Raw genomic sequence first — 110521 nt, forward strand, 5'->3', positions numbered from 1 at the left:
ATATAAGATTTGTTAAAGAATGTTAACCGACTTTGTTGGTTGAAAAAGGAAAAAGAGGTAGGAGGCAAAGAGAGCCTCCAAGTCGTCACTTACTCTGTCACGTACGCCCTCTCGCCGTGCTGCGCAAGGTCGAGTCCGACTTCCTCTTCCTTTGGAGTCACGCGGATGCCGCCAGGCCACACCACGTCCATTATCTTGATAATGACAGCGGTGATGCCCATCGCCCACGCAAGGGCTGCAAACGCCCCGACCGCGTTCTGGTACAGCGCCGCTGGGTTGCCAAACGCAAGGCCATCGTGTCCCCATGGTGTGAATCTCTTTTCTGCAAAGATGCCCGTCAAGAGCGCGCCAGCAAGGCCGCCGACACCGTGTACGCCCCAGGTGTCGAGCGCATCGTCCCACTTGCGCTTGTTCTTGAATGCAACAGCGGCGTAGCATATAATCGAGGCAATTATGCCTATGATTATTGCAGACATGGGCGACACAAAGCCTGACGCCGGCGTGATTGCCACCAAGCCTGCCACTGCGCCAGAGGCTGCGCCGATTGTAGACGGCCTTCCTGTATGGGCCCACGAGATCAAGGCCCACGTGACTGCTGCCATGCCTGTTGCAATCTGGGTTGCGACAAACGCGCTTGTTGCATTCGTTGCAGCTGCCGCTGCCGAGCCGGCGTTAAAGCCAAACCAGCCTGTCCAGAGCAGGGCGGCGCCAAGCACTACGAGGGAGATGTTGTGCGGCTCCATCGGAATCTTGCCGTAGCCCAGCCTGCGGCCCAGCATTAACGCTATGACAAGCCCGGACCAACCTGACGTGATGTGGATGACAGTTCCGCCTGCAAAGTCTAGCGAGCCAAATGCCCCACCCCAGCCTGCGACATATCCAGGATTTCTGCCATAGTTGTCAGGCGCAATTTGCCATGTCCAGTGGGCTGCAAAGTCGTACACAAAGGTAGCCCATATCACGATGAATATGATAAAGGCACTGAACTTCATGCGTTCTGCGACTGCCGCAACGATAAGCGCAGGAGTGATGATGGCGAACATCATCTGGAATATCATGTAGGTTTGGTGCGGGATTGTAAAGCCTGTAATGCCTCCGTACGCGTTTGACGGGACATCGTGGAGAACGTTTTGCAGTCCAGCCCAGTCAAGCGTGCCGATAAAGCCATAGCCGCCTGCGTCAGGGCCAAATGCAAGACTGTATCCATACAACGCAAACTGGACGGCAATCACGCCGGTCGTTATGAACACCATGTGCAGTGTATTCACCGCGTTCTTTTGCCTTGCAAGCCCTCCGTAGAATATAGCCAATCCTGCGGGTGTCATCATGAGCACGAGCGCAGAGGATGTCAGCATCCACGCGTTGTCGCCCGTATTAATCTCACATGGAATCAGATCTCCGTCGGCTGTCTTTTTTAAAGTCTTGTCCTCGTTTGTCTGCCAGCAGTGAAATGGCACGGCAGGGTCATTTTCTTTGTAGGCCAGCGCAGTACCTGCCACCGTCGGGGCGACTAGTACTGCAACGACAGCAACTAGACCCAACAAAGTGACCTTGGAACGAAGTAAAGTCTTTGCTTTACTGTCTGCATTCATGGAGGTCAGAGCGAGAAGGTTTGAATAAAAGCATTTAGTTGAATTTTCCAACGCTTGCAAGTATTTTGAATTATCTTTAAATGCAAGCAATTATCTAAAAGCTAATTTATTCGCTATTTATCGTAGTTTTTCAATTTTATGACATGATTCTTTATATCATCCTCACGCACGCACGGCGGCTACTGCGCCTTTGAACATAAATATATGCGCAAGAGGGGTAATGAGCAAATGGCCGGCGGCCTAGACATCGACTCTGCAGTACGTGACTGGCAGGACTGCGTGGTCAGGCACGTGGTGTCGGCAGACGACCATACCAAGCTTGCCGAGCACGCGCTCAACCTTGCGAGGATACTTGCGTACCCGGACCTGGACGTGAAGGCGAATTTAGCTAGCATCGACGAGATGGGCGCCAAGGTTGCGCACGCGCTGAAAAGCAAGGGCATAACCAGGCCGACTCTGACAATCGAGCAGATAAACGAATATTTGTTTAGCGACCAGAAATTCAGGCCAAACACGGACGATTATTACAACCCGCTCAACAGCTACCTGAACGTAGTGCTGGAGCGCAAGGCCGGAATCCCGATAACGCTTTCAATAATTTACATGCGAATCGCGCAGGATGCTGGGTTTCCCATGCTCCCCGTGACCTTTCCGGCGCACTTTTTGCTAAAGCACGTAATGGAGGGCGACAACGGCGAGATAATCGTCGACCCATTCAACGGAGGCAGAATAATGGACGACTATGCGCTAAAGGCGCTCCTTGAGCGCTCGTACCCGCACCAGAACATCGCCATGACGCACGCGTTCGTGGAAAAGGCCACGAGTGCGCAGGTGATGACAAGGATGCTCAACAACCTAAAGAGCAGTTATTATGAAGCGCAGGACATGGAGCGCTACGAGGTCGCAAACGAGATGGTGCTCGCTATTGATCAATACAATCCTGACGCGGTACGCGACAGGGGAGTCGTGCTCCTGAAGAAGGGTAAGACGGAAGAGGCGCTTGACGCGCTCAACGCGTACCTCGAAATCGACCCCGAGGCAGAGGACGCTGACGACGTGCTGGACGTCATCAGGCAGATAAGGGCAGGCACGTACGGGAAGAAAGAAGAAGAGAGTTGAATTATTGCAGACCAAGTACTTGATGACAGGCGTCGCGCTTGTCGCAGTTGGAGGCAGTCTGGCACTCTTTTTGAACCTTCAGGGCTATGCGTGCCTTTCGCAGCTTGCATCAATAGACCGCTCGACATACCCGCCAGCGGCCCTTGACGAACTGGAGCGCAACTGCTTCATCGTCACAAACTCGTACGTCTACTCGCTCTTTGCAGTTGTCGCTGGCGCCATAGTGCTTGTGGTTGGATACAGGAAAAAAAGGCGCGATAACTAATAAAAGCTCCCGGCTCGTGCAGGTACATATATGTCGAGGCTGCCTCTCGTGGACTCGCTTGAAAAGATAGCAGGCGAGGTCGCAGGCTGCCCGAAATGCAAGCTGGCAAGGACCAGAAAGAACGCGGTGCCCGGCGAGGGCCAGCTTGCAGCAAAGGTGATGTTCATAGGCGAGGCCCCGGGGAGGAGCGAGGACGAGAAGGGCAGGCCGTTTGTGGGCGCGGCAGGCAAGATACTTGACGAGATGCTTGCCAAGGCCGGCATCTCGCGCTCTCAGGTCTTTATCACCAACGTGGTAAAGTGCAGGCCGCCGAACAACCGCGTGCCAGAGGACGACGAGGTGCAGGCGTGCACGCCGTACCTCGAGCGGCAAATAGCCCTGATAAGGCCCCGGATAATCTGCATATTGGGCCGGACCGCGTACTCGTCCATCCTAGGCGGCGGGTCGATAACCGCAAACAGAGGCAAGATAATCGAAAAGGCTGGACAAAAGTACTTTTTGACGATACATCCTGCGGCAGCGATATACAACAGGAGTATGCTTTCGCTCCTTGAAGCCGACCTGAAAAAGCTGGCAAAGGAGATAGGTGGCGGAGGAGGAGGCGAAACTGACGAGGGCAAAGAAGGTTCGCTGGAGGATTTCATGTGATCCTTGCCAGGTCGTTCTACCAGAGGTCCACGGCAGAGGTCGCAAGGGACCTGATAGGCAAGGTCTTGGTGCGCAGCTTAAACGGAGGCCGCAGCAGCAGATTGTCAGGCGTGATAGTAGAGACAGAGGCGTACGGCCATGCAGACGACCCTGCAAGCCACGCCTGCCGCGGAATGACGGAGAGGAACAGGGTAATGTTCGGCGAAGCGGGGATTGCGTACGTGTATTTCACGTACGGCAACCACCACTGCGTCAACGTATCTGCAAGAAACGGCGCGCCGGCAGGCGCGGTGCTCATCCGGAGCATTGAGCCGGTGGACGGCATCGAGACGATGAAGAGGCTGCGGGGACTCGACGACGCATATTCGCTCACTACCGGCCCGGGCAAGCTGGCGCAGGCCATGAAGATAACCCGCAGTCAGAACGGCGCAGACATGACCGACCCTGATTCGGAGATCATGATAGAGGATGGCCCCGCAAGGCCGGTGGTGATAGCCACGGCAAGGATAGGGATAAGCAGGGCGACTGACAGGGAGTGGCGCTTTATCGACCCGTCAAGCGCTTTTCTCTCAAGAAAAAGAGCAAGGCCAGCTAGCTTGCAGGTAAAATAGAGCTCCTCGACCTGTTTTTTACCGCATTTTTTGAGCATTGTCATGCAAGGACCAGCAGCGACATACCACATTACGATGGACGACGAAAAGCTCGGGGTAAAACCAGAGATTCTGTTTCGGATTTACGGCCAGATAGAGGCGCAGGCCAAGGATTCTGCGCCGGCGCAGATCAGAAACGAGTTGCGCATATCGCAGGACGCAAGGATAAAGACGAGGTTCTATATCGCAGTGTCAGACAGGATGGCACAATACCTGATAGGAGCCGTGCAAAAGCAGGCCAGCGGCGACGCGACCGGCCTGAGGTCGTACTTTTACAAGCTGCAGGAGCAGCTCATGGCCCAGATGTTTGCTGGCGCCAAGGACACCATAAACATCTCACTCAGGTAGGCTTTTTCTCTATCGAGTGTTCGTACACGTGCTCTATGGCGGCAAGCATCTTTTTGCCACCCGCCCCTGTTTTCAGCATGGCGGCTATCGACGAGCCGCCTGCGCCCACGCCTTCTTTCACGAATCCTCTTGCAAACGCCTGCAGGCCCGGTTTTTTCGATTTTTCAAGGTGCAGGTCGCACGCAAGGACAGGCACCTTTGGCGACACCTGCTTCACAAGTCCGGCAAGGTCTGCAGAGCTGTCTTTTGCGACGTAGGCGGTGGTGCCTATGCAGACATTATCGGCAAGCGGTATCGAAAGCTCCTTCATGACTGCAAGCACCGCGGTCATTTGCGTGCCTCCGGCAAGCATGACTCTGGTCCCTGCCTCCAGCGCGCCAGCGGCAATGCCTGCCACCGACGGCAGCATCGGGTCGCCCACCAGAGACATTGCCTCAAGCGACGGCACTCCCCCGGCTGAGATGCGGGCGCGTTCAAGCGCCGACTGGACGACCTTGTTCTTCAGGCCGTGAGGGTTTTCCGGCATGCTGCTGCTGACCTTGAAAAGCGCGTCTATCCCAAGGGCGCTCAGCACCGCAAGCGCAGTCGTGGTGCCGCCGGGGATGCTCTCTCCGATTATCACGAGGTCCGACGATCGCGCAAGCTGCCTGCCCAGCGCGTGGCCGTATTCAAGCGCCCTCTTTACGTCTGAAACATCCATCGCGTTTTCCTGCGCAATGTTGCCTCCAGGCTTTACTCCAAAGGACATGCATGGAATGTCGGGCTTGACCTTTGTCCCGGCCTCGACTATTAGAAACGGGATTTCGGCAAGTTCTAACGCAGCCCTTGTTATCACCGCGGGAGTAGGCTTGCCGTCAGGAGTAGCAGGGACGCCGGGGATGCACTTGCAATAGCCATAGTGCAGAAACTCGGCATCCGCCGGCGACGTGTATTTCACAAGCTCCGGGTTTGCTCCGGCCACCGTCAGCCCAGGGGTCTCACTTGTCGCCGTGTGCGAGATCACGCAGCAAAAGAACGGGTTTTTTGCGGAAAACTTGCTTGCCGCCTGCCTGGGCCCGATTACGTCGTCTTTTTTCATCTAATCGCCGTGGCCCATGAATTCAAGGAACTCTTGCTTCGTCCGAGGGGACAGGACGTAGTTGAATTTTTTCTCGTGTCCAATGGTCGAAGTCGGCTTTTGTCCATAGTCGTGACCGGGGTACATCAACAGGCGCTCGTCGAGTTTTGAAACTTTGCCAAACAGGCTGTCGTACATTTCCGCAGGGTCGCTCCCGGGTAGATCTGTACGGCCGCAGTTTCCCACAAAGAGCGTGTCGCCGGTAAAAACGAGCTTGCCGTCAAGCACGAGGCAGATGCTGTCCTTCGAGTGGCCGGGTGTGTGCACCACGCGAAGCAGTATTTCTCCCACCTTTATCGTGTCGCCTTCTTGCACTTCGATATCGCGTTCCAGCGCCGACGCCCTGTGCTGCACTATCTTTGCCCCGGTTACCTTGGCCACCTGCTCGTTGCCAAGCACGTGGTCGAAATGTGAGTGCGTGTTTATGACGTATTTTGCCGTCCAGCCGTTTCTTTTCAGCGCGTCAAACACCTTGTCGAGGTCCCAGGACGGGTCGATGACCGCCGCCTCGTCTGTTTCCCCGTCGTCGGCGATGATGTAGGTAAAGTTGGCCATCTGGCCGACGGGTATCTGTAGCACCTTCAAACGACGCCACGCTCCGCTTCAGGCGGTATGCCTATCCGCTCGACGTAGACAGGTCCCGTGTATTTCTTTGCGCCCTTTGCCGCAAGCCCTTTTTTCATGCGGTGAAAAGTCATCGTGGCGTCGGCTTGCACAGTCTTTTCGTAGGCAGAGCCGGTGTTTGGGTCAAGTCCGGAAGGAACGTCGATGGCAAGGACGTATGCTTTTTTTGACTTGTTTATCGCGTCTATGGCCGACGCGTGGGGGTCTTTGACCTCGCGCTTTATGCCGGTCCCAAATATGCCGTCAAGGATAATGTCTGAAGACAGGATCTTTTTCCGCACCGCGTCGCTCACCTCTTTTCCAAAAATGATTTCAACAGAGTCCATCTTTTCCACTATGCCCCAGTTGAGCTTGGCCTCCTCGCTTTTGATGTCTGACGGGCTCCCTAGCAGGACCACAGACGTCTTTGCCCCGTAGCCGGCGAGGTGGCGCACCGCGACGAGGCCGTCGCCCCCATTGTTGCCGGTGCCGCACACCGCCACTATTTTCTTGTTTTTCAGCTGGTTCTTGAACTTGCCGGCGACAAAATCAGAGATGCCGTGACCGGCGTTTTCCATCATCAAAAACCGGCGCATACCAATCCTGCTGTGGCCGTTTTCCTCTATACTGTACATCTGGTCCGAAGTGATGGGCCTGACCTTCATTGGGCATCCATTCCCTCACGGCAACATAAAAACTAATTCAACTTTCCTTTTCCTTCGCCAGAAATTCCTTCAGGTCGTCGCTGATGTCTGCCACGTCGCCAAGGGTCAGTTGGTCCGGCGCGTCGCCCCTTGTCCAGACGATGTAGCCGTCGTTGTCTACGATTATCGCCTTGGAGCGCTCTAGGTATTTCAAGACCACGTTTATCTTGTACGGGTCCATCGATGGAAGGAGCTTCCGCAGGTCTCGGAGCTTGGGGTAGCTACCGTTTTCAAAGCCGCGGATTGCTGAAAGGAACTCTTCTACTTCCTGCTCGGTCATCTCGTTTCTCGGCCGCGCCTTTCTGTCCGGCTTGTTCCTTCTTTTGCTGCGCTTCATGCAGGGTCAGTGCGGGAATTCAAGCGTCGACTTTTCAAGTTTCAGCACTGGGACGTACAGTGACTGGGCGTCGGTCCCGATGCCGTCGACGTACGAATAGGCGCCGGAGAGCCTCTTGAGCTGGATGAATTTTTTCGGAGGCATGTCGTTCTGCACGATATAGTGGACGGTGGCGCTCCCGACGGTTCCCGTCTGAATAAAGAGCACGTTCTTGCCTCCGTGGTTGATGTGGTAGAGCATAGGGACGACTCCGAGCATCGACTGCGACGAGTAGATTATCACCTTGAGCATGTCGTCAAGCTCCTCGTATTTCAGGTAGACCAGTTCTGGCACGCCATGGGTATGGCTAGAATGGAATATTTCCTTTTTGTTGTCTAAATGTCCGCAGCCTTGCCTGCGCGGCCTGAACATATTGCTCGCTCGTGTCGTATCCTACGAAGTGCCGGCCCGCCTTTAGCGCTGCTATGCAGGAAGAGCCGACTCCGCAAAACGGATCCAGAATGACGTCGCCGGCAAAAGTATACAGCTGGATGCACCGGTACGGAAGCTCTACCGGAAAGGGCGCAGGGTGCCCCACCTTTTTTGCAGACTCGGCCTGGAACGCCCACACGCTTTTCGTGTACTCTAGGAACTCCTCCTTGGATATCGTGTTTTTGCTTCCTGCTGCCGGCTTTCTTGAAAACGAGCCCTTTGAAAATACCAATACATACTCGTGCACGTCGCGAAGCGTCGGGTTTGACGCGGACTGCCAGCTGCCCCACGCCGTGGAGGCGCCGGCGCTAGAACCCTTGTCCCATATCACCTCGCCTCGCATCAGAAACCCGCACGCAAGCATGTCCTGTATGACGTAGCTGTGGAGCGGTATGTACGGCTTGCGGCCCAGGTTTGCCACGTTGATGCACGCCCTCCCGCCGTCTGCAAGCACGCGGTACAGCTCGGAAAACACGCTTTTCAAAAGGGCGCGGTACTGCTCCATCGTAAGGTCGCCGTCGTACTCTTTTCCTACGTTGTACGGGGGCGACGTGACTGCAAGATGCACGCTTTTGTCCGGAAGCTCGTCCATCTTTTCGCTGCTCTTGCAGAATATCCTGTCAAGCGCTTTTTCAGGCACGCTGTTGTTGTTTTCAGGCAGACCGGCGCCCCCTTCTTTGCCGTTGCCATTTGAATACAGCCTGCGCGAGTAGAACCGCGACGAGTCGTGGCTTTCCCGGCGCGACACCCCAAAGTCGCTCGTCCTTGTGGGCGCACGCTTTCTATCCGCCATTCGCCTTTGCCGCGCGCTCCCGCGCTATAAAGATGATGCCATGTACATGGGGCTTTCGTACATAGGACGCCTCTATGCCGCGGTTTCACGAGACTTTTATCTGTTGGCTGAAAAAACGCAGTGGGAACTTGGGAGCCAAGTCATGGCATCGTTAGCGGCAAAAGCGGTGCTTGCGGTCGCGGTCCTCCTTTCTGGGACGCTGCTACTGCAGGCCGCGCAGGCGCAGCAGCCGCCGAGACAAAAGTTCACAGTCTCGCTGTCTGAAACTCTTGCGGCAAGCGACTCTGTATCCAAGGGGCTCTCTCTGAAAAAGAGCGTTGCCGACAGCGTGGCAGCCAAGGACGCGGCTTCAAAGGGCGTTGAAAAGCCCATCCCCAAATCGATTGCCGCAAAGGTGACAATCAAGGATTCAATACGCAAGACTTTCGTACCCGGCGTTCATGAAGTGTCCAGGTCCGTCTTTGAGCAGGTCGCAGTTAAAGACATGGCAAAGGGTCCAAGCATGGCTGCCATCGCAGAGTCCCTCAAGGTCGACGAGCTCCCGCTATTGTCAGGGTCAGTAGTCCCACCGGCGGCGCCGCAGCTGTCCGTGCCTGAGGGGCAAAAGATGTTGACATTCCACTCCGACAGGAACGACTCGGTCACGATAGCGTTTCTGTCGTCCTCGGCAGGCACATACAAAATCGACATAAAGAACGTGAAAGGCGACACGGTAGCGACGTTTGCAGGCGCAATGGCGCAGGGCGAGAACCAGGTAAAGTGGACCGGCGCCGATTCGCAGGGCAAGGCCGCGCCTTCAGGTACGTACACCTACTACATCACCGCAAGGAACGACTCGGGAACAAGGAGCGCCCCAAGCGGAGGGGACGGCAAGATAGTGGTCGCCGGCGCAGATGCAGAGACGCCGGCCGCTCCGGGCAGGCTGGATCTTACTCAGATCCCATTTATGGAGCTCTTGCCGATAGCCTTGCCGGTGGTCGCCGTGGGAGGCGTGGTGGCGTTTCTTGTCAGCAAGAAGAGGAACAAAAAACTCGTTCTGTACCTGCCTCCGGACGCCGCGCCAGTGATTGAAGACATCAGGGAAAAGTACCCGGGAGCAACCGTCGAGGACTTTATGGGCCACGGCGAGCAGGGCTCAAGCAGGTACATGGGCGTCATAATCGACTCCAAAGAGTCCAATGACGATTGGCTGTCAGGCATCATAGCCAAGGCCAAGCAGCTTGCCGGCGTGGACTCGATTAGCCTTAGCTACCGGGGCAAAATGCGGTCCGTGTAGATTATATTCTGCGCAGGCGCGTTTGCACTCGTGGCCGAGAACTCGACTAGGCACATCGACACGCTGCGCGAGATGGAAGCCTACAAGCGCCAGTACCAGGTGCGCTGCAGCCACCACGAGCTTGAATATTCCGCAAAGGAAAAGCGCATCGCGTGTGCCGTGTGCGGCAAGTCATGGACGTTTGTGCAGGAGCGCGGGTATTCGGAGGTAAAGCAGGTCTATTCGGCCGAGCGCGACGACTATATCCCGATGCGCTAAGAGGATGTTGGGAAGTCAAGAGACATGAAAAACAGAAACATCTTCTATTACAGCTTGCATACGATACATACACACACAACTGAGTTAGTTGTCAGTTGGATAACTAAGGCGGGGGCAGATGGGAGACTGAATCATCTTCTCCTACATTGTCAGGGCCGTGAAAACCCAATTCTAGGTTTAATGAAGTAAGTCTCAATCTCTTTTAATCTCTGCATCGAGCCGTTACCATTCCTTAGATCTAGAAAAGATGAATCATCGCGGATCTTTCGTAGCATGAGTACGACCTCTTTGTCTGTCACGCCGTGCTTGACATCGTATTCTATTTGTCTACAGATGTGGTTCAGTCCGCCGTATTTCTTGTGATTTCTTTTCTCAAAGGAAGAAGCGTTTTCAGGCAGACCCTTTACGTACTTTACAACAGTCTTTTGCATGTGTTCAACATGCCATTCTTTCATCGGAAAACTATTTTGCACAGAAAACTTACCGGTAAAGGTAGCGCAAGCCCGCTTATAACCCCAGCTCACGAGCGTCGGAGCAGTTGCATATCAAAAAAAACCTTCATTGCGGTGCACTGGCATACAGGCTATACAGATTTCCGGTCTTGCTGCCTACATAATTCCATTCCTCTGGAGGAAGGGGCAATAGCGCGAATGCGCCTTTCTGTCGCTCATCCAGCACCTCGTACACGTATTGGCCAATTACAATTTGATTTGGTTGCGCAAGACCCGTAATCTTGGATGCCATGCTAATAGTATAGCCAAGAATGTCGTGGTGCGCTTTTTTCGTGTTTATCTGTTTATTGTCAATGACCAAAGACTGAACGTCCCATCCATATTGCACCACTACGTTTTCTCCCACGTCTATTCCGACACGAACGTCCAGCTCAGGGTATCCCTCCTGATTTAGGATGATGTTGAATCCTTCTTTCACTGCTCTAACCATAGACCTTGCACAGTACACGGCGTTTGTGCACGGCATGTACTGATCGGATTTATCAGGAACGACAAAAAATGCAAGTATTGCGTCGCCCAGGTACTTGAGCACGTAGCCGCCATATGCGGATACCACAAGCGACACCTCGTGCGTAAACCCGCGGATTATGGCGGCGAGCTTGTTTACCGGCAGCGTCATTGAAAGCTTTGTCGAGCCGACTATGTCGATGTACAGTATCACGAAAATAGCTTTAGATTCTGCCATTTTTTCAAGGGCATTCTGGGTGTCCTCATTTGATATATCAAATTCCATTTCTCCTGCCAGAGACTTCCACATTGCCAATTGAGCCGATTTGATAATGTTCTCGATGTTAACAATTGCATCAAGATAAAACATGCCTAGAGAAGGTGTATCTGATGCCTGCTTGACAGATTTTCCCTTCTTCTCACCTTCGGCCGCGCCCTCTTTTATTATGCTATCAACTTCTTCTCTGTTAATATCAAGCTGCATCGCAATTACGTCTGGAAAAATGCCTGCCTGATACAGGTTCATGACAGCTTGTCTTGTTCTTGGTTGCAACTTGGGTATTCCTACCTTTATTGAGCATCATTACATGCTCATTCCTATTAACACATTTTGCTTATCATTTTCTTCCTTTGAGATCAATTGATCCTGCTCTTTGTTTTGAATGGCTTAATAGAGGCTTGCGCATATCGTATGTACGTAGAGTGTGAAAGAAAGAGCATATGACTTCTGCCATAGTGTTATTGAATTGCCGGTTCCCTTTTGATATCGGAATTATTAATGAGCTTAACAAGTTATCCGCCGTAAATTTTGTCTATAGAACATCGGGAATCTATGACTTGATAGTGAAAGTCACTGCAAATACGGAAAACGAACTTCATGAAACCGTTGGCACCGAAATCGGTACAATCCACAATGTGGATTCTACTCTCACAATGCTCATTGCCTAGAAGAATGCCAAATGACCTTTGGGCGCGGATATGTACGCACATCCATCCATCCATCCATCATGACGTTGCCTTCATCTCGCAGTGATCACTCGCGTGAGAAACAATTGCCTATGGATGCACACGTCGAACGTGCAGATGATCAAAGTCTAGATATCTTCTCTTCATCTCAATAATCCTGTCGACTACCTCGTCGCGCACAGCTCCCAACCTAAGCATTAGTGTGTCTCCCTTGACGAAAAGGGCGCGCACAGAAATGGGATTCTTCGTTCTGTTCCGATCTATGTTACAAAAGTTACCCGATGCAATGTAAGTTCAATATACAACAAAAAAAATCAGAAAGGGTATGCTATTATTTGGATATCCTTAAGAATGATGTTTTCATTAAAGTAATAATGGCAAAAATAATGAAAAGAAGTAAAAACTCTACAAAGAAGAGTGTGAATGCAAAATCAGGTTACAGAAGAAGATCAGCCTGATTCACTCAGTTTTGTATCACACTCCTTTCATTTGGTTCTGCAATCAAGTGTCACGCGAGGGAAGATCATTGCGTTGAGTTGTGTGCACTGGAGAGACAGCAAGAGTTTTGATGGAGTCGAGTTCTTTTGTGAATTCCCTAACCCTGTTTCTGATGCTGACCTCCGTCACACCTGCTGCTTCTGCAATGGTCCTCTGGGTCATGCCGCTGCAGCTTTTTCTGCAGGCTATGTACAGGACTGTTGCGGCAAAGCACATTGGCGCCTTGCCAATCTGCACTTTGGTTCCGGCAATGTCGCGCATGAGAGATATCGCCTGTCTTCTTATCTTCTCGTTTATCTGCGTCTTGTTTGCTATCTTGATGACACACTTCATTGGATCTATCAGTGGGACTTTGATGTCCAGTTCTGTGAGTAAGAGTCTGTAATAGCGCGAGACATCTCGGCGTTTGATGTTGCTGACGGCAGTGATATCTTTGAGTGTTACAGGTGCATCCAGTTCCCTGCACGCCAAGTAGACACATGCGCCAAGGAGTGCGGAGATGCTCCTTCCACGCACCATTTTCTTATCGTGGGCCTTTCTGTAAATGTAAGCCGTCTTTTCCACCATCGTGTCTGACAAGCCCAGCTTGGCGCGTATCCTGTGAAGTTCGTCAAAAGCCTTTTCGAGACCCCTGTCTGAAGGTGCGTCAAGCTGTATCCGGTGGTCCCACGTTCTCAGCCTGTTAATCATGTAGCGAGTGTTCACATCAAGGAGCCTTCCGCTTGCGTCTCTGTTTGTCTTTCCGATGGTGGTGGAGAGGCCCATATCGTGCCTCGCCAGTGAGGTGTGCATTCCTGTCCTGATCCTCTTGTCAGATTCTGAGCCAAAGTCGCGCCACTCCGCGCGGGTTTCAGATGCCTTATCTGACAATACTAGACCGCAGTTACTACAGACAACCTCGCCGGATTCTTGGTCTGAAATCAGGCTGCAGTTGCAAACAGAACATAGAGTTGAGACTTGCAATACTGTAACGGGATAACTATCTTACATTCCCCAAGCCTGCCATATAAACACCCGCATTTCTGACATGGAGCAGAAGATTACTTTGCAAAGAAAGCCTTTAGTCATGGCTTCTCGGCAGGGCAAAAAAACCATCCTTATTTTTATTCTCTGAAGACGAGCCCCTTTCTGACCAAGACAAGGAAAATCAGGTATTCAGCATCTTCACAGACAATTATCCAAGACATCCATGCAAACGTACCATTTAAAGAATGATCTGTATACGCTGCAAGAAATTCAAGTCTGTCCAACGGCACAACATGGCGGCCAGGCTCGACAGAGGCTTCAATGTTGTCGCGGAACCGACTGTACCCTCTATCGATAGATATTATCATAAAAACTGCAAAGATTAGGAAGACTAGGCTGGCCCACTGAAACTTCCTAGAGAACCAATATCTCAGTACACGCTTGAATCTCTTGTTGTGCTTCTTGCCATACCCGCTCTTTAGAAAGAGTGTGACAATTAGAAATGTAATCCCTATCGCCCCTAGGCTGCCGAACCAATGTAGACCGTACAAGATGATGCATATGGTAATAGCGATCCCAAGCCAACAGCCTAGTACAATTATTCTGTCCTTGAGCGGCGGTATTGTCGTGGTAGTTGAGCTGTCAGTCAGAGTTGTTTTCGCCGTGGGACAGCTACACAGTTAAACTCTATATGCAGTACGGACAAACTCTAGGTCTGACCATATTTTTCCTGCGATTTTGTTGGTGGTCTTGATGATCTATTCGGCCTATGTTCTATCAAAAAGACCCTAATGGCAAAAAAAATCGTTTCTTGCAACCTCCTGTACACAGAAAAGCTCCCCTTCCCTTCTCCCACTCATACATTGTAAGAGATACTTGATGTTCACACCTCGGATCTCCCTAGGCAGGTCCATATTTTTTGGTGGAAATGCTCGAATTATTCCCACAGGTCTGAACATCTTGCTATAATATGTGCCGGGCAAGCTTCAATGAAGATGGTCTCTTTGCGTCGCCGGCCCTTCTTAAGGTCGACCGACTCGTCGCCGTATGCAATGTGCAGGGCGCCTACTTTAAGGGGTATCTCATAATATGAAGGATCTTGTCAGAAACATACTCGTAGGTTGCGATAGCTGTGAGGAGATACATGTATTCAACAAGTTTCCACTCGTTACGCTTTTTGGGATAATAACTCGCAACAATATGTGTGGCTGCCGCTGTCACGAAAAACCAAACATAAAGTAACCAGCATTTATGAAGAAGAAGACTCTGCCATGTTCATGTCAAAATCAAATCGCACCGGTCAATTCCGTGCCCACAAGTCTCTCCAGAACTTTTCTTCCAAGGACAGCGACGTGCTGAAGCCTAGATAATGACCGTCCATCCATCCATCGAATGGCTACAACCAAGGGAATAGTCACTCCAAGGATCCAATATTATCTAGGAGATGATGCCTATGAAGTATGTGAGCAACCTCGGACATAATAGGGTTCATTGAGGTCATAACGCACAATCCATTCTTTCTGAAATATGGATTGGTCGGACTTTTCTTAAACGGGTTGCTCTCGTCAGTCGTTCCCATTCCTACAGAGTTAACGACCATTGCGCTGTTGGCCGGCGGCGAGAGCAAATTGAGGGTTTTCACTGTCTTGACCACAAGCTCCATAATTGGCGGATTTGTCGCCTACTATCTTGGTAGAACCGGCAAGACAATTTTCAGGCGTTTGCATAAAAAGCCCAAAAAACAAGATGAGGAGAAAAGTCATGGTTTGCTGGCAAAATATGGATGGGTTGCCATCTTCTTTTGTTCATGGATTCCCGTACTGGGAGAAGTCATACCAATCGTAGCAGGAACAAAAAAGTATGACATCCGAAAATTCGCCGTTGCGATGTCTGTGGGTAAAGCGATAAAGATTTTGGCAATCGTATATGCGGGCAGCTTTTTCACCACATCATTTCTGCCTTAGTTAGTGTGTGTATGTTGTAATAACCGTGTGCGTGTTAACCTGAAATAATAAACATAGTAATAAGAAAAAACCAACGTGGTACTTTCCGTTCTGTTAAAAGAGAGGCAGTTGCCACATTATTTTTGTGCAGTCTTGTCGGGTTTTGTATTTCTTCTTACTGAGTTGTTGGTGCAGTCAATTCTGCAGTTGCAAACCTTGGGCCTACATTGGTGACCCTCACCTTGCTGGTCTGACCAACTTTGCCGTTCTTCACAAAGATAACAAATCCCTGTACTCTGGCAATGCCGTCGCCTTGTCTGCTCGTTTCAGTAATCTGTACGTCGTATTCTTTACCTGTTTCTACAGGCTTTGGACCAAAGTTTCCTCCGCCAAAGCCTCTTCTTTCACCGTATGACATTAGTTAATGGAAGGTATCCGTCTCTGCAATATAAACGGAGGATATACCTGATTGCGGTGAAGCTCATGAAGATTCGAACTATATGATAGTTCATGTCCCTTAACTTCTCAACGTCGCCAAGAGTGTTGTTTTTATCCCACGCCGCAAATTTTCACCACGTGACCATAGCATTATTCCAGCTGCGGCTCCAGGAGCTCAAAAACGCGAATGCCAAGGAGGACAGGATGAACCTCTACCGCAGGTACTTTGCTTCAAGCAGGTATAACCGTTTGCTCATCCAGCAGGTGCTGGTAAGGTCGGCAGGCGACCCATTGCTCGAAAAAAAAGTCGTCGCGATGGAAAAGGAGCACAACTCGGACTTTGCAAGGACTGTAGGGCAGGTGAAAAAGTGGGGCTATTACGAAGAGTTCCTTTCCGCGGTAAAAGAAGAGGACAACGCGCTGGTGCGCATAATAGAGGCGTACGACAAGCGCATGAAGACCGCTGATTAGCCCCGCACCGTCTCGACTACTATCTCGCGCTTGAACACTGCCCGGCAATAGTTGTGTACGTGGGTATAGTCGTCGATTTTGCCGCACTGGCCGCATTCCCAGCTAACGTGCTCGCGGCATCCCATGCAGAACGAATGAGGAATCAAATAAGCGCCGCACTCGCGGCATGATTGCTTGTTGTACATTATTACCCGTTGAAAATGGTATGCCGGCAGATTATATCAGACCAAGTGTGAGCTGTTGTGTATTTGCAAGTAAAATTGTAGAATCATAAGTATATCTGTGGATTTTGCAGGAAACCTTGTATCTCATGCACTATTATTCGTCAGATGCCTAATGCGCAAAATAGTATAATACCGGCGCCGACAACAGCGTTTCCGTGGCAATCAAAAAGATCAAGTGCGACTGCGGCAAGTTCATAGAGTACACCGACCGCGTCGTCGGCGGCCAGAACGCGCAGGCGGGCACGCTCGTGTGCTCAAAATGCAGCAAGGAGCACCAGATAACCTTCCTCGGCTTTCTAAGCGAGATAAAGAACGCCAGCCTAAAGCGGTAGCAGTATAGCCGCTTTCAAAGCGGTATCCTTTTAGACATCCTGCCTCTGAGATGGCCTAATGAACAGGTACCTCATTATTGCGCTTGCCATAGCTGCCAGCGCGGTGCTTGCAGTTAGCACCGTGACGGCCTCGATGGCGGCAAACGACAACCAGAGTGTTGCACAGTCGCTAGGACTGGGCTTGAAGTTCAAAGACTACAAGGACGGCGTGTTCAAGGTGATGGCAGGAGGAGGGGGACCAAATGCGCCCCTGACAAAGTTCCTACCGCAAAAGGCCACGATAAAGGTGGGTGAAAGCGTCATGTGGTTCAACCCGACCAGAGTTGGCGAGCCACACACAGTGACGTTTGTCCTGAACCAGACGCAGATGACAGACTTTATGGCGCCGTTTGTAGTGAACAACTCGACAGGCATCACGCCGCTTGCGCCGAACTCTGAGGCGATAACCATGGCAGGGCCGGGAGGCGCCACCGTAGTAGTAGGAGCAAATGCAAGGGCATTCCTGCCCGTCACGATTGCGTCCGACGGCAACGTGATGAAGCTGCCGCCAAACGGTAACTACACGATGGCCGGCACAGAGCAGTACATCAACTCGGGCTTTATCTGGCCAAAGGGGATGACGCCACAGGGTCTGCCGCCGATTGACACCTTTACTGTCAAGTTCGAAAAGGCGGGGACATACGACTACGTCTGTGTAATCCACCCGTGGATGACAGGCGAAGTAGAAGTAAAGTAAGTAGCAGGGCTGGCGCCCTTTTTTCCTTTTTTTATTTTTTGAAGAAAAAAGATAGAGAGATAGAGTATTCCGAGACCCGCGGCCCTGCGGCTGCCTGGCTCACCTAGCGCCTTTTTGGCCTAGCCTTTGCCTTTTTCTTCTTTTGCTTCTTGGCAGCTGTTGGCCTTGGCGCAGGAGCACTCTTGATCTTGGCGACGCGCTTTTGCAGCTGCGTTATCTGTGACGCGAGTTTTTTGTTCTGCGCCGCTACCTGTCTTGCGTGGCCTGCGCTCTCTTTTTCTGCCCTCTTGAGCGAGTCGAGCACCTGGCCGAGCATCTTGTTGGTCTTTTCAAGGACCTTGGCGTTCTTTTTTATCCTCGAAAGAGCCTGGGCTATCATGACTTCCTCGTTGGTCACGGTGCGCTCTGGCAGGGGCATCGTCGACGATGATGACTGTTGCTGCTGTGTTTCGCTCACTTGCTCTGCGCTGCTGGTAGCTTCTATTGCGGTCATGGCCGGCGGCATTTCGGTGTCCCCTTCTGTAGACATATACGGGCTGTGGTAGAAGGCGCTATCTAAAATCATTTACTGCAAAAAAACTCTAGAATTTGCCGGACAGCACGAGCACTATTTCGATTGCTATCAGGACGACGATTATCGCCTCCAGCATCAGCATCGTCCTGTCCATCTTTATGAACCGGGTATTCTGCAGCGAGTCGTAGACCATCGTGTAGATTTCACCCAACCTGTCAAGTTTCCTCGTCACAGAATCTACCAAGTCCTGCAGTTCAAACACCTCGCCCAGAGTCTGGCACAGGGAGGAGAATATCCTAGCCCTCGGACTTCCCCGGGCGACCTTCATGGCCGAGACTATCTCTAGTAGCTCCAGCCTCAGGAGGTGGATCTCGTTTATCTTTTCTCCAAGCTCCCGGTCGGCCTTGGACTCGGCTCTTGCGAGGATGTCGTAGGACTTGCCCAGCATGTCATCAAGGAGTGAGTCATAGACTCGCAGCTGGAGCTTTTGGAGCAGGTACAGCTCTACCGCCCTTGACACCGGAAAAGCCTCCATGTTCTTTACAAAGCCAAACGCCCCCCTGAAGTCCGCGATGAAAAAGTTGTCCCTGTACGCGTAGCGGTTGCCGACTATCTCGTCCACCTCATCCATGCAGAGCCGCTCAAAAGGCTCCTTTCTCAGCAGGCCGACAATCTCCTTTCTGCTTTTCCCTATGAGGTCCCTGTTGCCCTCCTTGACCACTATGAGCCTGTACCTCTCTTCATAGTCCACGCTGGCGTACGGGCTTGTTATGAAGGGCTTGATGTCCTCCTTTATCCTGTGGGCAAGATCCCTTGCATAGTCGGCCATCGGGACGGAGGCGCCCCGCACGGCCACCACCCCGTCTTCTGCCCTTGAAATTATTTCAAGCGCCTCGGAAAAACCCTTGTTCTTTACCGGCACGTTTATCCTGACTAGGATTCCGCCCACGGAAAAGACCTTTATCTCTACGCAGCATTTTATTCCGCAGACCTCCACCGCGTCTTTGGCTGCAATCCTGACTCCCTCCTCTACCCATGACGAGCCTGTAACCCGCTCCCGGTACGCTTTTCCGTACTCTTGCAGCCTGCCTTCGAGGTCCTTGGGCTGGACCTCGCCTCCGATATCCGAGACATAGATGAAGACGAGCTCGCCTTCCTGAATCATGAAGAAAAACCGTACAGTATATCGGCTTTATCGTATAAAAGAAATTTCGGCTGCATGCAACAAGATTCTATAAAAAGTCCGGCGGGTTGCAGAGAGAGAAAAAATCCTGCCGGCGCTATGTGTCGTTATTTTGGCGGCGCGTCGAGGGGCACTGGGTACTTTATCACGTCGCCCGTGCTTCCTATCTGCAGCTGCCCGAGGTCCTTGAGCGTATTGATGTCGCTCATCTTGATGAGGTTGCCTGCCGACACGGTGTACAGCACATTTCCAATGTAGAACGACCTGCTGCTTCCCTGTATCCCGTAGTAGGGATAATAATAGTCGGTCGCGTTGTTAGAGTGCTCCACCGTACCCTTTAGCGCGATTCCACCGTCGGCGCTCACGCCAAAGACGTAGAACCCGCGCCACACCTTTGGAGGAAGGTAGCGCCCGTCAGGCGCGTACTTGGCATCTTCCGCGTCGTACTTTGTCACAGGAATCGAAAGCACGTTTGGATTCTCTTTGCTGAACAAGAGCACCTTGTGGTTCTGCAGCACTTCCGAGTCGGTGTCCTGCCCCGGTATCGTATAGTCGTTGACCAATCTTGGGTTCTTTACGTCTGACACGTCAAAGAGTGCCAGCTTTACCCCGGTCGGCACGACTCCGCCGTAGCCGTTGTCCTTGGTGTCCTTGCCGATGCCGATTATGTGAGTCTCGTCGTACGGGTGCAGGTACGTAGAGTAGCCGGGCAGTTTCAGCTCACCGAGCACCTCCGGCGTGTCCTGGGAAAGGTCTATCACAAAGAACGGGTCCACTCTCTGGAACGTCACGAGGTACAGCCTGTCGCCGATAAAGCGGGTCGAGTACATCGCCTCGCCAGGCTGTATCTGCTCCAGCTTGCCCACGGTCTGCATGTCTTCCCTGTCGAGCACGTACACATTGCTATAGAGGCCCTGCGCGTACGGCGAGTAGTATTCGACAGTGGTCGCGACCCTGAATCTGTTGCCGCTCTCGTCCATCGAGAACTGGTTCAAGAGCCTGCCTGGGACCTCACCTCTCGCCTTGTAGTCAATCTCGCCGTTTGGCCCGATTGCTATCCTGTGTATGACAGTTCTCGTCGCGTCCCTCTGCGCCTGCAAGTCATAGTCGGCAAGCGATTTCTGGATTTTTTCAAACAGCTGCGACTTGTCAGACTCGCTCATGCCGTTGTACGTGTCCTGTAGGATTGTCGCTATCCTGTCCCACTTGTCGGATGAAGGTATCGACGCATCTGCGTCCACGGCCTTTACCTTGTCCTGCGCGTCCTGCGGCAGGAGCGGAACCACCGCTGCAAAGAACCTGTCGCGGCTTGACTGCTCGTAATAGTTGTACGGCAGGTATTTCTGGTAGGCGATGTAGATGCTATCCTGCGACACGTACAGGGTCGAGGCAGGGTTCATCATGAACGTCTTTGAATTCAGGTTGTCGTCCTTGCTCGCTAGACCTATCGAAGTCACGGTGTTAAAGTTGTAGTACGGCTCTGGGTTCCTGAAGTAATAGATATCAGGCTCTACGACCGTCCTTGACGACTCTACCACCTTTGGCACCAGCGGCTGGCGGTAGCTGTACAGGTCGCTTGTCGTGACGAGATACACGCGGTCGCCTATCATCCTTGCGTCGTGGTACGTGCCGCTCACCACATAGTCGTGGACCGTCTTGGGGTTTGCCCTGTCAGTGATATCCAGCAGGAGGGCGTGAGTCTTTGGTGCGTACACGGGCTGCGGCGCAAACTCGTACTGCGGGATGACATAGTCCTGCGCGTACTCTGTATAGAACACGACAAGCGTGTCGTTGTTCAGGAACATCTCTTGCAGGTACTGGCTACCGCTCTTGATGTCAAGGCCGACCTTGGCTACTATTGTGGCGTTCTCTGGCGGATAGACAGAGGATATTGTGAGTTTGTCGCCGGACAAGACGTACGCATACCTGCCGTCGTTTTTGACAAAGTCGGGCTCGTCGACTCCGGCCACCTGGTTGTTTGTGCCAGAGAACGACGGACTGCCGGTTTGCGCATTGTCGGCAGGGGTGCTTTTTTCAGCGTTTGACGAGAGCGGCGCCGGCGGAAGCATTTGCTGCTGCGATGTAGAGCCGTCCCTTGTAACGGCTGCTCCTCCAGCAGGGCCATAAGAGGCAATACCGCCAGGGGCAGACCCAAACGGTATCCCGGTCTGGGCGGTCGAAAACGCGTTGCGGCTGGCCTCGACGTTTGTCAGAAACGCCCGCAGCTCGTCAATCGAGGAGAACTTTGCAAGGTTCTGGGTGGACGCCGTTACAAGGGCGGCAGGAGCGCCGGCAGTGCCGTTTCCGCCCGTAAAGGCCGCCGGGCTGGACCCCCGGGTGATAATGCTGCTCCCTATAGACCCCAGCACTAGCACAAAGCCGATAGCGGCGGCAATCCCAATCCCAGCCATCCCGTACATCGAGTAACGTGCCATTTTCTGTTCTCTGAACCTCTCTACCGTCATTATTAACCAACCTATACATCATTAATCTACACTTTAGAACACCCTTTTTGGTGTCTGCGTTTCATTTTTTACGGCCAATTTCGACAGATAGCGTATTATCATTTTAGGGTGCATAATTTTTACAAGCTCTGATATAATATTTATAAAAAAACGGCCTGCAAGATAGCTCGTCAACTGACTATAAAACAGCCGTTCTGGAACGCAGAACAGCCCCTTGGAACGCGTTCTGAACCCTAGGCTTAGTTATCCTACCCTTGTAATATAGGGCGTCATGTCATACCAGAACATGAAGAACAACCGCAATATTGTGCTGATTGCAGGCATACTTGCAATCGGCCTCGTGGCGGCCAGCATACTTGGCGGCCAATCAATGACAGCAGCTGCGCAACAGCAGCCAGCACAGAACAACAACGGCAACAGTACCAAGCCTACCGTGAGCACCACCGGCACATCAAGCACCAATGTCACACCTGACAAAGTCAGCGTGACAATCGGCGTCGAGACAAACAGTACAACCGCAAAGGACGCGGTCGCTGCAAACGCCCAACTGATGCAGAAGGTGATTGATGCGCTCAAGGCACTCGGCATCACCGACAGCCAGATCGCCACCAGCCAGTACAGCGTCTTTCCGATATACGGCTCGACAAACCCTGTGTGCATCGACATCTACCCGCGACCCCCAGGATGCGAGCCAAAGGACGTGATAACCGGCTACAAGGCAGTCAACTCTGTAACGGTGACGGTTGACGCAAGCTCTGACGTCGGCAAGATAATTGACACGGCCGTAGGCGCAGGCGCAAACAACGTGAACGGTGCATACTTCTTCATCTCGGATGAAATGCAGCAGGAGATCCGCGACAGCCTCATTGCAAAGGCGATCGACAACGCAAGGAGCCGCGCAGACAAGGCCGCAGCAGCGGTGAACATGAACGTCACGGGCGTCCAGTCGATAAACCTGGGCGACGTCTACTTCCCAGTCGCCTACAAGAGCTTTTCCGAGGCAGCAGTTGGCGGAGCGCCAGTACCGACCCCGATACTTCCGGGCCAGCAGCAGGTCACGATGAACGTCCAGGTCGTCTTCACGATGGGTTAAGGCAGGCAATCAGACAGACGGCCGCCCCCATCTTCCCCTCCCTTTCTTTTCTTTTCTTTTCTTCTCTCTCATTATTTTAACGTCTTGTAAAGCGCAAGCCTCTTCTTGAGAAGCCCTATTTCCTCATCTTTTGCCTTTAGCTTTTCCTTCAGCTTCGCTATCTCTTCCAGCAGTTCCTGCCTGCTTCTCTTGTCGTTGTCCGTGTGCCTGTAGCCGGAGACGGCCATCGGCAATAGTCGCACGGCGCAAAGAAAAGGCATCGACAGCTGCCAAATTTACCCCTTGCTATATTATATTTCACAACAAAGTTACAGGAGCGCACACCGGTCTCAAGTTATATTGAATTGGTTCATCATAAACTAAAAAAAAGGATGGCGATGGTTTAATGACGCTCACAGCCTCAAGACTGTTTCAATTCGCAGTGCCGCTATAATACACGATATGCTGACTAGTTAATAGTTTCAAGCTTGGCGGATAGTTTTTAGACGAGATTCTGTCGTGAAAAATCAATATTCTGCATACTATACATTTTTCAGCAATAAAAAGAGTACATTGTACACGCAATGGTTTTAATGAATAACAAGAAAACTAGGGGCAGAAGGTACGCGATTCCATAACCTTCCCCCAAAAGTCTAATCGGGGTCAGACGCGAGCTGGCGACATTTTTTTGGATCGCCAGTTCCCTCTGATCTCCCTTCCACGCCACTGCCTTTGCCTTTAGCCTGGTGGATACTTACAGAACCTTTCTCCTGAATTCTTAATACCATTTTTTGCGCATTCCCGGCATGGGAGTACTGACGTGGATAGTGGTTGGAATAGTAGTCCTTGCCATAATCGGCCTTGGGTGGCAGACCTTCTTTTCCGGCATAGTCCAGGGCGCCAGAAAGATAGGCGACAACCCCGTCATAGAGAACGTGACAAACGCCGCCAGGGACAAGCTTGACAACTTGACGGGCGATATAGTGATAATGAGGCCCGCGTAACAATAGCACGTCTGTGAGCGAGACTAATACTATCGTCGAGGTGTATTTTGACGGCCTGTGCCTGCCGAAAAACCCGGGCGGCATTGCGTGCTATGCCTACCTCGTCAAGGAGGAAGGCCGGCTCGTGCACAGCGATTCTGGAGTGGCGGCAGAGCCAATGTCCGCCGGCGCCACAAACAACGTAGCCGAGTACACCGCCCTCATAAGGGCGCTTGAGTGGCTCGACGAAAACGGCTATTCCTCTCGCAGGGTCGAAGTCAAGGGCGACTCGCAGCTTGTAGTCAGCCAGATGAACGGCGAGTTCCGGGTGAAAAACAAGCAGATAATCCCCCTCTTCCAAAAGGCCGCGCTCTTGAAGAAAAAGTTCCGCGATGTCTCGATAACATGGGTCCCCCGCAAGTATAACAGCGAGGCCGACAAGCTGAGCGAGAGGGCGTACAACAACGCGCTGCTGGAAAATCCGGGCCTCCTTGACAGGATAAAGTAAGATATTCTCCCTGCGCGGCAAAGAAAAATGACCGACCAGTCAGTATACTTATTAGCCCCCGGCAGCAATCAACTACCGTGAGCATCCTGGGAGGGAGCTTGAGAGGAATATGCCCAAGGTGACAAGCGCACACAAGGCGCAGGTGCGCGACAGGATAGTCCAGGCTGCGATGGAGAGTTTCTCGCAGACCGGCTACGACAAGACCAAGATGGACGACATTTCGCGCCGGCTGGGCCTGAGCAAGGGCACGCTATATCTATACTTCAAGAGCAAGGAGGAGCTCTTTCTGGGCGTATGTGAGAGGAACATGAAGGCGGGCGACAATCAGGACGCGCACCTGTTCACAAAGAAGGAAAACGCCGCCTCTGACGCAGAAGAGATCTATGACAACATCCGCCGGCGCGAGCGCGGAAACGACAAAGTGTTGCTAGAGATGGTAGTCGAGTCTACCAGAAACCCCCGGCTCAAAAAGGTGATGTACGAGCACCACCTCAAGGTCCACGAACATGTACTGGAAGGGCTCAAAAAGAAAACCGAGGAGGGCTTTATCAGAAAGGACGTTGACGCCCTCGGCCTTGCGATGGCACTCGTCGCGCTCTACGACGGCCTTGCGATTAACAGGATGCTTGGCGTCAGCGACCCAGTGAACAAAAGGGCGTGGGTGGCGATGCTAAAGGCAGTCATCGCCGGCTACTCTAACTAGATATTAATCGCTGTACGTGACCTTTGTCATCCTGGCCTGCTCGGGGTCCGCAGGGGCGTCGTTTGCGTCGGTTTTTAGCGCTGCAATCTTGTCGACGACTTCCATCCCCGAAGTCACCTTGCCAAAGACCGTGTACTGGCCGTCGAGAAAGTTAGAGTCTTTCAGCACGATAAAGAACTGCGAGCCGGCGCTGTTTGGATCCATCGACCGGGCCATCGACAGCACCCCCCGCGAGTGCTTGGTCTTGTTGAACTCGGCTTTTACGCTCCATCCCGGGCCTCCCGTCCCCCACCGGCCCTTGTTTGTCGCACTCTTTGTCAGAGGATCGCCTCCCTGGATTACAAACCCGGGCACTATTCTGTGGAACAGCGTGCCGTCGAAAAAGCCGCTTGATGCAAGCTTTTTGAAATTCTCGACGTGCTTGGGCGCAACTTCCGGAAAGAACTCGATTGCAATGTCGCCGTGCTTTGTCTGGATCTTGGCAGTTGGCATATTATAATGACAGCATTGGTTGCCATTGGCAGGTATTTGAACCTGCACGAGGGAAAAGGTCATCTATCTGAATCGACAATCATCTAATATCACATCATGCACGAGTACCTCTCACCGCTAAAGCCACAGTACAGCGAGTGCAAGTGGTGCGGCAAGCGCACGGCCTACTTGTGCATCCGGTGCAATTACTGCTATTCATGCCACCCCGTGATAGAGTACGCCAGAAAGGCTGGCATAGACGCGGCCTGAGACATATACCCTCTCTCCCTCTCCCGGAGGTATACGTCACATTATAAGGGCCGGGACAAGCTCTTGTGCACTTGCGGCATTTCGTCGGGTGCGCGGGATGGAGGTTTGGTAACTTTTATCCTCAAGCCCTTGCGCCAAAGGACTACCTTTCCCACTATTCCCGGGTGTTTGACGCAGTCGAGGTGGGCGTGCCGGCCACCTACGAGCACTCGTTCTGGAGGTGGGCGCATGAGACGCCGGAAGGCTTTCGCTTTGTTGTCAGGATACCAGAGCAGGCCACGACAACAACAGCAGTAGCAGAAGAGGACGGCGCGCTAGGGAACCTGCTTGAAGCCTTCAGGCCGATAGAGGAAAAGACGCTTGCAGTTGTAGTCAGGGCGCCGCAGGGGCTCGCGCTGTCCGACGGGCAGCGCTGGCTTGAGAGGGTGCTTGCCACGTGCACTTACCACGGCTACTCGGCAATTCTGGACTTTTCCCACCCCTCGTGGTTTCAGGATACCGCTTACAACATCCTGAGAAAGCACGGCGCGGCCCTGTACTGGAGGAGCGGCGGCAAGAGCGCGCAGGCAGCCATCACGTCGGATTTCATTTTCCTCAGGCTGGCAGGCGACGGCGGCAACTGGAAGGCCGAGCTTGAAAAGGCCCTCAGAGAAGCAGGGCAGGACAGCCAGATCGACATGTCTATAATAATTGCAGACAGCCCGGGAGGCGCAAACGCCGCGCTTGTACACCTCGGCCTGCCAGAGCGCAAGTACTCGGGCCCCATGCCTGCGCCTGCCCTGCCCGTGCCTGCGCCGAGGTGGCCGGGCAACAGCAGGATGGTCCTCTGCGTCGACCTCAACGCGTTCTACCCCTCCTGCGAGGAGCTGCGCGAGCAAGCCCTCAGGGGCAGGCCGCACGCCGTGATAATGACGGACCAGCCCGTCGGCAAGATAACGCGGGGCGTGGTGTCGTCCTGCTCGTACGAGGCGCGCCGGTTCGGCGTCAGGTCGGCCATGCCCCTTGCAAGGGCGCTTGCTCTGTGCCCCGACATGGAGCTTCGGCCCGTCGACATTGCGTACTACAAGCAGGTGTCTGAGAAGGTGATGCAAGTCCTTTCAGGGTTTGCAGACGTGATAGAGCAGGCAAGTATAGACGAGGCATTTCTCGACTGCACCGGTAGAGTCGGCGACGCAAGTCCCCACGAGTACGCGTCGGCGGTCAAGAGGGCGGTAAAAGAGGGGTGCGGCCTGTCGGTCTCGATAGGGGTGGCGCCGTCCAAGTCGGCAGCCAAGATAGCGTCGGATTTCAAAAAGCCGGATGGAGTCACCGTGGCCTACCCTGACAGGCTGCAGGACTTTCTTGCGCCCCTTGAGGTAGGTAGGATCTCTGGCATCGGCCCCAAGACCCAGCAGGAGCTGAAAAAGATCGGCATTTCCACGATAGGCCAGCTTGCGGCCTGCGACGTGCAAAAGCTCACGTCGCGATTTGGCAGGAACGGGCTGTGGATGTGGCAGGTGGCGACGGGCGCAGAAAGCGAGCCGGTAGTCCCAAGGGAGGACCACGTCTCGATAAGCACTGAGCACAGCCTAGAGGTGTACGCAAAGGACAGAAAGGAAGTCCTTGCAGAGCTGACCGCTCTTTCTGACGAGCTGTACGCCAGGGTGGCAGGGCACGGCTACCTGTTCCGCACGGTGGGTGCCAAGATAGTGAAGGCCGATTTTTCAATCGAGACGAGGGAGATGTCGTACCAGGGCCCGCAGCAGAGGCGCGAGAGCATACTTGCCGCAATACCGCAGCTGGTCGACAGGTTCGACCTTGGCGCGCCGGTCAGAAAGGTCGGCCTGCGCGTGACCAACCTGAGCCACCCCGGGAAGCATGAGGCGCAACGGACGCTCCTCGATTTTGTTGAAGGAGGACAAGGGTGAACACGTTTTCCGCGGCGCGTCTACAATGTCAACCCACAGCATTTATAGCTGCAGTCCAGCGACACATCATCATATTATGGAACAGGGTTCCGGAACACTGGTTCACGACGACAGGCTGTTTTACTGCGAGCGCTGCAGCACCGTGTTCCTGTCAGACGAGGACGCGCACATGCACGAAAAGCTCCTTGGCCACGCCATGTTCCGCCTTGTGCCGGAACAAGGTTGAGCCGCATCCGACTTGCATATATGTAACACATGCGGATGTATATCTAATGGACGCAGGCGCAAAGCGATTCCTATACCAGCAAATGATCTGGCTTGGAATCTATTTTGCAATAAGCATCGTAATCACCATGTTCATCGACTTTCCTTACTCGCTCATGGTGCTCTTGCCCGTCATCTTTGGCATCGCATACTACCGCAGGTACCGCTTCATGAAGCAGATTGGCGGCCAGCAAGGGTCGATGTTTGGAAACCCCTTTGGCCAAAAGAGCGGCATCGACTATTACTGCCTGAACTGCGGCACCAAGCACAACAAGGTGTCGTGCCCTAACTGCGGCTCGAAGATGAAAAAAGCGGGGTTCTAGGGTCAGAATCCCGCCGCGGCAAGTTTACAAAGACAAAGTATCGAAGGTTTGGTTGTGCCTTTTCGACCAGATAATTACAAGGTAGACGGAAAACCCTGAAGGCCCCAGCCTATCGCATTGCCCATGATTGATGCGGTTTCTGCCGCATCAGTGTTGTTACCAAATGCAAGACCGTTGTGCCCCCATGGCATGAAACGACTTTCTGTGGCAATAATGTATGAAACCATGATGATTGACAAAACAATGGACCGCAAAACTACGTACAGCACGTATTTTTGCAGCTTCTTGATCCTGTAAAATGCCCACAAGTCCGGAATTGGTAGGAACGTAAAGACAATCTGCCAGCCCACGTTGACTCTACCGGTCGCAGGCAACTAGCTTTGCAAGCGCGACAGACTATTTATTTTCGCAGATCATTTTTGTGTATGATAGTAGTAGTGGCGGTTGATGATGATGCAAGGCCGGCGTGCAGTGTACAATTTTTCATTTTATTCGTACCCGCCGTGGCGCAAAGAAGGATGATGATAGTGCGTATCCAGAAACTTGCTTCAGAGAAAGAAAAAAGAGAGGAAACGTCATCCTCTCGTTATTCTGCGTTAGAGACTCAGCAGCCGCAGCTGTCGTACTGCCAGTTGCTCTCTTCTTCGTCGTCGCTGCTGCCGCTTGCGTCGCCACCGTTTCCGCCGTTGCCGCCATTACCACCGTTGCCGGCATCGCCTGAACCGAAACTATTGCCGCCATTTCCACCATTGCCTCCGTCGCCGCCATTTCCGGCGACTGCATCGCCAATGGCATCGCCGCCATTTCCACCGTTACCACCGTTTCCTCCATCGCCGGCATTGCCGGAACCATAGCTGTTACCTCCGTTTCCACCATTGCCGCCGTTACCACCGTTCCCGCCGCTGCCGGAAGCAAACGCGTGGACAGGCGTGCCAAAGGCGTATGTTGCTATTACGGCACCCAGTACCAACATCGATAGGAATGCCGTTTTGTTTTTCATGATGCTATTCAACATCTCGCGTTATCTTGTGGCCAATGTTTTAAAGCGTTGAGAAGAGTAACTCTGTTTAAAATTTCTCAAGTTTTGGATAATTGTTTTTCAATAGATCCTGCAATGACTAAGGTTTGCACTCGACATTTGTGGAAGAAATGATTGGCTGTGCAATTTACCCAAGCCTTGGTTAGACAATAAATCAAACATTTGAGTCTATGACATGCAAATTTATTTACAGACCGTCACAGAGAGCTTCGGGGAACAATGACGGCGTGTCCAAACTTGATTAACGCGCGATAGCCTGCGATTGACAACAACCAGCGGTTCTGGCTCGAATCCCATCATCACCGAGCACTAGCAGAGCCCATAGCAGCTATCCAGACTTTTTTCCTTCAGATGGTTTGATGTTTCTGAAATTAAGGTACAAGGCTATGTCATACGCGATCTTTAGCGCCCCGCCAAAGACAAAAGGAGCGGCTAGTGCAGGCAAAGCCTGCAGGATGTAGCCAGTCAAGGATGGCGATACTGCCTGAGAAATATTCCTGGATATGTTGGTAATTCCAGCCGCAGGCGTCCTTTCTTCTTCGGCTACAACAGAGACGATATAGGATTGCCTTGTGGGAACGTCCATCTGTGACAGAGCCATTCTCGTCAGGTAAAATGCAATTGCCAGAGGCAGCGAAGGAGCAAATCCTACAAGTATCAGAAATACGTTGGACGGTATGTGGGTAAAGACCATCGTATTTATGAGCCCGATCCTGTCTGCGATTTTTGCTGCAGCTAGAAAGGAAAGCGCCGTCAACGCCCCGGCAGCTGAAAAAATTAATGACAGAGCGGCCAAATCAGCGCCGAATTTGGTATAGAACCAGAAAGATACGATGCTTTGAATTACAAAGCCGCCGGCAAATGCGTCTACTGCAAACAGTCCGGACAATTTGCCGACAATTTTCTTTGATGCGGGCGATAATGGCATTTGTTTTTTGGCTGCCAGGGACTCGTTTGCCATCGATTCAACTTTCTTTGAAAGTGACATATAGATGGCAAGCACTACAATGCCAAGAAGGCTGTACAAGAGAAAAAGGGGCTTTATGGATTCGATTTGATTCAAGCCTTGTTGTTGCTGCTGAAAAATAGATGGCAAGCCTGACAAGAGTACACCTGCCGACATGGCCAAGGTTCCGGCCATGTTGTAAAGCGCAAATGCCAGGGTGCGCCTCTTTTGGTCGCGTACAGTCTGGGGAAGCAGTGCCTGCTCTATCGAGAGAAAAGCGCCTGTCTCCGATCCCGTCACGTTGATTGTTCCCACAAGGGCAGCGCCAATCAACGCGGCATGGTTGTCAGTTACGACGAATACCAGCCCGGCTACCGACATCAACGCCGCATAAATAACGAGGGTGTTGCGCCTGCCAATCCTGTTTGCGTAAAAACTTGCCACCAGAGTAAATATGACGCTGTTGACTAGCGTCGCAGCCAGGACTAATCCTATGAGGACATTGTCAAACCCTATTGTCTTGAGGTATATGGCAAGCACGATTGAAAGAAAGCCGTACGCAAATGTCCTTATCATCCTGGCCGCTAGTACGAGCTTGCCGTCCCTAGAGAGCCATTCCAGCATCAAGTCTTTCTTTTGTCTCTCTCTATGCTCTGCCCGCGTGGCTTTTGCAGAATGTCAGAAGGGCATCGTAAACGTGGAACTGCTTGGCCATGTTGTCATGATCATCTTTTGAATTCATGCTGAATCCCGTGGCTATTGCAACCAGTCCTTCTGACTGCGGCGTCAACGTCCTGTTGGGAGTATCTGCACCCCGGACAATTTTAGACAATTCTACCAGCGCAGGCTCTTTTTCATAAAGAGCATACTTTTTCACTATGGCGTCAAATGAGCACTCTTCTCCATGATGTCCCAGTTCTACGTTAGGCACGTCAAAGGGCGTCGCGTTTGCTTCTCTGGCAGTCTGAACGACTTTGTCAGCTGGAACAAAAAGAAATTCTGCATCCTTGTCCACAAAATTCTTTATCAGCCAGGGACAGGCAATCCTGTCCACTTTTGCGTGCTCTCTTGTGATCCACTTCATCTCTCTTGATCTCCCATTTTGAACAACAATAGTAATGGCTCATAGACTATTTTTATTCTCTGTACCATGGTTGAGTAAGGGTTAAACACGCTGGCAGGATAACCGAACCAATGTTAACAAAAACCATTGCAACCCTGATGATGGTTAGCATAGTACTTGGAACGGCACTCTCGTTGATGGGAGTTCTGGCCCCCAAGCAAATTCTGGCACAGAATGCGACAGAATCAAACAACATGACTTCATCATCAATGATGACCAACTCTAACTCGTCGGTTTTAGCGACTGGCCCTGTAAACGCGACGGGGCTTGGCACGTTTTCAGCCGCGGGTTATATTGCAGGTTTGATCCTCCCTGCATCTTCTGCGGATAATCAGGCAGGAAATATCAACAACATGACTTCATCAATGGCACCTTCAAACACGACCGGCAGCAACATGATGTCGCCATCGTCATCGTCGTCAATGAATTCAACTGCCACTATGAATGCGTCCGTCGTGCCTCCAAAAACCTTTATCCTTAGCGGGGCATGGCATCTAAAAGCTGAAAATGGGAATATAACGCTCCTTGACGTAAAGTTCACAAAGGTTCATCTTGACGCCAGCAATCGCCATGTACACGAGATCAGCAACTTTCATCCTGCAAGCAATAACACGTCAATTCAACTGAACGCCAACGGGACCACCACGATAGCAGGAACCGTCGATGTAGCCCTTAACCACGCCATCACGTGGACGAACGTCAAGACAGTCATAATAATAGACAAACTCAGCACAATAACCATCATGCTAGATCCAAAGGATACCTCAAATCATTTTGTAGGGCAGTCCATCTATGGGACTGTAAACATGTTGAGAGATAAGGATGGGCACAGCATCGTGACGTTTCCGCGTCCCTAGTCCGAGCTAGAAATAATGAGGGCTTCTTCACCAACTAACATGCCGTAGATTCAAAGGATGATGATGATGCCCTCATCATCCTCTCCTTTTCTTCTTTTTGCCTATGTGTCGGAAGCTGTTTGACAAGCCTACAATAAAAGAACTAAAAACTGCTACAACTACGCTTGTATTTGTAGTCCACTGGAAACGCGCACACGCGTGTGTATAAAAGAAGTAATGCGCGTGGAGTGCGATTTGCACTCGTAAACTAGATCTTTATCCGGTACAGGTTGCCCCTCGACACGACTACGGTTTTCCCGGAGCGGTTTTTTATCTCATAGTCGACTCGCAATATCCCGTATCCCTTTTCCTCCTTTTTTGATGCCACTCTGTACCTGGCGTCAAGCGTGTCGCCGGCGTACACCTCGCCCATAAAGCGCGTCTGGCGCCCTGCCCACTCGGGGTCGCCGTCCATCCCGTACAGGAGCATGACGCAGTCTGAAAACGCAGGCAGGCGCGTCATTTCCCCTTCAGCCCTTGCGATGACCGCCCTGCCCGGTACAAGCGTGCCTTTGATGCCCTCTTTTTCCGCAAGCTCTTTGTTTTCGTGCAGGACGTTTCTCGTGCGGGCAAAAGCGATGTAAGTGTGAAAGTCGGCCTCGGTTATCGTCAAAGACGCGGAAAATTCCTGGCCGATTGCAAACTCGGAAAACTTCATCTGCCGAAATTCCCGCAGCCTCGCTTTTATACCTACGCTGCGAATTTCAGTCCGGCGTGCCTGGCTATTATTCTGACATTTCCGAGATGAATTTTGAGGTTTCAAAAAGGCAGCAAGAGTTCCTCGGCAGGGTTGATGCGGCGTGCAAGGAGATAAGGCCGTACGAGGACGAGGCTTACCTTGCCGAAAGGCTCAACGACAGGATCGTCCCGGTTTTCGGCAAAATAGGAATGACCGGCTGCCCCATATCAAGAAAGTACGGCGGCCTTGGCCTTGACATGCTCACGTACGCGCTGGCAATTGAAAGGATAGGTCAGGAAGGAAGCTCACTTCGTACGTTCTTTTCCGCGCACACCTCGATAGGGCAGCTGGTGCTGCAGGGGTGGGGCAACGAAGAGCAAAAGAGAGAATACCTGCCAGACACTGCCACAGGCAAAAAGGCGATGGCGTTTGCGCTCACAGAGCCGGCTGCCGGGAGCGACCCTGCCGCGATGACGACGACGTTTGAGGAAACGCCAAAAGGGTTCGTGCTGAAGGGCAAAAAGCACTGGATAGGAAACGGCACTTTTGCCGGTGTGATGACTACGTACGCAAAAGACCCGTCCACCGGCAGGGTGTCGGCGTTCATAATAGACGGCGACGCGGAGGGACTCCGCACGGAGGAGATGAAGAACAAGATGGGCCTTCTCACAGTCAAAAACGCCGAGGTCTACTTTGACAGGTGCATCGTCCCGAAAAAGAACCTGCTTGGAAAAAAGGGTGAGGGCCTGAGCGTCGCGCACAGCGCGCTCATCGACGGCAGGCTCAGCGTGGCCGCCGGCGCAGTCGGCGTCATGGAAGACTGCCTTGCAGAATCGGCAGAATATGCAAAGTCGCGCCACCAGCACGGAGGCGCGCTAGCGAAAAAGCAATTGATACAGGAGCACGTCGCAAGGATTGCGACGGACATTGAAAGCTCGCGCTGGCTGGTCTACAGGGCGGCGGCTGCAAGGCAGAGGCTTCACGAATACGTTGAAAATTTGAAAGAAACCGACACAAAATGGCTCGACAGGCTTGGTAGGCAGGACAGGGAATACACTGCGCTCAGGGCAGAGGCAGACAGGCTTGCGGCTATTGCAAAGTTCCACGCAAGCAACCACTCATTTGAATGCGCCAACAGGTCGATGCAGGTTTTCGGCTCTGCAGGATACAGGAAAACTGCCCGCGTGGCGCGCCATTTTCTCGACTCGCGGGCGACCATCATCTACGAGGGCGCAAACGAGGTGCTTGAGCTAAAGATAGCGGCGCAGGTCCTCGGGGACGAGTATGCGGCGTACTAGAGGCTCGTCATCAGTTCGAGCCCCTCGTCGACTTCCTCGCCGGTTATGACAAGAGGGGGTATCACGCGCATTGCTTTCTGGCCGGCGGGAAGCAGCAGGAGGCCGCGCCGGAACGCCTGCTGGAGCGCCGAGTCCCGGTTTTCCTTTGTATCAAACTCTACCCCTATCATGAGTCCGAGGCCGCGCACGTCGATTATGCCTTTTTTGCCCACAATATCTGCAAGCCCCTTTTTCAGCCGCTCGCCCATCACAAGCGCGTTGGCAAGGAGCCTGTCGCGCTTTATCACCTCGATAACTGTTGCCCCAACCGCAAGGTCTATTCTGCTTCCGCCGCCCCACGTGCTTGAAAGGATGCCCTGCTGGCCGGGGTCATAGTCGCCTCTGTACGCGGTTGCGCCCACCTGCAGCGCCTTTGCCGCGCTCATGATGTCCGGTACGACGCCATAGTGCTCAAATGCCCACCACTTGCCCGTCCGGCCCATGCCCGACTGGACTTCGTCAAGTATCAGGGGCACGCCGCGCTTTTCCGTCGCCTTGCGCAGGTTCTGCACGAACTGCTGGCTTGCGATGTTGTAGCCGCCTTCCCCCTGCACTATTTCGGTAATGACAAACGCCGCGTCGTTTTCCGCAAGCATCTTTTCGACGGCATCTATCTCCGAGTCGCCGTCGGACGTGCAGAACTTTATCCGCAAAACGGCTAGCTCGGGAAAGCCGGCCTTTTGCACGGGCTTGCTGTACGTAAACGACAGCGCGCCAAGCGTCCTTCCGTGGAAGGCGCCGGTGCACGAAACTCCAGGGAGGACCGGCCGGCCCTCTGCAAACCTCTTTCTATACGCCACTTTTACCGCGTTCTCGACTGCCTCCGCGCCAGAGTTGATAAAGAACGCCTTGAAGCCTGTTGGGAGCACGGAGACGAACTGTTCTGCAAGGCCGGCGTGCTCCCTGCAGTAAAAGTCCTGTCCGGCAATCTTGTGCGCGCCGTTTCTGCTCATTTCGGCAAGCACCCCGGTGACGTCTGGGTGCGAGTAGCCCAGTGGGCAGGCGCCGATGTTTGACGTAAAGTCAAGAAACGAGTTGCCGTCTACGTCCTTTATCACGCAGCCGCTGCCGCTTGCGATGACGAGCGGGTACGTGAACGTCGAGTCGTAGCAGTTCTTTTTCACAGAGGAAATAACATCAGAAGCTATCGGCCCGGGGAGCTCGCCTGATACCTTGGCGTATTTCACGCAAGTGTTTTGACAAAAGTCGCTATTAAGGTTGGGCAGGGGCCTACGGGTGCTCTTCGATTGTCACAGGGATCTGCATCGTAACGCTTCCTCTGACCACGGTAAAGCGCATGGTGTCGCCCACGTGCTTTTGCTGAAAGACCTGCTGGATTTCTGCAAAGCTTGTCGCAGGCCGGCCGTCGACCTCTACGATGATGTCCCCTCCTACGGCCAGCCTCTTGCTTTCCACCGTGACCTCCCTGTCGCCGCCGTGCATACCCGCCTTGTCCGCAGGGCTGCTGGGCTCGACTGCCGTGACTAGAAAGCCCGACTGCTCGTTGGTCCCCATGGCCTTTGCTATTGCAGGCGTCAGGTTGGTACCTGCTATGCCCGTCCACGGCCTCGACCCGGACTGCGGGTTTGATTGGACCGTCACCGGGTTTGCGCTAACATAAATGAATGAAAGTCCCACTACCGCAAAGAGTATCGCAAATGCCGCGCCGGTGCTTGCCAGGCTGTGTGCCACGGAGGATTTTCACGCAAGCGCGTGATAACAACTTTTCTGTAGTTGTCAGATGCTCCCGTATTTCGCAAGCGGGGTCTTGCAAACTTTGCAGCCAAACATTGCTACCTTGGCGCCTTCCCTGACTTTTGACACATCGCCGATTATCAGCTTTCCTTGCTCTTCGGCCATCTTCATGCGCTCCATGTCGCTCTCCTGCGCTCCGTAGATTATCGGGATAATGCCGACTATTTTGTTGCAAGAGTCGCAGAATCCCTCTGAGACGCGACGGGGGTTTTTCAAGTGGTATTGCGCGTGGTAGCGCTCGGCCTCTTCTTTGGCTAAGGAAAACGCATCTGCAAGCCGGTAGTTTATCCGGTAAAAGATAGGGTCGCCCTCGTCGTACTCATTTCCCTTCAGGTACGACGCGTGCAGATCCCGGAGCATCTTTTCTATTTCCTGCTCGCGGGCCATTCCTTCTATTTACCTACGCCTGCTTCTTTCGCACTCGGCGTCGTAGCTGTTTACAAGTTGCTCGTAGTGGCTTCGAGTTTTGCCAAGCGACTGCAGTTTTGCTTCCTCAGTCCGGGCAAGTTCTTGTCCCAGCTGCGCGGCCTGCCCCCGCAGCATCATGTCGGCCATCGCAAACAGGCGGAAATTCTCCTTTGTAAGATGCTGCGAGACGTGGCCGGTGTAGTTGCGAATGTCCGCTACTAGCGGACCCGCGTTTCCGGTCTGCACGTACGCCTTGGCAGACGCGTCCATCTTGTCTGCAAGCTGCTTTGTCACCTCGTGCTCAAAGAGCATCCTTGCTATGGGCCCGCCCTCCCGGGGCATGCCGCCTCTTTCCAGCGTCGGGAACAGCGTGTCTTCTTCCTTGCCGTGATGGCAGACGTTGGTAAAGTTCTTTGTAAAGTCCAGCGCCTGCTCAAGGAACGGCGCAGGCACAGGCTTGCCGGCCTCCAGCAGGTCCGCAGTCACGTTGAGCGCCCTCACCATTTTTTCAATGAGGAAATGGTCGTTGCGCAGCGATTCTGTAGACGACATGGCATTTTTTGAATGAGAGCTGGCATATCAACCTTGCAAGCACCGACAGGCTTATTGGCGCCGGCGGCAATTATTGGGCGTATATGTTGTTTCTTGTAGTCGACGCTGTGAAACTAGAATTCGTCGGACCCGAAACCGCAGTCGCGCAGATGAAGATGCTCCAGCAGACCTTCGAGACGTACCAAGAATTAAAAGAGCAGGGCAAGATAAAGTTCTCGTACGCGTTTGCAGACTCGCCCGGCGGGATAATCGTCCTCGACGTGGCATCAAACGAGGAGCTACAACAGGTATTGTTCTTGCTGCCGTCGATGCCGCTGGTGCACAGGACAGTCAGGCCGCTGACAGAGATAAAGTCGGTCCAAGGCATCGTCGCAGAGCTGCAGACAATCGTGAGCTCCATGCCAAACCCGGAAAAGAAAGGCTAGAACGCCGAGTGGTTCTCGCGTAAAAAGGAAAGCACCTTGTCGATGGCGCCGACATAGTCCGAGTCGACGTCAAGCGACATCAAGAGGTAGTATTTGTCATAGTCGTCTGACACTATCGGGATGGTGGCCCTCACGAGGTTTTCAAACTTGCCTACCACGTACTGCATCTTGCCTACCCTTGACATGAACTTGCCGCCCGAGACGGCGCCGGTGAGAAGCACGAGCTGGCCCGCGTATTTCGCCGTTTCCTCCTTGGTTGCAAGAGGGACCAAGCCTTCCCGGTAAACGGTCGCAATGAGCAGGCCCAGGTGGTCTGCAAGCGCCACAAAACGTATAGAGTCTTCAAGCTCAAGTATGCGGCCGCACAGTTCGTCGTACTGCACAGTCAACGTGTTCCTAAAGGGCTTTGTTAAGGTTCTGATAATGATAACGGGACACTTTTTCGGCGCGCCGGTCACGTCGACACTAGCAGATTGATGTTAGACTTGCATTCATTAAGTATAGATAATTTATTAAATTCAATTATACTATAATCAGAATATGGTTGGCTTGCAAAAAATAAAGAAAAATGCAAATCAAGGTAGTTTTTTATATTAGAACTGCATAATACAGTTGATGATAGCGCCGACACCCGATACTTGAGGTTGGCGCTTGGCGGCACACGCACATACGTGAAAAGAAGAAAAAACAAAACTGCATCGGAAGGTACAAAAACCGCGACTTTGACGGCATGGGCTGTAACAAAGGTCGTTGATGCAGGATCGCCAAGCGCCGTTTACCCTTTTTCCTTTTTCTTCCTCTACCGCAAGAACCCAAGGAACCTCTTCTTTTTCTGCGCGGCAGGAAAGATTTCGCGCACCCTGTCCTTGACGTCCTGTGGCATGTTCGTGTCCTTTAGGATCATGTGCAGGTCGCACTCGTTTATCGCAAGGCCGGACGGGCTTATATTATAAAACCACTCGATGTCGACGTCGCTTACCATGTCGATAGAATTGTCGCAGTCCTTCATGCCGCAGCGCAAAAGCTCCCTTGCAAAGCTGATGTGCCCGTCAGGGCATCGGTAAATCATCTCACAGCTCGTCCATCCCGAAAACGTGGTAGCACTGGTTGCACTTGAACTTCTCCTTGCCCGGCGTGCCCGACATCACGACGAGGTCGCCTCGGGCCCTGCACTTGGGGCACTTGCCATAGACTGTCTTTCTTGCCATCTGCGCAGCATGTGTATAGCACGAGCCCCTTTTTGAATATTGAACTTGGCGGTCGAGGTCATGTACACTGCCCGCGTGTACGCAGGCATCCTTGGTTAACATAGTTAACCTAGACTATAATTGCAGTCTTGCGCATTATGTGTGCACATGTACGAAACAGATTTCAAAGACGGGACCACCCTCCACGAAGACTCTGTAAACGCCACTTTTCGCGTCAGTTCAGGGATAATGAAAAAACTGCGTGCGGAATCAGAAAAGAGACAGACCAGCCTTAACGCGTACATCAATCAGGTGCTGCGCCAGCACATCGAGTGGGACCTGTTCGAGTCCAGAATAGGCATGATGCCATTTCCAAAGCCGGTGCTGGCACTCATGTTTGCAAATTTGGACGCCGGTGAAGTGACAAAGCTGGCCGAGGGGATAGGAAAGAACACCGCCATCGAAATGGCCATTTTTGTCCAGGGGAGATTCAGCGCCGAGACCTTTGTTTCGTGGATAGAAACGAGGATGAAGAACTCGGGCTGCGAAGTTGTGCGCCGTACGGAGGAAGACGGCTCTCAGAACATCGTCATAAAGCACGATCTGGGCAAGAACTGGTCCCTTTACCTAAAGACGCTTATCGAGTCGACGCTGAACGAGGCGTTTGGCAAGACGCCGGATTTTTTCATGACCAACTCGCTCGTGTCGTTCAAATACAAAATCTGAAATTCTTCTTTTTTCTTGTTTGTTTTTGGAAGAATGAAAGGAGGGCAGGAAATACTCTGTACTGGTTTCTTTCCATTCTCCTGCCCTCCGCGCAGATGCGTATATCCTGTTCCCTGTGTATGTGTGCGTGTAGGTTGTTTCTCTTACGGTATGGACCTGCTGTACAGCTTGCCTTCGAGTGCGAGCTTGTACAACTCTGCTACATATGGGTTCTTTGCCGGTGTTTCTGCACCCAGTTCCACCAGTCTGGCGTACACTCTGACTACATAGGCCAGAGCGCCCATGAATGCCACTACGACACCCATGTTGAACATCCAGTGGTTAGGAACAGAGAAGATTTCCTCGACGAACCAGAAGTGCCACAGCTCATTGACTCCTATCGTGAACATGGTCGCAAGATAACCGATGATGGTTATCTTTAGACCGGTGTTCATCGAGTTGCCTGGACCTCTAAGTATCGGGACCTTTCTGTCGTACATGGCCACCATACCCCAGCCGAGAGGCAGCGCCACAAAGTGGCTGTACAGCCACCAGTGGGCAGGCGTAAACGCGCTATCTCTGATTGCAGTCTGGTGCAGCGAGCCATCGACGAAGTTGTCGACCTCTACTGATGCGGCGATGGAACCGAGGCAGATGACAAAGATGTAGATCTTTTTCAGTCTCTGTATTTCGACTTCTTTTGGTATTAACGCTGGCATTTGTGCCATTGTAGTTCCTCGCAATTGATGGGAAATCATGATTCTAATTGCTTGTCATGTAAAACTTGTCGTACAACATGTAAATATTGCAAGATTGCTCAGAATGCAATTCCATTAGTAGGGCGTTGGCCGGTTTGTCTTTCAAAAAATTTCATTGTCTGCAAAATGTGCAACGATGATTTATGATATTGATAGTCATTCTTTGCAAAATTGTGCAGTCCAGTGCAACATTTTGCTAGCCAGTTGGCGTTTTTTCCCACGGAAAGACTATCCACCGCTCGTGGTTCAGCAGCTCCCCATAGGCGCCGAATTCTTGCGGATAGCGGCTCATGCAGAAAACAAACGTGCAGTCAAAGCCTTGCGTGGCCCTTGACACCTTTTTGTAAATGTCGCCGGTGTCATAGATGTCGTCTATTACCAGATATTTTTTGCCTTCCTGCAGGCGCGGCATCTCCGCCTCTATCACCTGCTTGCCCCTGACCGGGATGAGCATTATCTGGTCGATGCCAAGCTCCTCGGCCAAAAGCTTGGCAGGGATTATCCCGCCGTTTGCTATTGCCAGCACGCAGTCGTATTTGTCTTTGCGTATTTCTGCGGCGATTTTTCGCACAAGTCCCTGAACCTCCTGCCAGCTACAATGTTCCACAGGTCCGTTTCCAGCCTGCACGTTTTTTTCATCAAACGCCCGCCATTTAAGCAAATGCCACTCAGCCAAGCTCAAGCGTAGTCACGCCGTAGATGCGTGAAATGTCGAGGTCCGGCTTCAAGCCCTTGTACATCCTTGCAGTCTCAAACACCTTGTGCATTCCCACTTCCTTTGCTAGGTCGACTGCCATGCCGTTTGCCTCAGGGACATCGATGTACACCGGCTCGCCTGCCGCGCGCCCGGCAAGCCCCCAAAAAAGGTCTCTTGCAGCTTGCCGCGTGTCTGCAAACAGGGGCCCCACCTTGAACCCCCGGACGCACTTGCGTACGACGCCGTACCCGACAAGTTTTCCTGCGTCCATGCAACCCAGCGCAGCCCCTTGCCTTTGGTCCAGCCATTTTTCCAAAAACCGTGTGCGTGACGCGGGAAAAAGCCTCTTTTCGTATTCCGCGGCGGCCTTGGTGCCATATTTTCGCAGGTCGATTATGCTGCCGGGAGGCGGTCTGGCCCCTCTGTCTCCGGCCGACTCGTAGCGGATGTTCCTGTACGCAAGCACAAAACCCTGTCTTTCATAGTCGCGCAGACGCCCTACCACGCCGTCGAGTCCGACGCTGCGGCTTCCAAGGCGCCGCATCGCGTGGCGCCACAGCTCCATCCCAAAGCCCTTGCCCCGGTGCTCTGGCTTTACTATGTACAGCCCGAGAAATCCAAACGCGTTGTTGTAAGCAACGGCAGAGATGCAGCCGATGGGTTCGCCGGAAAGCAGCCCCACAAGGTACCCTTCCGGATCAGAATCAAAGAACGCGTCTGCGTCGTGCAGACCAGGGTTCCATCCCTCGTCGGCGGCCCAATCGAGCGCAAGGTCAAGCTCCTGCCTTTCCATCGGCCGAACTTTAAAGCCGCCGCGGCTTGCCAACTGCCGCCATAGGGCTGAGGGAATAGATAAACAATCAGCCAGCCAGTCAGTCAGCTTGCCGGCTGCATCGACACTACCGCCCATGTGTGCGGGTGCGCCTTTACCGGGGCATAGCTTACCCTCATGCTCTTGCCGTCAACGGTCTCTACGAGGGAGCCAGACTTGTCTGCAAGTGCGGCCTTGACGCTTTCAAGGCTTGAAAAGCTCCGCAGGTCTTTTCTCTCTACAGACGGGTCTCTTGCCGAGTCGGCAATCTCGGTCCCGTTGTGGTCCACAAAGATTACCCGCGAGTTGCCTCCAAGCTGCCTAAGGTCCTTTTCTATCTCGTCAAGGTTGGTAATGGCGACCCAGTACCCGATGGCGCCCTTTTCCGTGCCCTGCTCGTGGACCGGCACTGCCACCGCCACCGTCGGCTCGTGGATGGCCGCCGACATGAACACAGAGCTGACGTACGAGTCGCCGGTGGAAGATACCCCCTTGTACCAATCCCGGTCAGAGTAGTTCAGTTGCGGCAGCTGCTTTTGCTGCTCAAAGGGCTCGCCAAGGTAGAGGTTCCCATCTGGCGTGAGGAAAAAGATGCTTGCTACGTCGCCGTACGTGGCAACGATCTCCTTTGCGACCTCCCTCTTGGCAGAGTCTGCGTCCTGTGGTATCCCCATCTGGGCGGTGCTTACGAGAGACAGCGAATCGGTATTTCTGACTGCAGGCATCGCGCCTGTCAGCTCCATTACCTTGACAGAACCTGCAATCCTTTCCTCAAGGTTAGATGCAAGGAGGCGCAGGTCTGGCGAGTTTCCGGTGGGCTTGTTTTCTCCCGCCTGGACGTACGCAACGGCGATGATGCCGGCCGCCGCTATGATTGCCGCGGCAATTATCACCGGCACGACGGCACTGCTTTTTGAGGACAATACGCCTGCTAAAGAGGCCACTTGGATATATGCTCTGTGCAAAAATTAGGGGCTCAAGGTCCTGTGGAAAAGTAATATATCATCCGCATAACGGGACTTTGAGTGTTGTTGGGCAGGACCAGAAACCTTGCGGCATATTCGGCCGCAGTCGCAATAGCGATCATCATACTCGCAGCAGCCGGGATGGCAGGAGCCGGCGCGCTAGAGAAAAAGATAACAGAGAAGGAAGCAGGCGACGTGCGCGCCCTTGCCATTGCCACGGAGGCCAAGATCTCCGCCGTGGCGTCACTCATGGAAGCGGCCGGCAAAACGCCACAGATGGCCGTCGGCGCGCCGTACGCGTCGCAGATAACGGCCGAGTCCAAGGGCGTGCCGCAGGGCGCGGACATAGAAAAGAGGCAGGTCGCGCAGTCAGTTCTATCAAGCAGCCAGGACGTGGAGGCCGTGGTGTTCATACTTCCAAACGGCGAGGTGTACATTGAAGAGCCGTTTTACAGGCAGATGAACCTGACCAAGACCAACCTTGCGTTCCGCGACTACTTCAAGGGCGCAGTGGCAAGCGGCTCGACGTACCTTGGCGAAGTGTACATTTCAGCGTCCAGCGGCGCAAGCACGACGGCAGTCGCAGTCCCGGTGACTGCAAACGGTGAGCTCAAGGGCGTCTTGATTGGCCTAGTCCGCCTCCAGAACCTTGACAGGTTTGCAAAGGACATGTTCGAAGATGACGACGACGGTAGGCGCTTTACTTTCGCCGATCAGAACGGCCACGAGGTAGTGTATTCAAACAAGCTTGTCTCGTCGCTTGGAGCCGGCAAACCCCTTGCAGAAATGGACGTGTACAAAAAGGCAATTTCCGGCGAGTCAGGCTCGGCAATCGAGTCGATAGGAGGCAAGGACATGTTAGTTTCGTATCACCCTGTCAGGGCGCCGGGCACAACCTGGGCGGTGTTTTCAATCCAGCCTTACGAGTCAGTCATGAAGCCGGTGCAAGACCTAAAGGCGCAGGTGTATTCCGCAGTTGCAATCGCGGCTGCGGCCGGCGCAGCCCTTGCGGTAGTAATGGTTGCTAAAAAATCATAAAAATAGAGGGGCCGGGCACGCGCCAGTCCCCTCTATTGTGTCAGGGTTTTTGCCACCGCATCGATAGTGTAGGTCACTGTAAAGGGCTCGCCGCTCCTTTTGTGGAAGACGAGGGCGCTTCCGGTAAAGTCAAAAGTGCCCGATGCGATAGGCGAGTCTCCTGAAAGTATAGGGGTGTCGACAATCCCGGTCATGTGCGAGTAGGTTATCGTAGTCCCATTGATGACGGCTACTGGCGGCTGGCCGTATTCGGCTGTCGGAGTCACGGCAGGGTTGTACCGGTGCATCACCTCTATCTCTATCGGCTTGCTTGCGGTGAACGTTACTGTACCGGACCATATCCTGCCGTCATCTCTCAGCGGGAGGGCAAAGACGACCTGGTGGGTCGGGTGCCCTTGGGCCGTGACCGGCGCCGGAGCGGACATGACGGTTTTCTGGATTCGTACTATGGTGCTGCTTTGCTGCTGCGCAGAGGCGTAACCTCCCTGCAGGACGATTGCTATTGCGGCAGATGCCAGGATGGCTGCTGCCAGGATGCCGAACTTGGTCTTGTCTATAGACATGACTGTAGGGAAATGGCATCTTGATATATGCTTAAGTCCCGGAAGAAAGAAACGGGGCGTGTAGGGCTCGGTTTTTACTTTGCATACGTGCTACGCTTGTGTGCAGGCGAGCAATACCCGCAATAGTCGGTATTTGGCCTGCTGTGGCAGATGCATTCGCACTTGCCGCCTGATGTCTTGTTGTTGAATTTTCTCACAAAGAATCGTGCGCCCTGATGTTATTTAAGCTAACATGCCGTAAACAGACAGATGGAAGCATCAAGTACTGCGTCGCCCCAGCATCTGCGGCGATGAAGAGTCTAGACGGACCTGAAACAAGATGATGTGTTTTGCACTCGGAGCCAGAAACATATTATCAATCCTGCACACGCGCAGAGTTTTTTAGCTTCCACGCCAGCAGCTGCCTACAGGGAAAAAAATGAGAAGTAGCAGCAGTGCCGGCAGCAGCCTGCTTGCCGAAAAATGCGCCAGAATAGCGACAGAAGGAGCTGAAAAGGTGGCCGCAAGAGGCACGTTTGGGGTAGGCGGCCTTTTGATTGAAAACAATACGGGAAGGGTGCTGAAAAAGGCATTAAACAGAGTAATATCAGAAAACGCGATAGACCCTACGGCGCACGTTGAAAAACAGCTCGTGGACTGGTATTTTTCCAGAAGAAAGGCGCTGCCACCGGCTGCAGGCATGACGATAATATCCTCCCTTGACCCATGTATAATGTGCACAGGCGCAATTCTGGGCGCAGGTTTGGGAGTAATCCACATCGCGGACGACCCCGAATGCGGAGTCAGCTGCAGAGGCCACAACGATCTGACCACGCTGCCGGCAGAACTTCGGCAGCAAAAGGCGGCGAGCTTCTCCACGTTTGGCCTGCGCGGCAAGAGAGCCTTTGCAGGGCCGCAGGATTCCATCTTTTCCAGAAGCGAAATCGACCCGCTTTTTGAAAAGCGCTCCACCAGAGCTTTTACGTCCAGTCTAGGCAGGGTCAGAGGGCGCATAAACAAGAACTGGATTTCTCCAGACTGTCTGGAAAATCCTAGGCTGCTTGCCAAGAACAAGCCTTCGTCGCATATCGTGAAAACTGTCAGGCGGTACAACCCGGAGGCTTTTTCAGAGAAGCACACGCTAGAGCAGGATGCGCCTGGTGCCGCGCTTGGGCGGGTGTTGGTAGAAAAAGCAGAGGAGTCCTACAGAAATACAGGATCGTTGTTCAACTCTGCCTGCATTATCGACCCGTTTGGGAACATACTGCTTTCGGCAGGCGGCGCAAATTCCGTCGAGCAGACGCCGCTTCTTGACGTTATGCGTAGGTATTATTCGCTGGCAAGCGATGTAGGAAAAGACGGCAGGCGATACTTGGCCCACCCAAAATATTGCAAGATAGCAATCCTGTTTGGCCCGGCAAGAGATCCGACGGGCTTTATGGAAATAGGAGCTCTTGGCTCGTTCTTTGAGGGCAAGCTTGCAAAACATGGGCAGCTGGAATACGTCCTGCCTAGGCAAGACGCCTCGGAGCTGGCAGATACGCTGCGCAACCTGCCCCCATTTTACTCAAAGACAATAAACCTGAAAAACGCTATACGACAAACGCGGGACGGTGCTCTTGTTGAATTCTGCGGAAAAGCGGTAGCAAAGAGAAACAGGATGTGAACACTTCATCAGGGATCTTTTGCCCTGATAGGCGACTACTGCTACCACTATTACCTTGTCATGCTCGCCACTGCCTGTGCTCTCGGTGCCCTTGCGAAATAGACGGTCAAACCTATCCACGACACAAGCTGGAGGGCAGTCAGGAAAAGGTCTGTCGCGCCGGAAGCATAGAGTGAAGTAAAGAACCCCTCAAGGACAAGTTTTGCGGCCTGGTCTACGGCATAGGCAAGGCCGACGACCAGAACTGCGGGGTGCCTTGTTCTTTTTGCGGCTGCCCAGAACCCGACTATTGCGGCGCTTCCAAGCAGCCCAAACGCGCCTCCCATTGCCCCGTATTCGACGGGATTGCCCGGCGCGCCAGCGCACACGGTGTGGCCGCCGGTGCCGTCTATCCAAAGCGAATAGGAAAAGCCGCTTGCAGAGCACACCAAGGCGTGGCCCGTTTCATGCAGCAGGCTGATAGGAACCAAGAGCGCGATGTACAGTATTACGGACCACCGTATCACTCCGCGGTTGAGGCGCAACGGGGTAGAGGTCGCCATGCTATTGTACTACTGCCCCTTCACGCCTGCCAACGGACTGCATTGCAAAACCGCTAATGACAAGGCCGGCTGTCAGCGCCATGGACACTGCCAGTTGCGGAAGAGGAATGTGAAGGATCAGCCCGCCAGCCAGAGATATGCCGGCGCCTATCCCGGCATATTGCAGCCACTTTGTGTAAGCTCCTTTCAACCTTGCCATCTAGAATAATGTTCCATTACGCGCTCTTATATCACGTGGAACATTGTTACTCAAATAAGAAAAGCCAAGGCGACAGATAGGTCGCCAGACAAACAGGATGCGGAGAGAAAAATGAAGATAAAACTTGCCGTGCTGGGCGGGGCCGTAACAGCGGCAGGGGTCCTGCTGTTTCTGTATGCGAGTATGCAGCCTACCACTCCAGACTGCCTCGACACCTGCGGCCTGGCAGCCGGAGGCAAACTGTACCTGACTGCGTTGCTTCCGATCACGGTTTTCACGCTCGGCGGCTGGATTCTGGCTTTGGGCATAAGGCGGAAATGACCGCGTCATGCCGCGCAGGTATTTTTTCCGGAATAAGATCCGCGGTTGCGCTACCAGATAGCGTCTACTATAGTATTATACATCTAATCGTTTAGACAATTCGATGAGTGTACTATAAGGCTTTAATCCAATAGTGCGGGAAATCCGGCATGAAAACAATTTCGATGGCCCTAGCCATCCTTGCCTCTGCGATTCTTGTCGGCTCGGCTGTTGGCTCTGCCTCCTTCAGGGCTTATGCCCACACGTTCCATGGCGACGAAAACGTTGCATTCCTTACCATGGTGCAGCAGATAAAGGTAGAGACCTCGCTTGCCGGCAACAATACTTCGAACAAGGAAGTGGCAGACCATCACGTTGAACATGCAGCTCAGGCGCTTGACAATTCGACTCTGAAAGAGATAGCAGAAAAGAACCAGAGAATAGCTACCGACCTTCCGCAGTCCATCCAACAGGTGAAAACGTCGATAGATTCGGGCGCCAGCCCTGACGAAGTGAAGCAGAACGTCCAGGCGCTCAGCGACCTGCTGGACGAAGCTACAGATGTGCGCATCGAAAAGACGCAGGTGACCAACACAACCGTTCAGGCCACTGTGGTGGCAAATCTGGTAAACGAGGCGCTTGAGCACTATGGCGAAGCGGTGGGCTTTGAAGGCAACATGACAGACATGTCGAGCATAGGCGCTACACCAAGTACAGGTGCGCAGGCCAGTGCAAAGGTCGTGGACATCGCCAACTACCAGAGCTCCCAGGCGTTTGCGCAAAAGGCGCAAGAGCTGTACCAGCAGATCAAGTCAAGAGCCCTTCCCGGCGCGGACAATGCGGTGAAGGCACTTGATGACTCGTTCCCGGCGTTTGTCAGCGCCATCAAGGACAAAGCATCCCCGATGGAAATCATGCAGATAGCGCACACCAAGATTCATCCCAACTTGATGACGGCATACAGTCTGCTGGCGACGTAAGACGCACGGAAAAAAAGAAGGGCTCACAGCCCTCCGTCCTTCTTCTCTTTTTTTATCTTATTACGCACAGCATTTCATAACAAATGGCTTCTTCCGAATAATCATTCAAAATTGTCGCTAAACTTTTTCCTGTGCAGGTCCACTTCGTCCTGGGGCGCAGGGTTCTTTACGTCGTGCCTGTGCAGGTTCTTGTTTTCCCGGGACAGGGATTTCTTTTCGTGCTCTTCTCTGACGTGGTGGAGCCTGTCCTTTTCATGTATGAATTCCTTGCCGCAGTCGTGGCAGCGGACAATCGCGTGGTGGTGCACTTCTCTGGCGTGCCTTATGAGGTCGTCGTAATTTTCAAATTTTGCGTCGCACTGGTCGCATGAGAACTCTTCTTTGTGCAGGATCACGCAGAATATTTGCGTGCATATGATAAAATAGTTTTTAGCGGCTTGCCATCATTAGCAAGGAAGTGCTTCTTCTTCAAGACATAAGAGCGAGAAGCGGCATTATCATCCCGGTGTAGAGAGACAGCTTGGGCCTGAAAGAAGACGCAATCAACCTTCACAGGATGCTAAGGGGCAAGATAGAGATGCACAACAGGGTGTCAGTCGACAGCATATTTGAAGAGGGAAAAGGCACCCTCGGCCTGATTTACACGCCGGGAGTAGCCTACGTGTCAGAGGAGATTGGCAGGAACAAAGAGCTGGCCTACGAATACACCTCAAAGTGGAACAACGTTGCAATCGTCTGCGACGGCACAAGGGTCCTGGGCCTTGGAAACGTCGGGCCGGAAGCCGCAATCCCTGTCATGGAAGGCAAGTCCGTCCTGTTCAAGTCTCTGGCAGACATCAACGCGATTCCCTTGTGCATAGCCGCCCAGGACAAGGAGGAGATAATCAGGATTGTAAAGGCCATCCAGCCGGGATTCGGGGCTGTCAACATCGAGGACATCGAGTCCCCCAAGGTGCTTGAAATCGTAGAGACGCTAAAAGAACAACTGGACATACCGGTGTTTCATGACGACCAACACGGGACTGCGGTGATTACCCTGGCCGCGCTGGTAAACGCTCTGGACCTAGTCGGGAAAAAAATCGACGGCATAAGGGCAGTCATTGCAGGGGCCGGCTCTGCGGGGTACGGCATATACAGGATACTGGAACAGGCAGGCTGCAGGGACATTATCGTCGCAGACAGCAAGGGCGCGATATACAAAGGAAGAACAGACATTGTTTCAGGAAACAACAGGTATCGCCGGGAAATAGTCGAAAGGACCAACGTGGGAGAAATCCGCGGCGGCATTGGAGACATCATCAAGGGAGCAGACCTGTTCATAGGAGTCTCTGGCAGGGGAAACGTCGTGAGGCCGGACATGATAAAGACGATGAACAGGGACGCCATCGTGTTTGCGTTGAGCAACCCGGACCCAGAGATACTTCCCCCCGATGCCCTGAGCGCAGGAGCAAGGATAGCTGCAACAGGCAGATCTGATTTTCCCAACCAGATAAACAACGCAGTGGTGTTCCCGTCGGTCCTCCGGGCCCTGCTGGACCTGCGTGCAAGATATCTGGACGAAGAAATGCTCGTGGCGGTGTCTTTTGCCATCGCCGGCCTTGTCGACCGCAAGCACCTGACAGAGAGTTTCATAATCCCAAAGGTAAACGACCCCAGAATCCTGCCGGTCGTCACGCAAACGTTGCGGGACGCTGTCATGAAGCACTTGGACGCAAAGGGGCAGGTCCTGCAGCAATAATGGCAGAACTGAATCTTAATTAATTCAAAAAACACTTCACTCCAACAGAAGATATGCATGTCAAACGATAAAAATGCCGCCAGCAAGCAACTGTCCAAAGACATACTGCCGCTTTTTACCGACAAGAACCTGGTGTGCGTTGCGACTCTCATGGAGGACGGGTCTCCCCAGATCACCCCGACGTGGGTCGACGTTGACGAATCCCAGAACACCATTCTTGTCAACACTGCAAAGGGCCGTGTCAAGCAAAAGAACTTGGCAAGAGACCCGAGGATCGCAGTCGCAGTGGTCGACAGGAATAACCCGTACAATGTCGCGACCATAAGGGGAAGGTGGCAGAGCAGGCGACAGAAGGGGCGGACGCCCACATCGACAAGCTGGCCAAGAAATACCTTGGACTTGACAGCTATCCGTTTCGCAATCCAAGCGAGCAGAGGGTCATATTGAAAATAAAGCCGGAAAAGATATTCCACATGAAGCCAGGTTAGTCATTTAGCTTGGAAACTTGCCAGGTTCATCACACCAGGACTTGGAAATCACGGAATAGGGCAGGACGATGTATCTGTTCCCCAGCCGGATCCTAATGTGATAAATATTATCATGTGGAGTTGATAGCTGTATGAGCAAAGATGTGAACGAAGGCGGGATTGGAACCGAGGAGGCCAAGGATCTAGAGCTAGACGAGGAGGCAAGACCTGTAAGGAAGGCGGACAATACGCCCATTCCAGAGGCTGCCGAAACGAATCAGAAAAAGCGAAAGGGCACAAGAAAAGTAGAGTAGAATCTAAAACATTTCACAGATGATTGTGCAAGGTGCCCTGCAACAAACTGTTCACTTTGGTCCGGCTCCCTGTGGACTTTGGAATTTCACGCCAATAAGACATGCAGAAAATTATTCGACTACCCCATCTCTGTATGCCACAACAGCTAAAACCTCGTCAAACCTGCTATGTTCGCCGGATGGATAAGGCTGCTGCCCTGCAAATGTTTGTGGCGTGATTCTGGCCGAAGTTATTTCATCGACATTTACCCGACGCCAGCCAGGAATGTTGCCAGAAGAGCTCTGACCGCCTATTTGGTATACCAAAAGCTGTTTTCTGCCGTTATGCACTCCGTAAACGTGAGGTTCTGCTATTCTGCCATGGTTATGGTAGCTAAATTCGATTATGTTTTTGTTCATAATGGCGGTTCTGATCATCTCATCTATACTGTGATACACATATGCCATCAATCATACATCGTCAAAATGATGTATAACAAGTGCTGGCGTTAATGCCTGTCCCAATATTCAAAAGGCTTGGAACACAGAGTCTGCAATGGTGCGGTATACACAGGGTCAATGAAATCCTTTTTCTTTTCATATCCGTGTCAGTTGTTTTTGAAATACCTGAAAACCACTATCAGGCTGCAGCATGTTCGTTTGTATGAAGTATTGCCTGCTCTTCTTCCTTTTTCAGGTGCTCTCGAAGCGATTCTACCGAGTCAAATACCATCCCACATTGAGGGCAACTCTGAACGTTAGCATCAGTGACAGATGATATATGCGTGGCCTCTTTGCTCCTGCTTGATTATCCCCGCGGATATCTTAAAAGACTTGAGCTTAAAATAAGCACATTACACCTGTACACAGACGACTTTGCGTAAAAGGCAAAAAGACTATCAGAAATTCTCTTAAATGATAACTGCGGAGAGCTACTAACCATGTGCGAAATGGCACGAAGCAAGTTTAGGCTTGCGAAATGCCGCTAGTAGTGTATGGAAAACCCTCGCAGGGTAGGTGAGAGGAACTGCATCTGCAAAGGTGCAGGGATCTTGCCGAGCCTGCAGGGAAATACTTTTCCAGATTTGGCTTGCCAGTATTTTGTCTATCATGTAGACACAAGAATAGCAAAAGAAGAAGCGTGTGCGCGAATACATCATGCTAATTAGATCATTTTGCCAAACAATGACATGGAATCAAGCCGCGATATGCCAGTTGCCGGCAGCCCCTTGCTGTATGTACCAAAGATGATGTTTTTTACAAAAGGAAAAGGCACACACAAAGACAATCTTACGAGTTTCGAGCTAGCACTAAGAAACGCCGAGATTGCAGACCTCAACTTGGTCTCCGTTTCTAGCATAAAGCCACCATACTGCAAGATAATCAGCACAAAAGAAGGCAGAACCTATCTGCGTCCAGGTCAGGTGGTATTCACAATAATGGCCAGGTCTGCCACCAACGAACCCAACAGGCTGATTGCGGCGTCGGTGGGGCTTGCAAGGCCTGCTGATGACAGCCAGTACGGGTACTTATCTGAACACCACTCGACCGGCGAGACTGGGCAAAAAGCCGGAGATTATGCGGAGGACATGGCCATGGAAATGCTTGCCACCACGCTTGGGCTGCCAAACGACCCAAGCCTTGCGTGGAACCAGAAGGAAGAGCAGTGGAAGCTGTCGGGCAAGATCTACAAGACTCAAAATTTTACGCAATCGGCGGAAGGCAACAAGGATGGTCTCTGGACCACGGTGGTAAGCGCGGCCATTCTGATATTATGAACAAGACGCATCATCTTGCCAGGCAGCTAGAACGTTTCAATCGCCGGGTTTTCTTTCACCGTTGTTGTCTATGATTTCCTTGACGCGACCAACTAGCCCGTTTTCAAGCGCTACCTTTATTCTGTGAGGATGGCTTGCAGAATTGGTGAGTATCCTGCGCACGACGCCTTCCGTCAGTTTTCCGCTCGCCTGGTTTTTCTTTTCAACGATTCGCACGCGGCTTCCCACCTGCACGTCGCTTCTCTTTTTTCCGTCCTTCATAGAGCAGAAGCATTCGCAGGTGTTAGAAGAACCTTTCAATTGACGTTGATGCTGCCAAATCATTAGGTACACAAGCCTTGCACAAGACGCAACGGCGTTGCGATTGTTATGTTATGCCAACGCTAAATAGCAGGCTTGCGTATCCATATAATAATAATGGGCTACCGCGTAGTTTGCGAGCGCCACAATCTCAAGCAGTTCTGTAACACGATGATGGAAGCCAAGGCCGTCCAGATTCAACACAAGCGCGAAGGATGTTTGGAATCTGAAATCAAAAAGCCCGGACAAAAATAAAACAGCCAAAAGAGCAGCCGGCAGGAAAAAAGCGCGCCTGGACACAGTGTACTGGCAGTCTTGTTTATGAGTCGCGGTTTGCAATAATGGTATAGGATGATGCAGGCATGACAACGGATGGATCAGAGAAACGGGATGATGAGAAAGAAAATAATGCCGGCGGCAGCAAGGATCTCCGGAAAACCGGCGAGAGACCTCCAAATCCAGGTCAGGGCAACAAAGTAGCCGCAGATTTCCAGTGTTTTGTTTGCGGGGCAGTGTTTACCACCGACCAAGATAGAAAACAGCACCTGGAAAAAGAGGCGCACGGGGTACTACACGAAGACTCTACCGAGGAGGACACGGAAACTGCGGAGAGGCAAGAGGAATTAAACGAGAGCCACGCCCACCGCGTTTAAAGCGTGCAAGAATCCATGTTCCGACTGGTGCATTACGTCTCACAATATTACTACGGCAAGATTCAAGATTAATTAGATGCGACAGCAATTTTTAGGCATATGGTTGCAAAGAAAGCAGTCAGGAACCCCGGCACCAGAGAACAGCTAGAGAAAATTTCGCAGAGGACAAAGTCTGCCGCCCATGCGCTCAGAGACCAGCTACAGTCGGTTGCAATTGGGATCGAGGAGAGGGTGGCAATTGACGATCACATCAACAACATATCCAATGAAATGGAATACATGCTCGACAGCATAGATAGCATCCCAAAGCTCAATCAGAAAAAAATCTTGGACGCGTACAAAAAGTTCCTGAAAGAAAATCTGGACGCCGTAGACGGCAGGCTTAGGGAGAGATAGTTATTAGCAGGCGTCTCAGAGTTGCGTCGTTAGTATAAGAACCGTGCTCCAGCAGCGTCATGATGATGTTGTCGCGTACGTCTTTGCTCCTGTAAAGTCCATGCCGGTGCAGGACTCGTCTCCCATCACCCAAGCATCATGGCCGGGCGGAATTATTGTAAAGTCTCCCGGATCCACTTCTGTTTCGTCCCCGTCGTCCATCCTTATATCTTCATTCTTCCGGAAATGATGTAGCCGGCATGATGTTGTCGGCAACTGTCCGTCCTTACCAATGGTTTGACAGACTTGACCACTGCCAGCCCGGCTCAAGTACAAACCGGCCAAAAGTCACGTCTTCCATATTCACTGTCTGCATCCTGCCTTTGTCAAAACTTCTCGTCTCGTCGGAGGAGGCCAGACTTTTGGAGGCCGGGGATATAGACGGCGGAGGTTCCGCTTGTATTAGGAATTTCTCGGTAAAGTTACAGGAGCGTTTACAAGAACATCAACCGGTATTCAGCGCAGCAGATAATCCCGTATGCAGATTCAAGTACAGCGAAAATTTCTTTGTCCTGTTTACGGCTGATAATCCTGTACTGATAAACGCTGATTAAAATATGCGAATTTTTTAGACGAACAAGTCACTAGCACTTGCCAGCAGTCTGAGCGCAGCTACTCTTTTTCTCTTGGAACGATGCAATTTGTTGTACAGGCCACGCAACAGGACGACTGGATACATCTATCCGCAGAGTACCTTAACTTGTGCATCCACAAAAATTTGTTTGAACGTACATGTTTGGAACAACAAGATACACGGTACTTGCCGTCATAGCAGGCATGGCAATCCTGAGCATGGTGGCGGGGCCAGGGTTGATGATAACAAACAACAACATCGCCGCAGCGCAGACTCCGCCATCAGGCAATGCAACCTCCTCTTCTTCGGCAAAGACGATCACCTTGACGCCGACTTCAGGCAGCACAGGTAGCAACGTCACTATCGATGGAACCGGATTCTCGACAGGGCAGACGTTTGGATTCACGTTTGATGGTAAATACATCTACACAAACAACATGACGCAGAATACCATGGGAGGGTTCTCCATAATAGCAACCATACCGAGGAACGCGACAGCCGGAGACCATGAGATAAAGGCTGCAGGTAGCAAAGGAGAAAACGCAACCGCGACGTTTGCCGTGCAAGAATCTGGCAACGCGACATCATCGACTGGTAACACGACATCGACGACTCCGGTGCCCCCAAGCAACGAGACATCATCATCTGGCAACTCTACTTTAACCACGCCGGCAGGTAATGCAACTGCAACTGGAAACTCGACAGCTATCCCCGGAGTCAATATTGCAACACTCGTTCTGACGCCGGCGTCCGTAAGCGCGGGAAGTGAGTTGAGCATAGCCGGCTCGGGTTTTGGCAGTAACCAAAATGTAACGCTGGCACTGAACGACAACCCTCTGCCCTCAAACTCGACCATAACAACTGATGCAACCGGCGCGTTTACTGCTACCGTGGCCATTCCCAAGGACGTAGCAGCCGGCAACCACAAGATCAGCGCAAAAGACGGTAGCGGCGTCGAAGCTTCTGCCACTCTGAGCGTGACTGCAGCAACAATGCCCCCATCAGCACCCCCACCATAAAAAAATGATGCGAGCTGCGCCTGACGGCGCAGGCTGCTTTTTTTCCAAAGTCCGCCAATCCCAGTTCATTCGTAATTGAGATTACAAAATCAAGAATAGCTTTAAAGATTCATCGAATGACAAAAAAAGTGCCACCAGCTGCAGAGAATTGCGGTAGCCCCGTAATGAGGTAGTAGGATAGCTTTTGCTATGACATACTTGCTTTACTCACAGGTTTCATTCAGTGGTATAGTATATTTCGCTCTGCTTTTTTTCCAGTGTCAAGGTTGCATCTTTTTCTTCTTGATTCCCGCGGGAAGTATGGCCTGACCTACTTCCTTGTACATTTTCAGAAAGCGTTTCCCACGCTCCGTAGCATGGTACTCTTTTTCCTCAGCCACATAATCGAGGAGTCCTCCGCCCTGCAACAGCTCTAGGTATTCCTTCAGCTGCGGGAACGACAGGAAAGCCTTGTACATTATCCTCGTCTTTATCGCGCCGCCCTGTGCAACTTCAAGCACGTCAGCGGCAATGTCCATCCTGCTTCTGTATTTCACAAGAATTATAGGAATTAGTCATTTAAATGAGTACCTATATTAGAAAATTAGAGAAATATTCTATATTGCTCTTCCATAGTTTTCTGGATCTTGACCAGCAGGCGGACTACAAGGGAGTGCCACTAGGACTTTTAAGCAGAGGCGCACTCTCTATCAAAGCTGAGACTAGCTTTTGCGATTTATATCGCCTGAACAAGAAAATTCACTGCAGCTGCAATTATCGTGACGTGGAAAATCCGCGGGCGCTGCAAATCGGTCAGCTCTGACATATAGTAAATCCTCCATACTTTTACCAGTGAACTTATCCTCACGTGCAACGAGGCTGCCAAGACACACGGTTTCTTTTGCGGTGATGATGACGGCGGCAATGTTACTGCTATCGATTGCCGGCAATGCACCGGTAAAGGCACACGCCCTGACTGACGCCTGCAACTGCGTGATATTCCGGCTCGACGACATCCAGGACTCTTGGCTAGTCCCTGTCCAATCTGCCGTCATCGACAAGTTCGTGGAGAAAAACGCGAACCTCGACTTGGCGATAATAATGAACCATATTGGAAACGACCCTGCCATAGTCGACAAGGTGAAGGAAGCCATTTCAACGGGCTTGGTTGAAACGTCCGTGCACGGGTGGGAGCACGTCGATTACCGGACGCTTTCCTTGAGCGAACAGCAGGACACCTTGGAGAAGGCCAATCAAAAGATGGGAGAGCTGTTTGGAAGCAGAACCAACGTGTTCGTAGCCCCATACAACGCATACAATGACGACACGCTAAAGGCAGCCAGCCAAGCGGGCCTTACAATCTTGAGTTCCGAGTTTGACCAAGAAATGGCAAGCATATACAACTCTGACGATCCGGATAGCCCCGGCAACAAGGTGTACAAGGCGACCGCTGGCTCGGACATCAAAGACTCGCAAGGAATCTACCATATGCCGCAGGTAGTCGGCTTTTACACCTACGATTCCGAGCCGCCGACAAAGACCCCGCTGTCCACGATTGAAAGCAAGATAGACAGCACCATTGCAAGCTACGGCTATGCAGTAGTGACTTTGCATCCGCAGGATTTCACGGTAAAGGACGCAGGCAACAACCCGACGGACACTCTGTCGCAGGAAGAGATGAACGACCTTGACTCGCTGCTAACCTGGATAAGCAATCAGAACTACCACGTAGAAACGTTTTCCGGCACGGTCAACAATTCTCAGGCATCCACCCCGGCTGCTGACGACGACAACAATGACAATAACAGTAGCAATAACAACGACGACAGCACTGCTGCTTCAGGCCTGATAGCGCCTCTGGTCAATACGATCGTTTCATCGCTTCGGCCGAGTAACGGCGGCCCATAGAGGACGAGAGAAAGAGAGGCATGTGATGCCAGAAAGCGCATCGCGATTCGGGACAGGCAGCGAAGGGCAGCTACGGGTCAGATGGTAATGACGACACGATGGCAGCAGGCACCTTCTTTTTTATTTCAACCTAAAGCTCACCCGACTAACCTGAAAATCTATTCCTTGCTCGTAGAACCCCTTTGTCAGCGCCTTGCTCAATCCCTTTGTAACGTCATCCAGCCTTTCTTCATCCTCGACAATATCTGTTGGCACGTCAATCAGAATTTCAGCCTCAAGAAGCAACTTTTTCGTTTCTACCATGATCTTTATCGGATATTCTGTCTAATAGGGATGGCCGCGCTTTTGCGCGTGACAGGCCCGCAGGGAAGATCCAGTGCGCTTTCTTGCGGTGCAGTTCTTGCTTTTGGTATGCGTCATCAGTTAAAGAACGTGCAGACAATATGCGTTGCCCTTTATGCGGCTTGGTTGTAGAATCCATCGTGTGGAAACAGGCGCAACCAAGCCCGTGGCGATTCGAGCTCTTCAAGGACTCTTGTTCCCACGGTAAAAATGAGACTTGTCTGATTGTACGCAAGTAGAGAACCTGAAGGAATGTACCGGATTCTGCGACAGCGTTACATCGTTGGCCGTCTGCTCTGATCACTTTTGACAAACATGCTTAACATCAATGGTTCAGCAGAGATACCAATGCACATGTTGCAACGCCTGTACTACGACAATGCAATGATTAGCGCGATGCAAAACTATTACGGGATAAACGACGTACATGCGTTGACCAGTTTCTTTCAGGCAGCCGGCCTCGTAAATGGCGACAGTGATGACGACGGTGGCTGATTCTAAAATCCATCAGATCTATTTTGTTGTAGATGATGATGTTCTGTTGTAGGATGTTAACCCCGCTCTTTTGTAGCACTAGGCCAGACGACATGCTGCTTGGCGTTGAATGAAATTCGCCCCGCGATAATGCATGTCAACTCCTTATGAACGGCAGATTCGATTGTTACAGTACCAGCTCATCTCTTAAAGTAAGATACTGAAACCAAATTTAGCCAAAAAATGGAAATTTGAGCTGGCAGTTAACGACAATTGCAGAATATTTTTATAGTGCCATCTTCTACTCGCGAATTCCCTATGGACAACTTAGAACAGCAGCTGTCAAGGACAGAGGGACGGAGACCCTCGGGCAGGTCCAGCGCTGCTAGTTTCCTGCTATGCAATTCTTGTTATTGGTGTGCATCATCAATCGCAGAATTTACAGATGACCTGCATTGCCCTTCATGTGGCTCGGTCGTAGAGTCCATCCCGCTAGAAACTGGAGAATTGCTTTCATTTGGCGTGGACGCAAAAAGAGGCGTCATACTGGAATTCAAAAAATCGCTGAGAAATGTAGCATAGAAAGAGAATGGACTGGGTGGGATTTGAACCCACGACCTCTCGCTTGCGAAGCGAGCATTACTACCCCTGAACTACCAGCCCGCAAGCCACATGCAACAAGACCCCGAATATAAAACATCGGAGCGATAAGATCATAAGAGCACATGCACGCAAGTGTTAGCGGACAGCACGGGAATGGAAAACTCGTACGACACGCTCATCACAAATGCTTCTGCAGTCATACCCAAGGTCGGGATAGTCGAGTGCGACATCGCCATTGAAGGCGGCAGGATAAAGACGCTAAAGCCGTCGCAAAACGCAAGTGCGTCGAGGAGGATAAACGCGGCAGGCAAGTACGTCCTCCCCGGCGCAATAGACCCGCATGTCCATTACGGCGTCTACACCCCGATTGACGAGGCGGCGCGGACTGAATCGTGCTCGGCTGCAGTCGGAGGCGTCACGACCATGATGCGCATGCTGCGCCTGTACGACAGCGACTACCGCGCAGTCGAAAGACAGTTGCAGGCAAGCAGGGGCACCCATTACATCGACTATGCCATTCACGCGTCGATATTGAGAAGCGAGCAGGTCAAGGATATACCCTACCTGAAGAAAAAAGGCATCAACTCTTTGAAAATATACATGAACCTGGGGGCCGACCTCAACCACATCTATATGGACTTGGAGCCCGGCGAGCACGGCGTCAAGGACGGCGAGGTCAACATGGACGACTCGCTTCTGTCCGCGATAGTAGAGGGCGGAGCAAAAGAAAACTCTACAATTCTTGTCCACGCTGAAAATCCTGCGGTGTGCGCAGAGCACATCAGGCGCGGAAAGGAAAAAGGATTGTCCGGCTTGAAGGCGTGGTCGGACTGCAGGCCGGCGCAGTCGGAGGCAGAGAGCGTCGCAAAAGTGTCGGCGCTTGGCAGAAAGTTTGGCGCAAACCTCTACTTTGTGCACATTGGCTCAAACGCGGCACTTGACGCCATACTTGCCGAGAGGCAAAAGGGAAACGCCAACTATTACATCGAGACCTGCCCCCAGTACCTCACCCACACGCACGACTTTGCAAGCATTACGGGCAAGGTCGTGCCCCCCATACGCTCAAAGAGCGATGTGCAGAGCGTCTGGTCGGCGCTCCGGAACGGCATCATCGACACGGTCGGTACAGACCATGTGGCAAACAGGCTTGACATAAAGATGGGACGGGGCGACCTGTGGTCCGCTCTTGCCGGCTTTCCGGGCATCGCCACGATGCTCCCTGTGCTTCTCGACCAAGGCGTCAACTCCGACAGGATAAGCGTCGAAAGGGTAGCAGAAGTCACGAGTTACAACGCTGCAAGGATATTTGGAATGTACCCGAGAAAGGGCACAATACAGCAGGGCTCTGATGCGGACCTCGTGATGGTTGACATGGACCTTGAGCAAAAGGTGACGCCAGAGCTGTTGCAGTCGTACTCTGACTACTCCATCTACGACGGCTGGAAATTGAAGGGGTGGCCGGTGCTCACAATGGTGCGCGGCAAGGTCGTGATGGAAGGGGGACAGGTGGCGCAGGACGCGCTCGGCCACGGCCAGTTCGTTGCAAGGCCCGCCTAGGTCTTTTTCGTCTTGTCCTCTACCCCGAACACCTTGTACCGGGAGAGGGCCTTGTACATCAAAAAGACTATGAAGGCGATTATGAGGAAGTCGATGATGTTTGCTATCAGGTCGCCGTACGAGAATTTTGTCGTTACCCCGGTGACGCTGTTTGTGACGTTGTAGGAAAGGGTCTTTAGGTCGCCGGAAGGCAGCGCAAGCCCGACTATTGGAGTTATGATGTCGGTCACAAACGCCGTTACGAGCTTTGAAGCGGCTGCGCCGATAACAAACGCGATGGCAAGCCCTATCACCCCGAAGGTCTTTAGAAAGTCGATGAACTCTGTCATCAGAGATTTTTTCGCTGGTGCAGGGGTGCTGCTGTCCGACACAAGGCAGAGCTCGGGCAAGGCAGGATAAAAAGATGATGCACGTACCTTACTGATTACGCATCAGGGTTGACTGTCTCAAACGTGCCGTTCCCCTTTGCCCTGTAGTACACGTCGGCCTTTCTCGTAAACAGCCCAACCTCCATCACTCCGGCAATTCCCTTCAACTCCAGCTCGGTTTTTCCCGGGTCGGGAATCGACTGGAACGCGGTGTCCAGTATTATGTTGCCGTTTTCTGTAATAAACGGGTAGCCCTTGTCAAGCGTGCGCATGGCCGGCCTGCCACCCATCTCTTTTAGCTTTTTCGCGGCCGATGTCCGGGCCATCGGGTGGACTTCAATCGGAACGGATCTTGAAAACGACTTGACAAACTTGGCTTCGTCTGCCACAATGACGACAGTCTTGGCAGAAGAAATCAGGATCTTTTCGCGCAGCAGCGCACCTCCTCCGCCCTTTATCATGTCGAAGTTGCCGTCTATCTGGTCGGCGCCATCAAACACGACGTCGATGTCCGGTATGCGGATCTCGTCTGCAAAGCGCAGGCCTGATTTCTCTGCCTCGACTTTTATCTGAAGCGACGTCGGGACGCAGAGGAGTGTGTCCTTGGCTTTCAGGCTCGCCATCTCCCGGACGATGTATGCGGCCGTGCTCCCGCTGCCAAGGCCCACTACTTGGTCTGGCTTGACAAACCTACTCACCGCGTCCTTGGCCAGCTTTTGTATTGCATCCTGTACGGACAAACAATATGCGCACTGTACGCAGGGTATAAAAAGTTAGAACTTGCGCATCTTTCTCAGGTCAAAGCGCGCCGGCCCGTTTATGCCCGGGTTGAGGTAGCGGCTGGACAGATATTTTGAAATGTCCTGCGCAGGATTGTTGTTTGCGTTCTGTCTTCCCATGCGCTCGATGCCTGCCCGCAGGTCTGCAAGGCCGCCTTGCGCGTCGTCCTGTCCCAGTATATCGCAGAACATGCCTGTTGGCGGACATACCGCCTGGATGTCGGTGCCCTTTTTGGTCCACTTTAACATGCCCAGATCAAAGTCGATTGATTTCTCCCACGATGGGTCGCTTTCGACAAGCCACCTTGGAACGCGGTTGCCCTGCATGGCTTTCCGTCGTGCACCATGCCATTTATGTTTTTGCTGGCGACGATGATAGATAGAATATATAGCGCGTCGATTGCAAGTGCAGGTATGGCAAGACGCGAGAACAACAAGACACACGCCTACAGCGCCCAGAGATCGGGCAGCAAGAAATATGCCAAGGCAGAAAGGCGCAAGCGCCACAAGCCAAGATAAGAGCGAGCGCGAGTTTTACACAATTTGCAATCTTTGCGCCCGTACGCGGCTTTTCTTGCAACATGCGAGCTAGACGGGTGTTTTTTGCAGGCGCGTCGGCGCGATATCCGCAATGGGAGAATGTTTATATATTAGAATAAAATATAAATATAGGCCGTAAAAGGGAAACAAAAAAAGAGTTTTGGTGAATAGAAATTGGTAAAAGACATCTCTATGTTTGGCGACCGCTGCCCCCGCTGTGGCAGGGGTTCGATGGTAACAGACAACTCCAGCGGAGAACTGTTTTGCGGTAACTGCGGTTTCGTCGTAAGCGAGAGGATAGAAGAGATGGGTCCGGAATGGCGCGCCTTCTCAAAGGAAGAGCACGAGGACAGGAGCAGGGCAGGCATCCCGACGTCGCTTGCCATGCACGACATGGGCCTTGCAACAATAATCGGCCCGGTCGACAAGGATGCCTCGGGCAAGCCGCTTTCCGCGTCCATGAAGAGCACGATTGAGAGGCTCAGGACATGGGACAGCAGGAGCCAGGTGCACGAGCCGGTGGACCGCAACTTCCGCCAGGCATTCTCCGAGCTTGACAGGCTCAAGGACAAGCTCGCAGTCGGCGACGCTGTGATTGAAAAGGCAGCTTATGTTTACAGAAAGGCACTTGAAAAGGGGCTGGTCCGCGGGCGCTCTATATCCGCGCTCGTAGCGGCGGCGCTCTATGCGGCGTGCCGCGACACCGAGACTCCAAGGACGCTCAAGGACATTGCAAATGCAAGCAACATCAAGAAAAAAGACGTCGCAAGGTGCTACCGCCTCCTCATCCGTGAACTGGACCTGAAAATGCCAGTCGTCGACCCGGTGAAATGTGTCGCGAGGATTGCAAGCAAGGCAGGTCTTTCAGAAAAGACAAAGAGAAAGGCCCTTGAAATCCTGAAAAAGGCGGAAGAAGGCAAGATCTCTGCCGGCAAAGACCCAATGGGCCTCGCTGCGGCCGCGCTGTACGTGGCGTGCGTCATGAACGGCGAGAACAAGACGCAAAAAGACGTGGCAGAGGCGGCAGGTGTGACAGAAGTGACCATCCGCAACCGCTACAAGGGCCTAAAGACGCACCTCAAGCTCTGAGGGCGGCCACAAACTTTTTCCTTTCTTCCACGAGCCCTTTCAGGACGTCTTCTGCTTCCTTTTGCCGGTCTTTAGTTGCGATTATTTCAAGGCACATGACAATGTCAGAATCAAGCGACAGAAGAGTGTCGAGCTTGTCGTCTCTGACTATACCGTTTGGCGTCAGCACGTCCGGATAGCCCTCCGACATGTCCGTCGCAACGCCCTTTAGCAGGATGTTCAGGCTGTCGTCCTTTTTCAGGCCGGCCTGGATCTTGTGCACCTTTGTCCGGACGTTCTGGCTTGTCAGCCGGGCAAGCGCCCTCATCTCGACGTAGCTGGACCGGCCGCTTTCCACGCCCTTTTGCACTATCGACGCTATGCGCACGGTCTCTGCAAGGTTGCCTTCAAGCTTGCCTCGTCGTCTGACGTTGTTCTTGTGCACTGGCGAAAAGACTCGTCCGGCCGGCTTAAATGCCTTGTTGTCAGGGCCTCTGTAGGCTTGCTCTGGGCAACGTGAACCGGATGGCCGCTCCGCCTGTGTACACCTGGTCGGCCCATATCTTGCCCCCGTGCGCCTCCACTATGCCCTTTGAAATCGGCAGGCCAAGGCCGCTTCCGCCGAACTTTCTTTTTGCAGTAGTGTCTATCTGGTAGAACTTTTCAAACAGCCTGTCCACCTTGTCGGCAGGGATGCCCACGCCGTTGTCTTCCACGGAAAACACCGCGACATCGTTTCTGCCGCCACCGTCTTCTACCTTGACTTTTATCATGCCCCCGCTTTCCGGCACGAAATCTACAGAGTTTTTCACGAGGTTTGCCAGGACCTGGTCGATTCTCTTTCTGTCGCACGTTATCGTGCCGGACGCCTTTACATCGGCCTTCAGCCTTATCGCCTTGTCCTTGGCGTAGGGCGCAAGGTCCGCGACGCATTGTGATACCATCTGCCCGATGTCGTTTTCGGTCATGACAAACGTCAGCTTGTCTATTTCGAGCTTGTACGAGTCCATTAGGTCATTTATCAGGTTCTCCATCTTGGTCGCGTTGCGCACGACCATCCTGGCGTGCCCCTTCTGGTCCTCCGTCAGGTTGCCGGAGCTTTCAGGGTCCAAGAGCGCGTCAGCGCCGAACTTTATCGGAGTGAGCGGCGACTTTAGCTCATGGCTCACCATCGACGAGAATTCCTCCTTCATCTTGTCGATACGCACGAGATCCTCGTTCATCTTCTTCAGGTCGTCGGTGCCGGCCTTGACGCTTTTGCGCATCTCGTCAAATATGCGCGCAAGGCTTCCCACTCTGTCCTGCGAAGCAAGGAGCTTGGAGTCAAGCCGGACATCGAGGTTGCCTCTTGCTATCTCTTCTGCAGCCCAGGCAAGTTCTGCGGTCTCTACGCGCAGCCTGCTGGTCGAGTACATCACGTAAAACAGCACGCCGCTGAGCGCCAAACCGACGGCGAGCACTATGTACGGCATGAAGGGGTTGAACCCGGAGTGTATGGAGTCGAGCGCGGTAAACTCTAGTATCCACTGCCTGCTTCCTATCTCCATTATTACTGTTTTTTCAAGTGACCTGTCGATGTCGGCTTCCTTGGTACCGGCGACCGCGGCAAGGTCGAACATCAGGTTCTGGCTCTCAGGCGAGCCGCCGTCGTGTATGGAAAACGTGACGTCGCGGACTGTTCGGCCGGTTATGCCGGCCATCAGGTCGTTAATGCGGAATGGCGAAAAGACCAAGCCCTTGATGTTTTCGCGGCGCTCGTCAGGCGTGTCTGCCGGCAGGCCGTTTTCGTACACGGGGACCATCATCAGAAACCCGCTCTGCGTGTTGTTTTCGGTTACCGTGATAAGCGTTATCTTGCCGGTTATGGTTGTCTGGCCGCTGTCTATGGCCCGGGATATCGCGGTGTTTCTCACCTGCTCGGATGACTCGTCAAAGCCGAGCGCCGACCGGTTTCTTGCGTCAACCGGTTCGGCTAGCACGACAGGATAATACTCTTGTTTTTGGCTTTCCGGCCACACGGTGTAATTTGCAAGCCCTTCTTCGCTGCGCACGCTTGCGATATGCGATGCGAGCTTGTCTGCAGGAACGCGCTCGCTAAAGCCGATTCCTTGCATCCCGGGGAACCTCTGATGGATCAGCTGGTTGTCCACAAAAGCCTTCCATTCCGCCCTCTCCACCTGCTGCGACGAAGCAAAGAGGCCCTTTGCGCCAAAGAGCACCTGCTCGTACTCCTGCATCCGGTTGTTTATTGAAAAGACGGTCGCAAGCACTTCATCATCAAAGTGGGCCTGTTCTAGGCCGTTGACAAAGACTGTCACGGTATACCACGCAAAGAGGGTTATCGCGATTGCCACGGCAAGCGCCGCAAGGGGAATAGACAGACCGTCTCGCAGCAATTCTGTTGATGCTAGTTATAGAAGCAAGTAAAATAACTTATCTCTCTTTCCACTATTACTACTGGACTTCTATCGCAGCTTCACTAAAGCCTTTCTTTACCAAATAGCCCTTGACGTCGTCCCGGTGGTCGCCCTGAAGCATGATAAAGCCGTCCTTGGCAGTCCCCCCGCAGGCAAAACTGCTTTTCAGGTCCTTGACTATTTTCTGCATGTCTGAGAGCTTGGGGTTGATGCCCTCTATTAGAGTTGTAGTCTTGGACCAGCGCCGCGTCTCTAGGCGGATGACAATTCGTGCATCTTCCTTGTCGAGCTCCCCGCACGCGCAAAGGTCATCAGGGAGGCCGCATTTTTTGCAGATAACCGCCATCGAGTAACACGATTTTCACGATGCCTATTATTAAGCCTTGTCATGCGTGAGAGAGGGAACGAAAAAAGGACCAAAGGTGCAGGGGAGGATCATTTTTCCCGCTGCCGCCTAGGGCCGTGCTGGTGGTTAATGGTTAGTGACTGATGATGCCAATAGACCCAGCGCTCCAGCTGCACCGAGTATCAGTCATTAGGCTGGCCTAATATTTAAACGGCCTTGGCTTTTTCGCCAGAGAGAGTGACGTTCGCTCAAGATAGATATTTGTGCAGGTGCACCCCATCTGTCTTTATGTCTTCTTCTGCTCCCGCTGTTGATACAGGCGGTACGAGGATAAAGAGCGCCGCGTCTGCCCTCCTCAAGGGAGGCACGCTTGTGAGCGAGCCCTGCCCAGAGTGCGGAGGCGTGCAGGTAAAGCTTGCAGACAAGACAAGCTGCATCAACTGCGGGTACCAAAGCGCGCCCAAAGAAGAGCAGAAAAAAGAAGGACAGGCCCCGCCCGCACAGATAATCGTTGGAAGCCTGGGCGCCTCTGCGGCAATAATCGAGGCCAAGATAGCCGAGCTTGCTTCCGGCCTCAAGGATGAAAAGGACACTGCCACCCAGAGGCAAAAGGCCGAGCTCTTGGAGGCGTACCTGCGCATACTGGAAAGGATGAGGGCGCTTTCTGCAAAGTAGCATCGGAATGTATTTAAAAGAAGAGAGTGTGACTAGAACCGTAAATGAGCAGCAAGAAGAAGAACGCCCCGCTGCCGGCTTCAAGCGCTGGCCTTCTCAGGTTCTTTGAAGACGAAACAAAGGGGATAAAGGTCAAGCCCGAGATAGTCATGGCTATCGCTGGCGCAATGATTGGCGTCTCGGTCATCGTCAGGATAATTTTCCCGATCGGATGAGCACCGATGCTTGCGGCAAAGCAGGACGACGTTTCTAACATCCATAGACGATGGTCTTTTACAAGGATGACTCCCGGAACGCTCCGGGCGTCGTACGCGATGATGCTTGCCTGCGCCGCGGTAGTCATTGTGGTATCGCACGTTTTCCACCTCCAGACTGATACTACAACCCTTGCAATACATTTGCCGCTCGGGCTTGCGGCGCTTTTCGGCCTCACGTACCTCGACTTTGCGATGCTGAGGGGCACGCCTGTCAACAAGATGTCCAAGGTGGTGCACGTCACGTCGTTTGCAAACCTTTTGTGGGCAATCACGGTCATCGTGGGCATCCTCGCAAGCGCGCTCTTTGCCAAGCCGGGGACTACAGACTACATCGTGGCGGGGATGCTCCTTGCCGCCGGCCTGCGCATCAGCATCTTTGTGTCGGTGTTTGGGGCAGGCATGGGAAGGGCTATCGCGATATGCCTCGTGCAGCCGCTCATATTCTTTTTCGCTTTCGTGCCGGCGCAGTCGTACAACATCATCATTACCGAGCCAGTCGGCCTCGGATTTGGCGCCCTTTTCGTGGCCCTTGCCATCTCTTGGGCAACCCTAGTCGACAGGGCAGGAAGACCCGAGATCCCAAGCACGTTCCGGGTCCTGCAGGCGTTCCTTTCTGCGTGGACCGAGAACAAAGCAGGAGGCCTTGAAGAATACCTTGAATCAAGAGCGCACGACGAGTCCGTGTCCACGAAAATAATCAGGTTTCTGCCGCAGGGGCCCAGCAGGCAACAGCAGCCGTCGGCGATAATCCTCCCCGACGTCCACCCGGGTCCGTTTGGCAGCGTGGGCGGGAGCAACCTGCCGTACGTGCTTTACGAAAGGTTCGCCAAAAGCGCGCTTGTTATGCACAGCGTGTCGGACCACTCGCTTAACATCCCCTCAAAGGCCGAGGTAGACAGGTACATCGCCGGCCTGTCTGGAGCGTCGGTCGAGGGTAGCGGCAAGACGTGCTCGCTTCCGGTACAGCACCATCAGGGAAACGCGACTGCCACAGCCATAGTGTTTGGCAAGAGCGCGCTTCTCATGCTATCACTTGCGCCAAAGGGCATGGAAGACGTGCCGCAGGACGTGAGAAAAGAGCTTGAATCGTATGCCGCGACCCTTGGCATGGACCACCTCCTGCTCGTAGACTGCCACAATGCGATGGGAGCCCAGCTGGGCGAACAGGATGTCTCCGACTTGGTAGCGGCGGCGAAAAAGTGCCTCGACGAGGCAGGCAGCGGAGCGCAGGCCGAATTTTCGGCAGGCTTTGCGAGACTCGAAGACGTAAGGCATGATCTTCAGAACTCCCACGACCTCGGGCAATCGGGACTTGCGGCTATTGCCATAGTCACGCAGGGAAGGACTTACGCCATCGGCTGGGCCGACTCGAACAACATGGACAACGCTCTTCGGGACAAAGTTGTGGCAAGGGTGCAGGGCGCGACGATACTCGAAGTGTGCTCATCTGACACGCATTCCACTTCTGGCAAGAGGACAAGTGAGGGGTATTTTGCGCTTGGCGGCTCTAGCAGCCAGGACGCCATTGCAAGCGCCTATGCAGAGATATGCAAAGTCGCGCAGGCAAGGGCGAGTGCATGCGCATACGAGGTCTCTTCCGCCAGGTCGGAGGTCAAGGTGATGGGCGAAAAGCAGTTCCAGGACTATTCCGGTGCGCTGGATCGGGCGATGAACATAACAAAGGTGTTTGTCGGGACCACGGTCGCAGTCTTTATTGTTATGCAGATCCTCGCGTGACTACGAGGACTTTATCTAGAAACCCGGACACATCCATCGCAAACGAGCGAAATTTTGCCACGGGGACGACCGGCATCCCGTCGCCCACAAAGTGCACTTTTTCTGCGTGCAGCGTCATGACGACCGGCACTGCCATAGATATTCCCTCTTCGCGTCTTAGCAGCTCTTCTGCCCTCTTTGCCTGTCTGGCGCAATGCTGTGCTATCGACGAGAGGTTGCTTCTCTTCCAGTGCTTGCAGTCGACTGCAAGCGCAAGGCCCGCGGCGCTCGTGCCCACGACGTCCAGCTCCATGCGCGGCTTTGTAAAGCGCACGTTGGTCCTCGTCTGGTAGCCGAGCGAGGAAAGCACGCCGGCGGCAAGTTGCTCAAAGTCCTTCCAAGTCAAGTGTTGCGACACGCGCTCCGGATCGCACCCGGCCTCTAGCGCAAGCGTGGCCGCCGCAAGCCTGTCACCGGATGAAAACGACATGGCGCTTGCAGAGCCCCGGCCGATTCCCCGGGAAAGTAGCGCCTCCGCAAGGCTCCTTGCCACCGACCTGCTTGCTATGCAGGCGTCCTGGCAGAACCGGTCAAGCGTCGTTTCCTCCGACATGGCAGCAAGTGCCTTCACCAGCAGCTCAGGATGCATAATTATATCATTACCTCTGCGTGTCTATATCCCAACATCAGCCATTATTTAAAAAGAACAGACATAAGCCGGGCAGGCATCCCCGCATTTGTGCCTGACTGGAAGGACCTGACCGTGGTGCTGTGCGCCGGCCTCATAGTCCTTGGCGCAGTCGCGCTGGCAGCCTCGGCGCAGACCTTTTCGATTGTGAAGGGCCAGATAGTTGAAAAGGGCGTCGGCGTGCTTGGGCTTGGGCAAAAGCGGACGCTAACGAACACCATCTCCGTCCTGATAGAGGACGATGACAGGGTCTTTGACATAAAGCACGGAACCGTGGTCAAGTACCCCGTGTCAGAGAGCGACGCGCGGGCTCTCCAGATAGGCTCAAGGGTGGAACTGTTCATTTCGTCGTACGGCTCTGCTGTGCGCATACTATCATCACGGTGACGGCAACAATTTTTCCCTCAGAAATAAAGCCACGTTCTTGGCCACGATCCCGCGAGGATCCATCTGCGCAAGCTGCCTTGCATCCTCCTGCGTGTCAATGTCAAACATCAAGTGCTCCTGCTCTATGACGCACACGGTAGCGCCCTGCGCCTCTGCCGAGCGGACGTGCGAGTCGTAGCTGTCGTTGTCGTACGAAGTGGAAATGACGTTGGGCGGCATTCGCAGGAGCAGGTTCGTGCCGTCATAGCGCAGCGACGGGCAGATTACTATGCAGCGGCCTGCCGCGGCAGAGCAGACGCCGTCGATATCTCCAGCGCCAAGGAGCGGGAGGTCCTGGGGGATGACCAAAGTCGCGCTTGCGCCCTTGTCAGCCGCGTACTTGTCAGCAACCGCGACTGCAGAATTGACCCCGGCATCCTGCGCCTGTGAAAGGACGGTCGCGCCGTGCTTCCTAGCTATCTCGCCGGCCCGGCCGTCTGACGACACCACTGCAATTTCTGCAAGCGACCTGCACCGGACAAGGGCTGCAAGCGTGTCCTGCAGCATGAGCCCCGAAAGCCGTACGCGGTCTTCAAGGCTCAGGACTGAAGACAGCCGGCTCTTTGCGTTTTCAAATTTCTTTACAGGAATTATGGCGATAATTGTTTTTGTTGTCAATTCATGGACTTCCGCAACTGTAGCAGCAGGTATCTGCCGAGCCGGACTTCGTCTTTTCTTCCTTGCATGGTTATGTTTGTTTCGTGCACGTCCATGTCAAGACTCCTTCTTATCTCGCTTGCCGCCTCTCGGTCCCGGCGGTCTATGACGATAGAGCCGGCGACTTTTCTGTAGAATTCTGCGATGCCGGCAGCAGAAGCTCGTACGCCCACGGCATCCATGTATTTCACCGCCGGCCCAGACACGGCGGCGTTGCCTATTATCGGCGACACGGCGACTACGTCTGTACGCCTCTTTGCAAGGGCCGCCCTGATTTCCTTGAGCGCAAGCGTTGGCCCGATGCTTGATACCGGGTTTCCGGGCGCGATTATTATCCTGTCGGCGTTGTTTATGGCGGCAAGTGCCTGCCTCGTGGCCCGCGCTTTTCCAATCCCGCGGTAGCGTACTCCCCGCACCTCCGGCCTGCCGGCGTTTTTCACCCAGAATTCCTGCAGGTGCATCTCGCCGGCGCCGGTCAATATCACTGTCTCTACTTCGTTGTCGGTTGCAGGAAGAACTGTTGTGCTCACGCCAAATTTTTCTGCGAAATAGGCCGTGACCTGCGTTAGGCTCTTGCCTTGCCTCATCATCTCTGTGCGCAGGATGTGCGTTGCAAGGTCCCTGTCTCCAAGCCCGAACCAAGCAGGCGCGCCGGACCTTTTCATCTGAGAAAGGAAGGAAAACGTGTCGCCCTTGACTCCCCAGCCGCGCTCTTCGTCAAGCATCCCGGCAAGCCCGTAGACTATGGTGTCGATGTCCGGGCAGACGTACAGCCCGTGGAGCCAGATGTTGTCACCAACGTTTGCCACTACGTTCATGCTTCCTTCTTTCTTTTTTTCCAGTCGAGCAAGTCCCCTCACCAATTTCACAGAGCCCGTACCCCCCGCAAGGATTGTAATCAAACGCGGACAGTATGCAAAATTCGTTTTATTATATCTGCCGGACGCAACTAATTCGCAACCTTCTAGTGTACAGCACAATAAAGATTATAAAACAGCCAAAGACACTTTTCTCTCGTGAAGTCGTTACCCGTAGTTGTTGCGACGTTGTTTGCCACACTTTTGGCGTTCAGTGTTGTCCCGGCCGCTTTTGCTAATGATATGAACGCGGTTTTGGTCCCACAAGTCGATAAGGGAGAAACCCACTTTATCGCAGTCAAGAACATCACGTTCCGCTACCCGGCGGACAGCGCCATTGCACAGGAGCTTAACGGCAAGCAGGACCGCATCCAGTTTACCGTGTCAGGTAATTCGAGCAGCACTGACAACGGCGTAGCAAGTGCCATTACAGCGTTTAACAGGGCCCTGCTTCAGGCCCAGAGTCCAGCAATGGTCACCAACATGACGATCACCTACACTGGAACCATCAGGGGCTTTCCCGACAACGCGCTCATGACAGTCAAGGTCGAGGCTGTGCCCAATATAGAGAAGTTCGTGATAAGCGGAGGCAATAGTGGTGGCAACCAGTCCACCGCTACCAGCAGTGCCGTCGACCTTGAATGGAGGGGGCTAAGCGTTACAGACCCAATAGTGCTCACTGCGCCAGATGTAGGCCAGATAGAGATAACAAAGCCAATAAACCTCGTAGACAAGCTGCACAAGGACCTTGCCAAGCAGATATTCGAGTCTCAGGCGTCAAGCATGTTCACTCCATCCATCATCAACTTTGACAAGTTCAAGCAGCCGATGAATACTTGGCACGTTCTTTTTGACCCGTCAGGACGCCTCGTCGAGACGTCATCCTTCTTCGCGGCTGAGAACACCGCAAAAGTCGTGTCTACCTACTCGCTCGGGGAGAGCAGCTTCAGAGAAGGAACGTTCCAGCCAGAGGAGTCGGATGCCACCGCCAGCATCGGCGGAGCGCAGGTGCAATTCCACTCCCAAGTGCCTGCCCCAAGCGGACAGATCCAGATTGCAGGATACGCCAAACTTGACCAAGCTACCGGAGGCAACGTTGCGCTCGTCACCACAGATGCACCAGAAGGTGTAACGCAGTCGTCAGGCAACTTCCCCATCCAGGTGCTCCTCGTGCTCGGTGGAATGATGGGTGCCATCGCGGTGTTCATCCTGTTCAAGGCCAGAAAGTAAGAAGAGAAGAGCTGCGCCTTCCCACCACTTTAATTTATTTCACAAGCTTGTACATAGTTTATAGATCAATACCCGTATTATTTGACCGGCCTATTCCCCACCTTGGTAGCAACAAATGAGAACAGAAGAAGAGGCCAAATACGACCTTGACGAGCGCATCTTCGAGCTGTACGACAGCGGAATGTCCATCCAGTCCATAACGGAGGAGCTTGACACCACGGCAGATTACGTGGCATCTGTCCTCAGAAACGTGTCGATAGAGGCTAGCTAGGCCCTTTTCGACTGCCCCGCGGCCGCTGCCATCTTTGCCCGTTCTTCCTCTTCTCCAGCTCCGCCGCCATCCTCGTCGCGCAGATAACTGCCCGCGTCTTTAACCGTGGTTATCGTCACCCGCCCTTTTTGTAAGAGCGACCTGCCGAAAAAGCGCGTCCGGCCTATCCCTATCGCCTCGCCCCGGGCATTCAGGATTATCACGAGCTCGTTCTCGCCAAGCTCGGCTGACGCCTCTACTACAGAATCGCCCATCACGTCCCGGCCGTACAGCACCAGTTTTTCAGCGTTTTCCCCGACTTGGACATAGTATTTGTTTCCCCTGCCGCCGGCTGCGCGCGCGAAAAGGCTCGCCCCGGCAAGCGTAGGCGCAAACTGCTTCTTCTTGCCAAGGTCGCCCACGGCAAGGCCGGCCATGTCTGGCTGCACCTTCAGGACAATGTCTTCGAGTTCTGGTGACAGCAGGCAGACCTTGCCTTTTCCGTGCATGAGAAACGCCTGCCCTTTTAGAGCTTCAAACACGCCCCATCTGTCAAGCGCCCTGTTGAGGAGTGTTTGTTCCTGACGCGTCAATTCGCGGAACGTCATTATGATGGCAGCACCTTCATCCTTGCGACGAAAAAGCCTGTCGTGTCGTGTACGTGCGGGTAAAAGCGCCTTGCGTTTCTGACGCTTTTTTCAAATTCGATGTTTCCAAAGGAGGCAAGTCCCTCGCTTCCATGCGGCACGGGCTCGACTGACACGCCAAACTTGCGTACCATCCTGTCGACTACCACCTCGTTTTCCTCTGGCGCAAAAGAGCACGTCGAATAGACTACTATCCCGCTGCTCTTGCAGGCGCCAATTGCCGCTTCAAGCATCTTTTCCTGCCGGCCCGCGCAATAGTCCACGTCCTCCGGCCTGTGGCTCGTCTTTCTCGTCTTGTCTTTTGCTATCACCCCTTCGCAGCTGCACGGCGCGTCGAGGAGCACCCTGTCAAACTTGCCAAGATTGGTTGCGGCAAGCGCGTCAGCATACAGTATGCACGTGTTTGCTACTCCAAGGCGGTCGAGGTTGAATGACATCGACCTTGCCCTCTTTTGGTTTGGTTCTAGTGCGACTATAGAGCCTGTGTTTTGCATCCTCTGCGCAATATGGGTCGTCTTGCCTCCCGGCGCGGCCGCCATATCCAGCACCGACTGGCCCCCCTGTACGTCCAGCGCCTCGACTGCCATGCACGAGCTTAGGTCCTGTATGTAATAGTGGCCCAAGAGATACTCGTTGGTGGCGCCTGTCGCCATGGGCGCCTTTGTCACTTTAAGCACTTCCGAAAGAACTGTATGTTCAAGCGAAAACCCTTTTGCGACGAGCCTCCTTTCAAGGTCGTCCCTGTTTGTCTTGAGCGTATTGACGCGTATGTATTGCGAAGGCTTTTGTTCCAGCTTTTCCATAAATCGCTCGACGTCTGGCACGTATTGCAAAAACCTCCCCACGAGCCATTCGCTGTAGCCGTACTTGTCTGCAAGCGCGGCAGACCTTGCAGACCGGTCAAAAAGGAGTGTCGTCAAGCGCCCAAAAACAATGGGCGCACGTGTCCATTTATACTCTATCTCGCTCTATCTTCCGCCGCCCGGAAGGCCGAGCACCTTCGTTGGCGCGCGATAGTCAGTTACGACCTTGATTCCCTGGTCCGACGTGACCTTGATTGTCGGCGCAAGCGTGTCCGGATTTGGGTAGAAGTAGTATGTCTGGCCGGGCTCCAAAAAGTCCTTGGTCTGTATGTCGCCGACTCCCATCTCTGCCGAGACGTTTGTCAGGCGCTCAACGCCCACGTTAACCACCCTTATGCGGTAGAGCGTGCCAGAGATGTCGGTGGTGTCCCGGGTCGCGTCCACTTCGAGTGCAAACTGCGGTCTTGTCAGCCACGTGTATGCGAAATAGCCGGCAAACGCGACGCCTATTGCGGCAGAAATGGCTATTGCAACGATGACGCGCACAGGATAGAACAGAACCTAGAGGATGATATTATAGTTATTATTATTCCGAGTCGCCATCGACAAGGCCGCGGCGCTTTATGTAGCGCAGGAGCGATTCATAGTTGTCTTGAAGGTTGTAGTAGCGCACCATGTTCTCCAGTTTTTCGTCGTCAAACTGGTGCCTGACGGGCTTTTTCGCCCTTTCGTCCTCGGAGCTTTTTTGCGCCACCAAGTAAGATTAGAGCTATCTAATTGATAAACTTTAGCTATCAAGATCAAAGAACATGCTTCTGTAGTCCTATGAGACGGTGATGAAGTGCCAAGTTATCAGGACGGTTTCCTGACAGAGCTCATCCCTTATCTTTTCCTTGAACTTTTTCAGGTCTGCCTTGAGGGGCCTGCCGTACCCCGTAATTATTGATAGCAAATAGCTTTCAGTCACTTCGTCTTTGCCCGACTTGGCACGGTAATAGCCAGTACCGGTCAGTTTTGTGCCTCCGTGATACTTTGGCCAGATCTGGTTTATGATGTCGTCCACCTTTTCGGGGTCGATGTCCTTGCCGTCCTTTGTTTTCGTGGGCACGTAAAAGTCGATTTTTATCATCCTTGGGCGGGCCATTGCTCTGCTGCTCCGGCGTCGTAGTGCGTAATAACGCTTGGGTTGTAAATGCGCATACCAGTCATAATCCCCAAAATAATAATGTGCGTTTAAGCAAAAAAAGTCGCTGTATCTTCTTCAGACCATTGTCATTGCAGTAGTGCATTTGCAGAAAAATTCGCAAATAACACAGGCACAAGTAGTAGCCACACAAGAGAAAGACAAAGTTGCAATGGGCATTGATGCAAGTGCTATTGATTTTAGCCCTTGACTGCCACTTTGTAATCTTGAAACAATAAGCCGCGCCGCGTGTTCGCCAAGAAGTTTGCTTAGCTGATGTTCAATGTCAATTATTGAATAATGATGCTTGTCATCAAGAGTAATCTCATTGCGCTCGATGCTTTTGATTATTATTTCTGTTGTAGACTGATCTAGAAAATCAAGCTGTTCGAACGCCTTCTTGATATTATCGGCACGAATAATCTTATCTGCAGTATTTGGCTTTGACAAGGGTTTGTTGGTGCTATTCGCCTGTTTTAGATAAATATTATGATTATAGCAATTACATTCATTTACTAATAGAGACGCCCAAGAAAAAATAATGTGCGTGCCAGCCGTAACCCTCCTTCTGTTCTAGGCGGGATTCCGCTGAGCAGCCAACCTGAGCAGGTGCAGGACCCTTGCGCTCTGTTTGGCCTTGCTCCACCCGGGTCGGCAGTTTCATTCCGGTATCGGAAACCTCAGGCTTTTGCCATCACCGTATCGCCCCGACCGAATATCTTTTCTGTTCCGTCGCCAGCCGTCTCCGGCTAATTGTCGCCAATTCGGGTGCCTGCAGCGAGGGAGGAGTTTCCTCTCTTTCGAGTCGCCCGCCCACTGGCTCGCAACACGTATTGATGCGACTTGCTATTTTAAGTTTGGAAAATACTCTAGCTCTGTCTGCATCATTTGCTCCTGCGTCTCGGCATTTGAATAATCCTCAAGCAGTTCTCCGTTAAGTTCAAGAAACGTGTGCCCCCACTTGAACTTGTTCATGATTTCTGCTGCTAGCTGCTTGTCACCGAGGATGTACAGCGCCCCCGCAAGAGCCTCCGCGCTTGACAGCTTGCCGAGTTTTGCATAGTTTGTCGGGTTTGCCGCAAGTATGGCCGGCAGCCTGCGCCCTATGCCGGCAGAAAACACCCTCTGCTTGGCGACGTCGTCGGCCCTCTCCCACGAACAGTCCACGGCGCAAACAGAGCGTGCAATTTCTGCGTCATTTTTAGTGAGCAAAGTCTCTGAAAACGGGTTCAGCACTATTGCGTCTCTGTGTATGAACTTTACGGGCTCGGCTATCCGGAATTTCGCAAGCTTTGCCGCAGTGCACTTGAACGGGTCGTCCTGGCGCATCATGTAGACCTGCGGCTTCACGTGCAGCATGGCCCTATTACACCATTAAAGTTTTTAGTGGTGCAAGTCAGACCTGCATACGTATATTGTCGCCGGCCATAGCAAGCCTCCAGTTTCCCTTTGAGCTAAAGAGGGACCAGCTAGAGGCGGCAGAGGCTTGGATGCAGAACGGCTGCAGAGGGTCAGTGATATTCAGCACGGGCACCGGCAAGACAGAGATTGCGTGGGAGTGTGCAAGGCGCGCTGCCGTCAATTCCGGCAAAAAGAGGTACGCGGTGCTGTTCATCGTGCCTAGGATTGTGCTGATCAGCCAGAACATCAAACGCCTTCGCAGCTACGGCATCGACGAGGGCGCAATCGGCACCTATTACGGCGAGCGCAAGGACGCAAGGGAGATAACGATAAGCACTTACCAGAGCGTCATCAACAATTTTGACCTTGTGAGGCAGGCGGACATGGTGGTGCTTGACGAGATCCATCTCGTGAGCGAGACCGCGGTGGAATTTGACAGGATATTTGACGTGATAGTGGAAGACCCCGGCAAGGCAATACTCGGGCTGACTGCGACCATCGACGAGGGCGACCCGCGCTACGGCACGATACTGGTAGTCGCCCCGCCCGTGAAAAAATACATGATAAAGGATGCCGTGTCAGACGGCCGGCTCGCAAGGCCGGTCGTAAAGGAAGTGGAGGTGAAATTCACCGACGACGAGCAGAGAATCTACGACGAGGCAAGCAATGCGATAAAAGAGATCTCTAGAAAGTTGCAGGTGTACGACCCTGCGAGGATGACAACGATGCTGATGCGCGGAGGAGCGCGAGGCTCCTTGGCCAAGCAATGGTTTGCGATGGTGCGCAAGCGAAAGGAGCTTCTCAGCTCTACAAAGCAAAAGCTGTATGCGGCAGTAGACATTGTAAAGCAGCACCCAAAGGAGCGCGTGATGATATTCAGCGAGACCGTCGACTCGATACAGCAGCTGCGCGACATGCTAGAGTCGTCGGGCATCCCGGCAAGGACGATACACAACGGCGTGCCGAGGTACGAGCGCGAAGAGATCCTTGAAAGCTGGGGCAGCGACTATTATCCTCTCTTGTCGGTGCACACGCTGGAGATAGGCTACGACGTGCCGCAGGTGGGAATAGCGATAATCCTCGCAAGCGCGGCAAACGCAAACCGCGTCGCGCAGAGGATAGGCCGCGTGGTGAGAAAGGCGGAAGGAAAAGAGCACGCGCTAGTCTACGTGGTGCACGTCCGGGACACGAAGGACAAGAACATAGTAAAGATGGTAAACGCGGCTATTGAAAAGTCAAGCGAAGAGGGCGGCAGGACAAAGGCGCCCCGCGGTAGCGGCAAGAACAGGCCGACGCGCGGGCAAAAGACGATACTCTAGATGCCGGCCATTCCCTTTGCAAGCATATCGCCCACCCTTTCCAGGTACGAGTCGATGTCCATCTCCACCACCCTGCCGGCGTCGATGTTGATAATGTAGACCATGTGGAGGTGCGCGTTGAGGATGTCCTCCTCTGCGACCGGCGGGTTTGAATAGTACCTGTCGCACAGCGCCTTGACCTCCTTTACCTCTTCAGCAGTCCTGTTCCGGGGCGGGCGCCGGAACAGGTTTGGTATCGGCAGGATGCTTACTGGAGGAGTAGCAAGGACGAACTTGTTGGAGTGCTTGCTGTATCTCGCAACCTTGCTTGCAATCCTTGCCGCGTAATATGAAAGAGGGTCGAGTGCGTGCTCTGGCGGGATGAATCCGGTCTCTATCTCCACGAGTGCGACTCCGTCCCCCTTGGTCGCATAGACATCGCACACGAGTATGTCGGTCAGCTGCTTTTCGACATCTACAGAGTAGCCGTCGCGGATGAGGTGCTTGGCGCACACAAGCTCCATAGCCGAGTGGTTTATCTTGACCAGGTTTCTCTGGTAGAGGTCTATCAGCCGCGTCCGTACAAAGTCAAGCCTCTGGACGTTTTCCTCAGGCTCGCCGGCGGCCATCCTGTCTGCAAGGGACGTGACGTCGGCTACAAAGCTCTCTAGATCCAAAAAGCCTTCACTAGAGCAAGAGTGTCGTACCTTAAAGATTGTTCGATGGCTTGCCGGAAAATAGGTTTAAAAAGCAGCGGTCTTGAACTATCGGTGGCCATGTGCGCTCATCAAGAGAAATCCGAAGGCGGATATCACATGACGACGGTGGCGGCTTGCATACTTGTAATGGGCATATCCCTTGCAATAGTCATCCTCCTGTGGGCATGGTTTGGCTACATTGGTCCCAAGTTCTCTGACAGTGTCATGCGCCATCAGCAGGAAACCCTGAGGGCGCAGTACGGCTTTGAGCCGCTGCCCCAGATTACTGAGGAAGACGCAAAAATCCCGCCGTCACTCCGGAACCTACAGCAACATTAGAGCAAGTCTTCGTCTATAGTCTCTATCTTGTCCATGTACTGCGCGCAGTCGCACCCCGGCACAAGGCACCTGCCTACCCGTAATATCGAACTGGCCCTTGGAGAATTCTTTTCGTGGGCCTGATACGTATGGTGACACAGGAGGCAGTTCATTATATCACCGTCAAGACACAGGCGGGCAAAATAAACCAAGCGATGTGCTTTCAAAAAGATTATACGTGATCTGGCCCACACGCTGTTACGTTCATCATGGACGACCATTCTTATGGCAGTTACATAAGGCGCTACAAGGAAAAGACTAGCAAGTCCAAGCGCCTTTACTCAAGGTCGGAAAAACTGTTCCCGGGAGGCATCAGCCACAACATCCGCTATTTCGAGCCGTACCCATTCTTTGCAAACGCGGCGAGGGGAAATAGGCTCTTTGACATAGACGGCAACAGGTACACCGACTACTGGATGGGCCACTGGGCGCTCATCCTTGGCCACTCGCCGGCACCGGTCGCCTCTGCGCTTGCAAAGCAGGCAAGAAACGGCACCCTGTACGGCGTGACAAACGATGTGTCGGTGGAACTTGCAGAGGTCATCCAAAAGCTGATGCCAAGGGCAGAGATGATGCGCTTTAGCAGCACCGGCTCGGAAGCCACGATGTACGCAGTCAGGCTTGCAAGGGCAAAGACGGGAAGGCGCGTCATTGCAAAGGCGATAGGAGGCTGGCACGGCTTTAACACTACCCTTATGCAGACTGTCAACTTTCCGTTCGAGTCAGAAGAAGGCCCCGGGCTGGTGCAGGACGAAGGTCAGTACGTCGAGTCCGTGCCGTTCAACAACCTAGAGGCGTCGCTCAAGGTGCTAGAGACGATAAAAGACGACCTGGCGTGCGTCATAATAGAGCCGGTGCTCGGAGGCGCAGGCTGCATACCGCCGGCAAAAGGCTACCTAGAGGGCTTGCAGGAATTCTGCAAGAAAAACGGCGCCCTTTTCATCCTTGACGAGATAGTGACGGGATTCAGGCTTTCGCTGCACGGCGCGCAGGGCGTGTACGGGCTGGAGCCGGACCTGTTTACGCTTGGCAAGATATGCGGAGGAGGGATGGCAATCGGGGTGGTGTGCGGCGACAAGGACATCATGTCGCTTGCCGACCCGGTCTCGATAAGGGAGAAGGAGGCGCGATGCGCTATCGGCGGGGGCACGTTCTCGGCAAACCCGGCCACGATGGCTGCAGGGCTTGCAACTCTGGATTTCCTAAAGAAAAACGAGCGCAAGGTCTACGGCAAGATTGACAAGCTGGGCGCGATGGCAAGGAAGGGGCTTGACAATATATTTGCAGATGCAAAAATCCCGTGCAGGGTCACAGGCACCAACTCTGTCTTCCTGACCCACTTTGTCAAGGAAGGAACAACAGGTGTGGAAAACGCGACGGACGTCGCGACATCAGACAGGGGCAAGCTGGTGAAATACCACATGGCCCTCATGGCAGAGCACGGCGTGTTCTTTCTTCCGACCAAGATGGGAGCCATCTCGTACGCGCACGACGAGGCGGACGTAAAGAGGCTCCTGTCGGCGACAGAGAAAATCGCCAGCTCAGGCGTGTTGAAATAATAACAGCAGACTCTTTAGCAAAAGGTTCCTAGGAGGGCGCAGGAACCATCCCTCTTTTTCGGTCGCTTCTTTTGCATCAGCTGTGCAGGAAAACACGACAAAGTTTGCCCGCAGAGACTGCTTGCCTGACTTTAGCATCATGCGCTCGATCCCAAGGATTTCTCCGACTTGTGCCTGCACGCCCATCGACGCAAGGTGCAGCGACAGCGCCTTTCCATAGTCCGTGCCTCTTTCAGGCACGGTTGCAGGCAGCATCCATGATGACGAGCTGGCAACTCTTGCAAACAACACCCTCTTCTTTTTCTTTTTGCTGTCCTTGACGATTGCGACTGCGGCCTTTAGCACAAACTGCCCACCGGACATCTGCTTGAGCTCGGCAAACGCCCCTGGCGGCAGGCGTACTGTTTTTCTGGCCGACGCAAGCTTGCCTCCAATCTTGCGGTAGTTACCCTGCGTGTATATCAGAGGAGACTTTGATTCGTCAAACACCGCAGACACGGCCTCTCCCACAACCATCACGTGGTCGCCCATTTCCTGTACGGACACTACTTTGCATTCGCACGCAAGAGCGCATCCCCTTATCAGTGGGACTCGCTTGCCTGCGTACGTCTCAAAAGTCCCGGGTATCGCAAGCTTGGCGATCTCTGTCCCGGAATAGCCGCCGGCGATGTTGACTAGCCCCGCCTGGTCGTCTGCGGCGATGTTGACCCCAAACGCGCCGGCCTCCTTTATGTTCCACAAAGTCGGCGAGTCGTGGACAAAGATGGCAATAAGCATCGGCTCGTACGAGACCTGCATGGCCCACTCTGCCGCCATCACGTTCTTGCCCCACTTGCCGTCTGTAGTCACGAGGGCGACGGTGGTGGCAAAGTAGCGGTGCGCGTTGTCCTGTATCATATCAGGCATCAAAATTGCATTGAACCCGGGCGATAATATAATTAATTAATCCTTTTCATTTGTTGCTGGAAAACTTTAGCACCGCAAACGCGTACACCGCGCAGGCAAAGATGGTGACTCCCACCTTGGTGGCAAACACGATGTTCACCTGGTACAGCTGCGAAGGAAAGCCGTTTGCCACGCTGTCAGGGTCGAGATTGGCTGCAGACTGCCTTGACAGGATGGCGCCCCAGTACATGAAATTAAAGAGGATTTCGTAAAACGAGATGGCCGTTATTATGAACAGGACCATCGCATAAAAGTATCTCCAGTTGCTGTCGAGGATTTTAAGCCGGTCCTTCATCAGCTCCAGAAAAGAGAACCAACCGGCAAAGACCACTATCATCAGCCAGGTTATCGGCTTTAGAAAGTAAGGAAACGCCCCGGGAGGCGGAAGCTCCTCGTTCACAAACCCTTCGCCGACAGGGCCTTCGCCGGTTCCGTTTGCCGCGACGTAGGCTACCAGAAACAGTATTGCAGCAATTGAGCCGAGCAGCACGTACAACGGCAGCTTCTTGCGCGCAGCTATCTGCAGCATCCCTGCATCTGTATTTCAAAATTCATTTTACTTATATCTTGCTTACCCTTTTGCCCCTGGAAATTGCGCGATTAACCATTGCCAGAACATCCAATAAACAGAGAAACGAAGAAAAGCGCCGGAAAAACCGGCGGGGATGTGTTTTTACTGCTGTTGTATTACCTGATTCAGCCAGGCCGCGTCGTGGCCTTCACCGTTGCTTGCCGTGACCGTTATCGGCTTTTCCTCTGCTGGCGCGGCTGTCACTGGCTCTGCCTGTGAGGTTTCTGGCTGCGGGGCCGGCTCGGCGGTCGTGACTGCTGGCGCAGAATCCACCGGGGAGGTGGCACCAGTAGTAGTAGCCGTCGCCTCGGTCGTGACGCTGTCGATTGTCAGCCCTGACAGTTTGGCCCTGACGTTTCCGATCTCGGTCCTTTCATTGTTGATGTGCTCAACCAGCTCGTCCGTGTTGATCTTGACCTGCTGGTACGTCTCTTCCTTCATCTCGTTGCTCCTGAACTGGAGCTTGGCGTCAAAGAGCACTGCCTTGACCTGCTTGGCCTCTGCGTCAAGCTCTGAAAGGCGCGCCGTCAGCTTGTCACTGACTGCCTTCTCTGCCTCGTTAATCTCGCCCAGCTTTTTCTCGTATTTTATCGACACAAGTTCTGCATCTTCCTTCATGCCGTCGTTTTCCGCGACTATCTCATGAAGTGCCTTCATCCTCTTGAGAGTGAGCGACTTTTGCCTGATGAGCTTTTGCGCTTCCAGCCTCCACTTGGGAATAAAGAACACGAAATCGCCCTGGACCACCAGCTGCTCGTACGGGAGCTGCTTGATTCCTGCAGAGCCGCAGTCCACGCCGACGCTTTCGATCTCGCCGTCGATTTCCGTGATTATGCCTACTACTTTTCCGATGAATGTCCCATAGATGTCCTTGACTTGCTTGCCTACGAATGCGAGCTTTTCTTCGCTCATGCGCAATTGTTTGTAAGTAGGTATAATGATGACGGTGTCAAAATTGTTGCATTATTTTGTCAGCGGGCGTTTTACCAGATTCTACAGGATTGTATTTTATTAAAATCAGGAAAAGAGAAAAAAGAGAAGGCCAAAAAGGCCCGGAAGTTCTTAGCGTATGAACTGCTGTTGCGACTGTGTGTAGAATGCAGTCCACGCCTTGGCGACGTTGGTGCCAAAGTCAGAGACGGCATCTATCGACCTGTTGTAGATCTTTAGGTTCTCCCTTGCGGCGTCCAGAGCGTTGATGGTCAGCTGGTTGTTGATGCCGACTGCCCTTATCGCGTTGTTGGTCACCTCGTTTGCCTGCTTCACAAAGAGGTCTGCATACGGGCTTGCCGGGGCGTTCACGTTGCTTGCCACCTGCTTTTGCGCAGAAAACGCGGTCTGGATAAGGTTCTTGGTTGTCTGGATGTAGTCCAGCTGGAGGTTAGAAATTGATTGTAAATACTGCGGCTGAACCTTGGCTATCTCGTCCACCGTGCGGATATAGTTGTCCTTTACTGCGTCAATTACGTCTGTCCTGCTTGTCGTCGTTTCTTCCTTGCTGCTTGATTTCGTTGTATCGACCATTTCGATTACCATATAATGGTATTACACGGTAATATATAAACATTGGTCAGCAATGGCATTTACTGGCATATATTGCCATACAAAGCGCCTCATTGCCTTTCCGATTCCTGCCTCTTTTTCTCGGTGCGCTTTTCGGCGTCAAAGCGTTCCAGCTGGTACGAGTTCATGTCGGCAAACTTTATTCCTTCCGCGAGGACTGAGTGTGCCTTTTGCAGCTGCCTGTACATATCCTGGCAGACCTGCCGGTAGTCCGGGTGGCCCTGCGGCACAGTGCGCAGTTCAATCAGGTGGCAGGCTTCTCGCAGGTTCATCTTCATGAAATACGGATACCGATATGCGAAATTGACAACGTACTGCGCCTCCTCTGGCATCTCTTTTGCAATCGCCTCATAGGCGTCCCTCGACGAGGACATGCACTCTGCAAACTCTTTTGCAAGGCCGGCGCCCTTTATCTCCCCGGGCATGTCATAGCCGTGTCTCGTCGACAGCAGCTGCCGCTCTAGAGTCAGCACGCGGTGCCGGTGCATGTCGCGGAACATGCCAAAGTTTGTAAATAGCTCAAAGGTGCAGTCGACCATCTCGTATGCCCTGCCCGGCCGCTGCCGGCGGTTCTCGCGGTATTGCGTGTAGGTGCGGATTATGCCGTGCCTGTCCTGCGACGACATGGACTTTACATACCTCATCACCTTTTCAAGGGGCCGGCCGTCAGCCTGTTCGTACAGGACGGCAGACGCCACCTTGACCTCTGCCGCAAAGTTGTCCTCCGGTTCCAGCAGCCTGACTTTCTCGGGGCTTGGCTCAGGGCCTATCCCGGACAGGTGCTTTTTTGCAAGGTCCCGCACCGCGTCCTCCGTCTTGGCAAAATACGCCTGCATGGCCTGGCCGTGCTTGTCGTTTGCGCGCCGGACAAACGAGGGTATCACACCGTTCAGCTCAGAGAGCAGCTGCTCCCCAAGCGAGCGCAGTTCCGACAGGTGCGAGCCGTGCATTATCGTGAGCAGATATTCAAACGCCCTGCCGTTGCCGGTTATGCCGACGTTTGTCAGCGTTGAGGCGGGCAGGAGGCCGCGCAAAAGGTCGAGCGCCTTGGCCCTTATCGTGACGCGGTATATTCGCTGCGCCGAGTCGATGTCCTTTTGCTCCTTCAGAGAGCCAAACTGCCTTTCCTTTTGTAGAGAGGAATCAAAGAACGAGAACTTTTCTATCGGCTCCTGCTCTTGCAGGAATTTCGTCATGGCAGACAGGCTCTTGCTGTAGGTGTCAAACGCAAGATCGCAGGCTGCAAGATAGCGGTCGGCGTGCCTTGACGACATTATGCGACCCTCCCGCAGGTAGCGGTACAAGCCGCCGGCTACCTTTTGGTCGAACGGGACGTAGCGTGACGACTTTTCCAGGTACGAAAGCCCTATCCTGCGGTCCTCTATCTTTTTTGCCACGACGTTTGATATGCCCTCAAGGGCCACCTGCGCCTCGCCAAGCTCGGCGACCGAGTCGTCGCCGTATTCGAGCAAGACCTTGCGGTAAAATTCCTCGCCCCGGTTCGGGTTCTTGGCAAACTCGTCAAGAAAGACCCTGCGCATACTCTTGTCTGTCCGGGAATACCGGGACATCAGCGCGCCCCTGTCCACCTGCCGCGGGGTGGTCAGAGCAAACACCGCCTTGTCAGTATTTGAAAAGTGGCCGGCTAGCGCGGCTTTTTCCTCGTCGGTAAAAGAATCCAAAAACGCGCTGTCGCCCATGATATGTGTGTCTCACCAAGGCAAGGTCGGCCCCATTATTAAAAACCAGCGCCGTATCTCAGATACAGACCACTTTTGCAGAGGCCGCCTCTTGTACAACAAAATGTTTTTAAAATCAGGGAGGAATTGATTCAGTACGTCAAATACAGAAACTGATTATACTAGCCGCTGCAAGACCATTCTTGCAGAAAATAAGCAGCTTGATCTTGTTATGGTCACTGACAAGTACGCCAACATCATGGCCAAGGCCGCGCGCCAGCTGCCCCAGAGCTCCATACGCCAACTCTCGCCGGAGGACATCGTCAAGACGGCGCTGCGCACAAACATCGCCAAGGGCGCGTTCAACGTCAATAGCCCCACGACCGGGATAACGTCAAACATCCACGTCCAGTATAACGCAATGGACATCATCATGTACCCTCTGGACAACGACCTGACGCTCATTGCAATTGGAATAGTCGACCCTGCAGCGATACCAGAGATCTACTCCTCCGTGGGCAGGCACTTCCCCATGAAACTGAAAAAGGCGATAATAGTAGACGACGAGGAGGACATACGCAGCTCCATCCGGGAGGTGCTCAAAAAGCGCGGGTTTGACGTCGAGACTGCGGAAAGTGGTCCTGCCTGCGTCAAGGCGATAGAGAACGCCAAGCGCAACGGCACCGAGTACGGCATGGCGGTTATGGACATCAGGATGCCCGGCATGGATGGCTTTGAAGTCTACAAGAACATCCATCCGATATCGCCCAACACCAAGGTCATATTCATTACGGCGTTCGAGTACACGCAGGAAGACATAGCCAAGAAGGTGGAGAACGACAGCGTCAAGGTTCTCAGAAAGCCCTTTACTAGGGCCGACCTGCTGCAGCTCATCACCGACGAGACGAACCCCAGTCAGAAAGAGTAAGCAGTCAGTTCACAGGCAGGGTGAAGGAGAACGTAGCGCCCTTGCCGCCGACATTGTTCTCGCCGGAGATAGTACCCCCATGCGACTCCACTATCGCCTTGCAAAGGTAGAGCCCTAGGCCCGTTCCCTTGGCCCTGTCGGATTTTGACACGAACTTGCCGAACAGCTTTGGTTTCACAGAAGGGTCGATTCCCTTGCCGCTGTCGACGACGCTTATCTTTACACGCCCCGCAGCGTCTGGCTCTAGCACAATGCGTATTGGCCCTGACTCGGTAAAGTTGACGGCGTTGTCCACAAGGTTTACCAGCACTTGGCTTATCCTGCTCCGGTCGATCATCAGATCCCCCATCGCAGGCGGCACCTTTTCGTCGAGAACAATCTTGACCTCCTGGCCCCTCGGTATCTTTAGCTGGGCATCTTGGATTACTTCCTCTATCAGCTTTCTAATGTTGGTCATTTGCTTCTGGAGCTTGAAAGTGTTGCTCTCTACCCGGCTTACGTCGAGGATATCGTTCGTCAGTTTTGTGATACGGTTGGCGTTGCGCAGGATTATCTTGACGTTGTCATTGTCAGGCATACTATCGGCAAGGTTCTCGGCGCTCAGCACTATGGGAAGGACAGGGGTACGCAGCTCATGGGCGGCTATGTTGATAAACTCATCCTTGATTACCTCCTGTTCTTTCAGCCGGTCGTACGCAGTCGTAAGCTCGGATAACTGGTTTGAGATTTTTACTCCCTGCTTGCTCACGGTGGTAAAGAGGCGCTTGTTGAGCACAAGTATGAACGCAATGAATATCGCCGAGATTGCGGCTATCAGGCCAGTCGCTATGAGGTTAAAGCTCTGGCGCTGCAGAAAGATGTCCACGAAGGGCTTTTGCACTAGAGAGATGGGCAGTGAAACTGCGACCGTCCACGCGTACGTCCCGTTTACCAGCACGGGCTCGTACGCCATCAGGGTTTCGTTCCCGCTTGCATCCTTGTACTGTACAACGCCGGACTTGCCCTGCGCAAGAAGCTGCAGGCTCCTTTGCATCATATCCTTCGTATCATCAGATACGAGGCTGAGAAAGGTGCCGTTCATGATGCTTTTGCCCACCAGCTTTTCTGACGGATGAATTAGTATAGTCCCATCGCTTGCGACTATCATCAGTGACTTGTCGGTGGACGCGGACGACATAGGGAAGACGTTCCTGACATTGCTGATAGGCACGAGGGCCACGAGCACTCCATCAAAAGAGCTGTTTTGCGCAGACTGCGAGATAGGGACTGCTATGGCAAAACTCGGGACGCTCCCTACGTCTTGGAGCAAGGGGCTTACGTACGGGCTGTTTGTCGCAAATGGCAGCTCATAAAAGCGCCTGTCAGAGAGGTCCGAGCCTATCGCGAGGGATGTGTCTGCCTTTGCGGCATAGATAAGTTTGCCTTCTCTAGAAATCCAGATGATGTTGTCCGCGTACGGGCCAAGCGAAGATTTTGTCAGCGACAGGGCCTGCAGGACAGAGTCGCTTACGGGTTCCTTGCCTGCAATCGCAATGGCTGAAGCGGTAAGTAGGCGTTCGGCATTGCCAAGGCTGACAGACACTCTGCCCGCCGCCTCCTTGGCGCCCTCTGACAGGTTATTTCGAAGCGCCTGTGATGCCGCCAGCGCTATGTTAGTCTCTGTAGTCTGCTGCGCCGTGTACACGAGAAACGAGGACACCGCAGTCATGCTAGCGAGCGCGACCGTTATTATTATGATAAGGGGGCGCCCTATGTTGCCCCAGCTGCTCATCTGATACCTTTGCGGCGCAGATTGTTATATAAGGATATTCAGTACGAGCGTCATGCGCGCTTTTTCCTCACATAAAAAAAGACCCATGCAAGGATCCCTACGCCGGACGCAGCAATGCCTATGCCAACAGGGAGTGCGGCAGCCGCCGCGGGCTCAAGCGCAGTCACCGAGTCGACGGGCACCCCGGGCTTTGTGTTGAGCGCGACCTCGTCAGGGCTTTGTGCATCTCCGGCTTTGTTGATTCCAACGTAGAGCACGTGCTCGCCGGCTTCATGCAGTTTGAACGGTCCGAGGTGCAGCTGCGCGCTGCCACCAGTCGCAACCAAGGGCACCTCAAACTTGGCACTTGACCCCAACTCGCTGCCCTGCACCGGCGCAAATTTCACCCAGAGCGACATTCCCTTGATGGCCGATTGGCCCGTGTTTTTGATGGTGACGTCGTAGCGGACATAGTCGCCTGCGGCAGGAAGCAGCTCCTGCGACTGCATGTGACGCTCTAGAGACAACTCGGCCTGGCCGCCCTGGGCAGAGGCATTAGAAATGCAGGTTGTTATTGCCGCCAGAAATGCAAAAGCGACGGCTGCGGCAAGCAGCGCGAGGTTCACGGCATATTCCCCATTCGGAGCACCACAGTTACGCTTATGCTTTTCGCATACAGAGATTATCTTCAAGGGGTTCTCACGCTGGTGCTGGCGCTGCTTAGGACCTCGCCCTTTGCAGTCCTTGCCTCTACGTAGAGCGTGTAGGCCCCTGCCAGAAGCTCTAGCCGAGCGTTGCGCATCTGCATCCTGCGCTTGGCTATCTTGACCTCTTGAACAGACTCGGGCAGCGCTCTTCCGTCCATGTCCACCAAGTGGTAGGCAAGGATGAACTCTTGCTTGCTTCTTGACTTGTTGATTATCTCAAAGTCAAACAGGGCCGTGTGCTGACCCGGTGCAAGGCTGCCTTCTTCGGCGCCGTTTGCAAGCTTGACGATTACGAGTAGGTCGTAGTCGTCATCGTTATCATCGTCGACTGTTCTCTTTTCCGCCACCCTCACGCGGGGCTTGCCCTTACGGCCAAGCAGTATTATGGCGCCAGCAGCGGTACCCGCCGCTATCATCGTGCCGTTTCTTGCCAAGTATAGCGCGATTACTATTGCCGAGCCTCCGAATATGGCTATTGCAATAGCGATGAGCATGTAGAGGTAGACGGTTTGCCATGGTATAACGACCGTCAGCTGCGTCGAGTCTAGAAGATCGTTTTCAGGCACTGACCTTGCCTCCGCCGTGACATGGTAGGTGCCCGGCTCTGTGAATGGAATTGTCACCTGCAGCGTCTTTTTCCCGTGGGCTTCTATCTCCACTTGCTGCGACAGGTCAAAGGCGCGCTTGCCTGTCTGGTCGTTGTACCAGAAGTTGAGAGTAAACTTTTCGGCCTCGTCGCTGGTGTTTGTGATGTCTGTCTGCACCACCGCCGTCGCGCTAGTGGGCGCCACGCTCTCTGGCCTGACATCTACGACCGTTATCGACACCTCGACGCCCCTTAGTATCTTGAACGTGTTATACACTACGGGCTTGCTCGATACTACTACGGAGTCGAAGAGATTTGCAGAGAACTTTTCCCCTACAAACTCCTCTATGTTGCCCAATGCCCTGCCGCTTGACGACGTTGCAAGCGTGAGCGAGTCAGCAAGATTTGCTGCAAAGGTCTTTGGCCCGATATGTGAAGAGGAACCTGTGCTAGAGCCCGTAGGAGTCTTGACTGCGGTTATCACGTACTTGGAGAAGTGTGGTAGGGTTGCAGTAAAGGTGTATTCCCCATTATTTGCAGTCATGGGCCCATGCACTGTGTTTATCTCCTCCCACTGGTTCGTAGCCTCGTTGAGGAGTCTGATCTTTATGAGGGGCACACCGTTTGCGTCTCTGTCGGCTGATTCTGATTTTGCCCAGTCCTCGGTTACCGTGAAGGTGAACGTGGGCGGGTATTGGTAGTAGCTCTGGACACTGGGGTTAGAGCTGCCGGGGAAGTTGCCCCACCACCTGACGTCTATGTACAGCGGCCTCAGAGACTCTGGAGGCAGGCTTGCTCCTGTTGGCGGACCTCCCATAGGCGTCACGATTAGGCCAAAGTCCGTAGTGAGCACCGCAGGCGTGAATTGCACATCCAGTGAGTGGATGAAGTTAGAGTGTGCTGACAGGGACGGAGTATCCTTAAAGTTGACGCGCAACTGGACAGGCACGCCTGCGGGAATGTTTGCGGCACGGTCGGATACAAGCGTGTTATTAGCCGGCAAGTCCCCCGTAGGCGATATATTCACGCCCCAGAGTCTGAGCGTCACGACCTGGTTTGGCAGGTCGTCCCGGTGCACAGTCGTGTTGAAGTAGAGCGGTTCCAGCTTTAGATCGTCCCTCAGGCTTGCAGGGGTCCCATCCCAAGTGTGGTTGCCCAGAATTGAGAAATTCGGCGGCCTGCCGTAGTCTTCTGGGTGATTGTTTACAAGGATTGGCAGGAGGGGCTTGATTGCAAGGGATACTCCAGCCGAATCGCCCAGTGTTATGAAGGTCTGCGGCCTGTTGACTGCTATGCTGTCAGTCACAGCAAGGCTTGTATTCAATATACGGCCAGGCGGCGAGGTAAAGAAGTCGCCGTCTGCCAGGCTCAGGCCCTCGTCAAAGTGCAGCGACTGGTTGCACGAGAACGGCGTGCAGTCTGCCAGATTGACTCCCTCTTCAAAGACCCTGTTCCAGTGCACCGACACATCGGTTATCTGCGAGTTGACGCCAAGAGAATCGGAAATGGATACCGCGGCACCGGCTCGCGCAGACATCTGGTCGGCTATTGTGATTGCGTCGTTCATCGCGCGGGTGATAGGAGGCACGGCAGAGTCAACCATTGACACCGTTTCGGCAAGGGAGCGACTGACGCCTATGGACACAGAGTCGGCCACGGCCACGGTATCGCTGAACGGCCCGGAGCCCGCCCTTGCTATCGCGTCAGACACTGAAAGCGAGTCAGAGACTGGCACGTTGACAGAGTTTCCGGCAGAGACGCCGCCCGAAATTATCAGTGAATCAGGGATTTCCCTCACAGAGGAGGTGGGCGCGCCCGTCGCATCTTCTACTCCAAGCGTGTCGGCCACAAACCTCGACGCTGCAAGCGTTCCTGTAACAGAGTCTGCGGCAGCCACAGAGTCAGAAACTGCTACGCGGTTGATGTTGCTGGTCGATATAGAGTCAGCCACTGCAAGTGCATCGGATGTTGCTGTTGACAGGCTCGCATTGCCGGTGATTTCGTCGGTCATTGTTATCTCGTCGCTTACCAAATACGACGTCGATTTCACAGGGTCAGCGGCTGTCACAGAGAGTGAGTCAGAGATAGAGTGCGTTACCGCGGTGGCTATTGTGTCAGTCAGAGCTATGTTAGAGTCAGCCGTCCGTACGCCGTCCTGCAGGATCTCTGAATTCACGGTTACAGAGTCACCGATGCTCCTTGAAACGCCTGTAGAGATCGAATCGGTTATGGCCGTGCCGTCGGACAGCACAGGCATCGCGCCGCTATTTGCGTTCGTGACAACAGTCAACGCGTCTGTGACAGAGCGTGAGACGGATTTGGTGACTGCGTCATTGACTGAAAGTGGCTCTGCAAGGTTGCTCGACTTGGTAGATACAATTGCACTGTCAATCGAGAGCGTATCGTATATTGAACGCGAGGCGGTGCTGCTGATAGGATCGGACACGGTCACCGTTTCGCCAAGAGAGCGGGTGCTGGATTGCGAGGCAAGGTCGGTAACTGACAATCCATCCTGCAAGGATAGGGAAGTGGCTGTAGATATCCCATCAGCAATTGCGACAGTATCGGAAGGCGAGCGCGAGGCGCCTTTTGCGGTCGAGTCCGTCACAACCACAGAGTCAGATAGAGAACGCGTGGTAGAGCCCTTGATTCCATCGACAATCGATACAGTATCTGTCATGGCACGCAAGGTAGATGTCGACATTGCGTCCTCCATGGACAGAGTGTCAGAGACAACACGCGACACGGACATCGAGGCGTGATCGTTGACTGAGACAGAGTCAGCAAGCTTGCCGCCTGTCGATTTGGACGTCAAGTCTACAAGGGCGACCGTGTCTGCGACTGACCTTGTGACTGCTGTCGAGATATTGTCAAGTGCAGTTATCGTTTCTGATACAGAGGAGCGGGAAACGAACTTGCCCGCGTTATCGGCGACTACCATGGAATCCGCGATAGAGCGCGTGACGGCCATAGATACAGAGTCTGTCGATGTCACAGTGTCTGCAATGGAGCTGGAGGCGGCGCTGCTGATAAGGTCTGTCATGGATACGTTGTCAGAGAGTGAGCGGGAGACGTTGACGGCTATGGCGTCGTCCAGCGTGATCGTTGTGTCAGCAGAGCGCTTGCCCTCCTCCAAGATCTCGGCCGTCACGGTTACAGAGTCTGAGATGCTCCTTGACACCTCCGTCGCAACTGACGTTGTTATTGCCACATTGTCAGATGTCGCGGATGTTGCGCCGCTATTTGCAGAAGGAGTTATGGTTATCGTGTCGGCTATAGAGCGCGAGATGGATGTTTGGATGGCGTCGGCGAGTGAAAGCGCATCCTGTATGGCGCTAGTTGATGAAATGGACACGCCGTCGCTCATTGCGATGTTGTCAGAGAGTGAGCGCGAAACAGAAGCAGAGATGGCGTCTGCCAGGGCTATCTCATCAGAGGCAAGACGCGATACTGACGTGCTAACCGCATCAGTCACCGTCATGCTTTCAGATAGCGAATGAGATGTCGTTGGAGCGATTGCGTCCTCTACCGAGAGCGCCTCTGCCATCGAGAGGACAGGTCTTGTCGCTATTGAGTCAGTCACTGACAGGTTATCATATGCAGACCTGCTTGCAGTAGTGGCTATAGCGTCTGCGAACGAGATCCCGTCAGATGCAGAGCGGGAGACCTTTATGGCTATCAGGTCAGTCGTTGTTACCTCGTCTGCCACAGAGTGGGATGAAGACTTTGATAGGGCGTCTGCCAGAGACACGGAATCAGATATCGAGCGCGCGAGTGAAGTACTGATGACATCTGTAGTTGCCAGCATGTCAGATATGTCGCGCGATGTGGATGTCGATATAGAATCTGTCATCGACAGTGCATCAAATATCGACCTGCTTGTCTTGCTAGTTATCGCATCAATCATCACTATTGAATCTGCAAGGGAGCGAGAGGTCACGGTGACTAGGGCATCCGTTACCGAGATGCTGTCAGAGGCGGACCTTGAATCGGCAGCGACTCGGTCAATAGTATCTGCAACAGATACCGCGTCTGCAAGGGAGCGGCTGACTGTGGTAGACACGCTGTCTCCAAGCGCGATGCTATCAGCTATTGAGCGCGATGCTGCAGTGGTAATGCTGTCAGCTATCGACACAAGGTCTGACATGAATCTGCTTGTTGCGCTGTTGATCGCCGGTGTAATTGACACAGAGTCAAACAGTGAGCGCGATACAGTAGTTGATACGGCATCCGTTACCGAGATCGAGTCAGATAGTGAGTGGGAGGTGGCATAGCTTGTCGAGTCTGTAACCGTGACTGAATCTGCAAGGGAGCGCGATACGGCCGTAGATAAGTTGCTGTCAAGAGACAAAGAGTCTGCAAGGGAGCGCGATACGGAGGTGGATATGGCATCCTCGATAGTGATGTTATTGTCGGTCGCGCGCTTGCCTTCTTGCAGGATCTCTGAAATAACCGTCATAGAGTCATCGATGCTCCTTGACATCCCTGTAGAGACTGCATCCGTCAGGAATATGCTATCCGTAACATAGCGCGACGGGCCAATGTTGGTTGTGTCAACAATCGTCAAGGTATCGTCGATAGAACGCGATATGGACTGGCCGATTGCATCCGTTACCGTGACAGAGTCTGCCAGCGAACGCGATGTTGTAGTCGATATTGCATCTGTGACTGAAACCGTTTCAGGCAGATAGCGAGTGACCGCACTTGTTATTGCGTCAGATATGCCGATTGTTTCAGTGAGCGTGTATGAGACTGATTTGGCTATCGTGTCTGCCGCAGTTATGTGGTCAGACAGCGAATGCGATACAGACTTTGTAATGGTATCAGCAACCGACAGTGTGTCTGCAAGAGAGCGGGAGACGGATGTCGAAACTTGCGCTGCGACTAGCATGGAATCTGACAGAGAGCGGCTGATAGTAGTGTGAACAGCATCTGTCAGCGCAAGGGCATCAGATACGGGGTGTGATGTCCTTACCGCCACGGAATCTGTCATTGTGACCTGGTCTGTAAGGGAGCGCGATGTTGTGACAGATATCCTGTCTGCAAGCGTTACGGAGTCGTTGAGCCGGTAGGATGTCCTCGGCGTTATGGCAAGGGATACCACGACGGCGTCAGATACACTTCTTGAAGCTGCCGCTGTCCGGGCTATTGCGTCAGTGGCTGAAAGGGCATCAGAGAGTGAGCGAGACCTCCGGGTTGTTATCGCGTCTGCAAGCGAAACGGTATCGGATGTGGAATACGAGACGGCATGTGGGATAGCTTCAGCAACCGACAGGGTGTCGGATAAGGAGCGCGACGTGCTAGAGGATATGGCGTCTGTTATCGACAGCGTATCGGATGTCGACCTGCTTGTTGTAGTTGAGATAGAGTCGCCTATAACGACTGAGTCGGCCGGGGAGCGGGACGCTGTAGTGACTATGGCCTCGGTTACTGTGACGCTATCAGACATCGATCGGGAATCTGCAACCGCTCTGGCTATTGCGTCCGTAGCAGACATAGAGTCAGCAAGGGAGCGGCTGACTGTGGTAGATATTGCATCAACCAGCACGACACTGTCGGATATGGAGCGTGAGGTGGCGCTGCTGATAGACTCTGTAACCGTGACTGAATCAGAGAGGGAGCGAGTTACCGCGGTAGATATGTTGCTGACAAGTGACACGGAATCAGAGAGGGAGCGAGTTACCGCAGTGGCTATCGAGTCAGTCAGTATTAGGTTGACGTCTGTCGAACGCCTGCCTTCCTGCAGGATCTCTGAAATCACGGTCATAGAGTCTTCGATACTCCTTGATACATGCGTCGAGATAGCATCGCTCATGGAAATGCTGTCAGAGAGTGAGCGGGACGGGCCACCGTTTGCAGTGACAATGACTGCCACCGAATCCGCGAGGGAGCGCGATGTTCTGGTTGTTATTGCGTCTGCAAGCGAAACAGTGTCAGATGTAGAGTGGGACACCGAGCGCCTGAAAGATTCGGATAGTACCAGTGTGTCAGAGATAGAGCGCGATGTTCTGGTTGAGATAGCATCGCTCATGGAAATGCTGTCAGAGAGTGAGCGGGACACATGAATAGAGATGGAAATAGGGTCAGTGATTGTAGCAGAATCAGATAGGGATCTTGATGCGTGATAGGTTCTCGATATACTGTCTGAAAATGCGCTAGAGTCAGATAGGGATCTGCGGGTGACCTTGGCTTTCAGGGCATCGGTGATGGTAGTACTGTCGAAGATGACTCGCGTCTTTACTTTGGCCGAGATAGAATCGGAGACTGTGATTGAGAGAGGAAGGACGCGCTTGGTGACTTTAGCGGATATAAAGTCGGAGACCGTCAGCGAATTGGGAAGGACGCGCTTGGTGACTTTGGCTGAAACAGAGTCTGAGACTGTGATTGGAAGAGGAAGGACGCGCTTGACCTTGACAGATATGGAGTCAGTGATTGCAATGGAAGCGGGAAGGACGCGCTTGACCTTGACGGCAATCCCATCTGCGATAGTCAGTGTCTCTGAAATCGATCGTGAAGAAACAGTGGGGGCGTATTTTTGAAAGTCAAGGCTCATTCCTTCAAACGTAATAGCGCTTGTGCCCGTAGCAGTTTGCCATCCTGCAGGCGCAAGGCTAGATCCATCATATTTCAGAGAGGCAATTTTGAAGGTCTTGTTTAGGTCTAACCACATGCTTTTGACGGTATCAGGGGAGGTCGGATTTGTGGAGCCAAGAATCCAAGAAGCTTCATCTATTGTAGATGAGGGAGATCCAGCTGGAGTGCTTGTGCCTGTAACAATTGTCGCGGTTCCCAGCGTCAAAAGAGTGCTTACTGTACCTAGGCTGACTGCATTTACGGCGGCAGTTGTGTAGAATGGGATTGTAACAGTCAATGTCTGTGTAGAAGCTAATGTACCAGGGCTGACTGAAGATGTAGGGGTTCCAAGGGTAAGGCTGCTGTCTGTACCAGAGATGGAAGGCGTAGCAGCGGAAACTGTTGTTGAAGCGCCGAATGTTATTTGCTTTTGTAAAGTTATTGTCCCGCTGACTGCACCAAGGGTCTTGACGGTTACGCCCGATATTGTCGAAGTGAGCTGCGTTGCTACCACAGATGGGCTACCAGCGGTTGTTGCAATCGAAGCCGTTTGAGCAGTTCCCAGCGAGAATGAAACGCTTAGTCTTCCAATAGATGCCCCAGTTATGGCCCCAGTAGTACTAAATGGTTGGGTAATGGTTATTGTCTTTGAGGTGCCACTAGTTGCCGGCAGAACTGTAACGGTTGGAGTTCCAAGACTCAAACCTGATCCAGGAGTTCCGGTTTGCGAGACAGTCGGAGTTCCGGTAATTGTGGCACTGCCACCCAGAGTCACGGTTTGTGTTATTGTCATGATTCCGGTCGTAGCCCCAGAAGTGGTGACCGTGATCCCGGTTGCGGTTGCAGTCTTTGCTGTTCCAGAGGCTGTAGTTATTGTGTTAGTCTGTGTCCCTCCAAGTGAAGAAGTTATGGAATTTATCTGTGAAGCACCTGTAACCAGAACCGTTGATGTAATAGCTCCGGTTGACAGTGAACCCTGTTGCAGATTTGAGCCGTTGTTTACTGTGAAGAATACCCTCATGGTACCCAGACTAGCCGAACTCACGGCCGAATCAGTGGCAAATGTTATCACCGTCTGTATGATCCAGTCCTGACTGCCGTTGCCACTCAATAATGTCGTGGTCAGAGTGGGAGGACTACCCGAGCTACTAATGCTGTGGACACCGGAGTTTGGATTGACATCATAGGTGTCAGTAAATGAACCTTGAAGCGTAACTGCTTTGTTGAAATGAAGATTTTCCCTAACGGTTATCGTGCCAGTAACTGCGCTTGTAGTACTGACCGTTAGACCAGAAATAGTCGTCCAGTGCGCAGTAACTCCACCCGAAGGATCGAATGCGAATGTCGGTGTACCACCGACCGATATAGCTGAACCGACAGTATTGCCCATAGCAGAACCAGTCCATTGTAGTGCCTGAACATCAGCACCAGATTCGGCCCAATTTACGATGCCAGTGCTGCCGGAAGGACTCCATGCAAAATCAAGTGGCCTCGTTGAAGAGCCTGGCAAGTTGATTGAAACTTGGCTCCAGCTCAGCGCGGCTTGTAGTGTGCCATTATCCTCTTGTCCGCACGATGCATGGTTGAGAGAATCTGCTACACATATCATTACCTTGTTTGATGTAGATGCAGGATCTCCCTTCACGCTGACGAACTTTACATGATTTCCAGAGGATGCGGCGTTATCAGTATCAATTGTAGCGGCCGCAGACCAGCTACTACCGCTCCACCTCCTCCAGCTGGCAGAATCCACACCATTGCCCGAGAACGCAAAGATCGCCCCGGACGAGCGCTCATAGGCGATTCCTATGGATTCTCCTGTTATAGAGGTGGTGCCAACAGCGGTGCTGATCGTTCCTTGATTGCCAAATGTCGAACCATTCCAGATAAACGCGTCAGACCTGTTGTTTGTTGCGTCCAAAAGGATCAGGGCGATCTCGTTTGAACCTGGCTTTGAAGCCATTCTGATATAGCGAATCTCCTCACTGTCTGCGGTTGTGCTACCCACGTAGTTGAATCCTGACTCGCTCGAAAGCGTCGAGCCGTCAAACGTCTTCCAGTAAAAGTCGTTAGTTTCGGCAACAGACTTGTCGTAGGCTATCAACAGCTTGCCACTGTTCTGCTCAAATGCAATGTCAAACGGCCTGTAAGGAGCACTTGCGCTAAGTGTGCCAACATTTGCAATCAATGTCGGACCTGTCCATGAGCCAGCGGTGGTACATGAATTGCTACAATAAAACAGGTTCAAGTTTCCATTAGCATCCGAGGTAACTATGACTCGAAGGTAGCTATTAGGGCTGAACAAAAGCTTGGCATCCCTCACATTGGCCCCTACCGAGCCGAGCTCAACTTCGCTGCTCCAGCTCGATGTTGAGGGGTCCCATTCCCGGTATTTTGGCGAATTAAGGCCGTTGGTACCAGTGTTGGATCTGTATGCGGAAGCGGCTGCATTTGTATCAGCAAATGCAGATATGAATAGGGGCTGCATACTTGAAGCCAGAGCCATAGAGGAGAATGCAAAGACAAGCAACAGGAGCAGGAGGACATGAGATAGAGGCAGAGCCTCCTTTCTATTTGGAACCACATTGTAACTGGCATCTCTTTTGATCATAAAGAGTGCCAGAGTCTTTCTCCGCAATCGACCGCCTGAAACTGTAGGCCGCCTGATCACTACCACTAGAAGAGTGCTTCCTAAAAGTACGCCAGAAGTAGCAGTGTTGATAAGTGCAGCATTCTGTAAACTTTTCTGCTCCGCAGTCATTGCCGGTTGAAGTGGTGAATTATGATCGTCCGGCTCCGAATCGTCGGAACCAAGCATATCCTGCATCAGAGTGGAAAGGACTGATTCCATTTCTTGCGAGATAGAGCCCTGCGGCTGCCCCTGTACCGAACCGTTCTTTTGGTCTTTGTTGTTCGTCAAATCACCCTTGCTTTCACCAGGGTTGCGCGGTCCCAGTTTTTCCTCCGCCCTACCCGTTCCTTGCTGCAAGCCTGTAGATGGCCTCGGAGTAGTGTTGGCAGTAGCCGCGCTGCTGGGTAGAGGTGGCGTTGGAGAAGTCGTGATGTTAAGGCCGTCAGAGATTCCCACGTTGAACACGCGAGGGACTCTAGCGCCAGGGCTGTCAAAGGCGCTCGCTACTCCGATGGAGTCGCCGACGCCCCTAGAGAATACGCGCGGTGTCGAAGTTGATGCTGAGTCGGCAGCAGTATTTGAGGCTGTGTCTTGCAGATGTGTTGGAGAGAGCTCTGCAAAAGCCTGGCCGGTGTTTGATACCGTCAGAAACAGCACCATAGAGGCTGCCAAGCCACATAAGAATAGGAGCAGCGACCTGTCCTGCGTCACGTCGGAGAAAGACCTAGGGAAAGTCATACTACGATAGTAGCCTCCAAAAGCTTTCTCCCACACGCTGTAGGGTTACGGTGCCTTATTATTTAAATTTATGTTTAAATCTTGTCTGAAAACACTTGTGTCTCAAATTCTTACTACCCTAAAAAGGCGCTAGAAATGCGGAGAACGCGTATCTTCACAGAAAAAGTTGCATAAAAAGCTTGCATGTACTTCAGGTCACCACCCGTACCCATACTGGCGATGATAAGCGCCACGTACGAATGGCTAGAGATTTGCATCTTCAATTTAGTATTCTTTATGTTCAGCCGTCTTTATCCGGCTATCTCCTCAAATCAGTTGGAGAACCATCTGGAATGAGCTCAGCCTAGCCGACTTGGACAAGATAAAGCCTTTCTCATGCTGAAAACTACGGCGGATTAGAGAAAATAGTTGCCAGTCTTGCAAGAGAGTTGGCCAAGCGCGACTATGATGTCACCGTGTTTGCCACCAAAGACTCGTACGTCGAAGGCTGCACGATGATCAACATCGGCAAAGAAGTGGGTACTGTCAACGTTGACTGGCTGGAAACTGAGCGCAAAGCGTTTGAAATGGCCAAGCCATCACTTGTAAAGGAGTACGACATCATTTGCGACTGTACATGGTTCGGTCATGTGTATAGTCTGCTAGGCAGCCATCCGGAGATGAACATCCTCCATGCGCACCATGGAGGGCTATCTTGGCCGCCGTACGGAAGCCCGGAATACCCAGAGTTCCTGCGTAACGGCAAGTTCAACCTGATTTCTATCTCCAAGTTCATGCAGCGGGTGTACAAGGAAGGGGTGGTAAAGATGCAGGACGGCCGTCAGGTCGGCCCGCTGAACTTTGATTCTAGGGTCGCTTACAACGGAATCGACGTTGAAAAGTACAAATTCAGAGAGGAAAAGGGCGACAGGCTGCTGTTCGTGGGAAGGCTGGATGATTTCAAGAACCCAAAGCACGCCATCGCAGCGGCAAAGCAGCTGAGGATGCCCATCGACATCGTGGGAGGGTCGTTCGTGTACAAAGACAAGTACATGGAGGAGGTAAAGCAGATGGCAGGAACGCCGGAATGTAGGCTGTACATGAACGCCCCGGACGACTTGAAGATTCTGCTGATGCAGAACGCCAAGGCCGAGGCTGTGGACGTCGACTGCACTTAACATGCAACCGAGATAGTACGTCTCATTTATGGGAAAGAGGCCGGTCAACTTGAAGGGTGTAGGTATTATTGGTTGAATAGCACCCGCCCAGCAGGAAAATTTGGACACGTGCTTAATAGCTAACCTCGACGGTGGATTCTTTGATGCATGGCCCTGCTGAGCGAATCTGAACGACTATGGCTATCCGGCAAGAAGCAAGTTAGTAGTTCTTACGCTAGAAAAATGCGAAGCGAGATTAATCGCAAGGTTAGAGAGTTTGAAGACCTTGAGCGACCGTTGATAGCCGCCGCGGCGTTGTCCCAGACCCACGCCGCTGCTACTACTAATGGTAACGCCGCTACCATTAGCGGTAGCGGCCCGGAGCATTGCGGACATGGGAGTAGCAATCCTGATATAACGTATGAGAGAACGAGCAATCTTAACGGGCGGGGTCGCCTAGCCTGGTAGGGCGTGGGATTGCTAATCAAATGGCGCGGACATTTCGCAGTGAGTGGCTGTGTCGTCACTGCCTCCAGCATAGTACCAGTCATTTCCCCCACCGCCGTCAATCGTATTATTGCAGGGGCCACCGTTTATCTTGTCGTGGCCGATACTCCCTTTGAGGCCGTTGTTGCCAGCCATTAAGTAGATCAGATCATGCCCGAGGCCACATTAATGATGTCGTCGCAGGGGCCACCATAGATTGTGTCATTGTCTTCATGTCCAAAAACATAGTTGCTTCCAGCTCCGTCCATGATGCAATCGTCGCCTGCCCTGCCGAGTATGAGGTTTGACCTACCTCCAAGTATCAGGTCGGCCTCGGGGGTCCCAAATATCGTCCTTTGATCAGAATTCCTCCTATCGATTACGTTGTACCCGCCACTTGCGATCAGCTGATCAATAGTCACTTCATTGCAATATTTTTCCATGGAGGGTTTTTCGGTAGTTGGCTGCGATTCTTGAAGGCCAGTTGCAATGTCAAGGTTGAGCCAATTGCTGCCGTTGTTTTAAGATGCCCACTGCGACACTTGATTCGTCGCGTCCACCGCCCTTACCGGGGGGAAGTTCCCCGTTTTGTCATAAGCATAATCCGCATTCATGGATGCTGATACTGGCGTGCCAGAGACAGGGGTGCACCCGGTTTGTAAAGTTGAGAACTAGGTAGTGCTGAGCGTAATGGTCCATGTGACTGTCAGCGTGTCGCTGGCTGCCTTTTGAATGTCTGCAAAGGTCTGCCTTGCAAGCATGTTGCCACCTGTCGAAGAATTAAAGATCCCACTTTCTCTCAGGGTGCCCGTTCCCTGTCCAGGTCCAAACGTCACGGAAAGGATGAGCTTGTTGCCCGACGCAGTCGAATACAGCGCCGTCGAGTCTTGTATGCGCGCATAGTTTGCGCCGGTTGTGAGCTCTGCAGATAGTGCGATCTGGCTTGCGTCGACAGGCGTATTGCTTGTCCCAAGCGCGATATAGTTGTAGGGTGTGCCAGGGTTTACGGACCCATCGTGTGGCGCTATCCTAGAAGCCACGCCTTCTATTCCCGCGTTCACGATGAGGTTGTCGATGTGCCTCTCGTCTTTGACGTTTCCAGATTGGTCGTACAAGACCATATCCACATTGCCCCGCAGGCCCAAGCCTTCTGTTTGTTTGCCTGCAGTAACAATCATGTTTGCAAGTGCTGGCAGCATCAAGCCTATCACAATCATTGAAATACCAGCAGTCGCTACAATAGGCACACGCCTGCGGTCCACGGCTTGTAAAAAGAGCCTCTATTATTTAAATCTATATTTAAATTCGATATATTAATTATAAGCAATTAGGAAAGGACATCGAGCAAAAAGACCTTGTCGCGGACAACAATGACTATTGCTATTGCAGGAGGAGCCGCAGCAGTAACAGCATTTACGATATTTGTCGCACTTGCGCAGATGCATGCGATCGCCGTGCCCTACTTTACTCCAATCGGATTGCAGGTCGACGGGCTGAAGGAAAAATATGCAGCAGGCGAAAAAGCAAGCTTTTCCATAACTGCAAACGGATATGGGTCAAACTGCCACTCGCTGCAAGTTGAAGCGATGAAGGACGGACAGCGCGCTTCGTACTACAAAAAAGAGGATGATTGCAGGTTCATGACTATCATGCATGGCCAATACAACTTTACGCGGTCGTTTGACTATGGAAGTGAAATTCTGGGAAAAGCAGGTCTTTACACAGTCGACATCAAGTTCAAAGATATTGTAGACAACAGGGAAGTACAAGTTACAAGAACTTTTGAAGTAATAGAAGGATAGTGCATGTAGTTTATAGGCATCTACTCCCATGAACAGATACTACAGTTCTTACTTCTATAATTTAAAAGTAAATTTAAATAATAGGAAGTTCTAAGGGGTGGTATGGCACAGCTAAATAAGAGCCTCCTGCTTGGCGCAGTACCTGGCATCGCACTGGCCGCACTGATGGTCTTTGTGATTCCTAGCTCTGCTCTTGTTGGGGCTCAAAACGTTACTACCGATGGCCTGACTCCTCACGGTTATGTTACGGTTAGCGTGACAAGGGACGGCCAGGAAATCTACCACAACGAACAGCACAACCTGATCACCAACGCAGGTAAGGACTTCATCGCTGCCCAGATTGGTTCGACGTCAGCAGGTAGCAATGGTGCAAACTTCATTGCACTGACAACTGACAGCACGGCACCTGCTGCAACTGACACCACTCTGACAGGTGAGATCAACTCAGGCGGTCTTGCAAGGGCACAGGGTACCTATGCACATACTGCAGGAACAAACACTTTCACCGTCTCCAACACGTTCACTGCAACTGCAACTCAGACCAACGTCCAGAAGGCGGGTCTCTTTACCGCTTCATCCAGCGGCACAATGATGGCAGAGAACACCTTCACTGCGGTGAGCTTGGCAAATGGCGACCAACTGACAATCACCTGGACGATAACTCTGTCGTAAAAGACGACTAGTTAAAGCTCGGGTTCCCCCTTTTCCTTATTTTCTTTTTCAAAATTTCAGCATATTTTTAAATAACAAAGAGGCGCAGCCGATACATGCAAAAGGGACTGATGATTGCGCTTGTCGCCGCAAGCATAATAGCAATAGCCGCAATTGTAGGCGTGATCGGTCTCGTCCCTAGCCAACAGGATAGAGGCAATTACGACCACACCCTGCCACCCACGATGACCGGCAGGAACCTCACACTGAACCTGAACGAAAACCTCGGCCTAAAGGGGAATGCGCGATAGATAATGTCAGTTTGCAAGATCGAGATGGTGGCAATGCTACATTTGTACGCAAATTTAAAGGCAAACTCTTAAAAAGGATTTAAATCTATATTTAATACAACCGCCATGCAAAACCCAGATGCAGAGAATATCCAGTCCAGGCGAAGATGGCAGGACTATGGTTTTATCAAGGAAGAGGTTGCCAAGGTCCTCGATAGCCACCCTGAAGGCCTTACGGGAGCCAGGATTGCAGAACTCGTGGGCATCACGCAGGGCGCCATGTCAAAGTATTTGTCGATGCTCATGGTAGATGGCATCATCACCAGCCGCAAGGTAGGAGTCGCCAAGCTGTGGAAGCTTGTGAGCCAGTCTGACAGGGCGGGCATACTTGCAGACAAGATAGGCGAGGCTGACGAGGAGGCTACGTTCAAAGACTATGCGGTTTCAATCCTCGAGGAGAACAACAGGCTCTTTGAAGCTGACGGCAAGCGCGTCATGGTCATGCCTACTTCCATGCTGTCAAATCTGTACAAGTATACTAAATCCGTAATCGGCACCGAAGTTCATGCGTTCTTTTACGAGTGGGGCAAGGACTATGCAAACGAGGTCAACAAGCTAGTCGACGACGTCGCGAAAAAGACGCAGAGTGACTTTATCGAATCGTTCCTGCTCCTTTGGAAGCTTAAGGGCTGGGGGAGGTTCGAGATAGTTTCCATGCAGGAAAATGCAATTGAAGTCGCCTGGTACGATTCTGTCCTGGCAGAAGAGATGACAGACAAAGCTCCCGTGGACGATTTTGTAGCAGGCGCCCTTGCAGCAGCAGCAGAGCATTCAAAGGGGGGAACTTGGCGCGTCACAGAGATCTCATGTAGGGCTACTGGCGCGTCTCATTGCTTATTTGAGGGCACAAGGTCTGACTAAGATTTAAAGATAGATTTAAATAATAAGGACTCTAATGCAAAGATGTGAAGGTAAACAGGCCGATAGCTTTTGTGGTGCTTGCTTTTGTCATAGGCGCTACCATATCGCAGGGTTCATTTGCCTTCGCCGACGATTCCTCCACTAATCCCTTCAGGGCCATATGGCAGGCCATAGGAGAGCTTCAGACAAAGACGGACTCGCTTCAGGCGCAGATAAACGACCTGAAGGCGCAGCAGATCCCGCCCTCGGCGACATCATCGCCAGGCCAGATTGCGACCAAGGTTTCAGAAACCTCCCTTGCAATAGACTTGTCCAGTGGTCACGCGGGCCAGACGCTCGTCAGTCTGATCGCGCGAAATACGGGGTCCGACAGCGCGGTAGGGGTGAAGTTATCGACCTATTACCAGATGTCCTTATTCCAGGTGAACCATGTCGACGGCGCCCAGTGCACCGATCAGGCTAGGGGGATAATCGAGTGTTATCTTGGAACCATAGAGTCAGGCGGGGAGGCACGGATAACTGTCGACGCGACGCCTCTGCAGCTTGGTCAGCAGGCAGTAATCACGGCTGATGTGTCATCCATAACTCAAGACTCTAACCCGGGCAACAACCATGCCGAAACGGTATTCGTAACGTCTCAGGCACCAGTCGTAATACCGCCTGTACAGCAACCAACCACTGTCCCGCCGGTTGAACAACCGAGCGCGTCAAACCAGACATCAACAGCGCAGCCAGCGCCAAGCAGCGGGCAGCAACAGCAGCCAGTCCAGAACCAGACTGGTATGCAGGAAATTCAGGGCGGACAATCCTCGCAGCCAACAGGCGGCGAGCAATCAGGTTCAGGAAATGAAGGAGCGAGCAGTTCTTCCAGCGGAAGCGGTTCGAGCGACAACAATCCTGACAGCTCTAACTCGAGCGGCGAAAGTTCGTCAGGCTCTTCAAGCAGTACAAGCTCGGGCGACTCTGGTTCGTCCAGCACAGGCTCTAGTGACACAGGAAGTAGTTCTTCCAGCGGTTCAGTTTCGGGCAGCAGTTCAAGCGACAAAGGAAGTTCTTCTTCAAGTGGTACAAGCTCCGGCAGTTCTGATTCATCGTCACAATCATCGTCTTCCAGTACAGGCTCCGATAACACGGTAAGCAGCTCCTCAGGCGGCAGCACGGATTCTGGTAGCAGCGGAGGCACCGCATCTGCTTCCACCGGAGGAGGATCTAGCAGTTCTAGTGGAAGCGGATCCAGCTCAGGCCGCGACTCGGGCAGCTCAAGCAGTAGCAGCTCCGGTTCGAGTAGCACCTCTGGCGCAACAGGATAGATCTTATTTTAGCAGTCCTCGCTTCCTATCTTTGATTCAAGGTAGAGCGCGGTTATGCCTTCTGTCTCGCACGACCCGAGGCGGTTCACCACGTGGCCGTCCCGTAGTTCTATTAGCGGATACATCATGCTTTGCGGGTCTGTCGAGTGTGAAAGACCTAGCGCATGGCCAAGCTCGTGCGCTACCACATACTCCAGCACCCCTTGCTCAAAGAGCTTATCCGCAGAGTAGACGTATACTTCGGCCTGTATTATCTCGCCAGTCGCTTTGTCTGCTAGGAGACGTGTCTTGCCCGGCTTGTTGTCTTGCTGCGCGGCATCAGTAAGCACTATCTTGATGTTTGCATCCGAGCCATCTTGTGTAAGCGCAAGGCGCGGAACTGATGCCTGCTTGAATGCGGAAAGGAGGTGGTTCCACTGCGAGTAATTACCGGATGCAGTAGTGTTGCCCGACACCATGCCCTTTACGCTCTTGATTGCCTCGTTGCTTGCTCCATCCTCCGAAGAGACAGATATTGCAAGGCTGGACTTGTCAAGCCAGAACGCGTTGGTGGCTATAGTGTAATGGCCGCCTTCTTCAACTGCATGATCTGTCACCCCTTCAAGGAACTCCACGCTCTCGTAGGTTCTTGATGATGGCGCCGATACGATGACGGGTGTCTGCAGCATTGCCAGAAATAAGGCAATTATTGCAAAAAACCACACTCTGGGAACAGCCAACAGCTCCAGACAGGTTACAGGACTAATATTGTCTAGTCTGTTCAGTTTTGCGAACAGTTGATTGTTCAATTGTGCGAACAACTTTATATTAATCCCTTGTCATAGATGGCCATGGCCGAAGACCCTCTTGCCTCAGACTTAAAGACGTTCGGCCTACAAGACATTGAGGCCCAGGTGTACGTGAGGCTTGCGAGGCTGGGCAAGGCAAGGGCTAGCTCGCTCTCATCAGCGTTAAAGATCAACAGGACCACGACTTACCGGATACTAGAGAGGCTAAAGCAGGTAGGAATAGTTGAGACCTCGATGAGCAGGCCCATCAGCTATATCGCCGTCGAGCCGAAAAAGGCGTTGCAGTTGCTGATAGACAGGCGCAAGGACGAGCTAAAGGCCGCAGAGGGCAAGTACCCGTCTATACTGGAGCAGTTCACGAAATTCTACATTCCCTCGGAGGAGGCAGTCGGCGCCAAGTTCAGCATCTTGCAAGGTAGCGAGGAGATCCACCGCGCAGTGACGAGGCTTGCCAAGGGCGCCCTCAAGAAAATATCGCTAATAACATCTGTCCGCGACCTGGGCAAGATGTACTATTCCGGCGCGTACGAGGCGCTTGCAACAGCCGCTGCAAGGGGCGTCGCGGTGCAGATAGTGACCGAGATAGACCTAGCGGCGCTCGAGGTGGTAAAGCACTACGAGTTTGCAGAGATACGCCACAGGGCAGAGTCCAAGATGAAGATGGTGCTCAAGGACGAGGAAGAGGCGCTGATAACCGTGGCAGGCGGAGCGGAGGAGGAGGTGGTGGCGCTGTGGACGTACTCGCAGTCGTTTGCGTCGGCGATGCAGTCGATAGCGGCCAACGAGTTCCAGTCAGGGATAGAGCTTGGCGCCATTGCGACTGCGCTGCGCACAGGCAGACCGGCCGAGTCGTTTAGGATAATCACGGACGAAAAAGAGTACGCGGACAATATGATGGCGCTTTTGACTTCTGCAAAGGCAGAGGTGTACATCGGGTTCAACCTATACCCGACGTTCAGCGCGCCGGCGGTGCTCGAAGTGCTAAAGTCGCTTGCGGACAGGGGCGTCAAGGTGCGCGTCCTTTCCGCGCCAAGCTCCGACGAGGCGGAAATTGTAAGAAAGTTGCATGGTGCAATAGAGTTCCGCATATCCGTGTTCCAGACAGACGTGCAGGTGATGATAGCAGACGGCAAAGAGATGCTTTTCTCAAACGCGGCAAGAGCGCAGGGCAGCGGCAACAACAGGAAGAGCTCTGGCATCAACATACACACCAATCTTGCAGGCATGGTGTCGTTCATGCACAACATCGTCGCAGACATATGGCTTGACTCACGCGAATACATACTGGAGCTTGAGACCCTACAGCAGTCAATAGTGCTCAACAAGTGCGCAAACGCAGTCAGGACGATTATGCAGGACCGCGGGGTCGAAATAGTGGTTGGGAACAAGATAATGGGAAGGTCTGGCGTGCTTCACAAGTTCGACATCATCTCGCCGAACACCAGGACGGGTGGCAGGATAGCGTTGTCGTTTGTGGCCTACTCGGACCCCGAGTCCACGGGCACAAAGCTCATGGAGTCCAAGATAAAGCTGCTCGACTGCGAGCCCATCGACCTCGTGATAGGTATGCTGACCCGGCAGGGAGAGGGAGACGGGCAGGTGGCCAAGCTCGCAAGGGCGGTGGGGTTGCACATAGTCCATGCAAGCAACCCGGACCAGCTGGCAGAGCTTGTGTTCCGCGAAATAGAAAAGCGCTACTAGGCGCGAATCATCATCACCCTGCCTGCGGGGGAACGCTCACTATTCCAGTCTTTGCAAGTTCCGCCCCGATACCGTAGCCGACTAGAGCAATGCCCGTGCCAAGGCCGGCCATCTCTATCCCGCCTTTTATCCAGCTCTTCTTTGCCATGCGCCCCTTTAGCGCGCCTACGATGAACGAGGAGGCCACGCTTATGGCGATGGCTATTACGATTGCAATAGTCGACGACGCCAGGCCGGCCTTGACTGCAAAGTAGGGAAGGATTGGGAGGATACCTCCAAGCAGAAAAGAGCCAAACATCACCAGCGCGCCTTTCAGAGGATTGCCCAGGATTTCCAGGTTGAGCCCCAATTCTTCCGTGAGCATGGTCTTGAGCCAGACGTCCTTGTCGGAAGTTATCTTGTTGACTATTTTGTTCAGCTCTTCGCCCTCAAACCCCTTTTCGCGGTAAATGTCTTCAATCTCTTCCCTTTCTCTCTCGGGCATGTTCTCTATTTCGTATTCTTCGCGCTTGATCTCCGACTCTAGTATCTCCCGCTGGGACTTTACGGCAAGGTAGTTCTGGACGGCCATCGCTTTTGCGCCGGTGAACATGCCGATGAGTGCGGCGAGTATGACCACGTCGGCTGATATTATGGCGCCTCCAACCCCGGCCACTATACCAAGTGAAGTGTTTACCCCGTCGCCAAATCCAAACACTAGGTCCCGTATGTAGTTGCTTTCCTTGATGTGAGGTTCAACGTGAGTGACTCGCCTTTCCATTTTTGCATGTAGGATTGTTGCTACTAGCCTATTAACTCCGGGCTGGCAGCATGTATTATGACGCCAGTGCCGCATAGGATGAAGAGGTTTCGGGAGCGCGTACGAACAGGATTATTATTAAAAACATATACGACATAACGCCCTAGCATCTAGGATATGACGAGCAGGCAGGAAACCGTAGACTATATCATCGACCAGATGTCAGCCGCCGGCGACATGCGCAGCCGCAAGATGTTTGGCGAGTACGCGGTTTATTGCAACGATAAAGTAGTCGCCCTGGTTTGCGACAACAAGCTGTTCATCAAAATAACCGAACCTGTCCGCAACTTGCTTGCCAAGCCTGTCGAGGGACGACCGTATCCGGGTGCCAAGCCCCATTTTGAAATCAGTCCGGAATACTGGGACGACGTGGCATTCATGTCCAAAATTGCAAAGGCGACAGCCGATGTGCTGTCGCTGCCGGCAAAAAAGAAACGCAAGGGATCGGCTCAGCGCAAGCGCTAGCGCGTTTCCTTTTTTTCTTCTTCCTCGTGCGAGTGCACCTTTCTCAGCGCTTCGTGCACCTGATCCCGGAATATCGTCAGCCCAATCCTTCTGGCGTGCGGCTGGCCTTTTGCGAACGACTCGGCCATGTTGCTGACAAAGTCAAGGTCGACCTTTGGAGGCATCGGTGGCTCGTACGGGTCCACCTGCGCCTCGATTATCGCCGGCCCGTCCTGCGACATGGCCTCCCGCACTATGGACTTGGCATCGCGGGGATCGGATATTGAATATCCTTTGGCACCACACGCCTCGGCAAACTTGGCAAAGTCTATCGGCGCAAACTCTACTCCGAATTCAGGGTTTCCAAGGAAAGCCAGCTGCTCCCACCGGATCATGCCAAGCGAGTTGTTCTTTATTATCACCACCTTTATCGGCAGATTGTATTTCACCGCGGTCGCAAACTCGCCCATCAACATGGCAAAGCCACCGTCGCCGACAAAGGCAACTGACTGTCGGTCCGGGTACGCCACCTGCGCGGCTATGGCGTACGGGAGTGCGCACGCCATCGTGGCAAGAGTGCCAGAGAGCGAGAACTTCATCCCCCGCTTCAGGTTGATGTACTGCGCAGCCCATATCGTGTTGGTCCCACTGTCGACAGAAAGTATGGCGTCGTCCTCCAGCTCCTCCGAGATGACCCGGGCGATGAACTGCGGCTTCATCGGAGTCTCTGTCCGGCTGCTGCGCTCCCGCAAAAGGTCGTTCCACTCTTTCATCGCTTGCTGCTTGGAGCGGGCAAAGTCGCGGCTCTTTTCCTTCAGGAGAGGGAGAAGGGCCGACAGCGCAAGTTTAGAGTCACCGACTAGGCCGACCTCTACTGGATAGCGCAGCCCTATCCTTTCCGCAAACAGGTCTATCTGGACGCCCCGGGCTTGCCCCGGCTTGGGCAGGTAGTCGATGTAGGGAAATGATGTGCCGACCATAAGGAGTGTGTCGGCCTCGGCCATCGCGTCCGACGATGGAGAGGTGCCGAGCAGGCCGATGCCGCCGGTGCACAGCGGATAGTCGTCGGGCACAACTGCTTTTCCAAGGAGTGCCTTGACTATGGGCGCGCCCAGCCTCTCTGCGACTGCGATGACCTCGTCTGTGGCGCAGAGGGCGCCCTGCCCCACCAGCATGACGACTTTGTTTCCGGCGTTCAGTATCTCTGCCGCTTTTTCCACGACTTTTGGGTCA

128 protein-coding genes, 1 tRNA gene, 1 other RNA gene and 2 pseudogenes (1 of these 132 running past the window's edge) are annotated in these 110521 nt (G+C 53.0%); 57 read left to right on the plus strand and 75 right to left on the minus strand.

The annotated features are described in order from the left end of the window. Positions 1–89: 89 nt before the first annotated feature. Positions 90–1592, minus strand: coding sequence for an ammonium transporter (locus ACYOR7_RS06685; RefSeq protein ID WP_479913463.1), 1503 nt, complete (start codon positions 1590–1592; stop codon positions 90–92). 228 nt (positions 1593–1820) lie between these two features. Between ACYOR7_RS06685 and ACYOR7_RS06690 the strand changes: the two genes are divergently transcribed. From ACYOR7_RS06690 to ACYOR7_RS06710, 5 genes are read left to right on the plus strand one after another with little or no spacing between them, the layout of a single operon-like run. After that, entirely contained in the window at positions 1821–2711 is an 891-nt protein-coding gene (locus tag ACYOR7_RS06690; protein ID WP_294805272.1) for a SirB1 family protein, read from the plus strand. Between the two features lie 4 nt (positions 2712–2715). Then, positions 2716–2976 carry a hypothetical protein gene (locus tag ACYOR7_RS06695; RefSeq protein WP_294805270.1) on the plus strand — a complete coding sequence of 87 codons (261 nt, stop codon included), beginning with the start codon at positions 2716–2718 and terminating at the stop codon, positions 2974–2976. A 30-nt stretch (positions 2977–3006) separates the two neighbouring features. After that, entirely contained in the window at positions 3007–3624 is a 618-nt protein-coding gene (locus ACYOR7_RS06700; protein WP_294805268.1) for a uracil-DNA glycosylase, read from the plus strand. After that, positions 3621–4235 carry a DNA-3-methyladenine glycosylase gene (locus tag ACYOR7_RS06705; RefSeq protein ID WP_294805266.1) on the plus strand — a complete coding sequence of 205 codons (615 nt, stop codon included), beginning with the start codon at positions 3621–3623 and terminating at the stop codon, positions 4233–4235. The genes ACYOR7_RS06700 and ACYOR7_RS06705 overlap by 4 nt, the downstream gene beginning before the upstream one ends. Before the next feature lie 42 nt (positions 4236–4277). Beyond that, the gene (locus ACYOR7_RS06710) at positions 4278–4622 is read left to right on the plus strand and encodes a hypothetical protein (protein WP_294805264.1); all 345 of its coding nucleotides are present in this window, start codon (positions 4278–4280) and stop codon (positions 4620–4622) included. Here ACYOR7_RS06710 and cobT read toward each other — a convergent pair. The 6 genes from cobT to ACYOR7_RS06740 are packed head-to-tail and all read right to left on the minus strand — an operon-like array spanning position 4615 to position 8647. Continuing rightward, complete coding sequence (cobT, locus tag ACYOR7_RS06715; RefSeq protein ID WP_294805262.1) at positions 4615–5700, minus strand: nicotinate mononucleotide-dependent phosphoribosyltransferase CobT; 1086 nt, start codon at positions 5698–5700, stop codon at positions 4615–4617. The genes ACYOR7_RS06710 and cobT overlap by 8 nt on opposite strands. Beyond that, entirely contained in the window at positions 5701–6318 is a 618-nt protein-coding gene (locus ACYOR7_RS06720) for an MBL fold metallo-hydrolase (RefSeq protein WP_294805318.1), read from the minus strand. A 2-nt stretch (positions 6319–6320) separates the two neighbouring features. Then, the gene (locus tag ACYOR7_RS06725; RefSeq protein ID WP_294805260.1) at positions 6321–7007 is read right to left on the minus strand and encodes an NAD(P)H-hydrate epimerase; all 687 of its coding nucleotides are present in this window, start codon (positions 7005–7007) and stop codon (positions 6321–6323) included. A gap of 37 nt (positions 7008–7044) precedes the next feature. Beyond that, on the minus strand, positions 7045–7383 hold the full coding sequence (locus ACYOR7_RS06730) for a hypothetical protein (RefSeq protein ID WP_294805258.1): 339 nt from the start codon (positions 7381–7383) through the stop codon (positions 7045–7047). A 6-nt stretch (positions 7384–7389) separates the two neighbouring features. After that, positions 7390–7716, minus strand: a complete 327-nt coding sequence (locus ACYOR7_RS06735) for a hypothetical protein (protein WP_294805256.1) — start codon at positions 7714–7716, stop codon at positions 7390–7392. A gap of 13 nt (positions 7717–7729) precedes the next feature. Next, on the minus strand, positions 7730–8647 hold the full coding sequence (locus ACYOR7_RS06740) for a DNA-methyltransferase (protein WP_294805255.1): 918 nt from the start codon (positions 8645–8647) through the stop codon (positions 7730–7732). A 46-nt stretch (positions 8648–8693) separates the two neighbouring features. On the opposite strand from ACYOR7_RS06740, the gene ACYOR7_RS06745 reads away from it, so the two are divergent. After that, positions 8694–9923 (plus strand): FlgD immunoglobulin-like domain containing protein, encoded by a 1230-nt coding sequence (locus ACYOR7_RS06745; protein ID WP_479913464.1) that lies wholly within the window; start codon positions 8694–8696, stop codon positions 9921–9923. Positions 9924–9953: 30 nt separating this feature from the next. Then, on the plus strand, positions 9954–10181 hold the full coding sequence (locus ACYOR7_RS06750; RefSeq protein ID WP_294805251.1) for a hypothetical protein: 228 nt from the start codon (positions 9954–9956) through the stop codon (positions 10179–10181). Between the two features lie 149 nt (positions 10182–10330). On the opposite strand, the gene ACYOR7_RS06755 is transcribed toward ACYOR7_RS06750, so the two are convergent. Beyond that, positions 10331–10612, minus strand: a complete 282-nt coding sequence (locus ACYOR7_RS06755) for a hypothetical protein (protein WP_294805249.1) — start codon at positions 10610–10612, stop codon at positions 10331–10333. 127 nt (positions 10613–10739) lie between these two features. Then, complete coding sequence (locus ACYOR7_RS06760) at positions 10740–11693, minus strand: adenylate/guanylate cyclase domain-containing protein (protein ID WP_479913465.1); 954 nt, start codon at positions 11691–11693, stop codon at positions 10740–10742. Positions 11694–11860: 167 nt separating this feature from the next. Here ACYOR7_RS06760 and ACYOR7_RS06765 point away from each other — a divergent pair, with 167 nt between their 5' ends. Next, entirely contained in the window at positions 11861–12088 is a 228-nt protein-coding gene (locus ACYOR7_RS06765) for an Lrp/AsnC ligand binding domain-containing protein (protein WP_479913466.1), read from the plus strand. A gap of 519 nt (positions 12089–12607) precedes the next feature. Here the strand turns inward: ACYOR7_RS06765 and ACYOR7_RS06770 are convergent. Beyond that, the gene (locus ACYOR7_RS06770; RefSeq protein ID WP_479913467.1) at positions 12608–13567 is read right to left on the minus strand and encodes a transcription initiation factor IIB; all 960 of its coding nucleotides are present in this window, start codon (positions 13565–13567) and stop codon (positions 12608–12610) included. Between the two features lie 1559 nt (positions 13568–15126). Here ACYOR7_RS06770 and ACYOR7_RS06775 point away from each other — a divergent pair. Next, complete coding sequence (locus tag ACYOR7_RS06775) at positions 15127–15534, plus strand: YqaA family protein (RefSeq protein ID WP_479914455.1); 408 nt, start codon at positions 15127–15129, stop codon at positions 15532–15534. A 154-nt stretch (positions 15535–15688) separates the two neighbouring features. Here ACYOR7_RS06775 and ACYOR7_RS06780 read toward each other — a convergent pair whose 3' ends face one another. Next, positions 15689–15931 (minus strand): TRAM domain-containing RNA chaperone, encoded by a 243-nt coding sequence (locus tag ACYOR7_RS06780; protein ID WP_294805746.1) that lies wholly within the window; start codon positions 15929–15931, stop codon positions 15689–15691. A 158-nt stretch (positions 15932–16089) separates the two neighbouring features. Between ACYOR7_RS06780 and ACYOR7_RS06785 the strand changes: the two genes are divergently transcribed. Continuing rightward, positions 16090–16422 (plus strand): hypothetical protein, encoded by a 333-nt coding sequence (locus ACYOR7_RS06785; RefSeq protein ID WP_479913468.1) that lies wholly within the window; start codon positions 16090–16092, stop codon positions 16420–16422. Here ACYOR7_RS06785 and ACYOR7_RS06790 read toward each other — a convergent pair. Next, positions 16419–16607 carry a hypothetical protein gene (locus ACYOR7_RS06790; protein WP_294805742.1) on the minus strand — a complete coding sequence of 63 codons (189 nt, stop codon included), beginning with the start codon at positions 16605–16607 and terminating at the stop codon, positions 16419–16421. The genes ACYOR7_RS06785 and ACYOR7_RS06790 overlap by 4 nt on opposite strands. Positions 16608–16801: 194 nt before the next feature. Here ACYOR7_RS06790 and ACYOR7_RS06795 point away from each other — a divergent pair, with 194 nt between their 5' ends. Then, entirely contained in the window at positions 16802–16978 is a 177-nt protein-coding gene (locus ACYOR7_RS06795) for a hypothetical protein (protein ID WP_294805740.1), read from the plus strand. 58 nt (positions 16979–17036) lie between these two features. Beyond that, positions 17037–17714, plus strand: coding sequence for a cupredoxin domain-containing protein (locus tag ACYOR7_RS06800; RefSeq protein ID WP_294805738.1), 678 nt, complete (start codon positions 17037–17039; stop codon positions 17712–17714). A gap of 103 nt (positions 17715–17817) precedes the next feature. Here ACYOR7_RS06800 and ACYOR7_RS06805 read toward each other — a convergent pair whose 3' ends face one another. The 3 genes from ACYOR7_RS06805 to ACYOR7_RS06815 all read right to left on the minus strand — a co-directional run bounded on the left by ACYOR7_RS06805 (position 17818) and on the right by ACYOR7_RS06815 (position 21846). Beyond that, entirely contained in the window at positions 17818–18243 is a 426-nt protein-coding gene (locus ACYOR7_RS06805) for a hypothetical protein (protein ID WP_479913469.1), read from the minus strand. A 52-nt stretch (positions 18244–18295) separates the two neighbouring features. After that, positions 18296–19393: an RMD1 family protein gene (locus ACYOR7_RS06810; RefSeq protein ID WP_294805734.1), complete on the minus strand. Its 1098-nt coding sequence runs from the start codon at positions 19391–19393 to the stop codon at positions 18296–18298. Between the two features lie 125 nt (positions 19394–19518). Beyond that, positions 19519–21846: a beta-propeller domain-containing protein gene (locus ACYOR7_RS06815; protein ID WP_479913470.1), complete on the minus strand. Its 2328-nt coding sequence runs from the start codon at positions 21844–21846 to the stop codon at positions 19519–19521. 301 nt (positions 21847–22147) lie between these two features. Here ACYOR7_RS06815 and ACYOR7_RS06820 point away from each other — a divergent pair, with 301 nt between their 5' ends. Then, complete coding sequence (locus ACYOR7_RS06820; RefSeq protein WP_294805730.1) at positions 22148–22969, plus strand: SIMPL domain-containing protein; 822 nt, start codon at positions 22148–22150, stop codon at positions 22967–22969. A 71-nt stretch (positions 22970–23040) separates the two neighbouring features. Here ACYOR7_RS06820 and ACYOR7_RS06825 read toward each other — a convergent pair whose 3' ends face one another. Next, positions 23041–23196 (minus strand): hypothetical protein, encoded by a 156-nt coding sequence (locus ACYOR7_RS06825; protein WP_479913471.1) that lies wholly within the window; start codon positions 23194–23196, stop codon positions 23041–23043. 558 nt (positions 23197–23754) lie between these two features. Between ACYOR7_RS06825 and ACYOR7_RS06830 the strand changes: the two genes are divergently transcribed. The 3 genes from ACYOR7_RS06830 (at position 23755) to ACYOR7_RS06840 (ending at position 25142) form a co-directional block, all read left to right on the plus strand. Further along, the gene (locus ACYOR7_RS06830) at positions 23755–23952 is read left to right on the plus strand and encodes a hypothetical protein (protein WP_294805728.1); all 198 of its coding nucleotides are present in this window, start codon (positions 23755–23757) and stop codon (positions 23950–23952) included. 13 nt (positions 23953–23965) lie between these two features. Next, positions 23966–24439, plus strand: coding sequence for a ribonuclease HI (rnhA, locus tag ACYOR7_RS06835; protein ID WP_294805727.1), 474 nt, complete (start codon positions 23966–23968; stop codon positions 24437–24439). A 109-nt stretch (positions 24440–24548) separates the two neighbouring features. Then, positions 24549–25142, plus strand: coding sequence for a TetR/AcrR family transcriptional regulator (locus tag ACYOR7_RS06840; RefSeq protein ID WP_479913472.1), 594 nt, complete (start codon positions 24549–24551; stop codon positions 25140–25142). A 3-nt stretch (positions 25143–25145) separates the two neighbouring features. Here the strand turns inward: ACYOR7_RS06840 and ACYOR7_RS06845 are convergent, their stop codons facing one another. Next, entirely contained in the window at positions 25146–25634 is a 489-nt protein-coding gene (locus tag ACYOR7_RS06845) for a peptidylprolyl isomerase (protein ID WP_294805725.1), read from the minus strand. 96 nt (positions 25635–25730) lie between these two features. Here ACYOR7_RS06845 and ACYOR7_RS06850 point away from each other — a divergent pair, with 96 nt between their 5' ends. The 4 genes from ACYOR7_RS06850 to ACYOR7_RS06865 all read left to right on the plus strand — a co-directional run bounded on the left by ACYOR7_RS06850 (position 25731) and on the right by ACYOR7_RS06865 (position 28377). Next, positions 25731–25883, plus strand: a complete 153-nt coding sequence (locus ACYOR7_RS06850) for a hypothetical protein (RefSeq protein ID WP_294805724.1) — start codon at positions 25731–25733, stop codon at positions 25881–25883. 71 nt (positions 25884–25954) lie between these two features. Continuing rightward, positions 25955–27790: a DNA polymerase IV gene (dinB, locus tag ACYOR7_RS06855; RefSeq protein ID WP_479913473.1), complete on the plus strand. Its 1836-nt coding sequence runs from the start codon at positions 25955–25957 to the stop codon at positions 27788–27790. Positions 27791–27866: 76 nt separating this feature from the next. After that, positions 27867–28016: a hypothetical protein gene (locus tag ACYOR7_RS06860; RefSeq protein ID WP_479913474.1), complete on the plus strand. Its 150-nt coding sequence runs from the start codon at positions 27867–27869 to the stop codon at positions 28014–28016. A 46-nt stretch (positions 28017–28062) separates the two neighbouring features. Further along, positions 28063–28377, plus strand: a complete 315-nt coding sequence (locus ACYOR7_RS06865; protein WP_294805721.1) for a hypothetical protein — start codon at positions 28063–28065, stop codon at positions 28375–28377. A 74-nt stretch (positions 28378–28451) separates the two neighbouring features. Here ACYOR7_RS06865 and ACYOR7_RS06870 read toward each other — a convergent pair whose 3' ends face one another. From ACYOR7_RS06870 to ACYOR7_RS06885, 4 genes are all read right to left on the minus strand, one after another. Further along, positions 28452–28751: a hypothetical protein gene (locus ACYOR7_RS06870; protein WP_479913475.1), complete on the minus strand. Its 300-nt coding sequence runs from the start codon at positions 28749–28751 to the stop codon at positions 28452–28454. 230 nt (positions 28752–28981) lie between these two features. Beyond that, entirely contained in the window at positions 28982–29377 is a 396-nt protein-coding gene (locus ACYOR7_RS06875; protein WP_294805720.1) for a hypothetical protein, read from the minus strand. A gap of 367 nt (positions 29378–29744) precedes the next feature. Further along, a complete protein-coding gene (locus ACYOR7_RS06880; protein WP_479914456.1) occupies positions 29745–30986 on the minus strand; it encodes an MFS transporter in 1242 nt (413 codons plus the stop codon). Positions 30987–31008: 22 nt separating this feature from the next. After that, a complete protein-coding gene (locus ACYOR7_RS06885) occupies positions 31009–31446 on the minus strand; it encodes a chromate resistance protein ChrB domain-containing protein (RefSeq protein WP_294805719.1) in 438 nt (145 codons plus the stop codon). A gap of 110 nt (positions 31447–31556) precedes the next feature. Here ACYOR7_RS06885 and ACYOR7_RS06890 point away from each other — a divergent pair, with 110 nt between their 5' ends. After that, the gene (locus ACYOR7_RS06890) at positions 31557–32342 is read left to right on the plus strand and encodes a hypothetical protein (RefSeq protein ID WP_294805718.1); all 786 of its coding nucleotides are present in this window, start codon (positions 31557–31559) and stop codon (positions 32340–32342) included. 247 nt (positions 32343–32589) lie between these two features. On the opposite strand, the gene ACYOR7_RS06895 is transcribed toward ACYOR7_RS06890, so the two are convergent. Beyond that, positions 32590–33039 carry a MaoC family dehydratase gene (locus tag ACYOR7_RS06895; protein WP_294805717.1) on the minus strand — a complete coding sequence of 150 codons (450 nt, stop codon included), beginning with the start codon at positions 33037–33039 and terminating at the stop codon, positions 32590–32592. Between the two features lie 56 nt (positions 33040–33095). Between ACYOR7_RS06895 and ACYOR7_RS06900 the strand changes: the two genes are divergently transcribed. After that, the gene (locus tag ACYOR7_RS06900) at positions 33096–34358 is read left to right on the plus strand and encodes an acyl-CoA dehydrogenase family protein (RefSeq protein ID WP_294805716.1); all 1263 of its coding nucleotides are present in this window, start codon (positions 33096–33098) and stop codon (positions 34356–34358) included. Here ACYOR7_RS06900 and ACYOR7_RS06905 read toward each other — a convergent pair. From ACYOR7_RS06905 to ACYOR7_RS06920, 4 genes are read right to left on the minus strand one after another with little or no spacing between them, the layout of a single operon-like run. After that, on the minus strand, positions 34355–35584 hold the full coding sequence (locus tag ACYOR7_RS06905) for an aminotransferase class III-fold pyridoxal phosphate-dependent enzyme (protein ID WP_294805715.1): 1230 nt from the start codon (positions 35582–35584) through the stop codon (positions 34355–34357). The genes ACYOR7_RS06900 and ACYOR7_RS06905 overlap by 4 nt on opposite strands. 43 nt (positions 35585–35627) lie before the next feature. Beyond that, the gene (locus ACYOR7_RS06910; RefSeq protein WP_479913476.1) at positions 35628–36089 is read right to left on the minus strand and encodes a S1C family serine protease; all 462 of its coding nucleotides are present in this window, start codon (positions 36087–36089) and stop codon (positions 35628–35630) included. Between the two features lie 45 nt (positions 36090–36134). After that, on the minus strand, positions 36135–36539 hold the full coding sequence (locus ACYOR7_RS06915; protein WP_294808362.1) for a hypothetical protein: 405 nt from the start codon (positions 36537–36539) through the stop codon (positions 36135–36137). Positions 36540–36548: 9 nt separating this feature from the next. Further along, positions 36549–37112, minus strand: coding sequence for a hemerythrin domain-containing protein (locus ACYOR7_RS06920; protein WP_479913477.1), 564 nt, complete (start codon positions 37110–37112; stop codon positions 36549–36551). 8 nt (positions 37113–37120) lie between these two features. Here ACYOR7_RS06920 and ACYOR7_RS06925 point away from each other — a divergent pair, with 8 nt between their 5' ends. After that, positions 37121–37537 (plus strand): muconolactone Delta-isomerase, encoded by a 417-nt coding sequence (locus tag ACYOR7_RS06925; RefSeq protein ID WP_479913478.1) that lies wholly within the window; start codon positions 37121–37123, stop codon positions 37535–37537. On the opposite strand, the gene ACYOR7_RS06930 is transcribed toward ACYOR7_RS06925, so the two are convergent. From ACYOR7_RS06930 to ACYOR7_RS06940, 3 genes are all read right to left on the minus strand, one after another. Continuing rightward, positions 37534–37920, minus strand: coding sequence for a hypothetical protein (locus ACYOR7_RS06930; RefSeq protein WP_294808369.1), 387 nt, complete (start codon positions 37918–37920; stop codon positions 37534–37536). The two genes, ACYOR7_RS06925 and ACYOR7_RS06930, sit on opposite strands and share 4 nt — an antisense overlap. 416 nt (positions 37921–38336) lie before the next feature. After that, the gene (locus ACYOR7_RS06935) at positions 38337–38606 is read right to left on the minus strand and encodes a hypothetical protein (RefSeq protein ID WP_294808371.1); all 270 of its coding nucleotides are present in this window, start codon (positions 38604–38606) and stop codon (positions 38337–38339) included. Between the two features lies 1 nt (position 38607). Further along, positions 38608–38745 carry a hypothetical protein gene (locus tag ACYOR7_RS06940; protein WP_294808373.1) on the minus strand — a complete coding sequence of 46 codons (138 nt, stop codon included), beginning with the start codon at positions 38743–38745 and terminating at the stop codon, positions 38608–38610. Between the two features lie 147 nt (positions 38746–38892). Between ACYOR7_RS06940 and ACYOR7_RS06945 the strand changes: the two genes are divergently transcribed. Then, positions 38893–39450, plus strand: coding sequence for a hypothetical protein (locus ACYOR7_RS06945; protein WP_294808375.1), 558 nt, complete (start codon positions 38893–38895; stop codon positions 39448–39450). 143 nt (positions 39451–39593) lie between these two features. Here ACYOR7_RS06945 and ACYOR7_RS06950 read toward each other — a convergent pair whose 3' ends face one another. From ACYOR7_RS06950 to ACYOR7_RS06965, 4 genes are all read right to left on the minus strand, one after another. Next, positions 39594–40157: a methane monooxygenase/ammonia monooxygenase subunit C gene (locus ACYOR7_RS06950; protein WP_479913479.1), complete on the minus strand. Its 564-nt coding sequence runs from the start codon at positions 40155–40157 to the stop codon at positions 39594–39596. Positions 40158–40383: 226 nt separating this feature from the next. After that, on the minus strand, positions 40384–40815 hold the full coding sequence (locus ACYOR7_RS06955; protein ID WP_294807332.1) for a phosphoribosyltransferase: 432 nt from the start codon (positions 40813–40815) through the stop codon (positions 40384–40386). Positions 40816–40855: 40 nt separating this feature from the next. After that, the gene (locus ACYOR7_RS06960; RefSeq protein WP_294807334.1) at positions 40856–41710 is read right to left on the minus strand and encodes a GNAT family N-acetyltransferase; all 855 of its coding nucleotides are present in this window, start codon (positions 41708–41710) and stop codon (positions 40856–40858) included. A 50-nt stretch (positions 41711–41760) separates the two neighbouring features. Continuing rightward, positions 41761–42618 (minus strand): cache domain-containing protein, encoded by an 858-nt coding sequence (locus ACYOR7_RS06965; RefSeq protein WP_294807336.1) that lies wholly within the window; start codon positions 42616–42618, stop codon positions 41761–41763. A 108-nt stretch (positions 42619–42726) separates the two neighbouring features. On the opposite strand from ACYOR7_RS06965, the gene ACYOR7_RS06970 reads away from it, so the two are divergent. Then, complete coding sequence (locus ACYOR7_RS06970; protein WP_294807339.1) at positions 42727–43698, plus strand: cache domain-containing protein; 972 nt, start codon at positions 42727–42729, stop codon at positions 43696–43698. A 32-nt stretch (positions 43699–43730) separates the two neighbouring features. Here ACYOR7_RS06970 and ACYOR7_RS06975 read toward each other — a convergent pair whose 3' ends face one another. Next, positions 43731–44261: a hypothetical protein gene (locus ACYOR7_RS06975; protein WP_294807342.1), complete on the minus strand. Its 531-nt coding sequence runs from the start codon at positions 44259–44261 to the stop codon at positions 43731–43733. Positions 44262–44679: 418 nt separating this feature from the next. On the opposite strand from ACYOR7_RS06975, the gene ACYOR7_RS06980 reads away from it, so the two are divergent. Further along, the gene (locus ACYOR7_RS06980) at positions 44680–45906 is read left to right on the plus strand and encodes a cytidine/deoxycytidylate deaminase family protein (protein ID WP_479913480.1); all 1227 of its coding nucleotides are present in this window, start codon (positions 44680–44682) and stop codon (positions 45904–45906) included. Between the two features lie 50 nt (positions 45907–45956). Here ACYOR7_RS06980 and ACYOR7_RS06985 read toward each other — a convergent pair whose 3' ends face one another. Next, positions 45957–46448, minus strand: a complete 492-nt coding sequence (locus ACYOR7_RS06985; protein WP_294807347.1) for a hypothetical protein — start codon at positions 46446–46448, stop codon at positions 45957–45959. Position 46449: 1 nt separating this feature from the next. Further along, a complete protein-coding gene (locus ACYOR7_RS06990; protein ID WP_294807350.1) occupies positions 46450–46647 on the minus strand; it encodes a hypothetical protein in 198 nt (65 codons plus the stop codon). 111 nt (positions 46648–46758) lie between these two features. Between ACYOR7_RS06990 and ACYOR7_RS06995 the strand changes: the two genes are divergently transcribed. Beyond that, positions 46759–46968 carry a hypothetical protein gene (locus tag ACYOR7_RS06995; RefSeq protein ID WP_294807352.1) on the plus strand — a complete coding sequence of 70 codons (210 nt, stop codon included), beginning with the start codon at positions 46759–46761 and terminating at the stop codon, positions 46966–46968. 149 nt (positions 46969–47117) lie between these two features. Continuing rightward, a complete protein-coding gene (locus ACYOR7_RS07000; RefSeq protein WP_294807354.1) occupies positions 47118–47927 on the plus strand; it encodes a hypothetical protein in 810 nt (269 codons plus the stop codon). A 101-nt stretch (positions 47928–48028) separates the two neighbouring features. On the opposite strand, the gene ACYOR7_RS07005 is transcribed toward ACYOR7_RS07000, so the two are convergent. Continuing rightward, positions 48029–48322, minus strand: a complete 294-nt coding sequence (locus ACYOR7_RS07005) for a C2H2-type zinc finger protein (protein WP_294807357.1) — start codon at positions 48320–48322, stop codon at positions 48029–48031. Positions 48323–48447: 125 nt separating this feature from the next. Between ACYOR7_RS07005 and ACYOR7_RS07010 the strand changes: the two genes are divergently transcribed. The 3 genes from ACYOR7_RS07010 (at position 48448) to ACYOR7_RS07020 (ending at position 50446) form a co-directional block, all read left to right on the plus strand. Further along, on the plus strand, positions 48448–49665 hold the full coding sequence (locus tag ACYOR7_RS07010) for an NAD(P)-dependent malic enzyme (protein ID WP_294807359.1): 1218 nt from the start codon (positions 48448–48450) through the stop codon (positions 49663–49665). A 57-nt stretch (positions 49666–49722) separates the two neighbouring features. Continuing rightward, positions 49723–50112, plus strand: a complete 390-nt coding sequence (locus ACYOR7_RS07015) for a pyridoxamine 5'-phosphate oxidase family protein (RefSeq protein ID WP_294807361.1) — start codon at positions 49723–49725, stop codon at positions 50110–50112. 172 nt (positions 50113–50284) lie between these two features. Continuing rightward, positions 50285–50446, plus strand: coding sequence for a hypothetical protein (locus tag ACYOR7_RS07020; protein ID WP_479913481.1), 162 nt, complete (start codon positions 50285–50287; stop codon positions 50444–50446). A gap of 111 nt (positions 50447–50557) precedes the next feature. Here ACYOR7_RS07020 and ACYOR7_RS07025 read toward each other — a convergent pair whose 3' ends face one another. Continuing rightward, on the minus strand, positions 50558–50893 hold the full coding sequence (locus ACYOR7_RS07025) for a hypothetical protein (RefSeq protein ID WP_479913482.1): 336 nt from the start codon (positions 50891–50893) through the stop codon (positions 50558–50560). A 722-nt stretch (positions 50894–51615) separates the two neighbouring features. Here ACYOR7_RS07025 and ACYOR7_RS07030 point away from each other — a divergent pair. Further along, positions 51616–52203: a pyruvoyl-dependent arginine decarboxylase gene (locus tag ACYOR7_RS07030; protein ID WP_479913483.1), complete on the plus strand. Its 588-nt coding sequence runs from the start codon at positions 51616–51618 to the stop codon at positions 52201–52203. Positions 52204–52239: 36 nt separating this feature from the next. Here ACYOR7_RS07030 and ACYOR7_RS07035 read toward each other — a convergent pair whose 3' ends face one another. Further along, positions 52240–52464: a YwbE family protein gene (locus ACYOR7_RS07035; protein WP_479913484.1), complete on the minus strand. Its 225-nt coding sequence runs from the start codon at positions 52462–52464 to the stop codon at positions 52240–52242. Positions 52465–52865: 401 nt separating this feature from the next. Here ACYOR7_RS07035 and ACYOR7_RS07040 point away from each other — a divergent pair, with 401 nt between their 5' ends. Together ACYOR7_RS07040 and ACYOR7_RS07045 are read left to right on the plus strand one after the other, a co-directional pair. Continuing rightward, a complete protein-coding gene (locus ACYOR7_RS07040; protein ID WP_479913485.1) occupies positions 52866–53156 on the plus strand; it encodes a hypothetical protein in 291 nt (96 codons plus the stop codon). A 99-nt stretch (positions 53157–53255) separates the two neighbouring features. Further along, positions 53256–53552, plus strand: a complete 297-nt coding sequence (locus ACYOR7_RS07045) for a hypothetical protein (RefSeq protein ID WP_479913486.1) — start codon at positions 53256–53258, stop codon at positions 53550–53552. 57 nt (positions 53553–53609) lie between these two features. Here the strand turns inward: ACYOR7_RS07045 and ACYOR7_RS07050 are convergent. Continuing rightward, positions 53610–53907, minus strand: a pseudogene (locus ACYOR7_RS07050) (cupin domain-containing protein). A gap of 416 nt (positions 53908–54323) precedes the next feature. On the opposite strand from ACYOR7_RS07050, the gene ACYOR7_RS07055 reads away from it, so the two are divergent. Further along, on the plus strand, positions 54324–55184 hold the full coding sequence (locus ACYOR7_RS07055) for a hypothetical protein (protein WP_479913487.1): 861 nt from the start codon (positions 54324–54326) through the stop codon (positions 55182–55184). Between the two features lie 260 nt (positions 55185–55444). Here ACYOR7_RS07055 and sso10a read toward each other — a convergent pair whose 3' ends face one another. Further along, positions 55445–55720, minus strand: coding sequence for an Sso10a family chromatin protein (gene sso10a / locus ACYOR7_RS07060; RefSeq protein WP_479913488.1), 276 nt, complete (start codon positions 55718–55720; stop codon positions 55445–55447). 367 nt (positions 55721–56087) lie between these two features. On the opposite strand from sso10a, the gene ACYOR7_RS07065 reads away from it, so the two are divergent. Then, positions 56088–57071: a polysaccharide deacetylase family protein gene (locus ACYOR7_RS07065; protein WP_479913489.1), complete on the plus strand. Its 984-nt coding sequence runs from the start codon at positions 56088–56090 to the stop codon at positions 57069–57071. A gap of 120 nt (positions 57072–57191) precedes the next feature. Here ACYOR7_RS07065 and ACYOR7_RS07070 read toward each other — a convergent pair whose 3' ends face one another. Next, entirely contained in the window at positions 57192–57374 is a 183-nt protein-coding gene (locus ACYOR7_RS07070; protein ID WP_294805102.1) for a hypothetical protein, read from the minus strand. A gap of 393 nt (positions 57375–57767) precedes the next feature. Between ACYOR7_RS07070 and ACYOR7_RS07075 the strand changes: the two genes are divergently transcribed. Next, complete coding sequence (locus ACYOR7_RS07075; protein WP_479913490.1) at positions 57768–57908, plus strand: hypothetical protein; 141 nt, start codon at positions 57768–57770, stop codon at positions 57906–57908. A gap of 569 nt (positions 57909–58477) precedes the next feature. Here ACYOR7_RS07075 and ACYOR7_RS07080 read toward each other — a convergent pair. Next, positions 58478–58550: transfer RNA gene (locus ACYOR7_RS07080), tRNA-Ala, on the minus strand. 72 nt (positions 58551–58622) lie between these two features. Between ACYOR7_RS07080 and ACYOR7_RS07085 the strand changes: the two genes are divergently transcribed. Beyond that, entirely contained in the window at positions 58623–60047 is a 1425-nt protein-coding gene (locus ACYOR7_RS07085) for a dihydroorotase (protein WP_479913491.1), read from the plus strand. Here ACYOR7_RS07085 and mscL read toward each other — a convergent pair. Genes mscL through ACYOR7_RS07100 form a run of 3 tightly spaced genes read right to left on the minus strand, consistent with a single transcriptional unit; the run spans position 60044 to position 61521 of the window. Further along, positions 60044–60418, minus strand: a complete 375-nt coding sequence (mscL, locus tag ACYOR7_RS07090; protein WP_479913492.1) for a large conductance mechanosensitive channel protein MscL — start codon at positions 60416–60418, stop codon at positions 60044–60046. The genes ACYOR7_RS07085 and mscL overlap by 4 nt on opposite strands. Positions 60419–60471: 53 nt before the next feature. Then, entirely contained in the window at positions 60472–61155 is a 684-nt protein-coding gene (rpiA, locus tag ACYOR7_RS07095; protein WP_294805094.1) for a ribose-5-phosphate isomerase RpiA, read from the minus strand. A 33-nt stretch (positions 61156–61188) separates the two neighbouring features. Beyond that, a complete protein-coding gene (locus ACYOR7_RS07100; RefSeq protein WP_479913493.1) occupies positions 61189–61521 on the minus strand; it encodes a hypothetical protein in 333 nt (110 codons plus the stop codon). 405 nt (positions 61522–61926) lie between these two features. Here ACYOR7_RS07100 and ACYOR7_RS07105 point away from each other — a divergent pair, with 405 nt between their 5' ends. Then, positions 61927–62823, plus strand: a complete 897-nt coding sequence (locus ACYOR7_RS07105) for a transcription initiation factor IIB (protein WP_075055910.1) — start codon at positions 61927–61929, stop codon at positions 62821–62823. Here the strand turns inward: ACYOR7_RS07105 and ACYOR7_RS07110 are convergent. Genes ACYOR7_RS07110 through yciH form a run of 3 tightly spaced genes read right to left on the minus strand, consistent with a single transcriptional unit; the run spans position 62813 to position 65565 of the window. Next, positions 62813–63247 (minus strand): hypothetical protein, encoded by a 435-nt coding sequence (locus tag ACYOR7_RS07110; RefSeq protein WP_294805089.1) that lies wholly within the window; start codon positions 63245–63247, stop codon positions 62813–62815. The two genes, ACYOR7_RS07105 and ACYOR7_RS07110, sit on opposite strands and share 11 nt — an antisense overlap. A 40-nt stretch (positions 63248–63287) precedes the next feature. Further along, positions 63288–65198: a CHASE domain-containing sensor histidine kinase gene (locus tag ACYOR7_RS07115; protein WP_479913494.1), complete on the minus strand. Its 1911-nt coding sequence runs from the start codon at positions 65196–65198 to the stop codon at positions 63288–63290. Between the two features lie 58 nt (positions 65199–65256). Beyond that, a complete protein-coding gene (yciH, locus tag ACYOR7_RS07120) occupies positions 65257–65565 on the minus strand; it encodes a stress response translation initiation inhibitor YciH (RefSeq protein ID WP_294805085.1) in 309 nt (102 codons plus the stop codon). Between the two features lie 288 nt (positions 65566–65853). Between yciH and ACYOR7_RS07125 the strand changes: the two genes are divergently transcribed. From ACYOR7_RS07125 to ACYOR7_RS07135, 3 genes are read left to right on the plus strand one after another with little or no spacing between them, the layout of a single operon-like run. Beyond that, positions 65854–66240 (plus strand): Sjogren's syndrome/scleroderma autoantigen 1 family protein, encoded by a 387-nt coding sequence (locus tag ACYOR7_RS07125; protein WP_294805083.1) that lies wholly within the window; start codon positions 65854–65856, stop codon positions 66238–66240. 44 nt (positions 66241–66284) lie between these two features. After that, the gene (locus tag ACYOR7_RS07130) at positions 66285–66455 is read left to right on the plus strand and encodes a preprotein translocase subunit Sec61beta (protein WP_294805081.1); all 171 of its coding nucleotides are present in this window, start codon (positions 66285–66287) and stop codon (positions 66453–66455) included. Between the two features lie 6 nt (positions 66456–66461). Continuing rightward, positions 66462–68234 carry a DUF2070 family protein gene (locus ACYOR7_RS07135; RefSeq protein ID WP_479913495.1) on the plus strand — a complete coding sequence of 591 codons (1773 nt, stop codon included), beginning with the start codon at positions 66462–66464 and terminating at the stop codon, positions 68232–68234. Here ACYOR7_RS07135 and ACYOR7_RS07140 read toward each other — a convergent pair. Continuing rightward, positions 68215–68862 carry a restriction endonuclease gene (locus ACYOR7_RS07140; RefSeq protein WP_294805077.1) on the minus strand — a complete coding sequence of 216 codons (648 nt, stop codon included), beginning with the start codon at positions 68860–68862 and terminating at the stop codon, positions 68215–68217. The genes ACYOR7_RS07135 and ACYOR7_RS07140 overlap by 20 nt on opposite strands. A gap of 90 nt (positions 68863–68952) precedes the next feature. Here ACYOR7_RS07140 and ACYOR7_RS07145 point away from each other — a divergent pair, with 90 nt between their 5' ends. Beyond that, positions 68953–69288, plus strand: coding sequence for a hypothetical protein (locus tag ACYOR7_RS07145; RefSeq protein ID WP_294805075.1), 336 nt, complete (start codon positions 68953–68955; stop codon positions 69286–69288). On the opposite strand, the gene cofC is transcribed toward ACYOR7_RS07145, so the two are convergent. Together cofC and cofD are read right to left on the minus strand one after the other, a co-directional pair. After that, positions 69280–69945: a 2-phospho-L-lactate guanylyltransferase gene (gene cofC, locus ACYOR7_RS07150; RefSeq protein WP_479913496.1), complete on the minus strand. Its 666-nt coding sequence runs from the start codon at positions 69943–69945 to the stop codon at positions 69280–69282. The two genes, ACYOR7_RS07145 and cofC, sit on opposite strands and share 9 nt — an antisense overlap. After that, a complete protein-coding gene (gene cofD, locus ACYOR7_RS07155; RefSeq protein ID WP_479913497.1) occupies positions 69942–70886 on the minus strand; it encodes a 2-phospho-L-lactate transferase in 945 nt (314 codons plus the stop codon). The genes cofC and cofD overlap by 4 nt, the downstream gene beginning before the upstream one ends. Positions 70887–71000: 114 nt before the next feature. Between cofD and ACYOR7_RS07160 the strand changes: the two genes are divergently transcribed. Both ACYOR7_RS07160 and ACYOR7_RS07165 read left to right on the plus strand, forming a co-directional pair. Continuing rightward, the gene (locus tag ACYOR7_RS07160) at positions 71001–72071 is read left to right on the plus strand and encodes a hypothetical protein (protein ID WP_294805069.1); all 1071 of its coding nucleotides are present in this window, start codon (positions 71001–71003) and stop codon (positions 72069–72071) included. 115 nt (positions 72072–72186) lie between these two features. Then, positions 72187–72342: a hypothetical protein gene (locus ACYOR7_RS07165; RefSeq protein WP_294805067.1), complete on the plus strand. Its 156-nt coding sequence runs from the start codon at positions 72187–72189 to the stop codon at positions 72340–72342. Here ACYOR7_RS07165 and ACYOR7_RS07170 read toward each other — a convergent pair. From ACYOR7_RS07170 to ACYOR7_RS07205, 8 genes are all read right to left on the minus strand, one after another. Continuing rightward, positions 72339–72929, minus strand: a complete 591-nt coding sequence (locus ACYOR7_RS07170) for a PUA domain-containing protein (RefSeq protein ID WP_294805065.1) — start codon at positions 72927–72929, stop codon at positions 72339–72341. The genes ACYOR7_RS07165 and ACYOR7_RS07170 overlap by 4 nt on opposite strands. After that, the gene (locus ACYOR7_RS07175) at positions 72929–73888 is read right to left on the minus strand and encodes an NOL1/NOP2/sun family putative RNA methylase (RefSeq protein WP_479913498.1); all 960 of its coding nucleotides are present in this window, start codon (positions 73886–73888) and stop codon (positions 72929–72931) included. Before ACYOR7_RS07175 ends, ACYOR7_RS07170 begins: the two co-directional genes overlap by 1 nt. 48 nt (positions 73889–73936) lie before the next feature. Further along, positions 73937–74317 carry a hypothetical protein gene (locus ACYOR7_RS07180; protein ID WP_479913499.1) on the minus strand — a complete coding sequence of 127 codons (381 nt, stop codon included), beginning with the start codon at positions 74315–74317 and terminating at the stop codon, positions 73937–73939. Between the two features lie 40 nt (positions 74318–74357). Next, entirely contained in the window at positions 74358–74525 is a 168-nt protein-coding gene (locus ACYOR7_RS07185; RefSeq protein ID WP_294805059.1) for a hypothetical protein, read from the minus strand. A gap of 69 nt (positions 74526–74594) precedes the next feature. Then, complete coding sequence (locus ACYOR7_RS07190) at positions 74595–74915, minus strand: hypothetical protein (protein WP_294805057.1); 321 nt, start codon at positions 74913–74915, stop codon at positions 74595–74597. Positions 74916–75032: 117 nt separating this feature from the next. Beyond that, a complete protein-coding gene (locus tag ACYOR7_RS07195; protein WP_479913500.1) occupies positions 75033–75404 on the minus strand; it encodes a hypothetical protein in 372 nt (123 codons plus the stop codon). A gap of 95 nt (positions 75405–75499) precedes the next feature. Next, positions 75500–75779: RNase P RNA component (gene rnpB, locus ACYOR7_RS07200), an RNA gene on the minus strand. A gap of 21 nt (positions 75780–75800) precedes the next feature. Next, positions 75801–76313: a DUF367 family protein gene (locus ACYOR7_RS07205; protein WP_479913501.1), complete on the minus strand. Its 513-nt coding sequence runs from the start codon at positions 76311–76313 to the stop codon at positions 75801–75803. A 56-nt stretch (positions 76314–76369) separates the two neighbouring features. Here ACYOR7_RS07205 and ACYOR7_RS07210 point away from each other — a divergent pair, with 56 nt between their 5' ends. Further along, positions 76370–77674, plus strand: a complete 1305-nt coding sequence (locus ACYOR7_RS07210) for a DEAD/DEAH box helicase (RefSeq protein WP_479913502.1) — start codon at positions 76370–76372, stop codon at positions 77672–77674. On the opposite strand, the gene ACYOR7_RS07215 is transcribed toward ACYOR7_RS07210, so the two are convergent. After that, positions 77671–78330, minus strand: a complete 660-nt coding sequence (locus ACYOR7_RS07215) for a hypothetical protein (RefSeq protein ID WP_294805050.1) — start codon at positions 78328–78330, stop codon at positions 77671–77673. The two genes, ACYOR7_RS07210 and ACYOR7_RS07215, sit on opposite strands and share 4 nt — an antisense overlap. 99 nt (positions 78331–78429) lie before the next feature. Between ACYOR7_RS07215 and ACYOR7_RS07220 the strand changes: the two genes are divergently transcribed. Beyond that, the gene (locus tag ACYOR7_RS07220; protein WP_479913503.1) at positions 78430–78690 is read left to right on the plus strand and encodes a hypothetical protein; all 261 of its coding nucleotides are present in this window, start codon (positions 78430–78432) and stop codon (positions 78688–78690) included. A 248-nt stretch (positions 78691–78938) separates the two neighbouring features. Beyond that, complete coding sequence (locus tag ACYOR7_RS07225) at positions 78939–80288, plus strand: aspartate aminotransferase family protein (RefSeq protein ID WP_479913504.1); 1350 nt, start codon at positions 78939–78941, stop codon at positions 80286–80288. On the opposite strand, the gene ACYOR7_RS07230 is transcribed toward ACYOR7_RS07225, so the two are convergent. The 5 genes from ACYOR7_RS07230 to ACYOR7_RS07250 form a co-directional block, all read right to left on the minus strand. Then, positions 80271–81194: a flavin reductase family protein gene (locus ACYOR7_RS07230; protein WP_479913505.1), complete on the minus strand. Its 924-nt coding sequence runs from the start codon at positions 81192–81194 to the stop codon at positions 80271–80273. The genes ACYOR7_RS07225 and ACYOR7_RS07230 overlap by 18 nt on opposite strands. A 46-nt stretch (positions 81195–81240) precedes the next feature. Further along, entirely contained in the window at positions 81241–81762 is a 522-nt protein-coding gene (locus tag ACYOR7_RS07235) for a hypothetical protein (RefSeq protein ID WP_294805042.1), read from the minus strand. A 144-nt stretch (positions 81763–81906) separates the two neighbouring features. Beyond that, positions 81907–82716 carry a CdvA-like protein gene (locus ACYOR7_RS07240; protein WP_479913506.1) on the minus strand — a complete coding sequence of 270 codons (810 nt, stop codon included), beginning with the start codon at positions 82714–82716 and terminating at the stop codon, positions 81907–81909. A gap of 150 nt (positions 82717–82866) precedes the next feature. Beyond that, positions 82867–83328, minus strand: coding sequence for a hypothetical protein (locus tag ACYOR7_RS07245; RefSeq protein ID WP_294805038.1), 462 nt, complete (start codon positions 83326–83328; stop codon positions 82867–82869). Positions 83329–83417: 89 nt separating this feature from the next. Continuing rightward, on the minus strand, positions 83418–85067 hold the full coding sequence (locus ACYOR7_RS07250; RefSeq protein WP_479913507.1) for an FAD-dependent thymidylate synthase: 1650 nt from the start codon (positions 85065–85067) through the stop codon (positions 83418–83420). Positions 85068–85278: 211 nt separating this feature from the next. On the opposite strand from ACYOR7_RS07250, the gene ACYOR7_RS07255 reads away from it, so the two are divergent. After that, positions 85279–85974 (plus strand): response regulator, encoded by a 696-nt coding sequence (locus ACYOR7_RS07255; protein WP_479913508.1) that lies wholly within the window; start codon positions 85279–85281, stop codon positions 85972–85974. A 4-nt stretch (positions 85975–85978) separates the two neighbouring features. Here the strand turns inward: ACYOR7_RS07255 and ACYOR7_RS07260 are convergent, their stop codons facing one another. The 3 genes from ACYOR7_RS07260 to ACYOR7_RS07270 form a co-directional block, all read right to left on the minus strand. After that, positions 85979–87745, minus strand: coding sequence for a sensor histidine kinase (locus ACYOR7_RS07260; RefSeq protein ID WP_479913509.1), 1767 nt, complete (start codon positions 87743–87745; stop codon positions 85979–85981). Between the two features lie 50 nt (positions 87746–87795). After that, a complete protein-coding gene (locus tag ACYOR7_RS07265) occupies positions 87796–88350 on the minus strand; it encodes a hypothetical protein (RefSeq protein ID WP_479913510.1) in 555 nt (184 codons plus the stop codon). A gap of 62 nt (positions 88351–88412) precedes the next feature. Beyond that, positions 88413–98960 carry a hypothetical protein gene (locus tag ACYOR7_RS07270; protein ID WP_479913511.1) on the minus strand — a complete coding sequence of 3516 codons (10548 nt, stop codon included), beginning with the start codon at positions 98958–98960 and terminating at the stop codon, positions 88413–88415. Positions 98961–99358: 398 nt separating this feature from the next. On the opposite strand from ACYOR7_RS07270, the pseudogene ACYOR7_RS07275 reads away from it, so the two are divergent. Further along, positions 99359–100117: pseudogene (locus ACYOR7_RS07275) on the plus strand (glycosyltransferase family protein); the annotation flags it as partial. A gap of 459 nt (positions 100118–100576) precedes the next feature. On the opposite strand, the gene ACYOR7_RS07280 reads toward ACYOR7_RS07275, so the two are convergent. The 3 genes from ACYOR7_RS07280 to ACYOR7_RS07290 form a co-directional block, all read right to left on the minus strand. Continuing rightward, a complete protein-coding gene (locus ACYOR7_RS07280) occupies positions 100577–100738 on the minus strand; it encodes a hypothetical protein (protein WP_479913512.1) in 162 nt (53 codons plus the stop codon). An 8-nt stretch (positions 100739–100746) separates the two neighbouring features. Next, the gene (locus tag ACYOR7_RS07285; RefSeq protein ID WP_479913513.1) at positions 100747–101004 is read right to left on the minus strand and encodes a hypothetical protein; all 258 of its coding nucleotides are present in this window, start codon (positions 101002–101004) and stop codon (positions 100747–100749) included. Positions 101005–101253: 249 nt separating this feature from the next. Further along, positions 101254–101844, minus strand: coding sequence for a hypothetical protein (locus ACYOR7_RS07290; protein WP_479913514.1), 591 nt, complete (start codon positions 101842–101844; stop codon positions 101254–101256). Positions 101845–101937: 93 nt separating this feature from the next. Here ACYOR7_RS07290 and ACYOR7_RS07295 point away from each other — a divergent pair, with 93 nt between their 5' ends. The 5 genes from ACYOR7_RS07295 (at position 101938) to ACYOR7_RS07315 (ending at position 105556) form a co-directional block, all read left to right on the plus strand. Next, positions 101938–102384 carry a hypothetical protein gene (locus tag ACYOR7_RS07295; RefSeq protein WP_479913515.1) on the plus strand — a complete coding sequence of 149 codons (447 nt, stop codon included), beginning with the start codon at positions 101938–101940 and terminating at the stop codon, positions 102382–102384. A 102-nt stretch (positions 102385–102486) separates the two neighbouring features. After that, complete coding sequence (locus tag ACYOR7_RS07300) at positions 102487–103056, plus strand: hypothetical protein (protein WP_479913516.1); 570 nt, start codon at positions 102487–102489, stop codon at positions 103054–103056. A gap of 95 nt (positions 103057–103151) precedes the next feature. Continuing rightward, positions 103152–103346, plus strand: a complete 195-nt coding sequence (locus ACYOR7_RS07305; protein ID WP_479913517.1) for a hypothetical protein — start codon at positions 103152–103154, stop codon at positions 103344–103346. 105 nt (positions 103347–103451) lie between these two features. Continuing rightward, positions 103452–104246 (plus strand): V4R domain-containing protein, encoded by a 795-nt coding sequence (locus ACYOR7_RS07310; RefSeq protein WP_479913518.1) that lies wholly within the window; start codon positions 103452–103454, stop codon positions 104244–104246. A 44-nt stretch (positions 104247–104290) separates the two neighbouring features. Beyond that, positions 104291–105556: a hypothetical protein gene (locus ACYOR7_RS07315; protein ID WP_479913519.1), complete on the plus strand. Its 1266-nt coding sequence runs from the start codon at positions 104291–104293 to the stop codon at positions 105554–105556. Positions 105557–105564: 8 nt separating this feature from the next. Here the strand turns inward: ACYOR7_RS07315 and ACYOR7_RS07320 are convergent, their stop codons facing one another. Then, the gene (locus ACYOR7_RS07320; RefSeq protein WP_479913520.1) at positions 105565–106224 is read right to left on the minus strand and encodes a matrixin family metalloprotease; all 660 of its coding nucleotides are present in this window, start codon (positions 106222–106224) and stop codon (positions 105565–105567) included. A 162-nt stretch (positions 106225–106386) separates the two neighbouring features. On the opposite strand from ACYOR7_RS07320, the gene ACYOR7_RS07325 reads away from it, so the two are divergent. Beyond that, positions 106387–108045 (plus strand): helix-turn-helix domain-containing protein, encoded by a 1659-nt coding sequence (locus ACYOR7_RS07325; protein WP_479913521.1) that lies wholly within the window; start codon positions 106387–106389, stop codon positions 108043–108045. Positions 108046–108058: 13 nt separating this feature from the next. Here the strand turns inward: ACYOR7_RS07325 and ACYOR7_RS07330 are convergent, their stop codons facing one another. Beyond that, positions 108059–108805 (minus strand): VIT1/CCC1 transporter family protein, encoded by a 747-nt coding sequence (locus ACYOR7_RS07330; protein ID WP_479913522.1) that lies wholly within the window; start codon positions 108803–108805, stop codon positions 108059–108061. Positions 108806–108961: 156 nt separating this feature from the next. Between ACYOR7_RS07330 and ACYOR7_RS07335 the strand changes: the two genes are divergently transcribed. Then, on the plus strand, positions 108962–109309 hold the full coding sequence (locus ACYOR7_RS07335; RefSeq protein WP_479913523.1) for a TfoX/Sxy family protein: 348 nt from the start codon (positions 108962–108964) through the stop codon (positions 109307–109309). On the opposite strand, the gene ACYOR7_RS07340 is transcribed toward ACYOR7_RS07335, so the two are convergent. Then, a protein-coding gene (locus ACYOR7_RS07340; protein ID WP_479913524.1) for a thiamine pyrophosphate-dependent enzyme crosses the window boundary here: on the minus strand, positions 109306–110521 show its 3' portion. 569 nt of this gene lie beyond the right edge of the window; the window shows 1216 of its 1785 coding nt (coding positions 570–1785); its start codon lies off the right edge, out of view; its stop codon occupies positions 109306–109308. The two genes, ACYOR7_RS07335 and ACYOR7_RS07340, sit on opposite strands and share 4 nt — an antisense overlap.

The sequence above is a fragment of the Candidatus Nitrososphaera sp. 86-2 genome (assembly GCF_056726185.1).

Coding starts and splice junctions, on each gene's coding strand:
- ACYOR7_RS07255 (WP_479913508.1), top strand. CDS start 85,279: ATGGTCACTGACAAGTACGCCAACATCATGGCCAAGGCCGCGCGCCAG.
- ACYOR7_RS07205 (WP_479913501.1), bottom strand. CDS start 76,313: ATGCTGCACGTGAAGCCGCAGGTCTACATGATGCGCCAGGACGACCCG.
- ACYOR7_RS07270 (WP_479913511.1), bottom strand. CDS start 98,960: ATGACTTTCCCTAGGTCTTTCTCCGACGTGACGCAGGACAGGTCGCTG.
- ACYOR7_RS07035 (WP_479913484.1), bottom strand. CDS start 52,464: ATGAAGGACGGAAAAAAGAGAAGCGACGTGCAGGTGGGAAGCCGCGTG.
- ACYOR7_RS07000 (WP_294807354.1), top strand. CDS start 47,118: ATGAAAACAATTTCGATGGCCCTAGCCATCCTTGCCTCTGCGATTCTT.
- ACYOR7_RS06685 (WP_479913463.1), bottom strand. CDS start 1,592: ATGAATGCAGACAGTAAAGCAAAGACTTTACTTCGTTCCAAGGTCACT.
- ACYOR7_RS06975 (WP_294807342.1), bottom strand. CDS start 44,261: ATGTCTATAGACAAGACCAAGTTCGGCATCCTGGCAGCAGCCATCCTG.
- ACYOR7_RS07320 (WP_479913520.1), bottom strand. CDS start 106,224: ATGCTGCAGACACCCGTCATCGTATCGGCGCCATCATCAAGAACCTAC.
- ACYOR7_RS07025 (WP_479913482.1), bottom strand. CDS start 50,893: ATGGCATATGTGTATCACAGTATAGATGAGATGATCAGAACCGCCATT.
- ACYOR7_RS07190 (WP_294805057.1), bottom strand. CDS start 74,915: ATGGCCCGCCCAAGGATGATAAAAATCGACTTTTACGTGCCCACGAAA.
- ACYOR7_RS07220 (WP_479913503.1), top strand. CDS start 78,430: ATGTGCGCTCATCAAGAGAAATCCGAAGGCGGATATCACATGACGACG.
- ACYOR7_RS06885 (WP_294805719.1), bottom strand. CDS start 31,446: ATGAAGTGGATCACAAGAGAGCACGCAAAAGTGGACAGGATTGCCTGT.
- ACYOR7_RS07015 (WP_294807361.1), top strand. CDS start 49,723: ATGTCAAACGATAAAAATGCCGCCAGCAAGCAACTGTCCAAAGACATA.
- ACYOR7_RS07040 (WP_479913485.1), top strand. CDS start 52,866: ATGACAACGGATGGATCAGAGAAACGGGATGATGAGAAAGAAAATAAT.
- ACYOR7_RS06815 (WP_479913470.1), bottom strand. CDS start 21,846: ATGGCACGTTACTCGATGTACGGGATGGCTGGGATTGGGATTGCCGCC.
- ACYOR7_RS07125 (WP_294805083.1), top strand. CDS start 65,854: ATGTCTTCTTCTGCTCCCGCTGTTGATACAGGCGGTACGAGGATAAAG.
- ACYOR7_RS07070 (WP_294805102.1), bottom strand. CDS start 57,374: ATGGTAGAAACGAAAAAGTTGCTTCTTGAGGCTGAAATTCTGATTGAC.
- ACYOR7_RS06740 (WP_294805255.1), bottom strand. CDS start 8,647: ATGGCGGATAGAAAGCGTGCGCCCACAAGGACGAGCGACTTTGGGGTG.
- ACYOR7_RS06850 (WP_294805724.1), top strand. CDS start 25,731: ATGCACGAGTACCTCTCACCGCTAAAGCCACAGTACAGCGAGTGCAAG.
- ACYOR7_RS06860 (WP_479913474.1), top strand. CDS start 27,867: ATGGAACAGGGTTCCGGAACACTGGTTCACGACGACAGGCTGTTTTAC.
- ACYOR7_RS06945 (WP_294808375.1), top strand. CDS start 38,893: ATGTACGAAACAGATTTCAAAGACGGGACCACCCTCCACGAAGACTCT.
- ACYOR7_RS06730 (WP_294805258.1), bottom strand. CDS start 7,383: ATGAAGCGCAGCAAAAGAAGGAACAAGCCGGACAGAAAGGCGCGGCCG.
- ACYOR7_RS07330 (WP_479913522.1), bottom strand. CDS start 108,805: ATGGAAAGGCGAGTCACTCACGTTGAACCTCACATCAAGGAAAGCAAC.
- ACYOR7_RS07100 (WP_479913493.1), bottom strand. CDS start 61,521: ATGCAGGGCAACCGCGTTCCAAGGTGGCTTGTCGAAAGCGACCCATCG.
- ACYOR7_RS06725 (WP_294805260.1), bottom strand. CDS start 7,007: ATGAAGGTCAGGCCCATCACTTCGGACCAGATGTACAGTATAGAGGAA.
- ACYOR7_RS07020 (WP_479913481.1), top strand. CDS start 50,285: ATGAGCAAAGATGTGAACGAAGGCGGGATTGGAACCGAGGAGGCCAAG.
- ACYOR7_RS06820 (WP_294805730.1), top strand. CDS start 22,148: ATGTCATACCAGAACATGAAGAACAACCGCAATATTGTGCTGATTGCA.
- ACYOR7_RS06895 (WP_294805717.1), bottom strand. CDS start 33,039: ATGAAGTTTTCCGAGTTTGCAATCGGCCAGGAATTTTCCGCGTCTTTG.
- ACYOR7_RS06745 (WP_479913464.1), top strand. CDS start 8,694: ATGGGGCTTTCGTACATAGGACGCCTCTATGCCGCGGTTTCACGAGAC.
- ACYOR7_RS07335 (WP_479913523.1), top strand. CDS start 108,962: ATGACGAGCAGGCAGGAAACCGTAGACTATATCATCGACCAGATGTCA.
- ACYOR7_RS07105 (WP_075055910.1), top strand. CDS start 61,927: ATGTTTGGCGACCGCTGCCCCCGCTGTGGCAGGGGTTCGATGGTAACA.
- ACYOR7_RS07250 (WP_479913507.1), bottom strand. CDS start 85,067: ATGGGCGACAGCGCGTTTTTGGATTCTTTTACCGACGAGGAAAAAGCC.
- ACYOR7_RS07030 (WP_479913483.1), top strand. CDS start 51,616: ATGGAATCAAGCCGCGATATGCCAGTTGCCGGCAGCCCCTTGCTGTAT.
- ACYOR7_RS07055 (WP_479913487.1), top strand. CDS start 54,324: ATGTTTGGAACAACAAGATACACGGTACTTGCCGTCATAGCAGGCATG.
- ACYOR7_RS07225 (WP_479913504.1), top strand. CDS start 78,939: ATGGACGACCATTCTTATGGCAGTTACATAAGGCGCTACAAGGAAAAG.
- ACYOR7_RS06890 (WP_294805718.1), top strand. CDS start 31,557: ATGTTAACAAAAACCATTGCAACCCTGATGATGGTTAGCATAGTACTT.
- ACYOR7_RS06950 (WP_479913479.1), bottom strand. CDS start 40,157: ATGGCACAAATGCCAGCGTTAATACCAAAAGAAGTCGAAATACAGAGA.
- ACYOR7_RS07240 (WP_479913506.1), bottom strand. CDS start 82,716: ATGAGCGAAGAAAAGCTCGCATTCGTAGGCAAGCAAGTCAAGGACATC.
- ACYOR7_RS06700 (WP_294805268.1), top strand. CDS start 3,007: ATGTCGAGGCTGCCTCTCGTGGACTCGCTTGAAAAGATAGCAGGCGAG.
- ACYOR7_RS07280 (WP_479913512.1), bottom strand. CDS start 100,738: ATGGCTGGCAACAACGGCCTCAAAGGGAGTATCGGCCACGACAAGATA.
- ACYOR7_RS06805 (WP_479913469.1), bottom strand. CDS start 18,243: ATGTCTACAGAAGGGGACACCGAAATGCCGCCGGCCATGACCGCAATA.
- ACYOR7_RS06995 (WP_294807352.1), top strand. CDS start 46,759: ATGAAGATAAAACTTGCCGTGCTGGGCGGGGCCGTAACAGCGGCAGGG.
- ACYOR7_RS06825 (WP_479913471.1), bottom strand. CDS start 23,196: ATGGCCGTCTCCGGCTACAGGCACACGGACAACGACAAGAGAAGCAGG.
- ACYOR7_RS06830 (WP_294805728.1), top strand. CDS start 23,755: ATGGGAGTACTGACGTGGATAGTGGTTGGAATAGTAGTCCTTGCCATA.
- ACYOR7_RS07300 (WP_479913516.1), top strand. CDS start 102,487: ATGGCACAGCTAAATAAGAGCCTCCTGCTTGGCGCAGTACCTGGCATC.
- ACYOR7_RS06690 (WP_294805272.1), top strand. CDS start 1,821: ATGGCCGGCGGCCTAGACATCGACTCTGCAGTACGTGACTGGCAGGAC.
- ACYOR7_RS06780 (WP_294805746.1), bottom strand. CDS start 15,931: ATGTCATACGGTGAAAGAAGAGGCTTTGGCGGAGGAAACTTTGGTCCA.
- ACYOR7_RS06990 (WP_294807350.1), bottom strand. CDS start 46,647: ATGGCAAGGTTGAAAGGAGCTTACACAAAGTGGCTGCAATATGCCGGG.
- ACYOR7_RS06915 (WP_294808362.1), bottom strand. CDS start 36,539: ATGGCCCGCGAGCAGGAAATAGAAAAGATGCTCCGGGATCTGCACGCG.
- ACYOR7_RS07130 (WP_294805081.1), top strand. CDS start 66,285: ATGAGCAGCAAGAAGAAGAACGCCCCGCTGCCGGCTTCAAGCGCTGGC.
- ACYOR7_RS07230 (WP_479913505.1), bottom strand. CDS start 81,194: ATGCCTGATATGATACAGGACAACGCGCACCGCTACTTTGCCACCACC.
- ACYOR7_RS07065 (WP_479913489.1), top strand. CDS start 56,088: ATGTTACTGCTATCGATTGCCGGCAATGCACCGGTAAAGGCACACGCC.
- ACYOR7_RS06845 (WP_294805725.1), bottom strand. CDS start 25,634: ATGCCAACTGCCAAGATCCAGACAAAGCACGGCGACATTGCAATCGAG.
- ACYOR7_RS06875 (WP_294805720.1), bottom strand. CDS start 29,377: ATGAAAAACAAAACGGCATTCCTATCGATGTTGGTACTGGGTGCCGTA.
- ACYOR7_RS07245 (WP_294805038.1), bottom strand. CDS start 83,328: ATGGTCGATACAACGAAATCAAGCAGCAAGGAAGAAACGACGACAAGC.
- ACYOR7_RS06980 (WP_479913480.1), top strand. CDS start 44,680: ATGAGAAGTAGCAGCAGTGCCGGCAGCAGCCTGCTTGCCGAAAAATGC.
- ACYOR7_RS07140 (WP_294805077.1), bottom strand. CDS start 68,862: ATGCATCCTGAGCTGCTGGTGAAGGCACTTGCTGCCATGTCGGAGGAA.
- ACYOR7_RS06755 (WP_294805249.1), bottom strand. CDS start 10,612: ATGCAAAAGACTGTTGTAAAGTACGTAAAGGGTCTGCCTGAAAACGCT.
- ACYOR7_RS06710 (WP_294805264.1), top strand. CDS start 4,278: ATGCAAGGACCAGCAGCGACATACCACATTACGATGGACGACGAAAAG.
- ACYOR7_RS06865 (WP_294805721.1), top strand. CDS start 28,063: ATGGACGCAGGCGCAAAGCGATTCCTATACCAGCAAATGATCTGGCTT.
- ACYOR7_RS07170 (WP_294805065.1), bottom strand. CDS start 72,929: ATGACGTTCCGCGAATTGACGCGTCAGGAACAAACACTCCTCAACAGG.
- yciH (WP_294805085.1), bottom strand. CDS start 65,565: ATGGCGGTTATCTGCAAAAAATGCGGCCTCCCTGATGACCTTTGCGCG.
- ACYOR7_RS06940 (WP_294808373.1), bottom strand. CDS start 38,745: ATGGCAAGAAAGACAGTCTATGGCAAGTGCCCCAAGTGCAGGGCCCGA.
- ACYOR7_RS07325 (WP_479913521.1), top strand. CDS start 106,387: ATGGCCGAAGACCCTCTTGCCTCAGACTTAAAGACGTTCGGCCTACAA.
- ACYOR7_RS07260 (WP_479913509.1), bottom strand. CDS start 87,745: ATGAGCAGCTGGGGCAACATAGGGCGCCCCCTTATCATAATAATAACG.
- ACYOR7_RS06790 (WP_294805742.1), bottom strand. CDS start 16,607: ATGTACAACAAGCAATCATGCCGCGAGTGCGGCGCTTATTTGATTCCT.
- ACYOR7_RS06880 (WP_479914456.1), bottom strand. CDS start 30,986: ATGCTGGAATGGCTCTCTAGGGACGGCAAGCTCGTACTAGCGGCCAGG.
- ACYOR7_RS06840 (WP_479913472.1), top strand. CDS start 24,549: ATGCCCAAGGTGACAAGCGCACACAAGGCGCAGGTGCGCGACAGGATA.
- ACYOR7_RS07165 (WP_294805067.1), top strand. CDS start 72,187: ATGAGAACAGAAGAAGAGGCCAAATACGACCTTGACGAGCGCATCTTC.
- ACYOR7_RS06765 (WP_479913466.1), top strand. CDS start 11,861: ATGACTTCTGCCATAGTGTTATTGAATTGCCGGTTCCCTTTTGATATC.
- ACYOR7_RS07235 (WP_294805042.1), bottom strand. CDS start 81,762: ATGCTGCAGATAGCTGCGCGCAAGAAGCTGCCGTTGTACGTGCTGCTC.
- ACYOR7_RS07075 (WP_479913490.1), top strand. CDS start 57,768: ATGTTGCAACGCCTGTACTACGACAATGCAATGATTAGCGCGATGCAA.
- ACYOR7_RS06800 (WP_294805738.1), top strand. CDS start 17,037: ATGAACAGGTACCTCATTATTGCGCTTGCCATAGCTGCCAGCGCGGTG.
- ACYOR7_RS06810 (WP_294805734.1), bottom strand. CDS start 19,393: ATGATTCAGGAAGGCGAGCTCGTCTTCATCTATGTCTCGGATATCGGA.
- cobT (WP_294805262.1), bottom strand. CDS start 5,700: ATGAAAAAAGACGACGTAATCGGGCCCAGGCAGGCGGCAAGCAAGTTT.
- ACYOR7_RS07045 (WP_479913486.1), top strand. CDS start 53,256: ATGGTTGCAAAGAAAGCAGTCAGGAACCCCGGCACCAGAGAACAGCTA.
- ACYOR7_RS06985 (WP_294807347.1), bottom strand. CDS start 46,448: ATGGCGACCTCTACCCCGTTGCGCCTCAACCGCGGAGTGATACGGTGG.
- ACYOR7_RS07310 (WP_479913518.1), top strand. CDS start 103,452: ATGCAAAACCCAGATGCAGAGAATATCCAGTCCAGGCGAAGATGGCAG.
- ACYOR7_RS06920 (WP_479913477.1), bottom strand. CDS start 37,112: ATGTCGTCTACAGAATCGCTGCGCAACGACCATTTCCTCATTGAAAAA.
- ACYOR7_RS06935 (WP_294808371.1), bottom strand. CDS start 38,606: ATGATTTACCGATGCCCTGACGGGCACATCAGCTTTGCAAGGGAGCTT.
- ACYOR7_RS07135 (WP_479913495.1), top strand. CDS start 66,462: ATGCTTGCGGCAAAGCAGGACGACGTTTCTAACATCCATAGACGATGG.
- ACYOR7_RS07305 (WP_479913517.1), top strand. CDS start 103,152: ATGCAAAAGGGACTGATGATTGCGCTTGTCGCCGCAAGCATAATAGCA.